Source organism: Bacillus sp. NEAU-Y102, assembly GCF_054788175.1.
Genome location: NZ_JBTWFK010000001.1, coordinates 1149148 through 1252105, shown reverse-complemented (window position 1 = coordinate 1252105; position 102958 = coordinate 1149148). Strand labels below are relative to the sequence as shown.

General features: G+C 35.7%; 110 protein-coding genes, 1 tRNA gene, 1 pseudogene and 2 riboswitches (1 of these 114 cut by a window edge). Of the genes and pseudogenes, 85 read left to right on the top strand and 27 right to left on the bottom strand.

Going from position 1 to position 102958, the window contains the following annotated elements:
* Positions 1 to 38: 38 nt before the first annotated feature.
* The 3 genes from ACYFX0_RS06345 to ACYFX0_RS06335 form a co-directional block, all read right to left on the bottom strand.
* Positions 39 to 1195, bottom strand: a protein-coding gene (locus tag ACYFX0_RS06345) for an IS3-like element ISBt2 family transposase (RefSeq protein WP_097826534.1) whose coding sequence is annotated in 2 segments (ribosomal slippage) — positions 39 to 943 and positions 943 to 1195 — 1158 coding nt in all. Because the reading frame shifts where the segments join, the coding sequence is not laid out codon by codon here.
* A gap of 113 nt (positions 1196 to 1308) precedes the next feature.
* Entirely contained in the window at positions 1309 to 1431 is a 123-nt protein-coding gene (locus tag ACYFX0_RS06340; protein WP_460270068.1) for a DUF4023 domain-containing protein, read from the bottom strand.
* Between the two features lie 69 nt (positions 1432 to 1500).
* Positions 1501 to 1839, bottom strand: a complete 339-nt coding sequence (locus ACYFX0_RS06335) for a hypothetical protein (RefSeq protein ID WP_000871144.1) — start codon at positions 1837 to 1839, stop codon at positions 1501 to 1503.
* Between the two features lie 120 nt (positions 1840 to 1959).
* On the opposite strand from ACYFX0_RS06335, the gene ACYFX0_RS06330 reads away from it, so the two are divergent.
* The 3 genes from ACYFX0_RS06330 to ACYFX0_RS06320 all read left to right on the top strand — a co-directional run bounded on the left by ACYFX0_RS06330 (position 1960) and on the right by ACYFX0_RS06320 (position 3870).
* Positions 1960 to 2562, top strand: coding sequence for a histidine phosphatase family protein (locus ACYFX0_RS06330; RefSeq protein WP_106082357.1), 603 nt, complete (start codon positions 1960 to 1962; stop codon positions 2560 to 2562).
* An 18-nt stretch (positions 2563 to 2580) separates the two neighbouring features.
* The gene (locus tag ACYFX0_RS06325) at positions 2581 to 3105 is read left to right on the top strand and encodes a delta-aminolevulinic acid dehydratase (RefSeq protein WP_106103401.1); all 525 of its coding nucleotides are present in this window, start codon (positions 2581 to 2583) and stop codon (positions 3103 to 3105) included.
* A gap of 264 nt (positions 3106 to 3369) precedes the next feature.
* Positions 3370 to 3870, top strand: coding sequence for a DoxX family protein (locus ACYFX0_RS06320; protein WP_000236592.1), 501 nt, complete (start codon positions 3370 to 3372; stop codon positions 3868 to 3870).
* Positions 3871 to 3911: 41 nt separating this feature from the next.
* Here ACYFX0_RS06320 and ACYFX0_RS06315 read toward each other — a convergent pair whose 3' ends face one another.
* Both ACYFX0_RS06315 and ACYFX0_RS06310 read right to left on the bottom strand, forming a co-directional pair.
* Complete coding sequence (locus ACYFX0_RS06315; RefSeq protein WP_000819810.1) at positions 3912 to 4796, bottom strand: alpha/beta fold hydrolase; 885 nt, start codon at positions 4794 to 4796, stop codon at positions 3912 to 3914.
* Between the two features lie 15 nt (positions 4797 to 4811).
* The gene (locus ACYFX0_RS06310; protein WP_000706699.1) at positions 4812 to 5645 is read right to left on the bottom strand and encodes a GNAT family N-acetyltransferase; all 834 of its coding nucleotides are present in this window, start codon (positions 5643 to 5645) and stop codon (positions 4812 to 4814) included.
* Positions 5646 to 5906: 261 nt separating this feature from the next.
* Between ACYFX0_RS06310 and ACYFX0_RS06305 the strand changes: the two genes are divergently transcribed.
* Both ACYFX0_RS06305 and ACYFX0_RS06300 read left to right on the top strand, forming a co-directional pair.
* Positions 5907 to 7292 (top strand): alkaline phosphatase, encoded by a 1386-nt coding sequence (locus tag ACYFX0_RS06305; protein ID WP_000714908.1) that lies wholly within the window; start codon positions 5907 to 5909, stop codon positions 7290 to 7292.
* A 54-nt stretch (positions 7293 to 7346) separates the two neighbouring features.
* Positions 7347 to 7814, top strand: coding sequence for a hypothetical protein (locus tag ACYFX0_RS06300; protein ID WP_000732777.1), 468 nt, complete (start codon positions 7347 to 7349; stop codon positions 7812 to 7814).
* Between the two features lie 77 nt (positions 7815 to 7891).
* On the opposite strand, the gene ACYFX0_RS06295 is transcribed toward ACYFX0_RS06300, so the two are convergent.
* Positions 7892 to 8542 carry a GTP pyrophosphokinase gene (locus ACYFX0_RS06295; RefSeq protein WP_000456230.1) on the bottom strand — a complete coding sequence of 217 codons (651 nt, stop codon included), beginning with the start codon at positions 8540 to 8542 and terminating at the stop codon, positions 7892 to 7894.
* A 349-nt stretch (positions 8543 to 8891) separates the two neighbouring features.
* Here ACYFX0_RS06295 and ACYFX0_RS06290 point away from each other — a divergent pair, with 349 nt between their 5' ends.
* From ACYFX0_RS06290 to ACYFX0_RS06280, 3 genes are all read left to right on the top strand, one after another.
* A complete protein-coding gene (locus tag ACYFX0_RS06290) occupies positions 8892 to 9518 on the top strand; it encodes a nitroreductase family protein (protein ID WP_460270062.1) in 627 nt (208 codons plus the stop codon).
* A 146-nt stretch (positions 9519 to 9664) separates the two neighbouring features.
* Positions 9665 to 9814: a 50S ribosomal protein L33 gene (gene rpmG / locus ACYFX0_RS06285; protein ID WP_001265617.1), complete on the top strand. Its 150-nt coding sequence runs from the start codon at positions 9665 to 9667 to the stop codon at positions 9812 to 9814.
* Between the two features lie 88 nt (positions 9815 to 9902).
* The gene (locus tag ACYFX0_RS06280; protein ID WP_002082134.1) at positions 9903 to 11396 is read left to right on the top strand and encodes a YcdB/YcdC domain-containing protein; all 1494 of its coding nucleotides are present in this window, start codon (positions 9903 to 9905) and stop codon (positions 11394 to 11396) included.
* A 49-nt stretch (positions 11397 to 11445) separates the two neighbouring features.
* Here ACYFX0_RS06280 and ACYFX0_RS06275 read toward each other — a convergent pair whose 3' ends face one another.
* The gene (locus ACYFX0_RS06275) at positions 11446 to 12339 is read right to left on the bottom strand and encodes a hypothetical protein (protein ID WP_460270060.1); all 894 of its coding nucleotides are present in this window, start codon (positions 12337 to 12339) and stop codon (positions 11446 to 11448) included.
* Positions 12340 to 12521: 182 nt separating this feature from the next.
* On the opposite strand from ACYFX0_RS06275, the gene sigK reads away from it, so the two are divergent.
* Positions 12522 to 13235 carry an RNA polymerase sporulation sigma factor SigK gene (gene sigK / locus ACYFX0_RS06270; protein WP_000051382.1) on the top strand — a complete coding sequence of 238 codons (714 nt, stop codon included), beginning with the start codon at positions 12522 to 12524 and terminating at the stop codon, positions 13233 to 13235.
* Between the two features lie 290 nt (positions 13236 to 13525).
* Positions 13526 to 14314 (top strand): phosphatidylserine decarboxylase, encoded by a 789-nt coding sequence (locus tag ACYFX0_RS06265; RefSeq protein WP_001254999.1) that lies wholly within the window; start codon positions 13526 to 13528, stop codon positions 14312 to 14314.
* A 185-nt stretch (positions 14315 to 14499) separates the two neighbouring features.
* On the opposite strand, the gene sda is transcribed toward ACYFX0_RS06265, so the two are convergent.
* Positions 14500 to 14655, bottom strand: a complete 156-nt coding sequence (gene sda / locus ACYFX0_RS06260) for a sporulation histidine kinase inhibitor Sda (RefSeq protein ID WP_000850094.1) — start codon at positions 14653 to 14655, stop codon at positions 14500 to 14502.
* Between the two features lie 246 nt (positions 14656 to 14901).
* Here sda and ACYFX0_RS06255 point away from each other — a divergent pair, with 246 nt between their 5' ends.
* The 8 genes from ACYFX0_RS06255 to ACYFX0_RS06220 all read left to right on the top strand — a co-directional run bounded on the left by ACYFX0_RS06255 (position 14902) and on the right by ACYFX0_RS06220 (position 20037).
* On the top strand, positions 14902 to 15414 hold the full coding sequence (locus tag ACYFX0_RS06255; RefSeq protein ID WP_000765316.1) for a YqeG family HAD IIIA-type phosphatase: 513 nt from the start codon (positions 14902 to 14904) through the stop codon (positions 15412 to 15414).
* Positions 15415 to 15417: 3 nt separating this feature from the next.
* Positions 15418 to 16524, top strand: coding sequence for a ribosome biogenesis GTPase YqeH (gene yqeH, locus ACYFX0_RS06250; RefSeq protein WP_000140807.1), 1107 nt, complete (start codon positions 15418 to 15420; stop codon positions 16522 to 16524).
* A gap of 15 nt (positions 16525 to 16539) precedes the next feature.
* Entirely contained in the window at positions 16540 to 17373 is an 834-nt protein-coding gene (gene aroE, locus ACYFX0_RS06245; protein WP_000812107.1) for a shikimate dehydrogenase, read from the top strand.
* A gap of 5 nt (positions 17374 to 17378) precedes the next feature.
* On the top strand, positions 17379 to 17672 hold the full coding sequence (gene yhbY, locus ACYFX0_RS06240) for a ribosome assembly RNA-binding protein YhbY (RefSeq protein ID WP_000955224.1): 294 nt from the start codon (positions 17379 to 17381) through the stop codon (positions 17670 to 17672).
* A 137-nt stretch (positions 17673 to 17809) separates the two neighbouring features.
* Positions 17810 to 18379 (top strand): nicotinate-nucleotide adenylyltransferase, encoded by a 570-nt coding sequence (nadD, locus tag ACYFX0_RS06235; protein ID WP_001226031.1) that lies wholly within the window; start codon positions 17810 to 17812, stop codon positions 18377 to 18379.
* Positions 18369 to 18938: a bis(5'-nucleosyl)-tetraphosphatase (symmetrical) YqeK gene (yqeK, locus tag ACYFX0_RS06230; RefSeq protein WP_106082354.1), complete on the top strand. Its 570-nt coding sequence runs from the start codon at positions 18369 to 18371 to the stop codon at positions 18936 to 18938. The genes nadD and yqeK overlap by 11 nt, the downstream gene beginning before the upstream one ends.
* The gene (gene rsfS, locus ACYFX0_RS06225; RefSeq protein ID WP_000998173.1) at positions 18935 to 19291 is read left to right on the top strand and encodes a ribosome silencing factor; all 357 of its coding nucleotides are present in this window, start codon (positions 18935 to 18937) and stop codon (positions 19289 to 19291) included. Before yqeK ends, rsfS begins: the two co-directional genes overlap by 4 nt.
* A complete protein-coding gene (locus ACYFX0_RS06220; protein ID WP_000873064.1) occupies positions 19288 to 20037 on the top strand; it encodes a class I SAM-dependent methyltransferase in 750 nt (249 codons plus the stop codon). The genes rsfS and ACYFX0_RS06220 overlap by 4 nt, the downstream gene beginning before the upstream one ends.
* A 320-nt stretch (positions 20038 to 20357) precedes the next feature.
* Here the strand turns inward: ACYFX0_RS06220 and comER are convergent, their stop codons facing one another.
* A complete protein-coding gene (gene comER, locus ACYFX0_RS06215; protein WP_001020554.1) occupies positions 20358 to 21185 on the bottom strand; it encodes a late competence protein ComER in 828 nt (275 codons plus the stop codon).
* 77 nt (positions 21186 to 21262) lie between these two features.
* On the opposite strand from comER, the gene ACYFX0_RS06210 reads away from it, so the two are divergent.
* From ACYFX0_RS06210 to ACYFX0_RS06200, 3 genes are all read left to right on the top strand, one after another.
* Complete coding sequence (locus ACYFX0_RS06210; RefSeq protein ID WP_000989935.1) at positions 21263 to 21862, top strand: helix-hairpin-helix domain-containing protein; 600 nt, start codon at positions 21263 to 21265, stop codon at positions 21860 to 21862.
* A 63-nt stretch (positions 21863 to 21925) separates the two neighbouring features.
* Positions 21926 to 22483, top strand: coding sequence for a ComE operon protein 2 (locus ACYFX0_RS06205; protein WP_000439773.1), 558 nt, complete (start codon positions 21926 to 21928; stop codon positions 22481 to 22483).
* 14 nt (positions 22484 to 22497) lie between these two features.
* Complete coding sequence (locus tag ACYFX0_RS06200) at positions 22498 to 24819, top strand: DNA internalization-related competence protein ComEC/Rec2 (RefSeq protein WP_106082353.1); 2322 nt, start codon at positions 22498 to 22500, stop codon at positions 24817 to 24819.
* 31 nt (positions 24820 to 24850) lie between these two features.
* Here the strand turns inward: ACYFX0_RS06200 and ACYFX0_RS06195 are convergent, their stop codons facing one another.
* Positions 24851 to 24985, bottom strand: coding sequence for a YqzM family protein (locus ACYFX0_RS06195; protein WP_000997609.1), 135 nt, complete (start codon positions 24983 to 24985; stop codon positions 24851 to 24853).
* Positions 24986 to 25330: 345 nt separating this feature from the next.
* Here ACYFX0_RS06195 and holA point away from each other — a divergent pair, with 345 nt between their 5' ends.
* On the top strand, positions 25331 to 26341 hold the full coding sequence (gene holA / locus ACYFX0_RS06190) for a DNA polymerase III subunit delta (RefSeq protein ID WP_001279923.1): 1011 nt from the start codon (positions 25331 to 25333) through the stop codon (positions 26339 to 26341).
* An 85-nt stretch (positions 26342 to 26426) separates the two neighbouring features.
* Here holA and rpsT read toward each other — a convergent pair whose 3' ends face one another.
* Positions 26427 to 26684, bottom strand: coding sequence for a 30S ribosomal protein S20 (gene rpsT / locus ACYFX0_RS06185; RefSeq protein ID WP_001274012.1), 258 nt, complete (start codon positions 26682 to 26684; stop codon positions 26427 to 26429).
* A gap of 180 nt (positions 26685 to 26864) precedes the next feature.
* Here rpsT and gpr point away from each other — a divergent pair, with 180 nt between their 5' ends.
* The 14 genes from gpr to ACYFX0_RS06115 all read left to right on the top strand — a co-directional run bounded on the left by gpr (position 26865) and on the right by ACYFX0_RS06115 (position 41247).
* Positions 26865 to 27968: a GPR endopeptidase gene (gene gpr, locus ACYFX0_RS06180; protein WP_000662644.1), complete on the top strand. Its 1104-nt coding sequence runs from the start codon at positions 26865 to 26867 to the stop codon at positions 27966 to 27968.
* Complete coding sequence (locus tag ACYFX0_RS06175) at positions 27965 to 28330, top strand: YqxA family protein (protein WP_001207093.1); 366 nt, start codon at positions 27965 to 27967, stop codon at positions 28328 to 28330. The genes gpr and ACYFX0_RS06175 overlap by 4 nt, the downstream gene beginning before the upstream one ends.
* Before the next feature lie 210 nt (positions 28331 to 28540).
* Entirely contained in the window at positions 28541 to 30364 is a 1824-nt protein-coding gene (gene lepA, locus ACYFX0_RS06170) for an elongation factor 4 (RefSeq protein ID WP_001030948.1), read from the top strand.
* A 130-nt stretch (positions 30365 to 30494) separates the two neighbouring features.
* A complete protein-coding gene (locus ACYFX0_RS06165) occupies positions 30495 to 30869 on the top strand; it encodes a winged helix-turn-helix transcriptional regulator (protein ID WP_001293539.1) in 375 nt (124 codons plus the stop codon).
* Positions 30870 to 30920: 51 nt separating this feature from the next.
* Complete coding sequence (gene hemW, locus ACYFX0_RS06160) at positions 30921 to 32060, top strand: radical SAM family heme chaperone HemW (protein WP_000249440.1); 1140 nt, start codon at positions 30921 to 30923, stop codon at positions 32058 to 32060.
* Between the two features lie 133 nt (positions 32061 to 32193).
* Positions 32194 to 33210 (top strand): heat-inducible transcriptional repressor HrcA, encoded by a 1017-nt coding sequence (gene hrcA / locus ACYFX0_RS06155; RefSeq protein ID WP_000954943.1) that lies wholly within the window; start codon positions 32194 to 32196, stop codon positions 33208 to 33210.
* Positions 33211 to 33324: 114 nt separating this feature from the next.
* Complete coding sequence (gene grpE / locus ACYFX0_RS06150) at positions 33325 to 33891, top strand: nucleotide exchange factor GrpE (RefSeq protein WP_000392711.1); 567 nt, start codon at positions 33325 to 33327, stop codon at positions 33889 to 33891.
* A gap of 26 nt (positions 33892 to 33917) precedes the next feature.
* A complete protein-coding gene (gene dnaK / locus ACYFX0_RS06145) occupies positions 33918 to 35753 on the top strand; it encodes a chaperone protein DnaK (RefSeq protein WP_000034701.1) in 1836 nt (611 codons plus the stop codon).
* Between the two features lie 204 nt (positions 35754 to 35957).
* Positions 35958 to 37073 (top strand): chaperone protein DnaJ, encoded by a 1116-nt coding sequence (gene dnaJ / locus ACYFX0_RS06140; protein WP_000043947.1) that lies wholly within the window; start codon positions 35958 to 35960, stop codon positions 37071 to 37073.
* A gap of 28 nt (positions 37074 to 37101) precedes the next feature.
* Positions 37102 to 38040 carry a 50S ribosomal protein L11 methyltransferase gene (prmA, locus tag ACYFX0_RS06135; protein ID WP_000872098.1) on the top strand — a complete coding sequence of 313 codons (939 nt, stop codon included), beginning with the start codon at positions 37102 to 37104 and terminating at the stop codon, positions 38038 to 38040.
* 144 nt (positions 38041 to 38184) lie between these two features.
* Positions 38185 to 38934 (top strand): 16S rRNA (uracil(1498)-N(3))-methyltransferase, encoded by a 750-nt coding sequence (locus ACYFX0_RS06130; RefSeq protein WP_001190142.1) that lies wholly within the window; start codon positions 38185 to 38187, stop codon positions 38932 to 38934.
* A gap of 6 nt (positions 38935 to 38940) precedes the next feature.
* On the top strand, positions 38941 to 40293 hold the full coding sequence (gene mtaB / locus ACYFX0_RS06125) for a tRNA (N(6)-L-threonylcarbamoyladenosine(37)-C(2))-methylthiotransferase MtaB (RefSeq protein ID WP_000108679.1): 1353 nt from the start codon (positions 38941 to 38943) through the stop codon (positions 40291 to 40293).
* 321 nt (positions 40294 to 40614) lie between these two features.
* A complete protein-coding gene (gene rpsU, locus ACYFX0_RS06120) occupies positions 40615 to 40788 on the top strand; it encodes a 30S ribosomal protein S21 (protein ID WP_000048061.1) in 174 nt (57 codons plus the stop codon).
* A 15-nt stretch (positions 40789 to 40803) separates the two neighbouring features.
* The gene (locus ACYFX0_RS06115) at positions 40804 to 41247 is read left to right on the top strand and encodes a GatB/YqeY domain-containing protein (protein WP_000054582.1); all 444 of its coding nucleotides are present in this window, start codon (positions 40804 to 40806) and stop codon (positions 41245 to 41247) included.
* A gap of 136 nt (positions 41248 to 41383) precedes the next feature.
* Here the strand turns inward: ACYFX0_RS06115 and ACYFX0_RS06110 are convergent.
* A pseudogene (locus tag ACYFX0_RS06110) lies at positions 41384 to 42014 on the bottom strand (DUF4253 domain-containing protein).
* Positions 42015 to 42429: 415 nt separating this feature from the next.
* Between ACYFX0_RS06110 and yqfC the strand changes: the two are divergent.
* The 18 genes from yqfC to ACYFX0_RS06020 all read left to right on the top strand — a co-directional run bounded on the left by yqfC (position 42430) and on the right by ACYFX0_RS06020 (position 58845).
* Positions 42430 to 42723 (top strand): sporulation protein YqfC, encoded by a 294-nt coding sequence (yqfC, locus tag ACYFX0_RS06105; protein WP_000732269.1) that lies wholly within the window; start codon positions 42430 to 42432, stop codon positions 42721 to 42723.
* A gap of 147 nt (positions 42724 to 42870) precedes the next feature.
* Positions 42871 to 44070, top strand: a complete 1200-nt coding sequence (gene yqfD / locus ACYFX0_RS06100; RefSeq protein WP_000792496.1) for a sporulation protein YqfD — start codon at positions 42871 to 42873, stop codon at positions 44068 to 44070.
* 3 nt (positions 44071 to 44073) lie between these two features.
* Positions 44074 to 45033: a PhoH family protein gene (locus ACYFX0_RS06095; RefSeq protein WP_000840522.1), complete on the top strand. Its 960-nt coding sequence runs from the start codon at positions 44074 to 44076 to the stop codon at positions 45031 to 45033.
* A 194-nt stretch (positions 45034 to 45227) separates the two neighbouring features.
* Complete coding sequence (locus ACYFX0_RS06090) at positions 45228 to 47372, top strand: HD family phosphohydrolase (protein ID WP_460270044.1); 2145 nt, start codon at positions 45228 to 45230, stop codon at positions 47370 to 47372.
* A complete protein-coding gene (ybeY, locus tag ACYFX0_RS06085; RefSeq protein WP_106082350.1) occupies positions 47369 to 47839 on the top strand; it encodes an rRNA maturation RNase YbeY in 471 nt (156 codons plus the stop codon). Before ACYFX0_RS06090 ends, ybeY begins: the two co-directional genes overlap by 4 nt.
* A complete protein-coding gene (locus ACYFX0_RS06080) occupies positions 47836 to 48189 on the top strand; it encodes a diacylglycerol kinase family protein (RefSeq protein WP_000715475.1) in 354 nt (117 codons plus the stop codon). Before ybeY ends, ACYFX0_RS06080 begins: the two co-directional genes overlap by 4 nt.
* 99 nt (positions 48190 to 48288) lie before the next feature.
* Positions 48289 to 48687 carry a cytidine deaminase gene (locus ACYFX0_RS06075; protein WP_001086287.1) on the top strand — a complete coding sequence of 133 codons (399 nt, stop codon included), beginning with the start codon at positions 48289 to 48291 and terminating at the stop codon, positions 48685 to 48687.
* On the top strand, positions 48680 to 49585 hold the full coding sequence (gene era / locus ACYFX0_RS06070) for a GTPase Era (protein ID WP_001080236.1): 906 nt from the start codon (positions 48680 to 48682) through the stop codon (positions 49583 to 49585). Before ACYFX0_RS06075 ends, era begins: the two co-directional genes overlap by 8 nt.
* A gap of 176 nt (positions 49586 to 49761) precedes the next feature.
* Positions 49762 to 49905, top strand: a complete 144-nt coding sequence (locus ACYFX0_RS06065) for a YqzL family protein (protein WP_000883924.1) — start codon at positions 49762 to 49764, stop codon at positions 49903 to 49905.
* 33 nt (positions 49906 to 49938) lie between these two features.
* The gene (gene recO, locus ACYFX0_RS06060) at positions 49939 to 50685 is read left to right on the top strand and encodes a DNA repair protein RecO (protein WP_000487007.1); all 747 of its coding nucleotides are present in this window, start codon (positions 49939 to 49941) and stop codon (positions 50683 to 50685) included.
* Between the two features lie 107 nt (positions 50686 to 50792).
* Positions 50793 to 51425 (top strand): helix-turn-helix transcriptional regulator, encoded by a 633-nt coding sequence (locus tag ACYFX0_RS06055; RefSeq protein ID WP_000583756.1) that lies wholly within the window; start codon positions 50793 to 50795, stop codon positions 51423 to 51425.
* A 29-nt stretch (positions 51426 to 51454) separates the two neighbouring features.
* Entirely contained in the window at positions 51455 to 52267 is an 813-nt protein-coding gene (locus tag ACYFX0_RS06050) for a pyruvate, water dikinase regulatory protein (protein WP_000368949.1), read from the top strand.
* 635 nt (positions 52268 to 52902) lie between these two features.
* Positions 52903 to 53046 carry a hypothetical protein gene (locus tag ACYFX0_RS06045; protein ID WP_000479749.1) on the top strand — a complete coding sequence of 48 codons (144 nt, stop codon included), beginning with the start codon at positions 52903 to 52905 and terminating at the stop codon, positions 53044 to 53046.
* Positions 53047 to 53127: 81 nt separating this feature from the next.
* Positions 53128 to 54924, top strand: coding sequence for a DNA primase (dnaG, locus tag ACYFX0_RS06040; protein WP_000528221.1), 1797 nt, complete (start codon positions 53128 to 53130; stop codon positions 54922 to 54924).
* Between the two features lie 59 nt (positions 54925 to 54983).
* A complete protein-coding gene (rpoD, locus tag ACYFX0_RS06035) occupies positions 54984 to 56111 on the top strand; it encodes an RNA polymerase sigma factor RpoD (protein WP_000764066.1) in 1128 nt (375 codons plus the stop codon).
* Between the two features lie 386 nt (positions 56112 to 56497).
* Positions 56498 to 56854 (top strand): cytochrome c550, encoded by a 357-nt coding sequence (gene cccA / locus ACYFX0_RS06030; RefSeq protein WP_000828142.1) that lies wholly within the window; start codon positions 56498 to 56500, stop codon positions 56852 to 56854.
* Positions 56855 to 57019: 165 nt separating this feature from the next.
* The gene (locus ACYFX0_RS06025) at positions 57020 to 57727 is read left to right on the top strand and encodes a tRNA (adenine(22)-N(1))-methyltransferase (RefSeq protein WP_001006546.1); all 708 of its coding nucleotides are present in this window, start codon (positions 57020 to 57022) and stop codon (positions 57725 to 57727) included.
* Positions 57724 to 58845, top strand: a complete 1122-nt coding sequence (locus ACYFX0_RS06020; RefSeq protein ID WP_000036249.1) for a Nif3-like dinuclear metal center hexameric protein — start codon at positions 57724 to 57726, stop codon at positions 58843 to 58845. Before ACYFX0_RS06025 ends, ACYFX0_RS06020 begins: the two co-directional genes overlap by 4 nt.
* Before the next feature lie 40 nt (positions 58846 to 58885).
* On the opposite strand, the gene ACYFX0_RS06015 is transcribed toward ACYFX0_RS06020, so the two are convergent.
* Both ACYFX0_RS06015 and ACYFX0_RS06010 read right to left on the bottom strand, forming a co-directional pair.
* Positions 58886 to 59836 (bottom strand): 4-hydroxy-3-methylbut-2-enyl diphosphate reductase, encoded by a 951-nt coding sequence (locus tag ACYFX0_RS06015; RefSeq protein WP_000706658.1) that lies wholly within the window; start codon positions 59834 to 59836, stop codon positions 58886 to 58888.
* 89 nt (positions 59837 to 59925) lie between these two features.
* The gene (locus tag ACYFX0_RS06010; protein ID WP_142398809.1) at positions 59926 to 60657 is read right to left on the bottom strand and encodes a YqfQ family protein; all 732 of its coding nucleotides are present in this window, start codon (positions 60655 to 60657) and stop codon (positions 59926 to 59928) included.
* A gap of 181 nt (positions 60658 to 60838) precedes the next feature.
* Between ACYFX0_RS06010 and ACYFX0_RS06005 the strand changes: the two genes are divergently transcribed.
* Together ACYFX0_RS06005 and ACYFX0_RS06000 are read left to right on the top strand one after the other, a co-directional pair.
* Positions 60839 to 62149: a DEAD/DEAH box helicase gene (locus ACYFX0_RS06005; RefSeq protein WP_000192443.1), complete on the top strand. Its 1311-nt coding sequence runs from the start codon at positions 60839 to 60841 to the stop codon at positions 62147 to 62149.
* A 168-nt stretch (positions 62150 to 62317) separates the two neighbouring features.
* Entirely contained in the window at positions 62318 to 63214 is an 897-nt protein-coding gene (locus ACYFX0_RS06000; RefSeq protein WP_000912461.1) for a deoxyribonuclease IV, read from the top strand.
* An 18-nt stretch (positions 63215 to 63232) separates the two neighbouring features.
* On the opposite strand, the gene ACYFX0_RS05995 is transcribed toward ACYFX0_RS06000, so the two are convergent.
* The gene (locus tag ACYFX0_RS05995; RefSeq protein ID WP_001048959.1) at positions 63233 to 63487 is read right to left on the bottom strand and encodes a DUF2624 domain-containing protein; all 255 of its coding nucleotides are present in this window, start codon (positions 63485 to 63487) and stop codon (positions 63233 to 63235) included.
* A 149-nt stretch (positions 63488 to 63636) separates the two neighbouring features.
* Between ACYFX0_RS05995 and ACYFX0_RS05990 the strand changes: the two genes are divergently transcribed.
* The 4 genes from ACYFX0_RS05990 (at position 63637) to ACYFX0_RS05975 (ending at position 66725) form a co-directional block, all read left to right on the top strand.
* Positions 63637 to 64515, top strand: coding sequence for a YitT family protein (locus ACYFX0_RS05990; protein WP_000435962.1), 879 nt, complete (start codon positions 63637 to 63639; stop codon positions 64513 to 64515).
* Between the two features lie 179 nt (positions 64516 to 64694).
* Positions 64695 to 65465 carry a metal ABC transporter ATP-binding protein gene (locus ACYFX0_RS05985; protein WP_001059662.1) on the top strand — a complete coding sequence of 257 codons (771 nt, stop codon included), beginning with the start codon at positions 64695 to 64697 and terminating at the stop codon, positions 65463 to 65465.
* On the top strand, positions 65465 to 66298 hold the full coding sequence (locus ACYFX0_RS05980; RefSeq protein WP_000613815.1) for a metal ABC transporter permease: 834 nt from the start codon (positions 65465 to 65467) through the stop codon (positions 66296 to 66298). Before ACYFX0_RS05985 ends, ACYFX0_RS05980 begins: the two co-directional genes overlap by 1 nt.
* Positions 66299 to 66311: 13 nt before the next feature.
* Positions 66312 to 66725: a Fur family transcriptional regulator gene (locus tag ACYFX0_RS05975; RefSeq protein WP_001054516.1), complete on the top strand. Its 414-nt coding sequence runs from the start codon at positions 66312 to 66314 to the stop codon at positions 66723 to 66725.
* Between the two features lie 79 nt (positions 66726 to 66804).
* Here the strand turns inward: ACYFX0_RS05975 and ispG are convergent, their stop codons facing one another.
* The 3 genes from ispG to yqgB all read right to left on the bottom strand — a co-directional run bounded on the left by ispG (position 66805) and on the right by yqgB (position 69262).
* Complete coding sequence (gene ispG, locus ACYFX0_RS05970; RefSeq protein ID WP_153578351.1) at positions 66805 to 67908, bottom strand: flavodoxin-dependent (E)-4-hydroxy-3-methylbut-2-enyl-diphosphate synthase; 1104 nt, start codon at positions 67906 to 67908, stop codon at positions 66805 to 66807.
* Between the two features lie 164 nt (positions 67909 to 68072).
* Positions 68073 to 68438 carry a protein YqfZ gene (yqfZ, locus tag ACYFX0_RS05965; RefSeq protein WP_000825419.1) on the bottom strand — a complete coding sequence of 122 codons (366 nt, stop codon included), beginning with the start codon at positions 68436 to 68438 and terminating at the stop codon, positions 68073 to 68075.
* A gap of 65 nt (positions 68439 to 68503) precedes the next feature.
* Positions 68504 to 69262 (bottom strand): protein YqgB, encoded by a 759-nt coding sequence (gene yqgB, locus ACYFX0_RS05960; protein ID WP_000021895.1) that lies wholly within the window; start codon positions 69260 to 69262, stop codon positions 68504 to 68506.
* Between the two features lie 242 nt (positions 69263 to 69504).
* Between yqgB and ACYFX0_RS05955 the strand changes: the two genes are divergently transcribed.
* The 14 genes from ACYFX0_RS05955 to glcK all read left to right on the top strand — a co-directional run bounded on the left by ACYFX0_RS05955 (position 69505) and on the right by glcK (position 83826).
* Positions 69505 to 69578: transfer RNA gene (locus ACYFX0_RS05955), tRNA-Ile, on the top strand.
* A gap of 221 nt (positions 69579 to 69799) precedes the next feature.
* Positions 69800 to 70411, top strand: a complete 612-nt coding sequence (gene sodA / locus ACYFX0_RS05950; protein ID WP_001052032.1) for a superoxide dismutase [Mn] — start codon at positions 69800 to 69802, stop codon at positions 70409 to 70411.
* 116 nt (positions 70412 to 70527) lie between these two features.
* A complete protein-coding gene (locus tag ACYFX0_RS05945; protein ID WP_000871388.1) occupies positions 70528 to 71805 on the top strand; it encodes an MFS transporter in 1278 nt (425 codons plus the stop codon).
* A 109-nt stretch (positions 71806 to 71914) separates the two neighbouring features.
* The gene (locus ACYFX0_RS05940; RefSeq protein ID WP_000038980.1) at positions 71915 to 74041 is read left to right on the top strand and encodes a peptidoglycan D,D-transpeptidase FtsI family protein; all 2127 of its coding nucleotides are present in this window, start codon (positions 71915 to 71917) and stop codon (positions 74039 to 74041) included.
* Positions 74042 to 74372: 331 nt separating this feature from the next.
* A complete protein-coding gene (locus ACYFX0_RS05935) occupies positions 74373 to 75290 on the top strand; it encodes a PstS family phosphate ABC transporter substrate-binding protein (protein ID WP_000871818.1) in 918 nt (305 codons plus the stop codon).
* Between the two features lie 27 nt (positions 75291 to 75317).
* On the top strand, positions 75318 to 76268 hold the full coding sequence (gene pstC / locus ACYFX0_RS05930; protein WP_000940890.1) for a phosphate ABC transporter permease subunit PstC: 951 nt from the start codon (positions 75318 to 75320) through the stop codon (positions 76266 to 76268).
* Between the two features lies 1 nt (position 76269).
* The gene (gene pstA, locus ACYFX0_RS05925) at positions 76270 to 77136 is read left to right on the top strand and encodes a phosphate ABC transporter permease PstA (RefSeq protein ID WP_001242568.1); all 867 of its coding nucleotides are present in this window, start codon (positions 76270 to 76272) and stop codon (positions 77134 to 77136) included.
* Between the two features lie 28 nt (positions 77137 to 77164).
* Entirely contained in the window at positions 77165 to 77980 is an 816-nt protein-coding gene (pstB, locus tag ACYFX0_RS05920) for a phosphate ABC transporter ATP-binding protein (protein ID WP_000226681.1), read from the top strand.
* 286 nt (positions 77981 to 78266) lie between these two features.
* Complete coding sequence (gene phoU / locus ACYFX0_RS05915) at positions 78267 to 78923, top strand: phosphate signaling complex protein PhoU (RefSeq protein WP_000251245.1); 657 nt, start codon at positions 78267 to 78269, stop codon at positions 78921 to 78923.
* 340 nt (positions 78924 to 79263) lie between these two features.
* On the top strand, positions 79264 to 81618 hold the full coding sequence (locus ACYFX0_RS05910) for a sugar phosphate nucleotidyltransferase (protein ID WP_000679330.1): 2355 nt from the start codon (positions 79264 to 79266) through the stop codon (positions 81616 to 81618).
* Between the two features lie 69 nt (positions 81619 to 81687).
* Positions 81688 to 81837: a 50S ribosomal protein L33 gene (rpmG, locus tag ACYFX0_RS05905; protein WP_001265616.1), complete on the top strand. Its 150-nt coding sequence runs from the start codon at positions 81688 to 81690 to the stop codon at positions 81835 to 81837.
* Between the two features lie 103 nt (positions 81838 to 81940).
* Complete coding sequence (locus ACYFX0_RS05900; protein WP_000656859.1) at positions 81941 to 82519, top strand: 5-formyltetrahydrofolate cyclo-ligase; 579 nt, start codon at positions 81941 to 81943, stop codon at positions 82517 to 82519.
* A gap of 103 nt (positions 82520 to 82622) precedes the next feature.
* The gene (locus ACYFX0_RS05895; RefSeq protein ID WP_000253699.1) at positions 82623 to 82823 is read left to right on the top strand and encodes a YqgQ family protein; all 201 of its coding nucleotides are present in this window, start codon (positions 82623 to 82625) and stop codon (positions 82821 to 82823) included.
* Between the two features lie 19 nt (positions 82824 to 82842).
* Positions 82843 to 83826, top strand: coding sequence for a glucokinase (gene glcK, locus ACYFX0_RS05890; RefSeq protein ID WP_000391701.1), 984 nt, complete (start codon positions 82843 to 82845; stop codon positions 83824 to 83826).
* A gap of 80 nt (positions 83827 to 83906) precedes the next feature.
* Here glcK and ACYFX0_RS05885 read toward each other — a convergent pair whose 3' ends face one another.
* Entirely contained in the window at positions 83907 to 84080 is a 174-nt protein-coding gene (locus ACYFX0_RS05885) for a DUF2759 domain-containing protein (RefSeq protein WP_000524852.1), read from the bottom strand.
* 169 nt (positions 84081 to 84249) lie between these two features.
* Here ACYFX0_RS05885 and ACYFX0_RS05880 point away from each other — a divergent pair, with 169 nt between their 5' ends.
* Positions 84250 to 84879 (top strand): MBL fold metallo-hydrolase, encoded by a 630-nt coding sequence (locus tag ACYFX0_RS05880; protein ID WP_000871230.1) that lies wholly within the window; start codon positions 84250 to 84252, stop codon positions 84877 to 84879.
* 9 nt (positions 84880 to 84888) lie between these two features.
* Positions 84889 to 86001, top strand: a complete 1113-nt coding sequence (locus tag ACYFX0_RS05875; RefSeq protein ID WP_000525135.1) for a class I SAM-dependent methyltransferase — start codon at positions 84889 to 84891, stop codon at positions 85999 to 86001.
* A gap of 143 nt (positions 86002 to 86144) precedes the next feature.
* Here ACYFX0_RS05875 and ACYFX0_RS05870 read toward each other — a convergent pair whose 3' ends face one another.
* The 4 genes from ACYFX0_RS05870 to metI all read right to left on the bottom strand — a co-directional run bounded on the left by ACYFX0_RS05870 (position 86145) and on the right by metI (position 89820).
* Positions 86145 to 86435, bottom strand: coding sequence for an ArsR/SmtB family transcription factor (locus ACYFX0_RS05870; RefSeq protein ID WP_000894377.1), 291 nt, complete (start codon positions 86433 to 86435; stop codon positions 86145 to 86147).
* Between the two features lie 433 nt (positions 86436 to 86868).
* Positions 86869 to 87381, bottom strand: a complete 513-nt coding sequence (locus ACYFX0_RS05865) for a cysteine hydrolase family protein (protein WP_000379186.1) — start codon at positions 87379 to 87381, stop codon at positions 86869 to 86871.
* Positions 87382 to 87547: 166 nt separating this feature from the next.
* Positions 87548 to 88711, bottom strand: coding sequence for a cystathionine beta-lyase (metC, locus tag ACYFX0_RS05860; protein ID WP_016098968.1), 1164 nt, complete (start codon positions 88709 to 88711; stop codon positions 87548 to 87550).
* Positions 88708 to 89820 carry a cystathionine gamma-synthase/O-acetylhomoserine thiolyase gene (gene metI / locus ACYFX0_RS05855; RefSeq protein ID WP_000103895.1) on the bottom strand — a complete coding sequence of 371 codons (1113 nt, stop codon included), beginning with the start codon at positions 89818 to 89820 and terminating at the stop codon, positions 88708 to 88710. The genes metC and metI overlap by 4 nt, the downstream gene beginning before the upstream one ends.
* Positions 89821 to 89914: 94 nt before the next feature.
* A riboswitch (SAM riboswitch) is annotated at positions 89915 to 90025 on the bottom strand.
* A 203-nt stretch (positions 90026 to 90228) separates the two neighbouring features.
* Positions 90229 to 90338: riboswitch (SAM riboswitch) on the top strand.
* A gap of 70 nt (positions 90339 to 90408) precedes the next feature.
* On the opposite strand from metI, the gene ACYFX0_RS05850 reads away from it, so the two are divergent.
* The 6 genes from ACYFX0_RS05850 (at position 90409) to ACYFX0_RS05825 (ending at position 98209) form a co-directional block, all read left to right on the top strand.
* Positions 90409 to 92241, top strand: a complete 1833-nt coding sequence (locus ACYFX0_RS05850; protein WP_000770367.1) for a bifunctional homocysteine S-methyltransferase/methylenetetrahydrofolate reductase — start codon at positions 90409 to 90411, stop codon at positions 92239 to 92241.
* Positions 92241 to 95639 (top strand): methionine synthase, encoded by a 3399-nt coding sequence (gene metH / locus ACYFX0_RS05845; protein ID WP_044784483.1) that lies wholly within the window; start codon positions 92241 to 92243, stop codon positions 95637 to 95639. The genes ACYFX0_RS05850 and metH overlap by 1 nt, the downstream gene beginning before the upstream one ends.
* An 18-nt stretch (positions 95640 to 95657) precedes the next feature.
* Positions 95658 to 96716 (top strand): undecaprenyldiphospho-muramoylpentapeptide beta-N-acetylglucosaminyltransferase, encoded by a 1059-nt coding sequence (locus ACYFX0_RS05840; protein WP_000724743.1) that lies wholly within the window; start codon positions 95658 to 95660, stop codon positions 96714 to 96716.
* Between the two features lie 194 nt (positions 96717 to 96910).
* Complete coding sequence (locus tag ACYFX0_RS05835; protein ID WP_001250699.1) at positions 96911 to 97171, top strand: DUF3966 domain-containing protein; 261 nt, start codon at positions 96911 to 96913, stop codon at positions 97169 to 97171.
* 95 nt (positions 97172 to 97266) lie between these two features.
* The gene (locus ACYFX0_RS05830; protein ID WP_001012339.1) at positions 97267 to 97641 is read left to right on the top strand and encodes a nucleoside 2-deoxyribosyltransferase; all 375 of its coding nucleotides are present in this window, start codon (positions 97267 to 97269) and stop codon (positions 97639 to 97641) included.
* Between the two features lie 79 nt (positions 97642 to 97720).
* Positions 97721 to 98209, top strand: a complete 489-nt coding sequence (locus tag ACYFX0_RS05825; protein ID WP_000764268.1) for a hypothetical protein — start codon at positions 97721 to 97723, stop codon at positions 98207 to 98209.
* 34 nt (positions 98210 to 98243) lie between these two features.
* Here the strand turns inward: ACYFX0_RS05825 and ACYFX0_RS05820 are convergent, their stop codons facing one another.
* Complete coding sequence (locus ACYFX0_RS05820; protein ID WP_001093238.1) at positions 98244 to 98555, bottom strand: hypothetical protein; 312 nt, start codon at positions 98553 to 98555, stop codon at positions 98244 to 98246.
* A gap of 253 nt (positions 98556 to 98808) precedes the next feature.
* On the opposite strand from ACYFX0_RS05820, the gene ACYFX0_RS05815 reads away from it, so the two are divergent.
* Both ACYFX0_RS05815 and ACYFX0_RS05810 read left to right on the top strand, forming a co-directional pair.
* The gene (locus ACYFX0_RS05815; protein ID WP_142338634.1) at positions 98809 to 99024 is read left to right on the top strand and encodes a DUF3912 family protein; all 216 of its coding nucleotides are present in this window, start codon (positions 98809 to 98811) and stop codon (positions 99022 to 99024) included.
* Positions 99025 to 99111: 87 nt separating this feature from the next.
* Positions 99112 to 99504 (top strand): hypothetical protein, encoded by a 393-nt coding sequence (locus tag ACYFX0_RS05810; protein WP_106082346.1) that lies wholly within the window; start codon positions 99112 to 99114, stop codon positions 99502 to 99504.
* Positions 99505 to 99583: 79 nt separating this feature from the next.
* Here ACYFX0_RS05810 and ACYFX0_RS05805 read toward each other — a convergent pair whose 3' ends face one another.
* From ACYFX0_RS05805 to ACYFX0_RS05795, 3 genes are all read right to left on the bottom strand, one after another.
* Complete coding sequence (locus ACYFX0_RS05805; protein ID WP_001094344.1) at positions 99584 to 100978, bottom strand: L-cystine transporter; 1395 nt, start codon at positions 100976 to 100978, stop codon at positions 99584 to 99586.
* Between the two features lie 107 nt (positions 100979 to 101085).
* Positions 101086 to 101328 carry a DUF2626 domain-containing protein gene (locus ACYFX0_RS05800; RefSeq protein ID WP_000375619.1) on the bottom strand — a complete coding sequence of 81 codons (243 nt, stop codon included), beginning with the start codon at positions 101326 to 101328 and terminating at the stop codon, positions 101086 to 101088.
* 126 nt (positions 101329 to 101454) lie between these two features.
* Positions 101455 to 102150: a helix-turn-helix transcriptional regulator gene (locus ACYFX0_RS05795; RefSeq protein ID WP_000434110.1), complete on the bottom strand. Its 696-nt coding sequence runs from the start codon at positions 102148 to 102150 to the stop codon at positions 101455 to 101457.
* 205 nt (positions 102151 to 102355) lie between these two features.
* On the opposite strand from ACYFX0_RS05795, the gene comGA reads away from it, so the two are divergent.
* Positions 102356 to 102958, top strand: partial view of a competence type IV pilus ATPase ComGA gene (gene comGA / locus ACYFX0_RS05790; protein ID WP_001013181.1) — the 5' portion only. Its footprint extends 441 nt past the window's final position; the window shows 603 of its 1044 coding nt (coding positions 1-603); its start codon is at positions 102356 to 102358; its stop codon lies beyond the right edge, outside the window.

Here is a 102958-nt window from a genome sequence, read left to right as displayed (position 1 = left end):
TGAAGTGAACCCCGAAAACGGGACACCAATCAAAACACCTAAACCACTTGTTCCCTAAATTCTTTAGGGGATAGGTGGTTTAATTTTTCTTGAATTCGCACACAATTGTAGTAATGAATGTATTCTAGCACAATCTTTCGCACAGTTGTGTTGGATACTTTTGTTATCTTTTGTGAATAGAAAGCTTCACTTTTTAAATGACCAAAGAAGCTTTCCATGACGGCATTATCATGGCAATTTCCTCTCCGGGACATGCTGGTGATCATGCCGTTTTCTTTGGCATACGCTTGAAATTCTTTTGCTGTATAAATACTTCCTTGATCCGAGTGAAGAAGGACATCTTTTACTTTTCGCCCTCTCATTGCTTGTTTCAATGTTTTCATCGCTAATGTCAGTGTTTGTGATTCGCTGATGACACAACTAATAATTTCACGATTAAAGGCATCCATGATCGTTGATAAATACAAGGTACGCTCTCCAAATAAGAGATACGTCACATCCGTAAACCACTTTTCATTTGGTTTGGATGCATCGAATTGGCGCTCCAATCGATGAGGGGCTACCATTGGTTCCGCACCATTGATATATTTCTTTTTCTTTCGACGCACTTTTGAAAGAATATGATTTTGTCTCATGATTCGTAATACTTTTTTATGATTGACACACAGTCCCATTTTTCGAAGAGTAGCGGTCACTCTTCGATATCCATACCGGAATTTATGCCTAAGACAGACGTCCTTTACTTTTTCTTCTATATCATCTTTCAGATCTTCCGTTCGTTGTAACCAACGATAAAATGTAGAACGGGGTAATTCTAATACGTTACACAAGTCTTTTACCGTTATTTTTGTTTGTACATTTCTCCATAAAGTAACTACAGTTTCTGGTTTCAGCCCCTTTCGATTTCCAGATACTTTCCCCATACAAGTAATTTTGTTTTTAGATGTTTATTTTCTAAACGTAGCTGTTCTAATTCACTGAGCTCTTTTGGTCCTTTTCCATAAGAATATTGTTTTCCTACAGGTTGTTGAAAACGGTACGTTTGATCGGTACGATACCACTTCATCCACGTCTTAATTTGGGAAACATTTTTAATTCCAAGCTTCTCCATAATTGTCCAATTGGAATATCCATCCTTTTTCATTTCAATCACTTTCCACTTTACTTCTTCTGGGTAATGAACTCTTGTCTTCAAACGAAAAACACCTCCAATGAATTTGCATACTTAGTATGCGAATTCAGGAGGTGTTTTTTTCATGTACCACTATTCGGGTTCACTTCAAAATCATTTTAGGCAGTTTTTTATTGTTATTTATGTGTTTTATTTGGCTTTTTTTTCTCTGGGTTTCCGTTCCCTTGTCGCTTTCTATTTTGTTCATCTTTTGCTTGTTTTTCATGTAGTGTATCTAAAAATTCATTCGAGTTACTCATGTTTATATCTCTCCTTTCATTTTGTCATGATTACTATAACCATTTAGGAGGATAATCATGAGTTAGAAATTAGGCACTTAATTTTCTTCGATAATGTAAGTAAAATATTCCATACATAACAAATAGCATGAGTAAAACTTGTATCTCTACATTTTCTTTTAAAAAAGCTGCGATAGGGTCTGGTAAGTACGGTGATTTATCGTTTGTGCTTAAACCTAACCATTTATTTAAGAGGCTAATGGTACAAAACATAAAAACACCGGACCAGCTTGCCGTAATTGCTTTTTGTTTAATTTTTGTTTCACGTTCATCATCTGCAATCCAAGGATTAGCAGTTTTATCACTACTAAAGAAGCCGTTTATATATCCCCATACAATCATTCCAATAAAGACAATTATCCATTTCATATATGTAATTCTCCTTTCAGTGTAAAAAGTGTTTTACATATTGGTTTTCATACAGCAGGAATAAAGAATGCAATAGGGAAGAAATATGTGTGAGGATTTTATAGTAAGAGGAGGCTGAATATGAAACTTGTTTTTGTTCGGCATGGTGAAGGTGAACATACAACGGATTTACCGGAAAGTTTGCAAGTGTTGGATCCACCATTGACGAGAGTAGGAAGGGCTCAAGCTAAATTACTTCAACGTGATGTATCATTACAAGAAACGGATATATTAATTGTTAGCCCTACACTTCGAACTTTGCAAACAGCGACAATATGGAGTGCGAAATGTAGTTGTCAAAAAATCGTTCATCCATATGTATCTCCGTGTATTTTTCCTTATCGAGAAGGCGCGAAAACATTACCATGCGATCGCATAGTAGATCAGGATATGATAAAAAAGTTATTTCCACATTTTTCGATAGAGAAAAGCTCAAATAATCAGTTATGGAAGGAAGGTATAAACACTATTTCAGAGAATAGTTTTCAGCAAATAGTAGATGAATTTCTTCTTTGGTCTTATGGACTGGGTGCTGAAAGAATTTGCATTGTATCTCATGATGGAACAATTACAGCATATAGACAATATTTACAGAAAGTCGTTTTAACTAGATCAGATTTTTTGAAAGAAACAGGTATATATGAAATGGCTTTATCCCATAAAAGTCTGATTGATAAGGGCTGATTATAGAATGGGGGTTGTATGTTGAATATTGCATTAGTAATTGGTTTTAATTCGGATTTAGAGGCGCAATCAATCCGAGCATCTCTTGAATATTTTGGTGCAAGGGTTGTGACATATTGGATTGGTAGACCGAAAGATTTTGTGGAAGTTCTTTCTGGAAAGAACTTATTTAACGATATTAATTATATTATTTTTTGCTTTCATGGTGAAGAAGGGAAGTTTTTCATGGAAGAGTTAGGCGAAGAAGTATATGAACAAGATGAACCAAGAGGGTATTTTGGTACAGAAGAAATTTATAAATATGCAAAATTGCATAATACACATATTGTAAATAGCGGGTGCACGTTAGGGGAGCAAAATCTAGCAAAATCTTTTTTACATAGTGGTGCGAAATCATATATTGGATCGATTGATTATGTAGATGGAAATGCAGCACTTATGTTTACTATACGCTTATTTTATGGGGTTATTAACCATGGGAAAACGTTAGAAGAAGCGAGTTTAATTGATGAGGAGACACATAAATTTCGATTCTATAATTAGTGTGAAACACGTTTATTCTATATTCGAATAAACGTGTTTCACATTTAACTCACATTTTTTTTACATTTTTTTCAATGAAAATGGTTATCACTTGTGGTATGATATGTTCAAGTTTTTACAGGTAATAAAAGTTACTATATAAACGTTAGTTTTTAATGTTTCATACGCATGTCACAGATTATTCATAATTAACGTTTGAAAAATAAGTAACTAATGTTATTATATTATCTGTAACTAACTTAATTACAACTTTAGGAGGAAGATATGGTTATTCAATTTTTAAGAGAAAACAAAGCAGTTTCTTTTGCATTAGCAGTAATTCGAGTATATCTTGGTTACACATGGTTAATGGCTGGAATCGGTAAACTACAAGGAAAAGGATTCGATGCAACAGGTTATTTGCAAGGGGCAATTGAAAAATCTAAAGGTGCACAACCGGCTGTTCAATCTTGGTGGGCATCATTCTTACAAGAATTTGCAATTCCAAATGTAGATTTGTTTAATACACTTGTAACATGGGGAGAAATTTTAGTCGGAATTGGTTTAATTGTAGGCTGTTTAACAAAAACAGCGGTCTTTTTTGGTCTTGTAATGAACTTTTCCTATATGTTTAGTGGGTCAATTGGTGTGAACCCTGAGATGGTTATCTTATCTATGTTTGTTCTTGTTTCCGGTATGAACGCTGGGAAATTTGGAATGGATGGCTTCGTTATCCCGAAAGTATTAGGATCAAAAACTCCAAAACGCCAAAAGCAAGCTGCTTAATATATGAAAACGGGTATCTCATTTTGAGATACCCGTTTATGTTATTTTTCAACTTTAATCGGATTGTTCTTAAAGAAATCTTTTACATACCCGACAAATTCTTGTGGTTCTTGGCGAAATGGTGCATGATAACCTTTTTCAATAATATGTAAAGTGCTATTTTTTAAGAATTGATGATACGTTTCTCCTTCTTTCCAGGAAACGCTACTATCATTTCTGCCCCATATAATTAAAGTTGGCTGTTTTATTTCATTTGCATTAATTTTAAGACGTCTAGGCCATAATTTCATTTTATTATAATGCTCTTCATCATTACGTTTGAATTTCACTTTGCTTTCATCATAATCTGTAATAGAAGAAACGGCATTTAAATCAGTCGACAATTGTGGTTTTGGTGAGCCTTGTTTATTAACGAATGTATGAGGGCCACCTGTAGCATCAGTTAAAATAAGGTGAGTAACTGCTTCAGGATATAAATATGTTAAATTTAGAGAAATTTCTCCCCCCATGGAATGCCCCAGTATTGCGAATGAATCATACCCTAGTTTTTTCATTAATTTATAATACAAATTTGCATGAGTTGGAAAAGAATAATAAAAATCCATTGGCTTAGATGAGCGCCCGAATCCTAAAGCATCTACAGAAATAATTGTATGATCTTTTGCTAAATCGGAGTAAATCTTTTGAAAACCATCTGATGACCCTCCAAAGCCATGAATCATAAGTAAAGGTGGTTTTTCATTACCAATCTTTTTAAAGTAAATGGTTTGACCATCTATTTCTACCATTTTTTCCTCGGTAGCTAGTTTCGCTGTAATTGTATTTTTAACTTGTTTTACTTGTTCTACTGGCTTTTCTGCTGCACTACATCCTACTAATAGTGTAAGAGTAAGACAACCTACCATAAAATAGCTAAATCGCTTCAATTAGGTGTCTCCTTTCTAACATAACGCTGTATCTATCATAGCAAATAGCATATTACGATTTCCAGGAAGTTGGCTACCATTTTTTATCATAAGAGGTGAAAGGAGCGTTTCTTGGAAATTTTCTGTTTGAAGAAATTGACGAAATGTAAATTGTGAGTGTGGAACATCAATTCGTACTATACCATTCCAACATTCACATATCTTTTTTAATAATTGAATAGAATCTTCTTCTTGCTTGGCGATAAGTGGATTGATACATAATATATTGCCCTTTCGTATGCATAATGAAAAAGCTTCTATACAGTTATTTCTTTCAATTTTAAAAGAGTGTACGGCCCTTGGTAATAGCAAAGAGTAAAGTAGAGAACGATTCATACCAGTTGCAATTTGATCGAGAGAAGTAAGAGATATAAGGTCTTCTTCTTGTACTTGTTGTAAGTGAGAAGGGGACGTCTTAATAGTTTGCTTTTCAAAACGATGAATCGTTGTTGCTGTTTGAAATCCGCATGATGTGTATAGAGGTTCGCCAGCTTTTGTCGCAATAAGTGCAATGGGTTGTTTTGGATGAATTTGTTCCAAGCAATGATTTAGCAACATGCGCCCGATTCCGCGTCCTTGAAAATTAGGGTGAACGATTAACATACCAATGGAAGTGAAGTTACTTGTAAAGGGAAATACTCCTCCAGTCGCAATGAGTTTGTTTTCATGAATGTAACCTACAAGTGTGCCGATAGAAAGATACATTTCGAATTGTTTTTTCATAAAAATTTCATCGTGTAACCATCCAACAGATTTGCAAAGATTAAGTAATTCAAAAATAAAAGATTCATTTAGCTTTACTATTTTCATAAAGGCTCACCGCATTTCTATTTATTTTCATAAACATAGAGTCAAAATGTAAAAAAAGAGATTTACGTTAAATGAAATCCAACTTGTTTATATTTAAATTGTAAAGGGCAGGATAGTTGATACGAAAAGACAAAGTTATACAAATTATAACTGATATTTACATAAGTTAACAAAAAATTTACATACAGCTAATTTTCTCTTAATAGTCTTCCATTAAATTTGATAGTGGGAAATGAATAACCTAATTAGGGGGACAAGACAGTGAAAAAGTTTGTGAAAAAAGCATGGCCATTTGCAGTTGTGGCATCATTAGCAGTTACTTCGGTAGCAACATGGAATTTTACTCGTTCTAGTGAGGTTAATGCAGATGAGAACGGAAGCAATGCAAAGATTAAAAATGTTATCGTATTAATTGGGGATGGTATGGGCCCTTCATATATGACGGCTCACCGGTATATGAAAGATAATCCAAAAACTTTTGAAATGGAATCTACAGAATTTGATAAGCATCTTGTAGGAACACAAAAAACATACCCAGAAGATGAACATGAAAATATTACAGACTCTGCATCAGCAGCAACAGCTATGTCAGCAGGGATTAAAACATATAATGCTGCAATTGCAGTTGATAATGATAAAGCGGAAGTGAAAACGGTTCTTGAGCAAGCGAAAGAAAAAGGGAAATCAACGGGACTTGTTGCAACTTCTGAAATTACACATGCAACACCAGCTGCTTTCGGTGCGCATGACATTAGCCGTAAAAATATGGACGCAATTGCAAATGATTATTTTGATGAGAAAATCAAAGGGAAGCATAAAGTAGATGTTATGCTTGGCGGTGGCGTAAAGAACTTTGTTAGAAAAGATCGTAATCTTACAGAAGAGTTTAAGAAATCTGGTTATAGCTATGTAACGGATCGAGATCAATTGTTAAATGATAAAAATGATCAAATTCTTGGTTTATTTGCACCAGGTGGATTAGATAAAATGATTGACCGTAATGATAAAACACCTTCATTAGAAGAAATGACTAATGCAGCAATTGAGCGTTTGAACAAAAATAAAAATGGTTTCTTCTTAATGGTGGAAGGAAGTCAAATCGACTGGGCTGGACATGATAATGATATCGTTGGTGCAATGAGTGAAATGGAAGACTTCGAAAAAGCTTTCAAAGCAGCGATTGAGTTTGCGAAAAAAGATAAAAATACGTTAGTTGTTGCAACGGCAGACCACGCTACAGGTGGATTATCTTTAGGTGCCAATGGCGAGTATAACTTTAAAGTAGATCCAATTAAAGCTGCAAAACGCACACCAGACTTTATGGCAAATGAGATTGCAAAAGGTGCAAATGTAGAAGAAACATTAAAAAAATATATTGATTTACAATTAACTCCAGAAGAAATTCAAGCTGTAAATGATATAGCTCCGTCAAAAGATGTAACAAAGATTGATAATGCAATTGAAGATATTTTCAATAAACGCTCGGTTACAGGCTGGACAACAGGCGGGCATACAGGGGAAGATGTAAACGTGTATGCATTTGGTCCAGGTAAATACTTATTCTCTGGCGTTCAAGAGAATACAAATATAGCGAAACGTGTCTTTGATATTGTTGGCGGCGGCGATCCGAATAAAGGAAGACGATAATTAAGAGCGAAAGTGAGGCGAACTGCCTCACTTTTCTTTTTAGGAGTTGGGAATATGAAAAAATTATTTAGGGAATTAAGATTCCTTCTAGTATTTGTAGTATTACTAGTTGGATGTCAACAAGAAGAGAATAACGTAGAACAAAAATCTATTATTAAAAAAACTGAGGAAAAGGTACAAATAACAAAAGAAGAAGAGAGATCTATTCAAGATGTTATGAATACATTTGTGCGAACGACGAATGAAAAAAATCTTGCAGAACATATGGAGTTATTTTCAAAGAAGATGCCTAGTGCTGAAGACTTAAAAACACAAAAAGAAGCCGCATTTCAAAAGGGAAATAAGAAAATTGAATTGGAACATATAGATATGAAAGCTAGTAAAGTAGGGTATGTTATTGTTGAAACGAAAGAAAAGGAAGTAGATGACAGTATCACTCTTCAAAAGAAAGTACAGTATGCTCTTGGAAAAGAAGATGATAAATGGAAGATTGAAGAGGTTCGAACAATAGAGAAAAAATAACGTGAAACTTTCATAAGTGTGGGGGTCGTACTTCCCAAACTGGTAGAAAAAAGGTTCTCATTGGCGAGAACCTTCTTTTATAGTGGTAGCATAATTTGATTTGAGCATGCCTCAATATCATCAATATCTTGACGAATTGTGGCCATTTTATTATCAAGATCTTCAGCTTTCATTGCTGCATCATGTAGTTCATCTTTTAAATACTCCGGTATTTTCCCTTCATATTTATAATAAAGTTTGTGTTCTAAACTTGCCCAAAAGTCCATTGCCAGTGTACGTAACTGAATTTCTGCAAATACATCTTTTGTACCAGAATTTAGTGATAAAGGATATTTAATAATCATGTGTAAACTTTTATATCCGTTTCGTTTTGGGTTAGCGATATAATCTTTTACTTCAATGACTTCCATATCTTCGCGTTTTTGAATGACTTCTTTCAAATGATAAATATCTTCTACGAAGCAACATGTAATACGAATACCAATAATATCTTGTAAATGTGTTTGAGCGTTTTCAACTGTTGGTAATAAGCTTTTGCGTTCTAGCTTTTTAATAATACTTTCAGGTTGTTTTAGTCTTGTTTTTATATGTTCAAACGGGTTGTAATCCTCTAGGAATTGAGCTTCCCGGTTCATAATTTCAAATTTAGTTTTTAACTCTTCTAAAGCAAATGTATATGGTAATACAAAAGCTTTCCAGTAGTTAACTGTTGATTGATTATATTCCATTTATATACACACCTTTTCCTATTTACAAGTGAGGTTGTTATTATACTAAATACCAAATCATATAAGCACAAGCAGCAAATGATGAGATCATAAAGCGATATTTAGTTTTCATACTTTCAACTCCTTTCGAGTAAGATTCTATATAAATAAACGTGATTGTTAATAAGTTCACTATGTACAATTTCTATAGTAATAGATTCGTGTGAATTTCGTATGAACTAATTGTTTCAGCTTTTTGTCTTTTTTGCTGTTAATCATAATTATTATTCGGATTTAAAGTGTTTTCATTTGATTTATCCATTTGTATAAATTAATGTATATTTAAATTTATAGTTATTAAGGAGGATATATGGTGAACTTTGAAGAATTAGCAATTGCTAGACGTTCTGCAATGAAATTTATACAAGGTATAGAAATCCCTGATGAGGATTTTAAAAAAATATTTGAGTTAACTAAGCTTTCTCCATCTTGCTATAATTTGCAGCACACACATTATGTTGTAATTCGTGATCAAGAGCGAAAAGAAAGATTAAAAGAATTAGCGCTCGGTCAATATAAAGTATCGAGTGCATCAGCGGTAGTGCTCGTTTGTGGTGATAAAAGAGCATACCAAAATGTTGAAAATATTTACTTCGGTATGAAAGTTTTAAAAATGATTGATGAATGCGAATATGAAGATACCATTAGGCAAACGAAAGGTTTATATGAAGGAAAAGGAGAGCGTTTCATGGAGGATGAAGCGATTAGAAATGCTTCGTTAAGTGCGATGACTTTTATGTACGCAGCTAAATATTATGGCTATGATACATGTCCAATGATTGGTTTCGATGAAAAAGCAGTACAAAGTGAATTAAATATGCCAGAGCATGTAATACCTGTTTTAATGATTACGATAGGGAAAAGTGATACGACTAAAGTTCGTCCAAGAGGATATCGAAAGCCAATTAGTGAGTTTGTTACATACGAATCGTTTTAATAAAATTTATTTAACTATAAAAACAAGGGGATTCTAAATAGAATCTTCTTGTTTTTGCAATTGACAAATAGAATGAAGTTTTATAATATATAAATCGTAATCATTACGTTTTAGTTTGCGATCTTTGAAAGAAAGGAGAATTACCTATGCGTGTAAATATTACATTAGCTTGTACGGAGTGCGGTGATCGTAATTATATTTCTAAAAAAAATAAACGAAACAATCCAGAACGTATCGAATTAAAAAAATATTGTCCACGATTAAAGCGAGTAACGTTACATCGTGAGACGAAGTAGAAGACTAGAGATATCTCTAGTCTTTTTTTGTTAATAAGTTTTGGTTTTCTTTGTTATAATTACCTTAAATTGTAACGAAGGAGAGGGTATGGTGAATCAAAAAGATAAAGAAAGAAAAGAGCACGTAGCTCATATTATTGAAATTCCAGATGAATATAGGCTTGTTGTAGATGATCAAGAAGGGGTTGATGACCCGTATCATCTATTATGGTGGGGACATAAAGATGATGAGGAGAAACAGATACAAATTACATTAAATAGACATACTGGTAATTTAATTGAATTTAGGATAGATGATGGAAATTCTTTTTCGAGTGATAAGGGAGCGATAGAGGAGAATAAAGCAAGAGAGGTTGCAAATACATTCTTAAAAAAATATACAAAAGAAGGATATGAATTCTATACATATGTAACGGTTAAGGACGACAGGCGCGGTTGGAAAGAAGTAAATTATATGCAAGAAGTGAATAGCTATCCATTGCCGAATACTGGGTGTGTTGTGCGAGTGCACCCTTCAGGTAATGTTGTGCATTTTCATTACAATGGACAAAAAGCCATAGAGAAAAAAACGTTATGGCCAAGTGAAATTGTTGGGGAGAATATCGTTTTAGAAAATTTGAAAGCTAGACAAGATATGAGACTTGTATTTGTAGATTTAACATACTCTTCATGTGAGTATGAAAACGGGGAAGAAGTAAAAGGGTACCATCTTGTATATGAACCAGAGCCTAGTCATGCGTTTATTGATGCAAGTACAGGTAAAGATTTATATGGGCCAGAACACTATAAATTACCTTCTACAGTACTTGTTGATAAACCGCTAAAGAGTAGTCAAAAAAAAGATGTGTTTGATTTATTTGATTGGGACAAGGGGAAGTTTGTCAAAATAGATGAAAAAGTAGATGAGGATGAAGTCCGGATAAAATTTGTATTAAAAGAAGAATTACAAAAAGAAATAGAAGAGAAGGATTCATATTCAATGGATGAGTTTTATAAAAAACATTTTCCAATGTTGAAACATAATGAATTCGTTGTAATTACTCTAGATAAAGAAACAAATCAATTGCTTTCTTTTTTTATGTGGAAGGATGAGAAAAAAAGGAAAACAATCTTATCAAGAGAGCAATGTTTAAGCAAGGCACTTCAATTTTTAGAGCATATTATCCCAGATGCGACAAAGTATGTTCAACTTTGGGATAATTATGAGGAGGAAGAGGGAATAGAGAGGTTTTCCTTTTCAATCTATGTAAATGACATTCACGTAGAGCGGAAATATATTATGATCAACATCAATGCAGAAAATGGAGCTGTGATGCACTACTCTGGAGAGTCTGGCAACTTTATAAAAGAATTACTTACATATGAAACAACACCAAAAGTAACAAAAGAAAAAGCGTTAGAAATATACAGAGAGGCTATCCGAGTTAAATTAGAATGGTTTTTAGATCATGATGCAGAGGAAACCCAGTACAAACTACTGTACAAACAAACGACAGATGAAAAACATAAAGAACCTTTTGATTGTAGTCGGGAAATTCGTTATATTGATGCTCAAACTGGGAGAAAGATTTGGAGTAAGTAAAATAAAAAGAGTTATTTTTCAAAGAATATAAAAATAACTCTTTTTATTTTTATAATTTGCCTGTTCGTTTTTCAAAAGTAAATGTGATAGGAAGATCGGAATGAGAACTATCGTTTTTAAATGTTACTTTCCATTCTTTAGTATGGGCTTTAATTTCAAAATTAAGAAGATTCATTGCTCTACGTTTATCTATTTCTAAAAACATATTATGAATTTCCGGTTCTTGCTGTAAATTAAGAGCCTTTAGTGTGACTGTAAATGTGAAAAAATTCTGCCCTTCATATACTATCCTTGCTATTTTTGTTTTTGGTGTATTTAACACTACATAAAAACGGTCTGATTGAGTTAATTGTACAGAGTCATCGGTAATTTCATTCTCGTTAGTTTGAAGTTCAACTAAGAAAGATGTACTACGGGAAGAATCTGTTTTGCTTGTAATATGTAATTCAGTAGGAATCATGGGTAATTCATAAAACTCATTTTTTATTATAGTATTGTAGTCTTCTGAAAATTTACGAACTTCTTTTGGAAAAGAGTCTTCTTCTTGTGTATTTAAAAAGGTTTTATGTTGCTTTGGAAATTTTTTATTAAACTTTAATGTTTCTTTAAAGTAATAATTGGATCCAGTCAAAAATAAACAACTACAAATTAATAAAAAAATTCGATACGGATTTTGAAAGTGAAAGAAAAATAGTATACATGTAATAATTCCAATTACATAGAGAATAAAGATAAGTAGTTCTAGTTTTGAGTGAAAGGAAAAACCATAGTTATGAAAAAATTTCATTCCAGTTATAATTTGAGCTCCAAAAAATAAAGAAATTCCAAATTGAAAAAATAATAAATCAGGCCCTCTTTTAATAACAAAAGTAATGAACGAAATGAAAAGTAAAAATCCCCCTAAATAAATTGTTACATTTAATAATCGATCTAATGTAATCATGAATAGTGTCCCCTTTAATAGCATATTCATATATAAATAACAATTTCTTTTAATTATAATATAACAATAAAATATTTTAAATGTTAGAAGTGTTGAGTTTTATAAATAAACTGTACAGACACAAACAACCTCACGCCTACATACACATAATAAAGACCACTATTTTGGCGGAGGTGAAAGGTTTGAGTCTATTCGCCGCAATTGGATATATGGTTCGAGAAGTGTTTGTCTTTGTTTCTTATGTAAAGAATAATGCGTTCCCGCAGCCGTTATCATCAGATGATGAGAGAAAGTACTTAGAGTTAATGGAGCAAGGTGATGCTCAAGCGAGAAATCTTTTGATTGAACATAATTTACGGCTTGTAGCTCATATCGTTAAAAAATTTGAGAACACAGGAGAAGATGCAGAAGATTTAATTTCAATTGGTACGATCGGGCTCATTAAAGCGATCGAGAGCTATTCTGCAGGAAAGGGAACAAAGCTTGCGACGTATGCAGCACGCTGTATTGAAAATGAAATTTTGATGCATTTACGTGTACTAAAGAAAACGAAAAAAGATGTTTCACTTCATGATCCGATTGGGCAAGATAAAGAGGGCAATGAAATATCGCTTATTGATATATTAAAATCAGAGTCTGAAGATGTAATTGATATGATTCAGCTTAGTATGGAGTTAGAAAAAATTAAAGAGTATATCGATATTTTAGACGAAAGAGAAAAAGAAGTGATTGTGAAACGTTTTGGACTTGGGCTAGATAAGGAGAAAACACAGCGGGAAATCGCTAAGGCGCTTGGTATTTCTAGAAGCTACGTATCAAGGATTGAAAAGCGTGCTTTAATGAAGATGTTCCACGAGTTTGTAAGGGCAGAGAAAGAGAAAAAAGCGAAAGAGTAAAGTGTATTAGAAGCAGCCATATTTTAAAAGGGGCTGCTTTTCTTATTGTAAATAAGAAAAGAAAACGCGTTATGCTAAGAAGAAATACATGTTCACTGTTGAAAATGACGGATTCTATCTGTAATATTAGAAGGTGCTAAATAATTTAAGAATAATACCATACTTAGTTTTCTGTATGTATAATAAGGCTGCTTTATATGATATGTGGGAATAAGAACCAATTTTACATATGATATAGAAAGAAAAGAAGGGAAAACTAAAGTTATAGACTGATTAGGGGGTTTCGCAATTTGCGACGTACATTATATCGACTTATGATAGAACTTACAAATGGTCGCTTTACTTCTTATATATTACGTAAATTTGCACAATCTCGTTTGAGCTCTATCATTATTCCATCGTATGCGAAAGTTTTTCAAATTAATCAAGATGAGATGGAAAAGGGCTTGAAGGAATATAGAACATTGCATGAATTATTTACGCGTAAGCTAAAAGAAGGAAAGCGTAGTATTGATACAGATGCATCGAGTATCGTTAGTCCTGTTGATGGTGTTTTTGCAGATCATGGTCCTATTGAGGATACAAAAACATTTGATATTAAAGGAAAGCGCTATTCAATTGTGGATATGCTAGGTAATGAAGAACGTGCAACGCGATATGCAGGCGGTACATATATGGTAATTTATTTGAGTCCAAGTCACTATCATCGCATTCATAGTCCGCTTTCTGGTTCTGTGACTGAAAGATTTGTACTCGGTAGAAAATCATATCCGGTAAATGCAGCTGGTATGGAATACGGGAAAGAACCGCTGTCAAAAAATTATCGTTCTGTTACAGAAATAAGCAGTGATGGTGAGCATATGGCTCTTGTAAAAGTAGGTGCCATGTTTGTTAATAGTATCGAGCTTTTGCATGAGAGAGATACTGTTCAAAAAGGTGAAGAAATGGCATACTTTACATTTGGTTCAACAGTTGTGTTATTGTTTGAAAAAGATATGATAGAAGTAGTGCAGGAATTAAAGAGTGGACAAGAGCTTCGTCTTGGTGAAAAAATAGCTACTCGATTAGCTCATAAATAAAGAAAAGCTTTTATAACCGTAAGTAAGAGTTATGGGCAAAGATACTTAATGATGAAATCCCCTAGATGGGAGTACTTGTTTATTCGAGAGCCATCGTAGGATGGCTCTTTTTACAGGGCATCCAATAATTTATCCTGTAACTGTTTGATTGGTACGGGCTAATTAAACTTTCACTTTATATGTAATCAAGAAGATTTGACAAGCTTGTCCTCTAATGAGCGTCTAATGATTTCTTGTTTTATAAGTAAAATGAAGTCGGGATTTAATTTTAGTTCTTTTGCTTTATAATAAGACTCAGTGAGTAACTCAGTGGATAACTGTTCCATATGTTTTGTTTTCAAGGTGAGTCACCTCCTAATAATATAAGGATTGATTCGTTGATGCATTTAATGTACCAAAAAAATATGACAGTCACAAACGGGTGGTTATCCACATACCTAGGTGGATAAAGTGTGTATAGTTTGTTAGTAAATTCCAAATTAACTGAAAGATTAATGTGGAAAATGTGTACAATTTTATCCACAGGTTATATATCGAAAAATGTTGTCGAAAAATTTTATGAAAAATCCTCAAAGAGGTGAAAGAAATTGAAACTATTTTTACCAAATGAATATGTGAAAAATGTATACCATGTTCAACCAGAAGATTTAAAAAAACGTGGGATTAAAGGTGTTATTACTGATTTAGATAACACTTTAATTGAATGGGATCGTCCAAATGCAACCCCGCAACTTGAAAAATGGTTCTTGAAAATGAAAGAGCACGGCATCCAAGTAACGGTTGTTTCAAATAATAATGAGCAACGTGTAAAAGATTTTGCTGACCCATTAGGCATTCCATTTATTCATAGTGCACGTAAACCATTTGTTCGAGCGTTTAAGCGTGCGATACAAGAGATGCGTTTACAGGCAGAGGAAGTTGTGGTAATTGGAGATCAGTTACTGACTGACGTGCTTGGTGGAAACCGAGTAGGGCTTCATACAATTTTAGTTGTACCGGTAGCACAAACGGACGGATTAGTGACGCGCTTTAATCGAAAAATTGAACGCAGAATTATGAAAAATATGAAGAAAAAAGGTTTAATTAACTGGGAGGAATAAAGTTTGACTGAAACAATTAAATGTATTGGTTGCGGTGTAGAAATTCAAACAGAAAATAAAAACGAAGTGGGGTATGCTCCTACCTCATCTTTAGAGAAAGAACAAGTTATTTGTCAACGTTGTTTTCGCTTGAAGCATTACAATGAAATTCAAGATGTATCGTTAACAGATGATGATTTCCTACGCATTTTAAATGGAATTGGAAAATCAGATGCATTAGTAGTCAAAATTGTAGATATTTTTGATTTTAATGGTAGCTGGTTACCTGGTTTACATCGTTTCGTAGGAAATAATAAAGTATTACTTGTTGGAAATAAAGCTGATTTAATTCCAAAGTCAGTAAAACATGATAAAGTAAAGCATTGGATGCGCTATAGTGCAAAGCAACTAGGATTAAAACCAGAAGATGTCTTTTTAATTAGTGCAGCGAAGGGACAAGGAATTGCTGAACTAGCAGATGCTATTGAGTATTATCGCGGCGGCAAAGATGTTTACGTTGTTGGATGTACGAATGTAGGGAAATCGACATTTATTAATCGTATGATTAAAGAATTTAGTGATGAGACTGAAAATGTAATTACAACATCTCATTTCCCAGGAACAACACTTGATTTAATTGATATTCCATTAGACGAAGAATCTTCTTTATATGATACGCCAGGTATTATTAACCACCACCAAATGGCTCATTATGTTGGAAAGCAAAGCTTAAAGCTTATTACACCAACAAAAGAAATTAAGCCGATGGTATTCCAATTAAACGAAGAACAAACGTTATTCTTTAGTGGATTGGCACGTTTTGATTATGTAAGTGGTGGTCGTCGTGCGTTTACTTGTCACTTCTCGAATCGCTTAACAATTCATCGTACAAAGCTTGAGAAAGCAGATGAATTATATAAAAATCATGCTGGGGATTTACTAAGCCCACCAACGCCAGAAGAATTAGCAAATATGCCTGAGCTAGTGAAATACGAATTTAATATTCGTGAACCTAAAACGGATGTTGTATTCTCTGGATTAGGATGGGTTACTGTGAACGAACCAGGAGCAAAAATTGTTGCACACGTACCAAAAGGAGTAAGTGTTTCACTACGTAAATCTTTAATTTAATATGGAGAGGGATTTATGAAACAATTATATGGTGTAATCGGAAATCCAATTGGACATTCATTATCACCCGTTATGCATAACAATGCATTTGAACACTTGAATATGAATGCCCATTATCATGCGTTTCTTGTTGAAGAGGAAGTGCTAGGGGAAGCAGTAAGAGGTTTAAAAGCATTAGGTATTTCAGGATTTAATGTAACAACTCCGCACAAGGTTGCTATTATGGAGTATTTGGATGAGATTGACCCATTGGCAAGGAAAATCGGTGCAGTAAATACAGTGGTTCATAAGAATGGAAGGTTAATTGGCTACAACACAGATGGGATTGGTTTTGTTCGAGCGTTGCAGTCAATTAGTCATGAACCACTTCAAGGGAAACGTATTTTGTTACTTGGTGCAGGTGGTGCTAGCCGAGCTATTTATTTTTCTCTTGCTGATGTAGGTGTAAAAGAGATTGATGTAGCCAATCGTACAGTAGATAAGGCGAAAGAACTTATTGCTGCACGTACGGCCGATGTTAATTCTGTTGCTTTGTCGTTAGAAAAAGCAACAGAAGAACAAGGGAATTATGATATTATCATTCAGACGACAACAATAGGTATGCATCCACACGTCGAACATACGCCATTACAAATTTGTTCGTTAAAAAAAGGAACGATTGTATCAGATATAATTTATAATCCATTTGAAACGAAAATTTTATGTGAGGCAAAAGAGCAAGGTGCAATCATTCAAAATGGTATTGATATGTTTGTGTATCAAGGAGCACTTGCATTTGAAATGTGGACAGGAAGTGTACCGAATATCGGGAGAATGAAACAATTAGTTATAGAAAAGCTTGGAGGCTAACATATATGTTAACAGGAAAACAAAAAAGATTTTTACGTGCACAAGCACATCATTTAACACCAATTTTTCAAGTAGGAAAAGGCGGAGTAAATGAAAATATGATTAAACAAATCGCAGATACTTTAGAAGCTCGTGAGTTATTTAAAGTAAGTGTATTACAAAACTGTGAATTTGATCGCCGTGAGGTTGCGGAAGAACTTGCAAAAGGTGCACGTGCTGAAATCGTTCAAGTAATTGGAAGCACAATCGTTTTATACAAAGAATCAAGAGAAAATAAACAAATTAAGCTTCCTCGATAAAAAGATTAGCATGCGCTATTTTTATCGCTGATGCGTAATGATGTAGAGAGCGAAACCAATTGAACTTTTATTAATAGCAACTCTCTTCATTCCTAACCAAGGAGAGTTGCTGTATGTAAAAGGAAGGGGCGTTTCTTTTGAGGAAAATTGGCATCATTGGCGGTACATTTGATCCGCCTCACTATGGACATTTGCTAATTGCAAATGAAGTATATCACGCTTTGGATTTGGAAGAAGTATGGTTCTTGCCAAACCAGATTCCGCCACATAAACAAGGACGTAATATTACAAGTATAGAAAGACGTTTACATATGTTAGAGCTCGCGACTGAGGCAGAAGAACACTTTTCTATTTGTTTAGAAGAGTTAAGCAGGAAGGGCCCATCTTATACGTATGACACTATGTTGCAATTGACGAAGAAGTATCCGGATGTGCAGTTTCACTTTATTATTGGTGGGGATATGGTTGAGTATTTACCGAAGTGGTATAACATTGAAGCTTTACTTAATCTTGTAACGTTTGTTGGAGTTGCGAGACCTGGGTACACATTGCATACGCCGTATCAGATTACTACAGTGGAAATTCCGGAATTTGCAGTTTCTTCATCCTTATTACGTGAGAGATATAAGGAGAAGAAAACGTGTAAATACTTACTTCCTGAAAAAGTACAGGTATATATCGAGAGGAATGGGTTGTATGAATCGTGAGAATGCACTTCATATTGTTAAACAACAAATGCATGAAAAACGTTATACACACACAATTGGTGTAATGGAGACAGCGATTGAGCTGGCTAAGTTATACGGTGTGGACGAGAAAAAAGCAGAGATGGCAGCTATATTCCATGATTATGCGAAATGTAGAGCGATTTCAGAGATGGAAGAGATTATTAAACGTGAAGATTTGCCGAAAGATTTACTTTGCTATAATAAAGAGTTGTGGCATGCGCCTGTTGGGGCATACTTAGTAGAAAAAGAGGTAGGCATTACGGATTCTGAAATTTTGCAAGCTATTACATATCATACAAGTGGTCATGAGAACATGACAATGTTAGATAAAGTGATTTATGTAGCTGATTACATTGAGCCAGGGCGAAAGTTTCCAGGTGTGGAAGAGGCTCGTAAACTCGCATATACGGATATAAATCAAGCTTTATTATTTGCGTTAAAGAAAACAATTCAATTTTTAATGGGAAAAAATCAGACGATTTATCCATTAACATTCCAAACATACAATGCAGTTATCAAGGAGGAAATGAGTAAATGAACGATAAAGATTTATTAGTATTAGCGGCAAAAGCAGCTGATGATAAAAGAGCAGAAGATATGGTTGTCCTAAATATGCAAGGTATTTCACCAATTGCAGATTATTTCATTATTTGTCACGGTAATTCAGATAAACAAGTGCAAGCAATTGCACGTGAAATTAAATCAAAAGCACATGAGTTCCAAATCGACGTACAACGTATGGAAGGTTTTGACGAAGCACGTTGGGTATTAGTTGATCTTGGAGATGTAGTTGCTCATGTATTCCATAAAGATGAGCGTAATCACTATAATTTAGAGCGTCTATGGGGCGATGTGCCACGTGAAGATATTACAGAAGAGCTAGGCCAATGAAATACGAACAATTTGCATTGTTGTACGACGAACTAATGAATGATGTCCCTTATGATAAATGGGTGGAATTCACAGAGGAAAGCCTGCAGCAAGCAGATATGAAAGAGGCAAAAATTCTTGATGTAGCATGCGGTACGGGTAATGTAACCCTTCCGCTTGTGCAAAAGGGTTACGATTTAATAGGTGTCGATCTTTCAGAAGAAATGTTAACAGTCGCTCAGCAAAAACTGGGAGCAGAGGGATACTTTATTCCTTTTTATCAACAAGACATGCGAGAGCTTGATGTTCCAGGTGAGTTTGATTGTGTAACCATCTTTTGTGATTCATTAAATTATGTATTGCAAGAAGATGGAGTGCAAGAAACATTTAGAAGAGTATTTCACCATTTACGCCAAGATGGCTTGTTTTTATTTGATGTACATTCTTTATATAAAATACATCATGTATTTCAAAATGAAACGTATACAGTGAATGGAGAAGAAATATCTCTTATTTGGAATTGCTTCCCTGGTGAAGAATCAAATAGTGTAGAGCATGATTTAACATTCTTTGTTCAAGATCCAGAAGAAGATGTGTACCATCGGTTTGACGAATGTCACGTGCAACGTGCATATCAAGTGGAAGAGTTAACGAAATGGCTTGAAGAAGCAGGTTTTACAGTGCTTCGTGTAACAGGTGATTTTGAGCGACTTGAAGTTACAGAACAAACAGAGCGTATTTTCTTCATGGCGAAGAAAAACGGATAAAGTGAAACTTTAATCAGCGGGGTGCGAAGCTCCCCGCTGATTATTAGTTGAACCAATCGGGCTTTTACGGGCAGCCCGACCCCCTCCTAACTTCTTTGCTTTCGCTGAGTTTTAAGGTGGGGATCTTACTGGCCGTTAATGCGGGATAAAACAAAAGCAACCGAGAAGGTTGCTTTTGTTTTATAAAGAAGATGTATTTTTAGTTCTAGCATAATCTGAAGATCGTATGCGTAAAGTGTGGGAATAGTAGTTGAAGTGAAAATGTATTGTAAAAAAGTAATTATTTATAAAAAGGATTTGGAATGTAAATGACGTATTTATTATGTGTGTTTATTGAATTGCTGATCAACGCATTCTAAATCTTCATCAAATTTTTCATGTGTTCGCTCGATTAACTTATGGAACATATCTCCAACGTGTTCTTCTAAAACCCGAATGCCTTCCCCAGTAACGCCGCCTTTCACGCAAACCTTTTCTTGTAAGGTAGGTAATGTGAAGATTTCTTTTTCAAGTAATTTCCCCATCCCCACGACCATTTCACTTACTAAAGTAGTAGCCTCTTCGTGTGTAATATTTGTTTTATCTACAGCAGCGTTAATGAAGCATTGTAGTAAATAACTAAAGAAAGCAGGACCGCAACTTGCTATATCAGATGAAACGCGCGTTATATCTTCTTCTATTACAAGAGGTGTAGAAATGTTTTTGAATAGACGAAGTAATTTTTGTTGCCATTCTTCAGAGCAATTATCTCCAAATGTAAATAGTGAGGCGCCAGAGAGGGCGCGGTTTGTGATACTTGGAATGATACGCGCGACGTGACAAGGTACGAGAGTCTCTAATTGTGATGGAGATATTGGACTCGTAATAGAAACTAAGCACGTTTCATCAGAAAAATGTTCAGCGTATTTTTTTAGGATAGGGTATATATCTATCGGCTTAACGCAAATAAAAATAAGTTGTGATTGTTCGATTACTTCCGGGATTGTTTTTGCTATATGAACAGAAGGGTATTTTTCTTTTATATGATATGCTTTGGCAGGCGTCCGATTAATGATTGTAAGGCACGAAGGTTTGACAGCACGGGTTTCTAAAAATGCATCGATTAGTATATTCCCCATGTTTCCTGTCCCTATAATTCCTATGTTCAAAGTTTCATCCCTCCTTCGTAACAGCTTTCTCCTAAACAATATGAATGATGTTATAAATTTATGATTAGAGGTGTAAAATGATGTGGGATTTTCCGAAAAAGTGGTTAGGTTTAGTAGCTATTATTGGAACTTTACTTTTTCTTGTTTTTTGGAAAACGAATCAGAGTGTAGAACGAACGCCTATTACAATGAATGTGCAAGAGAAGGAGATAGAAAAAAAGGGTAAACCGAAAATATCGGATACAAAGGAACAGAAAAGAACAATTATAATTGATGTGAAAGGAGCGGTTAATAAAGAAGGGGTATATGAAATGAAGGAAGGAGATCGCGTAAAGGATGCGGTTCAAAAGGCTGGTGGTTTTTTATCAGAAGTAGATATCAAAAAAGTGAATTTAGCACAAATTGTACAAGATCAAATGCTTCTTTATATACCGAGTAAAAATGAGTCAGAACAAGGGATGTTTACTTCTTCTAAGGAAGATGGCAAGATTCGAATAAATACAGCAGCGAAGGAGCAATTGGAAAAGATTACAGGAATTGGCTCTCGAAAGGCAGAAAGTATTTTGAAATATAGAGAAGAACATGGTCCGTTTCAGAAAATAGAAGATTTATTAGAGATTGATGGGATTGGTGCGAAGTCTCTTGAAAAGATAAAAGATCAAATTATTATTCCGTAAAAGATTGACGAAGTTTTTCTTCTTTCGCTACACTACAAGTAGACAAAAAAGTAGGTGAAAAATATGGAACGAATTTCATGGGATCAATATTTTATGACGCAAAGCCATCTACTATCGTTACGTAGTACATGTACAAGGCTTGCGGTAGGAGCGACAATCGTTCGCGATAAACGAATTATTGCTGGTGGATATAATGGTTCGATTAAAGGTGGCGTACATTGTATAGATGATGGTTGTTACGTAATCGATAATCATTGTGTTCGGACAATTCATGCCGAAATGAATGCTTTATTACAATGTGCCAAGTTTGGTGCGAAAACAGAGGAAGCAGAAATTTACGTTACGCATTTCCCTTGTTTACAATGTTGTAAGGCAATTATTCAAAGTGGTATTACAGCGGTTTATTATGCGCAGGATTATAAAAATCATCCATACGCCATAGAGTTATTTGAACAAGCGAATGTAACAGTGAAGCACGTTCCGCTAGAATATGATATTGCTGCATTAGAGGAGCAAAAACGTTATACGGAGTTAAAAGAATTATTTGCGTCTTTAGAAAAAGATAATTTATCAATGGAAGAATTACAGCATGTATTCACGAAAGCAAAAATGATGCTATAAGGAGTGAGTATAAGTTGCAGGAACAATGGGGGTATGTTGCAATCTCGTTTATAATAGGGATTGCAATTGCCTTTTCCTCGTCACTTTTATTGATAGTTTTTTGCCTCTTTTTAAATATTTTCTTCTGTTTATATCGCACTTCGCGTAAAACCTTCTTTTTTTGCATTGTAGCGTGCTTTAGTGGCGCTATATACACTTCTTATGTTCAAGGGTGGAATAAGTCTCTAGGAGAGTCCTATGGAGTTACAAGAGGTGTTATACAAAATACACCGCTTGTTAATGGCGATCGCCTATCTTTTCAATTTGAAGATCACAATAAAAATATAGTGCAATTAAGTTATAGAATAAAATCAGCTCTGGAAAAGGAAAAAATGCAACAATTATACGCAGGGATATCATGTGTATTCGAGGGTGAGAGGAAAGAACCACAAACAGCTCGGAATTTTCATGGTTTTAATTACCGTGATTATTTATACAAGCAACATATTCATTTCACATTTGAGGCTACATATATTTCTGAATGCTATAAAACATCACTGTCGCTTATGCAATGGATTCTCCTTTTGAGGCAACAAGCAATCTCGAAAGTTACAGAAATGTTTCCAGAGCAATCAGGTGCTTTTATGAATGCGTTACTATTTGGTGATAGACAACAAATGACGTTTGAAGTGGAAGAGCAATATCAACAGTTTGGTCTTATACATTTGTTAGCAATTTCAGGTTCGCACATTGTATTGTTAATGGGGATAGTATATTTTATTTTGCTAAGAAGTGGTGCGACGAGGGAGGTAGCAACAATTTGCCTTATCGTCTGTATTCCTTTGTATATGGTTTTAGCAGGGGCGTCACCATCTGTTATAAGGGCTTCTATAGCAGGAGTTTTGATGTTGATTGCTTTTATGTGCTCGATTCGTTTATCTAGTTTAGATGCTTTAAGTGTAACAGCTATATGTATGCTTATATATGACCCTTATCTTGTTTTTAATATTGGATTTCAGTTTTCTTTTGTAGGTAGCTTCGCTTTACTTTTGTCTGCTCCGTTCTTATTAGGGAGTAGCAACGGAGTAATCCGAAATTCTATTTATATTTCTATCATTTCACAGCTCGTTAGTACTCCGATCTTGTTATATCACTTTGGTTATTTTTCTCCATATAGCATTTTCCTCAATCTTTTATACGTTCCGTTTTTATCTATCATTGTATTACCATGTAGCATTATTATTTTACTGTGTATGCCAATTGTCCCGTTTCTCGCAAAAGGATTTGCGGATGTGTTATCAATAGGCTTGAGTATGTCTAATGTTCTTCTAAGTTATTGTGAAAGTTTACCATTTAAACAGCTTATTTTCGGGAAAACGTCCTTCAATCTTGTAGCTGTATATTGCACGAGTATTGTCAGTATATTGATAGTTTGGGAAAGGAGAGCGCCGAAAAAAATGGTTTGTATAGTTGTGAGTATATTTCTTTTTATTAGCACGTGTCATTATGTATATCCATATTTTAGAGGAAGCGGAAGTGTAACATTTATTGATGTTGGACAAGGTGATGCAATATTAATTCGCCTTCCGTATGATAAAGGGGTTTATCTTATTGATACAGGTGGAACGCTTCGTGTCAATAAGGAAGAGTGGCAACAAAAAAAGCATGAATTTTCTGTTGGAACTGATGTTTTAATACCCTATTTACAAAAAGAAGGTATTAAAACAATTGATAAATTAATCGTAACGCATGGAGATGCAGATCATATAGGTGCTGCGCAAGAATTATTATCATATATACCTGTAAAAGAAGTTGTATTTGGCCGGAAGGGAAAAGATGCAGTATTAGAAAAAGTAGTAAAGAAACAGGCATTAGAAAAGGAAATGAAAATAACTGAAGTGGGGGAAGGGGAAAGTTGGAGTGTAAATGAAGCTGAGTTTTTCGTTTTAGCTCCAAAAGGAAAAGAAAAAAGTGAAAATAATGCTTCAATTGTAATATGGGCAAAATTTGGAGGATTGACGTGGCTATTTACAGGCGATTTAGAAGAAGAAGGAGAGCAGTTTTTAGTATCTGCGTATCCAGATTTGCGAGTGGATGTTTTAAAAGTTGCTCATCATGGAAGTAATACGTCATCTATAGAGTCTTTTTTGAACGTTATACAGCCCCGTGTAGCGATTATATCTGTTGGTAAGCAGAATAGATATGGACACCCGCATAAAGAAGTAATAGAACGTTTGGAGAAGATGGGGAGTGCGATATGGCGCACGGACAAGCAAGGTGCTATTTCCTATGTTTTTAAAGGGGAAAATGGAACCTTTCAAAGTAAAATCACATATGATAAGACATATAATAGGTGAAAAAGAGAAGACTGCCATGAAGTGGCAGTCTTTAAGAACCGATAAATTTAATAACAGTTGCAATGATGAAAAGTGTTGCGAAAAAACCAAATGAGACGATAAATCCTACCCCTGAATCAATAGCGTCATTGCGTTTACTTTGAACGTTTTGTTCAAAATCATTCATTTAGAATCCCTCCCCAACATTCCACTTTAGTATAAAATATTGTCAGAAAAAAATCTACAATTTCAATGTGAAGAGAAAATGAGCTTTTTGCGAATTTTAGATTATGAAGTAACGTGAGTTTTTTGTTTCCAAGCATGTTAACAGTTGGCACTTATACTGGAATTTTTATTGTGAATAATAAAGGGAAGGTGATTACCGCACACCAATAAGAAACCCGGGGCTTATTGCGTGGCGTTTAATATAAATAAAGGGACGGGTTATAAAGCCTGTTCCTTTGTACTTGTAAAACAAAAGCTAGGGCATTAGTATAAATATATATTGCCAAGTTAGGGAGTAGGAAAAAGTATGAGTGATATACATAAAAAAATTAAAAAGAAACAGTTTGCTCCGTTATATTTACTATATGGGACGGAAGCTTTTTTTATAAATGAAACGATAAAGCTTATTACGACAGAAGCACTTGAAGAAGAAGATCGAGAGTTTAATGTTGTGACATACGATTTGGAAGAAGCGTATTTAGAAGATGTGGTTGAGGATGCGCGTACGCTTCCTTTCTTTGGAGAGCGGAAAGTACTGTTAATAAAATCACCGCTATTTTTGACTTCGCAAAAAGAAAAGTTAGAGCAAAATATAAAAATTTTAGAAGAATACATTGGTGAACCTTCTCCATTTTCTATTCTTGTTTTTGTTGCGCCTTACGAAAAACTTGATGAGCGAAAAAAAATTACAAAACTATTAAAGAAAACAGCAGATGTAGTAGAAGCGAATGCGATGCAAGTGCAGGATGTTCAGAAGTGGATTGTTGCTCGGGCAGATGAAGTGCATGTGCACATTGATAACGCGGCTGTTAGTTTGTTGCTAGAGCTTGTGGGAAGTAATGTAACGATGTTGGCGAAGGAAATGGACAAGTTAACGTTATACGTTGGTATGGGCGGAGAGATTACGACGAAACTTGTTGCAGAGCTTGTGCCAAAATCAGTTGAGCAAAATGTATTTGCTTTGACAGAAAAAGTGGTGAAAAAAGATATTGCAGGTGCAATGCAAATTTTGGATGGATTATTTACGCAGCAGGAAGAACCGATTAAATTGCTTGCGTTATTAGTGAGTCAATTCCGTTTGTTGTATCAAGTGAAAGAGTTACAGCAACGTGGTTATGGGCAAAATCAAATTGCATCTCATATTGGTGTACATCCGTATCGTGTAAAATTGGCGATGAATCAAACGAAATTTTTCTCTTTTGAAGAATTAAAAAAAGTGATTATAGAATTAGCGGAAGCTGATTATAGTATGAAGACGGGAAAGATGGATAAGAAACTTGTGCTCGAGTTTTTCTTAATGCGATTAAATCATATGTGATGACACAAAAAAAGTTCATGTACCTAGTGCATGAACTTTTTTTGTATATAAAAAAACGATCCAAATGGATCGTTTTTTAAACGCCTTACGCGTTTACTTGTTTCGCTAAGCGAGATTTTTGACGAGATGCAGCGTTTTGGTGGATAAGACCTTTACGAGCTGCTTTGTCAAGTTTTTTAGAAGCAGTTTTGAAAGCTTCTTTAGCATTTTCAAGATCGTTATTAGTAACTAAAGCTTCTACAGTTTTAACAGCAGAACGCATGTCAGACTTGATAGAAGCGTTATGTGCACGACGCTCTTCGCTAAGTTTAGCGCGTTTGATAGCAGATTTGATGTTTGCCATACTTTTCACCTCCCTGGTGCAATCGAATGACTCGATTCTTACATAGAACAAGTGATATTCTATCAAACGGTGAAGAGAATTGCAATAGTATATCCATGAAATTTCACGTAAAGGAAAGAATGACCTTATATAACTTTGGGAAATCTAACGATATTTACTATGAATTACGGAGGAGATACGATGAAAGAACCATTGGATTTAAGTAAATATAGCGTTAGAACTGACCTTGCTGTAGAAGCTCATCAAATGTTGCAAGAAAGCCAAGAAGAACAAAAAGGGATACAGGGGGTAATTGTAAAAGAGAGGGAAGAAGAAGGTACTATAATTACAAAAGTAACAATTGATGAAGCTGCCTCTGAAGCGATGGGTAAAAAACCTGGAAATTATTTAACGCTTGAAGTACAAGGTATACGTCAGCAAGATACAGAACTTCAACAAAAAGTGGAGCGTATTTTTGCAAAAGAATTTTCTTATTTCTTAGAAGAGGTTGGTGTTACAAAAGAAGCGAGCTGTTTAATTGTAGGCCTTGGGAATTGGAATGTAACACCGGATGCTCTTGGGCCAATAGTTGTAGAAAATGTATTAGTAACGAGACATTTGTTTCAATTGCAGCCTGAAAGTGTAGAAGAAGGATTCAGACCTGTTAGTGCAATTCGGCCGGGAGTAATGGGGATTACAGGCATCGAAACGAGCGATGTTATTTATGGGATTATTGAGAAGACAAATCCAGACTTTGTAATTGCGATTGACGCATTAGCTGCCCGTTCTATTGAACGAGTAAATAGCACGATACAAATTTCTGATACTGGAATCCATCCTGGATCAGGGGTTGGGAATAAACGTAAGGAACTAAGTAAAGAGACATTAGGTATCCCTGTTATCGCAATTGGTGTTCCGACTGTGGTCGATGCCGTTTCGATTACAAGTGATACGATTGATTTTATTTTGAAACATTTTGGTCGAGAGATGAAAGAAGGAAACAAACCTTCAAGATCTTTGTTACCAGCGGGATTTTCATTTGGAGAAAAGAAAAAATTAACAGAAGAAGATATGCCAGATGAAAAGAGCCGAAATATGTTTTTAGGTGCTGTTGGTACGTTAGAAGAAGAAGAAAAAAGAAGGTTGATTTATGAAGTGCTATCGCCTCTTGGTCATAACTTAATGGTGACCCCAAAAGAAGTAGATACTTTTATTGAGGATATGGCGAATGTAATAGCGAGTGGTTTAAATGCAGCGCTGCATCATCAAATTGATCAAGATAATACGGGAGCGTATACACATTGAGGGAGAAAGATGATAATAGTTTGAGTCGTTTTGCGCTTTTGTGTATATGTAGTGTAGCTTTATGTTTACTTATGATGATAGCAGGAGTGTCACTTGCTAATCATGGTTTGAAAAGTATGAAAGGTTATCGGCAATTGTCGTATGAACAAATAGCTCATATGACAGGGACAGAGAGTACAGGTGCTGAATCAGAAATTTTGGGTAGTTCGTTTTCAGCTTCAGAAAAACAACAACAATTAGAACGTTTAAGAAGTTTTAATGTTGTAGAAGGAATTGGGATGGCGTTAGCAAGTGTAGCTTATGAAATGACGAAGTTCGGAACGGATATAGTTGTTGGGAAAATAAAGGGGATTTTTAGCTAAGAGTAGCATGGGAGATGGTTGTTTTACTGATTTGTAAGACAACCGTTTTAAAATTTGAAAAGGGTTTGTCTCTTATGGTTTATTCGCATAAGATATAGATAGAATGATTTGTATCGTAAGCAGCACGAGTTTTCATTGAATCTTTGTTGCTCTATTGATATAATCAGTGCTAGTGTATATTGGCGAGACTATTAGGAGTTGAGAACATAGATGAACAAAGAAGAAAGAGCAAAAAGACAGTCCAAAATTCGTAATTTCTCTATTATTGCTCATATTGACCACGGAAAATCAACGTTAGCAGACCGTATTTTAGAGAAAACAAATGCGTTAACACAACGCGAAATGAAAGCTCAGTTGCTTGACTCTATGGATTTAGAGCGTGAGCGTGGTATTACAATCAAATTAAACGCAGTACAATTAAACTATAAAGCAAAAGATGGTGAAGAGTATATTCTTCATTTAATTGATACACCAGGACACGTCGACTTTACGTACGAAGTATCTCGTAGTTTAGCGGCTTGTGAAGGCGCGATTCTTGTAGTAGATGCAGCGCAAGGTATTGAAGCGCAAACGTTAGCGAACGTATACTTAGCGCTTGATAACAACTTGGAAATTTTACCAGTTATCAATAAAATCGACTTACCAAGTGCGGATCCAGAACGTGTACGTCAAGAGGTAGAAGATGTAATTGGTTTAGATGCATCAGAAGCGGTACTTGCTTCTGCAAAAGCTGGAATTGGTATTGAAGAAATTTTAGAACAAATTGTTGAAAAAGTACCAGCTCCGGCAGGTGATTCAGAAGAGCCGTTACAATGTATGATTTTCGACTCTTTATATGATCCGTACCGTGGTGTAATTGCTTATATCCGTGTTGTAAATGGAACGGTAAAAGTTGGCGATAAAGTACGTATGATGGCAACGGGTAAAGAATTTGAAGTAACAGAAGTAGGTGTATTTACACCGAAAACTACGCAACGTGACGAGTTAACAGTAGGTGATGTAGGTTTCTTAGCAGCATCTATTAAAAACGTAGGTGATACACGTGTTGGTGATACGATTACACATGCGAAACGTCCAGCTGCAGAGGCGTTACCAGGTTACCGTAAATTAAACCCGATGGTATTCTGTGGGCTGTATCCAATTGATTCTGCTCGTTATAACGATTTACGTGATGCGTTAGAAAAATTAGAGTTAAACGATTCTGCTCTTGAGTTTGAACCAGAAACATCTCAAGCGTTAGGATTTGGTTTCCGTTGTGGATTCTTAGGACTTCTTCACATGGAAATCATTCAAGAACGTATTGAACGTGAATTTAAGATTGACTTAATTACAACAGCGCCAAGCGTTATTTATAAAGTTTATTTAACAAACGGTGAAGATGTTATTGTTGATAATCCATCTAATATGCCAGACCCACAGTCTATCGATCGTGTAGAAGAGCCGTTTGTGAAGGCTTCAATTATGGTTCCGAATGACTATGTTGGAGCTGTAATGGAAATTTGCCAAGGTAAACGTGGAACGTTTATTGATATGCAATATTTAGATGAAACGCGTGTTACATTAACATATGAAATCCCGTTATCAGAAATCGTATATGACTTCTTCGATCAATTGAAATCAAATACGAAAGGGTATGCATCATTTGATTATGAGTTAATTGGTTATAAACCATCTAAACTTGTGAAAATGGATATTCTTTTAAATAATGAACAAGTGGATGCTTTATCATTTATCGTACACCGTGATTCAGCGTATGACCGTGGTAAAGTAATTGTAGAGAAATTAAAAGAATTAATTCCGAGACAACAGTTCGAAGTGCCAATTCAGGCGACTATCGGAAATAAAGTTGTAGCACGTTCTACAATTAAGGCGATGCGTAAAAACGTACTTGCAAAATGTTACGGCGGTGACATTTCTCGTAAGCGTAAACTTCTTGATAAGCAAAAAGAAGGTAAAAAACGTATGAAGTCTGTTGGTTCTGTAGAAGTGCCGCAAGAGGCATTCATGGCTGTACTGAAAATGGATGACAACTAATATTTGAAATAAAAAAGAAGTCGTTTGTACGGCTTCTTTTTTCTGTATAATTACTTTTTAGACATCTGAGCAGCTCTCATTTACAATAATGAGAGAGCTTTTTAGTTCATATAGAGTTAGGAGATTGTTAATGTCCGAAAATATTCGAAAAGATATTCAAGATAAAATACAAAATGGCAATTTTAATTGTGAAAAGGAATTGACGCTTTCTATTATTAGTGGAAAGTGGAAAGTTGTGATACTGTGGCATCTTGGTGTGGAAGGGCCTCATCGTTTTAGTGAATTACAACGGTTATTCCCAAGCATTTCTCATAAAGTTTTGTCGAACCAATTAAAAGAGTTAATGGAAGATGGGATTGTTGATCGAACAGTATATCCCGAAATTCCTCCTCGTGTTGAGTATTATATGACGGAACTAGGCATGTCACTTTTACCGATCGTTGAAATGATGTATGATTGGGGAAAAATGCGAATGGAACAAATTCGTAATACGTTAGAGAAGTAGAGAATCCTCCGGAGTGCGGAGGTTTTCTTTTTAGAAAGGTAGGAGTTATATTTGGTACAAGCTGCATATATTCATATCCCGTTTTGTCAGCACATTTGTCACTATTGTGATTTTAATAAAGTGTTTATTGAACGCCAACCGGTTGATCAATATTTAGATTATTTAGAGAAGGAAATAATAAATACGGTTCAAAGAGTTCCGTTTGATAGTATGAAAACGATTTTTGTGGGCGGTGGAACTCCGACAGCGTTAAATATGGAACAGACAAAAAAATTACTCGAGATTATTAATCGTCATTTGCGCCCGTTTGCTCCGAATTGTGAATTGACATTTGAAGCGAATCCAGGAGATCTACCGAAAGAGAAGTTGAATGTACTACTAGAAGGTGGAGTGAATCGAATTAGTTTTGGTGTGCAAACGTTCCGTGATGAACTGCTTGAGAAAATCGGGCGCAAGCATACGAGGGAAGATGCATTCCTAGCGATTCGAGAAGCTCAGGAAGTAGGCTTTAAAAATATTAATGTAGATATTATTTATGCTTTGCCAGGACAAACGATAGAAGATGTGAAGGAAACATTAGACATTGCTTTTACGCTTGGTGTACAACATTTCTCGGCATATTCATTAATTGTGGAACCTAAAACAGTGTTTTATAACTTAATGAATAAAGGGAAATTGCGTCTTCCGGGTGAAGACCATGAAGCGAAAATGTATGAAATGGTAATGGATGAAATGGAGAAACACGGTTATAACCAGTATGAAATTAGTAATTTCTCAAAAGGTGACAATAAAAGTAGACATAATCTCACATACTGGAATAATGAAGAGTATTATGGCTTTGGAGCTGGAGCTCATAGTTATGTGAATGGGGAACGTATTCAAAATGTAGGTCCGCTGAAGCAATATTTTAATAAAATTGATGAAACAGGATTTCCGTATTTAGATGTTCACGTGGTGACGGAGAAAGAAAAGATGGAAGAAGAGTTGTTCTTAGGACTTCGAAAAACAAAAGGTGTATCTAAAATAGCATTTCAAAAGAAATTTAATATGGAGATGGATCAAGTTTTCGCGAAGCAGTTACAAAACAACCAAGAACAAGGATTGCTTGAAGAGAGCGATGGATATGTTCGTTTAACGCGAAAAGGAAAATTATTAGGGAATGAAGTATTCCAATCATTTTTAATTGACTAATTAAATGTTCCATTAACGTGAAAAAGTTTCATTATTTCGTGACGTTTCCGTTGACAATTGAATGTCAATTTTGGTAAGTTATTAATAGATTTAGCACTCAAAGACAAAGAGTGCTAACAGAGGTGATGATGAGATGCTTACGGAACGTCAGCTCTTAATTTTACAAACAATTATTGATGACTTTATTGGATCAGCGCAGCCTGTTGGGTCTAGAACGTTGGCTAAAAAAGATGAAATTACATTTAGTTCAGCTACTATTCGAAATGAAATGGCGGACTTAGAAGAATTAGGTTTTATTGAAAAAACGCACAGTTCTTCTGGACGTGTTCCTTCTGAGAAAGGCTACCGATTTTATGTAGACCATCTTTTAGCGCCGCAAAACTTACCGAACGCTGAAATTGTACAAATTAAAGATTTATTTGCTGAAAGAATTTTTGAAGCGGAAAAAATTGCACAGCAATCTGCTCAAATTTTATCAGAACTTACGAATTATACGGCCATTGTTCTTGGACCGAAGTTAAGCACAAATAAACTTAAAAATGTACAAATTGTGCCGCTTGATCGTCAAACTGCAGTCGCTATTATTGTAACTGATACAGGGCATGTACAAAGTAAAACGATTACCGTTCCGGAATCTGTTGATTTATCAGATTTAGAAAAAATGGTTAATGTTTTAAATGAAAAGCTATCTGGCGTACCGATGGAAGAACTTCATAATAAAATCTTTAAGGAAATTGTTACAGTTTTACGTGGGTATGTTCATAATTATGATAGTGCAATAAGAATGTTAGATGGTACATTTCAAGTTCCGTTATCGGAAAAGATATACTTTGGAGGAAAAGCAAATATGCTTTCGCAGCCAGAGTTCCATGACATTCAAAAGGTTAGATCTTTGCTTACCATGATTGATAATGAAGCTGAATTTTATGACATTTTGCGTCATAAACAAGTCGGGATTCAAGTGAAAATTGGTAGGGAAAACACTTCGACGGCTATGGAGGATTGCAGTTTAATTTCTGCAACATATTCGATCGGCGAAGAGCAACTTGGAACAATTGCTATTTTAGGTCCGACAAGAATGCAATATTCTCGTGTAATTAGTTTGTTACAGTTATTTACGAGACAATTTACAGATGGACTTAAAAAGTAAATGAGAGTAATACATTCGCTCAAGTGATGAAATTTTCATTGCTGTGTGTAATATATAATGCTTAGGTAATCATGCTATGCATGATACCTAATACCTTTTAAGGAGGTGAATATTGTGGAAGAGCGTAACGAACAAGTGGTAGAAGAAGTAAAAGAAGCGCAAGTTGAAGAAGCTGTCACGCCAGAAAACAGTGAAGAAACTGTAGAAGAAAAAAGTGAGGCTGCTCTTTTACAAGAAAAAGTAGATGAGTTACAAGCGAAACTAACGGAAACGGAAGGTCGCACATTACGTCTACAAGCTGATTTTGAAAATTATAAGCGCCGCGTCCAAATGGATAAACAGGCTGCTGAAAAATATAGAGCACAAAGTCTAGTTTCAGACATTTTGCCAGCTCTTGATAATTTTGAAAGAGCAATGCAAGTGGAAGCGACTGATGAGCAAACGAAATCCTTGTTACAAGGCATGGAAATGGTGCATCGTCAATTGTTAGAAGCGCTGACTAAAGAAGGTGTGGAAGTGATTGAAGCTGTTGGTAAACAGTTTGATCCTAATGAACACCAAGCTATTATGCAAGTGGAAGATAGTGAATTTGAATCAAACGCGGTTGTGGAAGAATTCCAAAAAGGTTATAAATTAAAAGACCGTGTGATTCGCCCATCAATGGTAAAAGTAAATCAATAATTTACATAAAACTAGGAGGATTCGCCATGAGTAAAATTATCGGTATTGACTTAGGTACAACAAACTCTTGTGTAGCTGTTATGGAAGGTGGAGAACCAAAGGTTATTCCAAATCCAGAAGGAAACCGTACAACACCTTCTGTTGTAGCTTTCAAAAATGAAGAACGTCAAGTTGGGGAAGTTGCAAAGCGCCAAGCAATTACAAACCCAAATACAATCATGTCTGTTAAACGTCATATGGGTACAGACTACAAAGTAGAAGTTGAAGGTAAAGATTATACACCTCAAGAAATTTCTGCAATCATTTTACAAAACTTAAAAGCTTCTGCTGAAGCATACTTAGGTGAAACAGTAACGAAAGCTGTTATTACAGTACCTGCATACTTCAACGATGCAGAGCGTCAAGCAACGAAAGATGCTGGTCGTATCGCTGGTTTAGAAGTTGAGCGTATCATTAACGAGCCAACAGCAGCAGCACTTGCTTACGGTTTAGAAAAACAAGACGAAGAACAAAAAATCTTAGTATATGACTTAGGTGGCGGTACATTTGACGTATCTATCCTTGAGTTAGCAGACGGCACATTCGAAGTTATTTCAACTGCTGGTGACAACCGTCTTGGTGGCGATGACTTTGACCAAGTTATCATCGATCACTTAGTAGCTGAGTTCAAAAAAGAAAATAACATCGATTTAAGCCAAGATAAAATGGCGCTTCAACGCTTGAAAGATGCAGCTGAAAAAGCGAAAAAAGATCTTTCTGGTGTAACACAAACTCAAATTTCATTACCATTCATTAGTGCTGGAGCTGCTGGTCCATTACACCTAGAATTAACGTTAACAAGAGCGAAATTCGAAGAGCTTTCAGCAGGTCTTGTTGAAAGAACATTAGAGCCAACTCGTCGTGCATTAAAAGACGCTGGTTTTGCTCCAAGCGAATTAGATAAAGTTATTCTTGTTGGTGGATCTACTCGTATCCCAGCTGTACAAGAAGCTATTAAACGTGAAACTGGTAAAGAGCCATATAAAGGTGTAAACCCTGATGAAGTTGTAGCATTAGGTGCTGCAGTTCAAGGTGGCGTACTTACTGGTGATGTAGAAGGCGTTCTATTATTAGACGTAACTCCACTTTCTTTAGGTATTGAAACTATGGGTGGCGTGTTCACGAAATTAATCGAGCGTAACACTACAATTCCAACAAGTAAGTCACAAGTATTCTCGACAGCTGCTGATAATCAACCAGCAGTAGACATTCACGTATTACAAGGTGAGCGTCCAATGTCAGCTGACAACAAAACGTTAGGTCGTTTCCAATTAACTGACCTTCCACCAGCACCACGTGGTATTCCACAAATCGAAGTAACATTCGATATTGATGCGAACGGTATCGTTAACGTACGTGCGAAAGACTTAGGAACAAGCAAAGAGCAAGCTATTACAATCCAATCTTCTTCAGGTCTTTCTGATGAAGAAGTAGAACGTATGGTACAAGAAGCGGAAGCAAATGCTGACGCTGACCAAAAACGTAAGGAAGAAGTTGAACTTCGTAACGAAGCTGACCAACTTGTATTCCAAACAGACAAAGTTGTAAAAGATTTAGAAGGTAAAGTAGATGCAGCTGAAGTTGCAAAAGCAACAGAAGCGAAAGAAGCATTACAAGCTGCAATTGAGAAAAACGAGCTTGAAGAAATTCGTGCGAAAAAAGATGCTTTACAAGAAATCGTACAACAATTAACTGTTAAATTATACGAGCAAGCTCAAGCAGCTGCTGGTCAAGCAGAAGGTGCGCAAGGTGCACAAGACGCTGGCACGAAGAAAGACAATGTAGTTGACGCTGAGTTTGAAGAAGTAAAAGAAGACAAGTAATTCAACTGTAAACATAATAAGTAAGATGACAAAAAGTCAAAGTCAAGCGTGCCTTGACTTTGGCTTTTTTCACGAATGAGAAGTGATGTGTGAGGATCTTAAGTTTTTCGCTTTGCATACTGTAAGTGAGGAAACTTTGTTGCAAAGCACTTTCTTTCGGTGTTAAAATTACGTTTATGTGAAAGATTCGGGGGTTGTAAATTTATGAGTAAACGAGACTATTATGAGGTCCTTGGACTTAGCAAGGGCGCTTCAACAGATGAAATAAAAAAAGCGTATCGTCGTTTGGCTAAAAAATACCATCCAGACGTAAGCAAAGAAGAAAATGCAATTGAAAAGTTTAAAGAAGTACAAGAAGCATACGAAGTGTTAAGTGATGATCAAAAGCGTGCGCAGTACGATCAATTTGGTCATGCTGGTGCAAATCAAGGATTCGGTGGATTTGGCGGCGGAGGAGACTTCGGCGGTGGCTTCGGTTTTGAAGATATATTTAGTTCTTTCTTTGGCGGTGGCGGCGGCAGACGTCGTGATCCAAATGCTCCGCGCCAAGGTGCTGACTTACAATATCAAGTCACTTTAGATTTTGAAGAAGCTATTTTTGGTAAGGAATTAAATGTGGAAATTCCAGTAGAAGATCCATGTGATACTTGTAAAGGTAGTGGAGCAAAACCAGGAACTTCAAAAGAAACATGTAAACATTGTTCAGGCTCTGGTCAAGTGAGTGTAGAGCAAAACACACCGTTTGGTCGTATCGTAAACCGTCAAGCTTGTGGTCATTGTTCAGGAACTGGACAAATTATTAAAGAAAAATGTACGACATGTCACGGTTCAGGTAAAGTTCGTAAACGTAAAAAAATCAATGTTAAAATTCCAGCGGGTATCGATAATGGTCAACAAATTCGTGTGTCTGGAAAAGGTGAAGCCGGCGTAAATGGCGGACCAGCAGGAGACTTATATGTTGTCGTTCATGTAAGAAATCATGAATTCTTCGAGCGTGAAGGAGATCACATTATTTGCGAAATGCCATTAACATTTGCGCAAATGGCGCTTGGTGATGAAGTGGAAGTTCCTACTGTTCATGGTAAAGTGAAGCTGAAAATTCCAGCAGGAACACAAACTGGAACAGAATTCCGCTTAAAAGGAAAAGGTGCTCCGAACGTACGTGGATACGGCCAAGGAGATCAATATGTAGTCGTTCGTGTTGTTGTACCGACGAAATTGACTTCACAGCAAAAAGATTTATTACGTGAATTTGCAGGACAAGAAGAGCAGGATGATAGTTTATTCGGAAAGCTTAAACGTGCTTTCAAAGGGGAATAATGGAAATAAAAAATGGAGTTGGTAAATTGTGAAATGGTCAGAAATTAGTATTCATACAACAGAAGAAGCAGTAGAAGCTGTCTCTCATATTTTACATGAAGCTGGTGCTAGCGGAGTTGCGATTGAGGATCCAGCGGAGTTAACGAAAGAGCGCGAGCAACAATATGGTGAAATTTATGCATTGAATCCAGATGAATATCCGGCGGAAGGTGTATTAATAAAAGCATATTTCCCGCAAACGGATTCTTTACATGAAACGATTGCAGGTGTAAAATCATCTATTGATGTGCTTCCATCTTACGACATTGAAATTGGTACTGGAAATATTACCGTTAACGAAGTCAATGAAGAAGATTGGGCTACTGCTTGGAAAAAATATTACCATCCAGTACAAATTTCTGATACATTCACAATCGTACCGACGTGGGAAGAATATACACCATCTTCTCCTGATGAAAAAATCATTGAATTAGACCCAGGTATGGCGTTTGGTACAGGAACTCATCCAACAACAACGATGTGTATTCGTGCTTTAGAAAAAACAGTACAGCCAGGTGACGCTATCATTGATGTAGGAACAGGTTCTGGTGTGCTTAGTATTGCAGCGGCAAAATTAGGTGCGTCTTCTGTTCAAGCATATGATTTAGATCCGGTTGCAGTTGAAAGTGCAGAAATGAATGTGCGTTTAAATAAAACAGATGATATCGTGTCTGTTGGGCAAAATAGTCTTTTAGAAGGTATTGAAGGTCCTGTTGATTTAATCGTAGCTAACTTATTAGCAGAAATTATTCTTTTATTCCCTGAAGATGCAGCGAGAGTTGTGAAGTCAGGTGGATTATTTATTACATCGGGCATTATTGCTGCGAAGGAAAAAGTAATTTCTGAGGCGTTAGAACAAGCTGGATTTACAATTGAAGAAGTGTTACGAATGGAAGATTGGGTAGCAATTATTGCACGAAATGCGTAATATAGATTTTAGTCTATAATGAAAAGGGGAGTCTCTCACTATAAGGTGAGGGACTTGCCGTTTGTTATATGAAAAATGATAATGTTTCGTTCTTTTCGTAAGTGTTGACTTACGAAAGGAACGAAACTCTACTAAGGTGATTATATGCAACGTTATTTTGTAGAAGAAAAACATGTAAGTGAAGCAAAAATTCGCATTGTAGGTGATGATGTACATCACATTGCGAGAGTAATGCGTATGACAGCTGGCGATCAAATTTATTGCTGTGTAAACGGAAAAACAGCAGTATGTTCAATTGATGAAATTACCAGTGAATTTATTAATACGGCTATTGTAGAATGGGTAGAGGCGTCAAGTGAACTTCCTGTTTTCGTGACGATTGCAAGTGGACTGCCAAAAGGAGACAAGCTAGAGTTGATTTTTCAAAAAGGAACTGAGCTTGGGGCAGCTGCATTCTTACCATTTCAAGCATCTCGCTCTATCGTAAAATGGGATGCGAAAAAAGCTGATAAAAAAGTTGAGCGTTTAAGAAAAATTGTGAAAGAAGCTGCGGAACAATCACATAGAAGTGAAATTCCGGAAGTACATGCTCCGGCATCATTTAAGCAACTGCTTACAATGAGTGGTGAGTATGATGTTTGTCTTGTTGCTTACGAAGAGGAAGCAAAACAAGGCGAGAAATCTAATTTTGCGAAAGCTTTAACGACAATGAAACCAGGTCAAAAGCTATTGATTGTATTTGGCCCAGAAGGCGGTTTAGCTGAGGAAGAGATTACAGCGCTTCGTGAACATAAATTTGTACCATGTAGTTTAGGACCAAGAATTTTAAGAACAGAAACGGCGCCGTTATACGCGTTAAGTGCTGCTTCGTATCATTTTGAATTGATGGGGTGATGATCAATGTCAACTGTTGCGTTCCATACGTTAGGTTGTAAAGTAAACCACTATGAAACAGAAGCCATTTGGCAATTGTTTAAACAAGGTGGTTATGAAAGAACAGAATATGAAAAGAAAGCTGATGTTTATGTTATTAACACATGTACAGTAACGAATACTGGGGACAAAAAAAGCCGTCAAGTAATCAGACGTGCTGTGCGTCAAAATCCAGATGCAGTTATTTGCGTAACGGGATGTTATGCACAAACATCTCCAGCTGAAATTATGGCGATTCCAGGTGTAGATATTGTAGTTGGTACACAGGATCGTGAAAAGATGTTAGGTTACATCGAAGAATTCCGTAAAGAGCGTCAACCAATTAATGCTGTCCGCAATATTATGAAAACACGTGTGTACGAAGAACTTGATGTACCTTATTTCACGGATCGTACACGTGCGTCTTTAAAAATACAAGAGGGTTGCAATAACTTCTGTACATTCTGTATCATTCCTTGGGCGCGTGGTTTAATGCGTTCTCGTGATGGAAAAGAGGTTATTAAACAAGCACAACAATTAGTGGATGCAGGCTATAAAGAAATCGTATTAACGGGTATTCATACAGGTGGATACGGCGAAGATATAAAAGATTATAACTTAGCTGGATTACTTCGTGATATGGAAGCGGAAGTAGGCGGATTAAAACGTCTTCGTATTTCTTCTATTGAAGCGAGTCAAATTTCAGATGAAGTAATTGAAGTGTTAGATAAATCTGAAGTAGTTGTACGTCACTTGCATATTCCGTTGCAATCTGGTTCTAATACTGTATTAAAACGTATGCGTCGTAAATATACGATGGAATTCTTCCAAGAGCGTTTAGATCGTTTGAAAGAAGCGTTACCAGGCCTTGCGATTACATCTGACGTAATCGTTGGTTTCCCAGGTGAAACAGAAGAAGAATTCATGGAAACATACAATTTCATTAAAGAGAACCGCTTCTCTGAGTTACACGTGTTCCCTTATTCAAAACGTACAGGAACACCTGCAGCACGCATGGAAGATCAAGTTCCTGAAGATGTGAAGAACGATCGTGTTCATCGTTTAATTGAGCTATCTAATCAATTAGCGAAAGAATATGCATCAGCGTTTGAAGGTGAAGTGCTTGAAATCATTCCAGAAGAGCAATTTAAAGACGGCGACCGTGAAGGGTTATATGTAGGGTATACAGATAACTACTTGAAAATTGTATTTGAAGGATCAGAAGAATTAATTGGTAAGCTAGTGAAAGTGAAAATTACGAAAGCTGGCTATCCATATAACGAAGCGCAATTTGTTCGTGTTCTTGAAGATGATGTGAAAAAAGAATCAGCAAGCGCATAAAAAAGAGCGTGCAACCGGAAATGGTTTGCATGCTTTCTTTATTTGAAGCGGTTAAGTACTAGAAGGTGGGGAGGCGTTTCGTGCATCCCTTTATGAAAAAAGTTGAAATGATAAAAATATAGTTGTCTTCATGAAAGAAGGATACTAGATATTTGTATAACTTTTGAAAAGGAAATGCTTCTATTCTTCTTTTATTCTGCCAAATAGTTGACCTGAAGTGATAAAATGTATTATAATCGTAAAAGACATGCTGAAGAAGTGTTTCTTTTTGCATGCTGAAGTTAGTATGTAAGTGTGATGTTTCGGAGGGAGGGAAAGAGAATGTCAAAAACAGTCGTTCGTAAAAACGAGTCTTTGGAGGATGCACTTCGCCGTTTTAAAAGATCGGTTTCTAAAACTGGTACACTTGCTGAAGCAAGAAAGCGCGAGTTTTATGAAAAACCAAGTGTAAAACGTAAGAAGAAATCTGAAGCGGCAAGAAAGCGTAAATTCTAAGAGAGGGTGTAAGTTATGAGTCTTCTCGGTCGTTTAAACGATGATATGAAACAAGCGATGAAGAATAAACAAAAAGAAAAATTAACCGTTATTCGTATGGTTAAGGCTGCTTTACAAAATGAAGGTATTAAACTGCAACATACTCTTACTGAAGAAGAGGAAGTAACAGTTTTAGCTCGTGAAGTAAAACAGTATAAGGACTCCCTCCTTGAATTTAAAAAAGCTGGTCGTGAAGACCTTGTTAATAAACTGCAAAGTGAAATTCAGATTTTAAGCGCATATTTGCCAGAGCAATTAACTGAAGAAGAACTAGTTGATGTAATCAAACAAGTTATTTCTGAAGTTGGTGCGACTTCTAAAGCAGATATGGGTAAGGTGATGACTGCTGTTATGCCGAAAGTAAAAGGTAAAACAGACGGATCACTTGTGAATAAGTTGGTTATCCAGCTATTAGCATAAAAAATCGTCTCATTTCGTATGAGACGTTTTTTTATTGTTCTTATTAAGGGAAAAACGCTATATTGCTTAAAAAGCGTTTCTGTAAGTGATAGAAACGCCTCTGGTATGTAAAAAAGGGTAACGGCCTTAGTTATGATTAATCCCACCATAAAAAAAGCTTTTTCGTTTTCTTAATTTCTTCGACTAACTCCTCAATGCTTTCTGTTCCTTGTTCCACTATATCTGGACAAAATTCATACATTTCTTGCGCGAAAGATTGCATTTCGGCGTCTGTAGGTAACACGCTAAAAATGGTATCAACCCAGTCATAATCTGCACTGATTATGATAAAAGGATAGCGATCATTCCATTTTCTTAGTTTAAAAATAACATCTTTATTGCTAACTTCGTAATTAACGCCATTTGTTGGTTGGATTGCAAGGATATCAAATTGGCCATTTCCTTGTATACTTCCAATGCTACACTTACTCTTACTTCCTTGACTAAAATTTCTTTCACAAATAAAAGCTAAGTATGGGGGGCTGAAGCTCAGATTGAAGTTTTATAACTTGCTGTTCAGCATAATCTTCAAAGGTAACGACAGAGACTCCAGCTATTTTAGATTTTGAATCAGTTGCATAGAAGGGCTAGATGCTACTGTCAGTGACTTGTTTTATAACGTTCAAAATTTCTTGACTAAATCCAATTTCCTTTCGTATTTCCTTGCTTATTAATTCATTTTTTTGTTTTTTAGTGAATCCTAATATTTTTTGAAATTCATATAACAACTACCTATAAAGTATTCTTACTTACAACGTAAAATTTAGAGTGGAGCAATTTCTTTTTCGAATTTTATTTCATTTGTCTAATGAATGACAACTACTTATTCTATGGTCAGTATGTCACGCCCAGAACAAATTGTAACAGGGTTTTTCAAGTTTCTAACTTCTCACTAGGCTCAATTTCTTCATGCAACTTGTACTGATATCCCCTAGGGGCGCATATTCTTGTATTAATACTTCTATTATTAAGGATCACATCCTCTGATCCATCATTGTCCCGATAAATATGATTTCATATAGCGACTGTTTTATTAACATGATATGAACTCTTACAGAATATAGTTATGTTAGTGAAGTCGTTATAACACGATAGGCACTTGTGAAGAAATACATATATGGGATGAGAGGGGGGTCTTTCGAGATGAAGAAATTAGAACAAATGAAAAATTGGTTAACAAAACAAGTAGACCTACCAGTGGATGTATTAATGGATCTACCTCGGATTACTCTTGTTGGGCAAATACATATTTATATAGAAAATCATCGGGGACTATTAGTGTTTTCAGATAAAGAAGTGCGATTGCTTTTAAAACACGGTCAATTACTAATTAAAGGACAATCCTTTGTTATTAAAACGATTCTTCCAGAAGAGCTTTTGCTCGAAGGGATAATTGAGCAAGTAACATTTTTAGAAAATGAAAAAAAAGGTGATTGAAGTGAAACTTCCATTAGTGAAGTTTTTCTTCTTTATCCTGTAAAAGTTTCGTTGATAGAGATCGATTACAGTTTTACTTTGTTTCATTTTAGTACGAGCTATTTTAATGCTTCAAATCTACTTTTAGAAAGGTAGTGAAGGTGGTAAATGAAAAATAAATGGTTTATAAAGTGGCTTGGATATGTAAAAGTGCGAATTGAAGGTAGAGGAGCGGAACGGTTTGTTAATGAATGTGTACGGAGGAATTTATTAGTTTGGGATGTTAAGAAGATAGCTGATGAAACGTTAGTTTTTTGTATGTTGTTACGCGATGTGAAAAAAATAAAACCAATTTATAGAAAAAATGAATGTAAATTATATTTTATTGGACGTTATGGTTTTCCTTTTTGGAATAAGCGTTTAATTAAAAACAGTGGATTTTTAATTGGGTTTTTAATTTTCTTTTTTGGCGTGATTGCAATGTCCAATATGGTTTGGAAAATTGAAATTACAGGAGCAAAACCTGAAACAGAATATATATTGATGAAAGAATTGGATAAAATGGGTATTAAAAAAGGAAAACTACAGTTTCAAATGCCGAATGTAGAAGATGTACAACGCCATTTGACAGATAATATTAATGCCATTACTTGGGCGGGATTAGAAGTAAGAGGAACGACGTATCATTTTAAAATTGTTGAAAAAAACGAACCGAAAAAAGAAAAGGAACAAATGCCGCAAAATTTAGTAGCAAAAAAAGAAGCGATTATTACAAAAACGTTTGTAGAAGTTGGAAAGCCGGTTGTACTGAAAAATGATCATGTGGAAAAAGGGCAGATTCTCGTATCGGGAATATATGGTAATGAGGAAAGTCCAACGATTGTTTCAGCGAAAGGTATTGTGTATGGTGAAACGTGGTATACATCTAAGGTGGATGTCCCGTTAAAGACGCAATTCCAAGTGTATACTGGTAATGTATACAATGAACATTTTCTTAAATTTGGGGGTACGAAAATAAAAATATGGGGATTTCAACATGATAAGTATAAACGCTCTCGTACTGAAAGCGTGAAGCATGATGTGAAATTATTTGGTTTTACACTGCCGATTGCATATGAAAAAGATGTTGTGAGAGAAGAGGAAGAAGCGAACCGAGAATATACAGAAAAGCAAGCGCTGAAAGTAGCGAAAGAGATGGCCGAAAAAGAACTAAAGAAAAAATTGGATGAACATGCTATGATTGTAAGTGATAAGATTTTGAGTAAAGAGGTTGAGGCGGATCAACTAAAAGTCACATTGCATTATACTGTGATTGAAAATATTGCAGAGCCACAACCAATATCCGAATCCGATATTCAAGGAGACTGAGTAATGGCAGAACAATTAGTAGAAATGAACCAACAATTGGAAAATACTAACGAAGCAATCGCTCTTTTTGGAGTCAATGATGCGCATTTAAAAGTAATTGAACGAGAACTGAATGTATCGATCGTAACTAGAGGAGAAACTGTTCATGTATCTGGGGCAGTTGAAACGGTGACACTCGTAGAAAAAATCTTACAGCAATTACTTGTTGTAATTCGTAAAAGTATATCAATTTCAGAGAGAGATGTTGCGTATGCAATTCAGCTCGCACAACAAGGGAAAGTTGCTCAATTTGAAGAGTTATATGAAGAAGAAATTTTCAAGACTGCAAAAGGTAAATCCATTCGTGTAAAAACAATGGGGCAAAGACGATATATTCATGCAATGAAGAAGAATGATATTGTCTTTGGGATAGGGCCTGCAGGAACTGGAAAAACATACTTAGCCGTAGTAATGGCTGTGAGAGCTTTAAAACAAGGATATGTAAAGAAAATCATTCTAACAAGACCTGCTGTAGAAGCTGGAGAAAATTTAGGTTTTTTACCAGGGGATTTGAAAGAGAAGGTAGATCCATACTTACGCCCATTATATGATGCCTTACATGATATTCTTGGACAAGAATATACGCAGCGTATGATGGAACGAGGAGTAATTGAAATCGCGCCGCTTGCTTATATGAGGGGGCGTACGCTTGATGATTCATTTGTTATTTTAGATGAGGCTCAAAATACAACGGGTGCTCAAATAAAAATGTTTTTAACAAGATTAGGTTTTAGTTCTAAAATGGTTATTACAGGGGACCCTTCACAAGTAGACTTGCCAAAAGGGGTAAAATCAGGGCTATCTATAGCTGCTAATATTTTATCTGGTGTATCAGGTCTGTCATTTATTACATTAGAACAAACAGACGTTGTCAGACATCCATTGGTGCAACGTATTATTGAGGCATATGATAAAATGGAATGATCCTATTTGTCAGGATCATTTCTTTTTGTATGATAAGGTTGGCGAACGGCATATTTTTTACTATCATGAAAGATAAGGAAAATAAACTATAGGTACTGGTGTATAAAATGTTACCTCAAAGTATCGTTGGGTAGAAGAAATGAAAGCTATAAATAGTTTCACTTTATTTCTGGAGAGGAGAAGGTATTGAAATCATGTCAAGATCTCAAGAAATTTCTAAGTGGTTTCGTAATTTACAACATTCGAAAAAACTAAGTTGGATTTCTTACGTTGTATTAGGAGCAGTGCTGTTTTTTGCGCTTATGAATAATGTAAAACCAGAGCAATTAGATGTTAACATGTATTCTATTGCGAAAAAGACAATCCATTCTCCTATAAAAATTGAAGATAAAGTTACAACGGATAAAAAGAAAAAAGAAGCCTCTACAAAAGTTGAAGATCAATATACATATAAAAGTGAGTATAAACAAAATAAAGTTGATATTGTGAATGACGTCTTTGCTAAAGTGGATGAAGTGGTGCAAGAGATTAAAGCTGTTGGACCGGATGATCAAAAAAAGATGACTGATGCTGAGAAAGTGGACAAGTTAAAAAAGAAACTACCCGCTGACTTAACGAAAGAATTATCTGATTCAAACTTACTAAATTTGATTAATGCAGATTCGAGCCAATTAGTATTAGCGAAAGATGCTGCGGTCACAGCGATTAATAGTATCATGACTGAGCACATTAAAATGGACGAATTGAAAGATGCGAAAGAACGATATGTAAGTGAGATGAATAGTGTTAATGTTGATAATGGTTTAAAAGAGTCAATTAAGGCGCTAGGAAGATATGCAATTTCAGCGAATTATTTTTATGACCCGATCTTAACGAAAGAGAAGAGAAAAGCAGAGGAAGATTTAGTTCCACCTGTTTATATTCTTCAAGGACAAGTTCTCGTTAGAGAAGGTGAAACAATTTCAAGTGATGTGTATAATCAGTTGAAATTAGTTGGCTTGTTAGAAAAAGGGAACGGTTTTCAACCTTATGTTGGATTAGCGGTACTCATTGGTGTGTTACTATACTTTATGCATAAACAATTTGAATTATTTTTAAAGAGAAAAAGAGAAGATAGACCGTATGTTTTAGCGTATATCACAATTTTGTCTATCACAATCGTTTTAATGAAAATCATTAGTTTGTTTCAAAAACTTGAATATGCAGGGATTGCATATGTTGTCCCGGTTGCGATGGGAACAATACTTGTGAAATTAATGATTGGTGATCGATTTGTCTTTTTAACGAGTATGATTTTTTCTGTATGCGGAAGTATTATGTTTAATGAAGGAGTAACGAGTACATTAAATTATAGTGTAGGGATTTACGTATTGTTAAGTTCATTATCGGTTAGTATTTTCTTGAGAGAAAAAAATCGTCGTACAATGATTTTACAAGCTGGTATACTCGTTTCTGTATTAAATGTAGTCGTATTGGCGGCGCTCTTATTATTACGTAATGGGAATTTTTCGCCTCTTGAAATTGGTACGCAATTATTAATGGCTTCACTTTCAGGGATTATATCATCCGTTTTGGCTATGGGGATTTTACCATATTTAGAAAGTGGACTTGGAATCGTATCAAGTATGAAGCTTATGGAACTATCAAGTCCAAATCATCCGCTTTTACGCAGAATTTTGTTAGAAGCGCCAGGGACATATCATCATAGTGTAATGGTAGCGAATCTTTCTGAAGCTGCTTGCGAAGCAGTCGGGGCAAATGGTGTATTAGCGCGTGTAGGGGCATATTATCATGATGTAGGAAAAACAGTACAACCACAATTCTTTATTGAAAACCAAATGGGGATTGAAAACCCGCATGATAAATTAGATCCTGTAACGAGTAAAGATATTATAATTGCTCACGTAACGGATGGAGTAAGAATGCTCGAAGAATATCATATTCCACAAGAAATTATTGATATCGCTGGGCAACATCACGGTACAACGTTACTGAAATATTTTTATTATAAAGCGATTAAAGAAGATAAAGAAAAATATACAGAAGAGATGTTCCGTTATCCGGGTTCAAAAGCAACTTCGAAGGAAGCGGCAATTGTTGGTATTGCTGATAGTGTAGAAGCTGCGGTACGTTCTATGAATCACCCAACGCCAGAACAAATTAATAATTTAGTGCAAAGCATTATTAAAGATCGATTGCAAGACGGTCAATTTAGTGAATGTGATTTGACGTTTAAGGAACTACAAATCGTTGGGAAAACGTTATGTGAAACGTTAAATGGTATTTTCCATTCGCGTATTACATATCCGGAAATTCCGGAAGAAAAGGAGAAAGAATGAGTTTGTTAATTGATTTTATTGATGAAACAGAAGAAGTAAAAGAAGCGTATATGAGTTTAATTCGTGAAGTGTTAGAAAAGGCAGCTCAAATGGAAAATATCGAGGATGGCGCGGAGGTATCGGTGACATTTGTAGATAATGAGCGCATTAGAGAAATTAATCGTGATTACCGAGATAAAGATCAACCTACAGATGTAATATCCTTTGCCATGGAAGAGATGGGAGAAGGGGAAATGGAGATTGTTGGTGCAGAGATGCCGCGCATGTTAGGTGATCTTATTATCTCTATTCCAAGGGCGAAAGAGCAGGCTGAAGAGTACGGCCATTCTTTCGATCGTGAACTTGGATTTTTGGCGTTACATGGCTTTTTACATTTGCTTGGTTTTGATCACATGACAGAAGAAGAAGAAAAAGAAATGTTCGGAAGACAAAAAGAAATTTTAGAAGCTTTTGGATTAGGACGATGAAAAAAGGAAAACTTATAGATAGTTTTGGATATGCTATAGCTGGTATGTTCTTTTGTCTTCGTCATGAACGAAATATGAAAATTCATTATTTAGCCGCAGTCATTGTTATATGCTGCGGCTTTTATTTCCATATTACGAAAATAGAGTGGATGATATTACTTATTGTAATAGGGAGTGTAATGAGTTTAGAAATGGTAAATACGGCTGTAGAAAAAACAGTAGATTTAGCGACTGCTGATATTCATCCGTTTGCAAAAATTGCAAAGGATGTTGCAGCAGGAGCGGTTTTATTGTTTGCAATTATAGCTGTTATAATTGGTGCTATTATCTTTTTACCGTATATGGTATAGTTGCATTCCGAAGCTTTTATTAAGCTTTGGAAGTGCCGTAAGGGCCTTTAATGAGAGAGTGTATCTCTTCATAGCTGTGAACAGGAAGGATACGGGAATATGAATAGTAAACAATTAATTTTAGAAGCAATCGAAGCGCGTAAACAAGCGTACGTACCATATTCTAAATTTCAAGTAGGTGCAGCATTATTAACGAGCGATGGAAAAGTATATCGTGGATGTAATGTTGAGAATGCATCATATGGCTTATGTAATTGTGCTGAAAGAACAGCTTTATTTAAGGCGGTTTCTGAAGGAGATAAAGAATTTGTAGCCATTGCGGTTGTAGCAGATACAAAGCGTCCAGTACCTCCTTGTGGAGCATGTCGACAAGTTATGGTAGAATTATGTAAACAGGATACGAAAGTATACTTATCAAATTTACATGGTGACGTTCAAGAGACGACAGTCGGAGAATTGTTACCAGGAGCATTTTTAGCGGAGGATTTACATGAATAGAAAAGGTTATAAATCAGGTTTTGTCTCTATTATTGGCAGACCGAATGTTGGAAAATCTACATTTTTAAACCGTATTATCGGCCAGAAAATTGCTATTATGAGTGATAAGCCACAAACGACTCGTAATAAAATTCAAGGTGTATATACAGAAAATGATTCACAAGTTATTTTCATTGATACACCAGGAATACATAAACCTAAACATAAATTAGGCGACTTCATGGTAAAGATGGCTCAAACGACATTGAAAGAAGTTGATATTGTTCTGTTTATGGTCAATGCAGTTGAAGGATTTGGTCGTGGTGAGGAATTCATCATTGAGAAATTAAAAGAAACGAAACAACCAGTATTTTTAGTAATTAATAAAATTGACCAACTTCATCCAGAACAATTACTAGAGTTAATTGATCAATATCGTAAACTACATGAGTTTGCAGAGATTGTACCAATTTCTGCGTTAGACGGTAATAATGTGGATGCTTTAATTGGAACAATTAAAAAGTATTTACCAGAAGGACCACAATACTATCCAGATAATCAAGTAACGGATCATCCGGAGAGATTTATTATTGCGGAGCTTATTCGTGAGAAAGTACTACATTTAACACGTGAAGAAGTGCCGCATTCTGTGGCTGTTGTTATCGATGCGATTCAAAAGCGTGAGGGCGGCGCAGTTTATATAAATGCAACGATTGTTGTTGAACGTGCATCGCAAAAAGGAATCATCATCGGAAAACAAGGGAAAATGTTAAAAGAAGTTGGTAAGCGAGCTCGTTTTGATATTGAAGCGCTACTTGGTTCTAAAGTATTTTTAGAAGTATGGGTAAAAGTGCAAAAAGATTGGCGTAACAAGCTGTCACAGCTTCGAGACCTTGGTTTCCGTGAAGACGAGTATTAAAATATAGTAAAGCTGTAATCAGTGGATGGTTTGTTCATCCGCTGATTATTGGTTTTTATGAACTTTGATAAATTAGGAAAAATTTTTCTCACATGAAAATGGACAAAATGGGTCAATTTAATAACAACAAAGGAAATTGGTTTATAGGCTACGCTTATTGAGAAAGGTGGATTCTTATGCTAGATTTTACCTGGAAGTTTTTCTCCAAAACAGGAAGCATTGAAACGTACTTGCTTTTGAAAGAAATGGAAAAAGACGTAAACGATGAGATGGATCAACATGAAGAGGAGCTAGCACATCTAGACTCTCCAATTTCTTGACCCGTTTTGTTCAAACCTTGGATGGTGACGAACATGTTTCAAAAAGTTGAGGGCATCGTTATCCGTACGACAGATTACGGAGAAACGAACAAGATTGTTACAATATTCTCAAGAGAACTTGGTAAGATAAGTGCAATGGCAAGAGGGGCAAAAAAACCGAAAAGCCGGTTAGCATCTGTGTCGCAATTAATGACACATGGCCATTTTCTTATTCAAATGGGATCAGGGCTTGGAACATTGCAACAAGGCGAGATTATTTCAACTATGAAAGAAATTCGCGAGGATATATTTTTAACTGCTTATGCATCATTTATTGTTGAGTTAACTGATAAAGCAACAGAAGATAAAAAACATAATCCGTATTTATTTGAAATGTTATATCAAACGTTGCATTATATGTGTGAGGGTGTTGATTCAGAAGTATTATCATTAATTTATCAAACGAAAATGCTTCCGGTATTAGGGATGCGCCCGTACTTTGATACATGTGCGATTTGTCATCAAGAAACAGACTTTGTCGCCTTCTCCGTCAGGGAAGGCGGTTTTCTGTGCTCACGTCATGCAGAGCAAGACCCATATCGTATACCGGTAGGAGAAGCTGTTCATAAATTATTACGTCTTTTCTTCCATTTCGATTTACATAGGCTCGGAAATGTATCGGTAAAGGATAGCACAAAAAAACAAATGCGTTTAGTATTGAATACATATTATGATGAATATTGCGGAATTTATTTGAAATCAAGACGTTTCTTAGAACAACTTGATAAGTTTCAAATATAATTTTGGGCCGTATACGGTCCTTTTTACATACTTTCTTTTTCGAATAGCATATTTAGTATATAATATTTAAGAGATAGTATAACTTTTTTCGTTGTGCATTAAAGGTGGTGATTATCATAGAGCTGAATAAACGGCAAGAACATATCATTCAGATTGTAAAAGATCACGGTCCTATTACAGGGGAATCAATTGCAGCGCAATTGGGTCTAACACGTGCGACGCTAAGACCAGACTTAGCAATTTTAACGATGGCTGGTTATTTAGAAGCACGTCCACGTGTAGGTTATTTTTATACGGGTAAAACTGGGGGACAGCTATTATCTGAAGCTGTTAAGAAAATTAAAGTACAAGATTATCAATCTAGACCGGTTGTAATTGATAAAAATGTTTCCGTATACGATGCAATTTGTACGATGTTTTTAGAGGACGTTGGTACATTGTTCGTTGTAGATCAGATGACTCTATTAGTTGGGGTTGTGTCTCGTAAAGATTTATTAAGAGCGAGCTTAGGAAAGCAGGATTTAACCTCTCTTCCGGTTAATATTATCATGACAAGGATGCCAAACATTGCGATGTGTCGTAGAGAGGATTCTTTATATGATATTGCGATGGAATTAATAGAAAGACAGATTGATGCAATGCCAGTTGTAAAAGATACGAAACAAGGTTTAGAAGTGATTGGGCGAATTACAAAAACAAATATTACACGTGCGTTTGTAAATTTAGTAAATAACGAATAAGTGTAATTTGTTTAAAGTGAGGTAATGTAATGGATAATAAAATCGTATATGTCGTATCTGACTCTGTAGGGGAAACGGCTGATTTGGTTGTTCGAGCAGCAATGGGGCAATTCCCGTTTGCTCCTGATATTAGACGTGTACCGTATGTAGAAGATACAGGGACATTAAAAGAAGTGATTTCGATTGCTAAGAGTAATCAAGCACTTATATGTTTTACGTTAGTTAAGCCTGATATGCGCCAGTATTTAGTGACGGAGGCTGCAAGAGAAGGGGTAGAGGCATACGATATTATCGGCCCTCTTATTGATCAAATTGAAGAAATTACGGGGCAAGTGCCGAGGTATGAGCCAGGTGTTGTCCGTAGGTTAGATGAAGAATACTTTAAAAAAATTGAAGCGATTGAGTTTGCTGTGAAGTATGATGACGGCAGAGATGCAAGAGGTATTTTAAAAGCAGATATCGTGTTGATTGGTGTTTCGCGTACATCAAAAACACCACTTTCTCAATATTTAGCTCATAACAAACGCTTGAAAGTTGCGAATGTACCACTCGTACCAGAAGTTGACCCACCTGAAGAACTATATCAAGTGGCAAAAGAAAAATGTTTCGGTTTGAAAATTACGCCAGATAAGTTAAATCATATTCGAAAAGAACGATTAAAATCACTTGGATTAAGTGATGGAGCAACGTATGCAAATATTAATCGTATTCAAGAAGAAATTGATCACTTTGAGGAAGTAATTAGTAAAATAAATTGCCAAGTAATCGATGTATCCAATAAAGCGATTGAAGAAACAGCAAATATTATTGTGAATGCAGTGCAAAACCAAAAAATGTTTTAGCACATTTACCAAAGGTGAATGTGCTTTTTTCGCTCTGGTGAAATATGATATCTATGGATTTTGTAATAGATTGTAGTGTAATGGTTATACTTATACTCCTTTGTCTTTTAGTATATTCAAGGTGTGAGTTTGTCATCCTGAAATGTAAGATGAAAAAATAAAGGGATATGTAGCGTAGTTGAAGAAAATATATTATAATAAAAAATTGTGATAAAAACCTATATTTTACGTTTAGACTTTAATTTTTCAGAATAAACTAGGGATAGGATTTACGAAAAAGACATGTAATTACGTTAAATCGACAAAATCTATACAAGAAAATGCACATTATGGAAGGATTCACAGAAGGGATGTAGAATACAGAAATATGCAAAACATCAACAACATATTAGTTGGTATAGATGCATGTCCCGTGAAGAATGAAATTGTGCAAGTTGGAGCGGAATTTCATGTCGGAATTTTGCTTGTCGCATCATATGCTCATCCTTTAAGGAAATAGCAAGGCAATTGGATCTTTGTAGATACTGAACAAAATGGAGTTGATTGTTATATGGATCAACATGAAAAAGCTACAGATCTCAAGATCAAACAGTATATGTGACTTGCTACTCTTCTTGTAAAAAGGTGTATATGTATTGTTTCTAAGAGGTACATTTGTAACAGATGAGCAAATGTATACAATTTTATATAGCAGGTATGTATCTGCGATTTATGCAGATAAAGGACCTATAGGAAAGGTTCAAAACCGTTTATACAATGTAATCGGCAACACTTTCTAACAAGTTTAGAAAAATATTGTCGAATTATAAAGGAATTTTTTAATTTATATCGAATACAAAATACGACACGGAGATGGAGTTATGGGGAACAGAATTCCCGAAGAAGTTGTTGAACAGATTCGGACATCATCCGATATTGTAGAAGTAATTGGTGAATACGTTCAACTTAGAAAACAGGGGCGTAACTATTTCGGCCTTTGTCCATTTCATGGTGAGAATTCTCCTTCATTCTCTGTTTCATCTGATAAGCAAATTTTTCATTGCTTCGGATGTGGAGAAGGCGGAAATGTATTTTCATTTCTAATGAAAATGGAAGGACTGGCTTTTACCGAGGCTGTTCAAAAGCTAGGCGAAAGAAATGGAATTGCGGTTGCAGAGTACACATCAGGGCAAGGACAACAAGAAGACATATCTGATGACACTGTCATCATGCAACAAGCTCATGAATTATTGAAAAAGTATTATCATCATTTATTAGTAAATACGGAAGAGGGAAATGAAGCACTTTCATATTTATTAAACCGTGGTATTACGAAAGAGATGATTGAGAAGTTTGAAATTGGTTATGCATCACCTGCTTGGGATGCAGCGACGAAAATTTTACAAAAAAGAGGTTTATCGCTGTCTAGTATGGAACAAGCTGGCCTTCTAATAAGAAGTGAGAAGGATGGTAGTCATTACGATCGCTTCCGTGGAAGAGTTATGTTCCCGATCTATACGTTACAAGGTAAGGTGATAGCGTTTAGTGGAAGGGCGTTAGGAGATGACACTCCAAAATATTTAAATAGCCCGGAAACGCCGATTTTTCACAAAAGTAAATTGTTGTATAACTTCCACCAAGCAAGACCGTTTATTAGAAAGCGTGGGCAAGTGGTTCTTTTTGAAGGATATGCCGATGTACTAGCTGCGGTAAAAAGTGGCGTGGAAGAAGCCGTTGCGACAATGGGAACGGCTTTAACTGAAGAACAAGCAAAACTTCTGCGACGTAACGTTGAAACTGTTGTTCTTTGCTATGATGGTGATAAAGCAGGGCGAGAAGCGACGATGAAAGCAGGGCAATTATTGCTAAAAGTTGGTTGCCAAGTGAAAGTCACATCCTTGCCAGATAAGCTTGATCCTGATGAATATGTGCAACAATATGGGACTACCGCTTTTGAAAATCTTGTGAAATCAAGTGTGAGTTTTGTTGGTTTTAAAATAAATTATTTGCGTTTAGGGAAAAATTTGCAAGATGAGTCTGGCAAAGAAGAATATGTGAAAAGTGTTTTAAAAGAGTTATCGTTGTTACAAGATGCGATGCAGGCAGAGTCATATTTGAAGTCATTATCGCAAGAATTTTCGTATTCAATGGAAACACTTTTGAATCAATTGCACCAATATCGCAAAGAACAAAAGGTACAGCAAAAACAAATAAAGCAGGTTGCTAAACCGTCTCAAGTCGTTCAAACAAAACCGAAGTTAACAGGTTTTGAAAGAGCGGAAAGAGAAATTATTTACCATATGTTGCAAAGTGCAGAAGTAGCTGTTCGTATGGAATCCCATATAGAAGATTTTCATACAGAAGAACATAAAGGGATTTTATATGAACTATACGCATATTATGAAAAGGGAAATGAACCTTCAGTCGGAACATTTTTAAGTTGGCTCTCTGATGAAAAGTTGAAAAATATTATCACTGATATTTCGACGGATGAATTTATTAATCCAGAATACACAGAAGAAGTGTTGCAAGGCCATTTGGAGACGCTTAGACGGCATCAGGAAAAACTTGAAAAGATGGAGATCATCTTTAAAGTGAAACAAATGGAAAAAACAGATCCTGTAGAGGCTGCTAAATATTATGTAGCATATTTACAAAATCAAAAAGCGAGAAAATAGCTTTTTTGATAAAGTTTTAGTATAATGAATGTTTGTATCTCGCGTAAGGAGGGGAACAGATGGCTGACAAACCAGCTCGTTCTAAACAAATTGAAACTGAAATGACCCTTGAGCAAGTGAAAGAGCAACTCACTGAGCTCGGAAAAAAACGTGGCGTTCTTACATATGAAGAGATTGCAGAACGCATGAATGGATTTGAAATTGAATCCGATCAAATGGATGAATACTATGAATATTTAGGTGAACAAGGCATTGACTTAGTTGGTGATAATGACAACGAAGAAGGCCCTAATAATCGCCAAATTACAAAAACAGAAGAAGAGTTTGACCTCAATGATTTAAGTGTACCACCTGGGGTTAAAATCAACGATCCTGTTCGTATGTATTTAAAAGAAATTGGTCGTGTAGACCTACTATCTGCAGAAGAAGAAATTCGACTTGCAACGCGTATTGAAGAAGGCGATGAAGAAGCGAAACGTCGTCTTGCAGAAGCAAACTTACGTCTTGTAGTAAGTATTGCAAAGCGCTACGTAGGCCGTGGTATGCTTTTCTTAGACTTAATTCAAGAAGGTAATATGGGTCTAATTAAAGCTGTTGAAAAGTTCGATTATCGTAAAGGTTTCAAATTTAGTACGTATGCAACTTGGTGGATTCGCCAAGCTATTACACGTGCCATTGCAGACCAAGCGCGAACAATCCGTATTCCAGTTCATATGGTTGAAACGATTAATAAGTTAATTCGTGTACAACGTCAATTATTACAAGATTTAGGTCGCGAACCGTCTCCTGAAGAGATTGGTGAAGAAATGGATCTTGCTCCAGAAAAAGTACGTGAAATCTTAAAAATTGCACAGGAGCCAGTTTCTCTTGAAACACCAATTGGTGAAGAAGATGACTCCCATTTAGGTGACTTTATTGAAGACCAAGAAGCAACATCGCCTGCGGACCATGCAGCCTATGAATTGCTAAAAGAACAATTAGAAGATGTGTTAGATACACTAACAGATCGTGAAGAAAATGTTCTGCGTCTTCGTTTCGGTTTAGATGATGGACGAACTCGTACGCTTGAAGAAGTTGGGAAAGTATTCGGCGTAACGAGAGAGCGTATCCGTCAAATTGAAGCAAAAGCACTTCGCAAATTAAGACATCCAAGTCGTAGTAAGCGTCTTAAGGATTTCTTAGAATAGGTTATTTTTTAAGTTTACTTCACCTTTGTGAAGTAAACTTTTTTATTTTGTTAATTTTTGTTAAAATTTAGCTATCGGCAACGATTACAATTTCTTGTAATTTATTTTACAGAATTGTCTTTTGATTTGCAAATGCTCATTTTTCGATTTTTCGATTAATTTTGTTTATTCTATACAAAAATATATGTAGAAAAGCGAAAAATATGATGAGAAACGTTAATAATTATCGAAATAATAAGCTATATGACAATAAAAAACAATAAACTGAATTTATGGAATATTTTTAACAAGTAGTAGTTTACTCTTTTCTGATAGAGCGTTTTCAAGTACAATGGAAATGACTGAATCATCTAACTATTTAGGGGTATAGAGGGGGGAGAAGAGATATGAAACGTAATCCGCTGATTCCGTTCGCTCTTATTGCAGCATTAGGTATTATCGTTATGTTTGTATTTTCATTTCAGGGGCTAAATAAATCTAAAGAGTTAGCTGATGCAAAAAATGGCGGGAAGCCAGCACAAACAGCATCAAAACCAGAGGATATTGTGAAGCAAAGCTGTACGAGCTGCCACGGTGATCAGTTACAAGGGGCGGTAGGACCTAACTTACAAAAAATTGGTGGGAAACTTTCAAAGGATGAAATTAAAGAAATTCTTTCGAAAGGAAAGGGCAATATGCCTGCCAATATAGTTCCAGCTGATCAAGCCACTAAAGTAGCTGATTGGTTATCGAAGAAAAAATAAAGTCCCGTATGACAAGCCTTTTGCTTATGCAAAGGGCTTGTTTTTCTATATTTTCTAAAATACGATGAATGATAGAGAAATGAATTGTTGTTATGGGCTTGCAACAACTACTATAAATTCATTATCATGGAGACAGACTGACAAGAGAAGGAGTAATGGAAATACATGAATGAAGTAAAGCTTTCAAAACGATTAGAAGAAGTTGTGCGTGAAATACCAGTAGGATCTACAGTTGCTGATATTGGATCGGATCATGCGTATTTACCGTGTTATACAATTATAAATAATATTGCTACAAAAGCAGTTGCAGGAGAAGTTGTAGATGGACCATTTCGTTCTGCACAAGCAACTGTAGCTGAAAGTGGCTTACAAGATAAAGTAGATGTACGTAAAGGGAATGGATTAGCTGTTATCGCGCCAGGAGAAGTAGATGTTATTACGGTTGCAGGAATGGGCGGAGCGTTAATTCGTGATATTTTAGAAAGTGGTAAAGAAAAATTAGAAGGTGTAACACGTTTAATTTTACAGCCGAATATTGCAGCACATCATATTCGTGAATGGTTTGTTGAAAATGGTTGGGAGCTTATCCATGAAAAAATCGTAAAAGAAGATGGGAAAATTTACGAGATTTTAGTAGGAGAGCGAGGAAATGTCGAAGCACCTTACTCGGAAAATAAACAAGCGGGATTGTTTATGGGGCCATTTCTAATAAAAGAGAAAAATGAAGCTTTTGGTGAGAAATGGGAAGGGGAATTGAAAAACTTCCAAAATATTTTAAAACAGTTAGAACGTGCGGCTAATTCTGAAGAAACAAAAGCGAAACGTGCAGAAGTAGAAGCGAAAATGAAAATGATAGGGGAGATTTTATCATGAGCAAAATTCCAAACGGCCATGAAATTATTTCTTTATTTGAAAGTATGTATCCGAAGCATTTGGCGATGGAAGGAGATAAAATTGGTCTGCAGATTGGAGCGCTTAATAAATCTGTACAACACGTATTGATTGCGTTAGATGTAACGAAGGAAGTTGTGGAGGAAGCGATTCAATTAGGAGCGAATGTCATTATCGCGCATCATCCTTTAATTTTTAATCCGTTAAAAGCGATTCATACAGATAAAGCGTACGGAAGAATTATTGAAACGTGTATTAAAAATGATATTGCCATTTATGCAGCGCATACAAATGTGGATGTTGCCAAGGGCGGAGTAAATGATTTACTTGCTGAGGCGTTAGGGTTGCAAAATACAGAAGTTCTAGCACCAACATATGCGGAAGAAATGAAAAAAGTTGTTGTGTTTGTGCCAGTAACTCATGCAGAAGAAGTACGAAAAGCATTAGGAGACGCAGGTGCTGGTCATATCGGCAATTATAGCCACTGTACGTTTAGTAGCGAGGGTACAGGTACGTTTGTACCTCAAGAGGGGACAAATCCTTATGTAGGGGAAACTGGACAGTTAGAGCGCGTAGAAGAAGTGCGAATCGAAACGATTATTCCAGTTTCACTACAACGAAAAGTGATTAAAGCGATGGTAACGGCACATCCATATGAAGAAGTAGCGTATGATGTGTATCCACTTGATAACAAAGGCGAAACATTAGGGCTTGGGAAAATAGGATACTTAAAAGAAGAAATGACACTTGGACAGTTTGCAGAACATGTAAAGCAATCATTAGATGTAAAGGGTGCACGAGTTGTTGGGAAATTAGATGATAAAGTGCGCAAAGTAGCTGTACTTGGTGGTGATGGTAACAAATACATCAATCAAGCTAAATTTAAAGGAGCGGATGTATATGTAACAGGTGACATGTATTATCATGTTGCTCATGATGCGATGATGCTCGGTTTAAATATAGTTGACCCAGGACATAACGTTGAAAAAGTAATGAAGCAAGGTGTGCAAAAGCAATTACAAGAAAAAGTGGATGCAAAGAAACTCAATGTACACATTCATGCTTCGCAATTACATACAGATCCATTTACATTTGTATAAGAAAAATAAAAACCGTTGCTCATATAGGCAACGGTTTTTATTATTGTTCTTTTTTCACTTTTACACGAGGTAATATTTTTTGTAACGGTACTTTTCGAACTCTCTCCCATGTAGCGGGATTCATTGGGTCATATTGATCTAAGAAAGCGATAACTTCTTTTGTAATTGGAGTTGGAGTAGAAGCACCTGCTGTAACAGCTACGTTTTCTACACCTTGTAGCCACTCTAATTGGATTTCGCTTACATCAGCAACTCGATATGCTTTTGTACCTGCGATTTCTTGTGATACTTGTGCTAAGCGATTTGAATTATTACTTTTCGGATCACCAACAACAATTGTTAAGTCTGCAACATCAGCTTGTTTAGCGACAGCTTCTTGGCGAACTTGGGTTGCTAAACAAATTTCTTTATGGAATTCTGCTGTTGGGAATTTTTTTTGAATGTCCTCCATCAAATGTTGAACATCCCATTGACTCATTGTTGTTTGATTCGTTACTAAAATTTTATCTGTTGGGATTTCTAATGTTTTTAAATCATCGGCTCTTTCGATAAGGTGAACGATGTCAGGTGCAATACCGACTGCGCCTTCTGGCTCTGGATGATTTTTTTTACCGATATAAATGACATGATACCCTTCCGCTTTCTTAGCTTCGATAAGGTCATGCGTCTTGGTAACATCTGGACAAGTGGCATCGATTGTTGTTAAACCTTTTTCTTTTGCGCGTTGTTTAACTTCTGGAGAAACACCGTGTGCAGTGAAAATAACAGTACCAGAATCAATTTTATCTAAAATTTCTAAGCGACTTGGACCGTCTAATGTGATGATTCCATCTTCTTCAAAAGCGTCTGTAACATGTTTATTGTGAACAATCATACCTAAAATATAAATGGGTCTCGGCAATGATTTATCTAATGCGGCATTACGTGCAATTACCATTGCATCGACAACACCGTAGCAATAACCACGAGGGGAAATTTTAACAATTTTCATATGAGTAATCCTCTCCTTCTAAACAAGGGATACTTTTGTGCATAGTCTTTTACATTATAAAGGAGGAGTGGATAGAAAACAAAGGATTGTTACACATATAGTTTTGGTTTTGTTGCTGTTTGTTGAACTGGTTCTTTCGGTAACTCTTTTTCTATTACAGGTTCAATCACTATTTTCTTTCGTTTTCGTTTCTTTTTTTGAGGTGTAGGAGGCGGACTTTTTACCTCAACTGGCTCTGTTACATTTTCCGTTTGATTTTCTTCCGTACTTTTTCCAGAGGTGAGGATTTTAACAATGCTTGGTAGACTACGCATAATAGGACCGTACTGTTCGACGACAGGACCTACAGATTGAACGACTTGGGATACTTTTTCGATGTTATTTATCATATTAGTTGGATTCGAAATTAAATTCGAAAAAAAACTGCCGATGCCACTGCTTGCTGCAGTTGTAGTTGCTGCCCCGCCGCGCGTTTCATTTGATTCATACATTTGAGGCGGTATCATTTGCTCAGGATGTTGCTGCATGTATGGTTGATATTGTGGATGTTGCTGAGGATATTGTTGCTGGTATTGCTGCTGATATTGCTGTTGATATTGCTGCGGCGGTGGTTGCTGATGCATCATCGGTGGGCCTTCCATTTGTCGGTAAGGCGGAACCATTTGCATAAAAGGCTCGGTTGGATCGTGTTTTTTAAAAAGCTTAGCAAGAAAACCTTTCTTTTTTTGCGCCATTGGTGGTAGTTGTGGAATGGGATATGGTGTATAAGGTTGTTGTCCTTGATTCGGATACATTTGCCTTGTAGGGGATTTCGGAAACATGTGAGAAATCCTCCTTTCTTCAGTTAGGTATATACACATACAATATGCAATAAAAGGGAAGAAGGTTAGTTTTTGAAGTGAAAACCTAAACTAAAGATGGATTTTACTTGTAGATTTCGATATAATGTAGACTTGACTGATTTGTGCGCGCAGTAGAAATTTTAGAAAGAAGGTGTAACTTATGACACAAAAAACTTTTACACAGTATGATTTTAAACCATTTTTAATAGATGCAGTTCGTGAACTACGCTTTACAGAGCCGACAGGAATTCAGCAGAAAATTTTCCCGGTCGTGAAAAAAGGTGTAAGTGTAATTGGGCAATCCCAAACAGGTTCTGGGAAAACACATGCATACTTACTTCCTACATTAAACAGAATTAATGCAAGCCGTGAAGAAGTACAACTTGTTATTACAGCACCTACTCGTGAGTTAGCACAACAAATTTACGAAGAGATTGTGAAATTAACAAAATTCTGTGCGGAAGATCAAATGATTACAGCGCGTTGTTTAATTGGTGGAACTGATAAACAACGTTCAATTGAAAAATTGAAAAAACAACCTCATATCGTAGTTGGGACACCAGGGCGTATTAAAGACTTAGTTGAAGAACAAGCATTATTTGTTCATAAAGCAAATACGATTATTGTCGATGAAGCAGACTTAATGCTTGATATGGGATTTATTCATGATGTAGATAAAATTGCAGCACGTATGCCTAAAAACTTGCAAATGCTAGTTTTCTCTGCAACAATTCCTCAAAAACTAAAACCGTTTCTGAAGAAATATATGGAGAATCCAGAGCATATTCATATCAATCCAAAACAAGTTGCAGCTGGAAACATTGAACACTATTTAGTGCCTTCTAAACATCGTAATAAAATTGATTTAGTGAATAAAATGCTACTTCAATTTAAACCTTATTTAGCAGTTGTTTTCACGAATACGAAAAAGATGGCGGATCAAGTTGCTGATGGATTAATGGAACGCGGCTTAAAAGTTGGACGAATTCACGGGGATTTATCACCACGTGATCGTAAAAAAATGATGAAACAAATTCGTGACCTTGAATTCCAATATATTGTTGCGACTGATTTAGCAGCACGTGGTATTGATATTGAAGGGATTAGCCATGTTATTAACTATGAGCTACCATCAGATTTAGATTTCTTCGTTCACCGCGTTGGAAGAACAGCACGTGCGGGGCATTCTGGTATTGCAGTGACGATTTATGATCCAGCAAACGAAGAAGCGTTAGATAGCTTAGAAAAACAACGTCATATCGAGTTTAAACATGTAGATTTACGTGGAGATGAGTGGGCGGATTTAGGTGAGCGTCGTCGTCGTAAGAGCCGTAAAAAACCAAATGACGAACTTGATGTTATGGCAACGAAAGTTATTAAAAAACCGAAAAAAGTAAAACCAAACTATAAACGTAAACTTGCAACAGAACGTGACAAAGTGAAGAGAAAATATAGCAATAAAAAAAGATAAGGGGTTTCCCTTATCTTTTTTTAATCCCGCTAATTTAAATGAAGAGTATAGTCTGTTTAAATAGTCAAATAAATTTGTGTAGTGCGTCTTTTGTGAACAAACAATTCACTACATATTTCTACAAATTATGCTATCATTATATCTATTGTATATTGAAGAGGTGATTGTATGTTAAAGATTGGATCTCATGTTTCCATGAGTGGTAAGAAAATGTTATTAGCAGCAAGTGAAGAGGCTGTTTCATATGGTGCAACGACGTTTATGATTTATACAGGTGCACCGCAAAATACACGAAGAAAACCAATTGAAGAATTGAACATAGAAGCAGGAAGAAAACATATGGAGCTGAATGGAATTGAGGAGATTATCGTCCATGCACCGTATATTATTAATGTTGGGAATACGACAAAGCCAGAAACATTCCAATTAGGTGTAGACTTCCTTCGTATGGAAATTGAAAGAACATCGGCATTAGGTGTAGCGAAACAAATTGTTCTTCACCCAGGAGCGCACGTTGGTGCTGGAGCAGATGCTGGTATTCAACAAATTATTAAAGGGCTTAATGAAGTATTAACGCCAGAACAGACGGTTAACATTGCATTAGAGACGATGGCAGGAAAAGGAACAGAATGCGGTCGTAGCTTTGAAGAAATTGCAAAGATTATTGATGGTGTAAAATATAATGAAAAGCTATCTGTATGCTTTGATACGTGCCATACGCACGATGCAGGATATGATATTGTAAATGACTTTGACGGCGTGTTAAACGAATTTGATAAGATCGTTGGTATAGATCGTTTACAAGTACTTCATATTAACGATAGTAAAAATGTACGCGGAGCAGGAAAAGACCGTCATGAAAATATTGGATTTGGTCACATTGGGTATAAAGCATTGCATCACGTTGTACATCATCCACAGTTAATGCATGTACCAAAAATTCTTGAAACACCGTATGTAGGGGAAGATAAAAAAGATAAGAAACCACCATACAAATTGGAAATCGAAATGCTGAAAAACGGTAATTTTGATGAAGGGATTCTTGAAAAAATTAAAGCACAATAAGGAGGGGAAATCCCCTCCTTATTTTAGTAGTTGCTGAAATAATGTATTTACTTGTTGGGCAGTGGCAGGGGAAGTTACTCTTGCGATCTGTTTTAAGAGTTCTAGTCGCTCGTTGTTATCGTAAATATTAATATTTTTACCTTTCATAAGTAAAACGATTTGGTCAGCTTGTGCAGTCGTAATAGAAACTTCATATTCTTTGCTATATTTTAATAACTCTTTTGTAGAAATATGATTTAATTTTTTATTAACAATTTGTTTTATGAGGTTCATCTTGTTATCCTCCTTCACGCGTTCTTCTATCGAAATATATGAGCATATAGCTTGTACATATTCGTATGGAGTTTCTTTTTTCATGAGGAAAAGAAGCGTATGTTATAATATAAGGACAAAACTACAGAAAAAGAGTAAAGGGAGGACCTATGGAGCAAAAGCAACATCGAAAAGAAAGTGTTATTCATCTCATTTATCGTTTAGTTATGATTATTTTTGGAGCAGCATGCGCGGCGGTAGCGATTGAACTATTTTTAATGCCAAATAAAATTATTGATGGTGGAATTATTGGTATTTCTCTTATATTAGATTATCTTACTCCTAACATTTGGTGGTTAAGTTTTTCTACTTTAGTCGTTGTTCTCAATATCCCATTTATGTATTCGGGTTATAAGCAAATTGGAAAAACATTTATGTTATCTTCGACATTTGGTATTGTAGCGTTAGCTTTCATTGAGTCAACGTTACATGCGGTGCCACCATTTACAACAGAACCTATTTTAGCGACAGTGTTTGGTGGGCTTATTTTAGGTCTTGGTGTAGGACTTGTAATTCGTCATGGTGGGTCGTTAGATGGAACTGAAATTATGGGGATTTTATTAACGAAGAAATTACCGTTCTCTGTTGGTGAATTCGTAATGTTTGTGAACTTATTTATTTTTGCATGGGCAGCATTTGTGTTTGGTGTGGAACAAGCGATGTATTCTGTTATGACCTACTATATTGCATTTAAAACGATCGATACAGTAATTCAAGGGCTAGATGAAACGAAGGCGGTTTTAATTGTATCTGATCAATACGAGGAAGTATCAAACGCGATTTTGCATCGTCTTGGCCGTGGAACTACAAAGCTGGTAGCAAAAGGTGGTTACACGGATAAAGAAAAAGAAGTTATTTATGCAGTTGTAACGCGTCTAGAAGTGACGAAGTTAAAATCAATTGTGCATGAAATTGATGAAAATGCGTTTGTGACGATTATGAACACGCAAGAGACAAATGGTGGTAAGTTTAAATCGGCTATTCACTAAAAATTTATAGGAATATTTTTCGAAAGCAGAGAATTTTTCTCTGCTTTTTGTTATAATAGTAAGGTTTCTTGAAAAAATAGATATATTTTAGGCAGATTGGTTTACAACTATAATAAGCTGTACTATAATTCAAATAGATATAAATCGGAATCATTCTGAATTAAAATAGGTGAGATGCTATGAATAATATATTAGAGATTGAAGGTTTAACATTCCGATACGAAGATCGGAATGTGTTAGAAAATATTAATTTGCAAGTTCCGAAGGGAGCTTTTTTAGGTTTAGTGGGACCGAATGGTTCAGGTAAATCAACTTTACTTAAGTGTTTATTAGGCGTTTTAAAGCCAAAAGAAGGAAGCATTCGCGTGTTTGGCGTTGATAGTAAGAAGTTTAAGGAATGGAACAAAGTTGGTTATGTATCCCAAAAGGCAAATAGTTTCAATTCTGGTTTTCCAGCAACTGTTTCTGAAGTTGTGTCAATGGGACTTGTTTCGAAAAAAGGGCTTTTTCGCTTTTTCACAAAAGAAGATAAGAAAAAGGTAGAAAAAGCAATTGCTGATGTAGGGATGAGTGAGTTTCAAGGTCGTAACATTGGAGAGCTTTCTGGTGGACAGCAACAGCGTGTATTTATTGCTCGTGCGCTCGTTAGTGATCCTGAATTGCTTATTTTAGACGAGCCTACTGTTGGAATTGATGTAAAAAATGTGGAAAGTTTTTACGAAATATTAGAGGATTTAAACAAAAGATTGGGAATCACATTAATTCTTGTTACTCATGATATGGGAGCTGTTACCGAAAAAGTAACACATGTTGCATGCCTAAACCAACATCTACATTTCCATGGAAATGTAGAGAAGTTCCGAGAGTTAGAAGATGCAGAAATGTCGGTCTTATATGGACATCATGTTCATCGTTTAGAACACGAACATGAGCATCACGGGAGGATATAATGATACAAGATTTTTTACAATATGACTTTTTACGTAATTCTTTATACGCAGGTATTTTAATTGGACTTGTTGCACCGCTAATTGGTGTGTTTGTTGTTATTCGTCGTTTATCTCTTATTGCGGATGCATTAAGTCATGTGACGTTATCAGGTATTGCAGCAAGTTTATTACTTGAAAAAACCATTTTTACAGGTGGATTTTTAAACCCCTTATATATGGGGATGATTTTTTCAATTGGTGGAGCGCTACTAATCGAAAAGTTAAGAACTGTATATAAGCACTATCAAGAATTAGCAATTCCGATTATCCTTTCGGCAGGGATGGGAGTTGGAGTTATTTTCATTTCACTTGCAAATGGATTTAACACAGACTTATTTAGTTATTTATTTGGTAGTGTTAGTGCTGTAACAAGTACGGATTTAATTATTATTGGGATTGTAGCAATTGTTGTTGTTGCGACAATTATTTTATTATATAAAGAGCTGTTTCTACTATCATTTGATGAGGAATACGCAGTATCAACTGGTTTAAGAGCGAAATGGATTCACTTTATTTTCATTATATTAGTTGCTCTTGTCATTGCAGTATCAATGCGTGTAGTAGGGGTTCTTCTCGTATCATCATTAATGACGTTGCCAGTTGCAGCGAGTATTCGTATTGCTAAAGGATTTAAACAAACAATTTTCTTTTCCATTTTATTTGGTGAAATTGCAGTTATTGGTGGAATGTTTGCTTCGTATCAACTTGATCTAGCACCAGGTGGTACAATTGTTATGATAGCAGTTCTTATTTTAATCGGTGCGATTTTATGGAAGAAGAAAAAAACTGCATAAAGTAGGGATAGGTATGAATCTAACGGAAGCTTTACGCCTAATGAAAGAAAAAGGATACAAACATACTGGAAAAAGAGAAGAGATGCTCAGATTATTTGCAGCACATAATCGTTATTTAACTGCGAAAGACGTTTTAGAGCATATGAAAGACGACTATCCAGGGCTTAGTTTTGATACGATTTATCGTAACTTAACAGTTTTTGCTGAGATTGGTGTTTTAGAACAAACGGAATTAAATGGTGAAAAACATTTTCGTTTTACTTGTTCTATTATGGAACATCATCATCATTTTATTTGTTTGGATTGTGGGGGGACGAAAGAGATTACTTCCTGCCCAATGGATTTTATGAATAAAGATTTTACTGGTTATGAAGTAACGGGTCATAAGTTTGAAATATATGGTCGTTGTCCAAAATGTGCAAAGTAAAAGCTCGTCGGTTATATAACTGATGAGCTTTTTTACGTAGAAAAGAAGGTTGCTCACAAATATTGTGGCAACCTTCTTTTTATTGTTCTTGTGTCTCTTTTTCTTTTTCTCGTTCAGCAGCCATTTCAGCAGCAATTACGTCGATTTCTTTTTTCAGTTCTTCTACCATTGTTTCTTCTGGTACTTTACGAACGACTTGCCCTTTACGGAATAATAATCCCTCTCCACGTGCACCAGCAATACCGATATCAGCTTCACGAGCTTCACCAGGGCCATTTACAGCGCAACCAAGTACTGCAACTTTAATTGGTACTTGAAGTGTAGAGATGTATTCTTCCACTTCGTTAGCGATGCTAATTAAATCGATTTCAATACGACCACAAGTTGGACAAGAGATAAGTGTCGCTGCGTTAGACGCAAGACCGAATGATTTTAATAATTCACGAGCAACTTTTACTTCTTCAACTGGATCAGCACTTAATGAAATACGTAGTGTATTTCCGATGCCTTTACTTAAGATTGCTCCAAGACCAGCGGCACTTTTTACAGTTCCAGCAAACAATGTTCCAGATTCTGTAATACCTAAATGTAATGGGTAATCAAAAGCGCGAGCAGCTTTCTCGTATGCTTCGATTGCTAAGTTAACATCAGAGGCTTTCATAGATACGATAATATCGTGGAAATCTAAGTCCTCTAAAATTTTAATATGATGTAGCGCGCTCTCAACCATACCATCTGCAGTTGGGTACCCGTACTTTTCTAAAATGTGACGCTCTAATGAACCGGCGTTTACACCAATACGGATTGGAATACCGCGCTCTTTTGCTGCATTTACAACAGCTTCTACTTTATGGCGACGACCAATATTACCTGGATTGATACGTACTTTATCAATGCCACCTTCAATTGCTTTTAAAGCAAGGCGATAATCAAAATGAATATCAGCAACAAGTGGAATGTTGATTTGTTTTTTTATATCAGCAATAGCATCTGCTGCGCGTTCATCTGGAACGGCAACGCGGACGACTTGACAGCCGGCTTCTTCTAAACGCTTGATTTCAGCAACTGTTGCTTCAACATCATGTGTTTTTGTTGTTGTCATACTTTGTATAATTAATTCATTATTACCGCCGATTGTTAAATTACCGACTTTAACTGGACGTGTTTTTGTACGATGAGTCATTTCATTCACGAATAGATCGCTCTCCTTATAAAAGAAGTTTCTTATTTAGTCCCTCATATCAATGATAGTATACGTGATATAGGGCTATAGAAACCGAAGTGCTCGGTTTCACTTTTACTATTGTATCAGCGCCTTTATGTAATTGACAAGGATTAAGTGATAGCTTATTGATATAACGGGAATTTATAAGACTTTCCAATTTGGATTTTTGTAGCAGATGTACTTTTGTTTAATAGTTTAAAGTCGTCAATGACTTTTTCTATGGAAGGAATTTTTTTCTTGTTAATTTGTTCTGTAATAGAAAGAACTGTCTCACCAGTTTTTACTTCAATTGTTTTATAAGATGTATCCGTTTCTTTTTCTGTTTTATTCTCTTTATTTTGTTGGTTGTCTGCGTTCTCTTTTTTAATCGTTTGGGCAGCGGTTGTTTTTTTATATGAACTTAACATCGGTAAAGTACCGATTTTTATATCGTAATAAAATACATAACCGAGAACAAGCACGAATAGGAATATACCTAACCTCTTCATATTCTTCACTCCTTTGCTAGGAATATATGCTTGTCCAAAAAAAAAATGCCTATTTAGGCATTTTTTTATTTTTCTTTCGGTTGGGGTACCTCTTTAATCGTTAAGTATAGAACGATTAAAACAACAGCGATATAAATGAATGTTGCCCCAGGTACGACGATTTTGAATAAATCCATAATCATGAAGAAAATGGTTGGGATTGTGTAGCTGTATGCAGTTAGTGTCCAAACTTGTTTATAGGATAGTTTACGTTGACCGCTCATAGCAGAACCGATGAACGCAAGTAAAGTCACGCCTACAAAAGTGATGAATAATTGGAATAGGTACACTAAGAATCCGATAACGAATAATAAAATTGGATAAATATTATCGAATAAAGAAATAAATTCTTGTAAATCTTTTTTCTCAAGAGATGCACCTAACAAATCGTTATAAGAATACGTTTGTGTTTGACCATTTCCCATAGAGACTACTTTATCTTTTAAAACAAATAAACCTGTTTTATTTTGATATTTTTCTAGGTCTGTTGAATTTGGATCAAATACGAAAAGTGCATTTCCTTCTTCTTTTTCAATGGGTTGATCAATATCGGCTTTTAGTTCGCCATTTTCAATCTTAAAGTCAGGTAAATCTTTATCGATGACTTGATTTACCATGCCTACACCATCTTGGATAAAACTACCGTACAAAAAAGTTCTTGGAATAGTAGTAATTAAGCAAAGTAGCATAATATACAAAATGGTTTTACCGATTTTTTGAAAACGGAATAGCGCCATATCTTTAGGCGAGTATATGCTTTTTACGAATTGGGTAAATATGGACATAGATTCACTTCCTTTATGTATGTATAAAATCATTGTAACGTAGGAATCTAGAGAATCTCAAGATATATTATATTTACATATAGTGGAGATAACTAAATTTCTTTTTATTAACTTTCTTCTTTTAAATAAGAAAAATACAATTGACACTTTTCTTTTCTATATGGTAAATTTATCTTACCTTTCTTAAAGGGCATATCCGATAGGAATTCCTTTATTTGATATGTTGTTACATACATAATTGTGGACCCTTAGCTCAGCTGGTTAGAGCAGACGGCTCATAACCGTCCGGTCGTAGGTTCGAGTCCTACAGGGTCCATATCCATTTCGCATGTTTATTATGTTAGCAGGAAGCTTCCTTGTAGAAGGAAGCTTTTTTTACGGAATATATGAGCATTTTAATTGAAAAGAAGTGGGAATTTTGCTACTTTAATGATAGCAAGACAATGTGATTTATTTGTTTGCACCCTATGGCAATTAGGGTAGAATGAAGTTGTATGTCACTTAAGTGGCAATACATAAACTGGGAGGAATATAACAATGGCAAAACACGAATTACCAAATTTACCTTATGCGTATGATGCTTTAGAGCCTCACTTTGACAAAGAAACAATGAACATCCATCATACAAAACATCACAACACGTATATTACAAACTTAAACGCTGCTTTAGAAGGTCATGCAGAATTAGCTGACAAAAGCGTAGAAGAATTAGTTGCAAACTTAAACGAAGTACCAGAAGCGATCCGTACAGCAGTACGTAACAATGGTGGCGGACATGCTAACCATACATTCTTCTGGACAATCTTATCTCCAAACGGCGGAGGACAACCTGTAGGTGAACTTGCAACTGCAATTGAAGCGAAATTCGGTAGCTTCGATGCATTCAAAGAAGAATTCGCAAAAGCTGGCGCAACTCGCTTCGGTTCTGGTTGGGCTTGGTTAGTAGTAAACAATGGTGAGTTAGAAGTAACAAGCACTCCAAACCAAGATTCTCCTTTAACTGAAGGTAAAACTCCAGTTATCGGTTTAGATGTTTGGGAGCACGCTTACTACTTAAACTACCAAAACCGTCGTCCAGACTACATCGGCGCATTTTGGAACGTTGTAGATTGGAACGCTGCTGAAAAACGTTACCAACAAGCAAAATAATCGTAATAAATATAGAAAAAGCTAGGGGAGAGCCCCTAGCTTTTTTCTATGCTTTCCTTTTACATAATTGGGCTTGTCTTTGGAAGACTAGAACATGAAGTAAAGGAGAGTTGTGTATGAAGTGGAAACATATAATTGGTGACGTTGAAGTGAATCGGGATTTAGTGTTATTGCTCCTTATAGGAGGTTTATACACGCTCGCAATTTCTTTATCGAATACGTTTGTAAATATTTATTTATGGAAGCAAACACAAAATTATGTGAATCTTGGCTTGTATAATTTGGCCAGCGTTGTATTACAGCCTCTCACATTTCTTGTAGGGGGGAAATTAGCGAAACGTATCGATCGCTCGATTTTATTACGAATAGGAGTAGGAACGCTCGCAATTTTTTTTATCGTTGTTTTAGTGGCTGGAAAAAGTGCTTCTCAGTATATTTTATTAATGGGGGCTCTTTTAGGAGTAGGATACGGTTTTTACTGGTTGGCTTTTAACTTATTGACATTTGAAATTACAGAACCAGAAACAAGAGATTTCTTTAATGGATTTCTTGGACTTCTTACATCTTTCTCTGGGATGATTGGACCAATAGCAGCAGGATACACAATTTCACGCATGGAGAAATGGAGTGGTTATACTGTTATATTCTTTCTTTCATTAGTTTTATTTGCAATTGCTGTCGTCTTAAGTTTCTTTTTATCTAAAAGAGAATGTGAAGGGCGTTATGAAATTGTGCAAGTATTGAAAGAACGAAGAGTTGATAAAAATTGGGGAAAGATTACACGAGCTCATTTTTTCCAAGGATTGAGAGAAGGAACGTTTATTTTTGTCATTTCAGTATATGTGTATTTAGCAACTAATAGTGAGTTCGCATTAGGGAAATATAGTTTAGTGAACTCTGCTGTATCCTTTGTATGTTATTACTTGGTCGCTCGCATGTTAAAGAAAGAGTGGCGAAAAAAAGCAATTTTACTTGGGGGCATTATTTTATATGCTGTCGTCTTTTTAGTTATTTTCAATGTTACATACACGAAATTACTTATTTATGCGGCATGTATTGCGGTTGCATATCCTATTTTACTTGTTCCATACGGGTCAATGACATATGACGTAATTGGTAGAGCTAAAAATGCGAGAGAATGGCGTGTGGAATATGTCGTTGTCCGGGAGTTATGGTTAAATGCCGGAAGAATCTGTTCCATTTTAAGTTTTTTATGTGCTGTACTATTCTTTCCACCTGAAAAAAGTTTACCTTACTTATTATGTATTTTAGGTGCTGGACATTTTCTTATTTATTTTGCAGTTAAAAATGTCAAATATGATGGGGAAAATGCAGATAAAACAAGTGTTGTAACGCAAGGAACTACGCAGAATCAAACTGAACCAGAAGGTTAACTTCTCGTTTGTTTTATGCTAGAATAGAAAAAGATGTAAAACAGCAGTGAGGACACCTATATGAAGGTGTCCCTTTCACATTACATAGCTGTTGGTAGAGGGGGTTTGTATGAGCAAGAAGCAGAAGCAAAATAAGAAAAAGACCCACGTTCCTTTTCGGTTAAACGTGCTGTTTTTCTGCGTGTTTTTAATGTTCTCCGCGGTTATTGTAAGGCTCGGATATGTACAAATTGTTCGCGGTGAAGAATATAAGAATGAAGTGGAGAAGAAAGAAAACTCAACGATAAGTAATCCTGTACCGCGTGGGAAAATATTTGACCGTTATGGGCGACCTGTAGTAGATAATGCAGCCATTCGTACTATTACATTTACAAAAATGAAAGGATCAACGGCAGAGGATCGCTTAGAAACAGCGAAAAAGCTAGCAGATTTGATTGAAGTACCGACAGATAAATTAACAGATCGCGATAAAAAAGATTATTGGCTTGCTATGCATAAAGAGGAAGCTAAAGAAAAAATTACGAATAAAGATCGCCAAGAGTTTAAAGATAAAAAAATTGATGATAAAGAATTAGACGAGCGTCAGCGAAGTCGTGTAACAGAAGAAGAGATTAATCAATTATCCGCAAAAGATCTAGAAATATTAGCGATTAAAAGTAAGATGGACGGCGGATATGCAATGACACCTCAAGTTATTAAAAAGGATGCTACAGAAAAGGAATATTCGATTATTAGTGAAAACCTAGCAGCATTACCAGGTGTAGATACGAATGTTGATTGGGATCGAAAATATACGTACGATGATTTATTCCGAAGTGTACTTGGTGGGGTGTCGACATCTGATGAAGGCTTACCGAGAGAAAGACTAGATTACTATCTTGTTCGTGATTATAATCGAAATGACCGAGTAGGAAAAAGTTATCTTGAACAACAGTATGAAGATAGCCTGCACGGTACGAAAGCAGAAGTTAGAAATGTTACAGATAAAAACGGTAATATTTTAGAAACGATTAATGTATCAAAAGGACAAAGTGGTAATGACTTGAACTTAACAATTGATATGGAATTACAAAAGCGTGTGGAAGATATTCTTGCGAAGAATTTAATGAGATTTAAAGGAAGCGAACCTCTTTTAGATCGCGCATTCGTTGTAATGATGAATCCAAAAAATGGTGAAGTTTTATCTATGGCGGGGAAACAATTAGTTAACGAAGATGGTCAAACGAAAGTAAATGACTTTGCATTAGGTACCATGACAAGTTCTTATCCGATGGGGTCAACTGTAAAAGGTGCAACAGTACTTACTGGATATCAAACTGGTGCGATTCAACCAGGGTCGGTGCAATTGGATGAACCAATTAAATTAAAAGGTACACCTACGAAATCGTCTTGGAAAACGATGGGATACATTAATGACCTTACAGCTTTAAAAATGTCTTCTAACGTTTATATGTTTAAAACAGCGATGAATATCGCCGGTGTTCAATATGTGAGAGGTGGTACGTTAGATATACCTCAAAAAGCATTTGATACGATGCGTTATTATTTCGGACAGTTTGGACTGGGTGTAAAAACAGGAATTGATTTACCCAATGAATCTGCTGGTCAGATGGGTAGAAGTAGTCAACCAGGTTTCTTACTAGATTTATCAATTGGACAGTATGATACGTATACACCGCTTCAATTAGCGCAATATATTTCGACGATTGCCAATGGCGGATATCGTATGCAACCACAAGTTGTAAAAGAAATTCGTCAACCAGCAGTGAAACCAGATGAAGTTGGGAAAGTTGTTCAATCTATGGAACCGAAAGTATTAAATCGTGTTGATATGCCAGAATCGCAAATTAAACGTGTTCAAGAAGGATTTAGACAAGTGTATAATGATTCAGGTGGTACAGCTACAAAATACTTTACAGGTGCAAAATATAAAGCGGCAGGGAAGACAGGTACCGCGCAAACTGTGTATGGCGGAGATAAAGAGATTGGTAGAAAGGCAAACGGTGAACGTGTGGAAACATATAACCTAACATTAGTAGGTTATGCGCCACTTGAAGATCCAGAAGTAGCATTCTCTGTTGTCGTTCCGTGGGTACATGATGATAAGACTGGTATTAATGGATATATTGGTCGTGAAATTATGGACGCTTACTTTGATTTGAAAAACAAAGAAGTAAATGGTGAAACTCCAAAAGATGACAAAGACAATAAAAATAAAGATCAAGATGATGAATAAAAAAATTGTAAAAAAGCACACTATCTGAAAAGATAGTGTGCTTTTTTTTATGGTTTATGCATATCGTGTAATAAATGTGGACAAGTATACAACACTGAAAAACACGCGGCCGTATAAATGATACTTGTATATGATGAGATAGGGGATAACTGTTTTATAGGGAAATCATCAGAGAAAATGAATAGCTACTACTGATTAAAATTGTATCGTATGTTGATCTTTGTGGAACTTTACAAAACTTTTACAAACAATTAAAACCGAATTAATAGTTTAGCAGTATTCTTATATCTGTAATCCTGTTATTTCCGGTTACTTCTAGGAGGAAGAACACGTGAAATGGATGCGTACACCGATTAAAATTTTCGTACTATCAATATGGTTCCTCTGTTTTGAAATGTCTACTGCATTTGCTTTAAATGATACGGGAGAAGTGAGAGTTGATGGATCCTCAACGGTTTTTCCTATTATAGAAGCAGTAGCGGAGGAATATACAAAGGTGCATCCAGACGTGAAAATTTCCATCAGTATTTCTGGAACTGGGGGAGGATTTAATCGTTTCGGTAAAGGAGAAGTAGATATAAATAATGCTTCGAGAGTAATGAAACAAGTCGAGAAAAATGAAATGAAGAAAAATTCTATTCAATTCACACCTTTTGAGGTGGCTAAAGATGGTCTTACAATTGTTGTGAATTGGCACAATACATGGGTAGACGATATGTCAGTAGACGAGTTACGTCTACTGTGGAGTGAAGATGGAAGTGAGAAGCGATGGTCACAAATTCATTCAACATGGCCACGTGAACAAGTGAACTTTTATGCACCAGGCGTAGACTCTGGTACGTATGATTATTTTCAAAATGTCATCTTACAAAATCATCGCATTGTAAAAAAAGTCTCTTTGTCTGAAGACGATCAAGTTATTATGCAAGGGGTAATGAATGATAAACATGCCATTGCTTTTGTAGGATATGCTTATTATATGGCTAATCGAGATAAGGTGAAAGCAATAAAAGTAAATGGTGTATTTCCGACGAAAGAGACCATTCAATCAGGTAAATATAAGCCGTTATCTAGGCCGCTACTTACTTATGTGAATAATGCATCTATCCGAAATAAAATGAATGTAGCAAACTATGTTGAGTTTATGATTCAGCATGTTGGTAACCTCGCTGAAGAGGTCGGTTATGTAAAATTGCGAAAAGAAAAATACAATGAACAGCTGCGTATGTTAACAGAAATAAAAAGGTAATGTCAGGGTGGAAAGGGGTTTTCATCTTTGGCTCATAATGACAAAAATCAAATTACATTTTCTGTACAACATTTGATTGAAAGAAATAAAAAGCAAAGAAAAAAAACGCAGCGAATCAATCGAATAGTACCTTTATTACTAAAAATAATTGCTAGCGTTTCTATTGTGACGACACTTGGAATTGTTTTTACGCTCTCTAATGAAACAATCATGTTTTTTCAAAAAATATCACTATACTCCTTTTTGACGGAGAAAGAATGGTTACCATTTTTTGAAGATCCTAAATTTGGTATAGTACCACTTATATGTGGAACGTTCCTTGTAACAGCGCTTGCTATGTTTGTGGCAATTCCTATCGGTTTAGCGTGTGCTGTATTTTTAAGCGAATATGCTTCAAATAGTGCACGGAAAATATTAAAGCCGATGTTAGAGCTATTAGCAGGTATCCCGACAATTGTATACGGTTTTTTTGCATTAACAATTGTTACACCGCTTTTACAAAGGATTATACCAGATTTACAGTTTTTTAATGCGATTAGTCCAGGAATCGTTATCGGATTTATGATGATGCCTACAGTTGCATCTCTATCTGAAGACGCGATGAGATCTGTGGCGAAAGGGACGAAAGAAGCTTCATTAGCACTCGGAGCGACGCGGTTTGAAATGGTAAAACAAGTGGTGTTTCCGTCCGCTTTTACAGGGATTATGGCAGCAATTATATTAGCGGCTTCTCGTGCAATTGGTGAAACGATGATCGTTGTAATTGCAGCAGGATCCACACCAAATGTATCGCTTGATCCGACACATTCTATTCAAACGTTAACAGCCTATATTGTGCAAGTAAGTTTAGGTGATGCTCCGCATGGAACGGTTACGTATTACAGCATGTATGCTGTAGGTGCAACTTTATTTATGTTTACTTTTATTATGAACATCATTTCGCAGTCTATTATGCGCCGTTTTAGGAGGATGACATAATATGCGAATGTTGAATCATAATAAAATACAAAAAAACATGGCATCACGCTTTTTAAAAGATCGAATTTACAAATTGTTATTTTATATAGCAATTTTATTTTCAATCGTAATTTTGTCTGTGTTACTGTTTCAAATTGTTGAAAAAGGCATAAGTTATCTTTCAATAGATTTCTTTACAAATTTCGCTTCACGTAATCCGAAAGAAGCTGGTATTGCTGCAGCTTTGTCAGGGACAATATTATTTATGAGTATTGTTATACCTGTTTCTTTTATATTTGGAGTTGGAACAGCTCTTTATTTAGAGCAATATGCGAAGGAATCTCTATTTAAAAAAATAGTAGAGATTAATAATCAAACGTTAGCAGGAGTACCATCCGTTGTATTTGGATTGCTTGGTTTAACTATTTTTGTATATGCTCTTCATTTAGGAGAGAGTATAGTTGCAGCAGCACTGACGATGAGTTTACTCGTCTTACCAACAGTTGTTGTGGCGAGTCAAGAAGCAATCCGATCAGTACCAAGTGTATTATTAGAGGGTTCTTACGGATTAGGTGCTACGAAGTGGCAAACGATGTATCAAATTGTATTGCCATATGCTTTTCCAGGGATTATAACGGGCTGTACGTTAGCGATATCAAGAGCAATTGGAGAAGCAGCACCACTATTAGTGATCGGGGCACTTGCGTTTGCGAATTATGTTCCATTTAGTATGTTTGATAGATTTACAGTTTTACCAATCCAAATTTTTAATTGGATGAGTAGGCCACAAGAAGAATTTCAGTATGTAGCAGCAGCTGGGATGATTGTTTTGTTAGGTTTGTTGCTATTTATCAATATATTTGTTTTATGGTTACGAAATCGAAAATAAGTTGGAAGTGGATGAAAGGGGAATTCAAATGGTAGCAACAGTAGTAAATGTACAGGTGAAAAACGAAGAGAAAATCGAGACTGCGCCAAAGAAAGTAGTATTTGATACGAAAAACTTAAATTTATGGTACGGGGAAGACCATGCTTTAAAAGATATTAATTTAAGTATTCATGAGAATGAAGTTACAGCCATTATCGGTCCAAGTGGCTGTGGTAAATCAACGTACTTAAAAACGTTAAATCGCATGGTAGAGTTAGTACCGATCGTTCGAACTACAGGTGTAATTGAATATAGAGAACGCAATATATTTGATAAATCATATCCAGTTGAAGAATTAAGAACACATGTAGGAATGGTGTTCCAAAAGCCAAATCCATTTCCAAAATCTATTTATGAGAATGTAGCATACGGTCCAAAAATCCATGGTATTCGTGACAAAAAGACATTAGATGAAATTGTTGAAAAAAGTTTACGTGGAGCAGCGATTTGGGATGAATTAAAAGATCGTTTGCACGATAATGCATACGGTTTATCTGGTGGACAGCAACAGCGTCTATGCATCGCACGCTGCTTAGCTATTGAGCCAGACGTTATTTTAATGGATGAGCCAACATCGGCATTAGATCCAATTTCAACATTAAAAGTAGAAGAATTAATTCAAGAGTTAAAGAAAGACTTTAGTATTGTTATCGTAACGCATAATATGCAACAAGCAGCGCGTATTTCAGACAAAACTGCTTTCTTCTTAAGCGGGGAAGTTGTGGAGTATACAGATACAAACAAATTATTTACGACTCCTTCAGATAAGCGTACAGAAGATTATATTACAGGTCGCTTTGGCTGATATCGTCGCAAAGCTAAGAGAAAATGCCCTCTTAACAGAGGGCATTTCTTATTTTTATCTCACTTTAATAGGGAAGTAATACTTCCTTTATTTTAAGTTTTATTACAAGTGTAAGAGGCTATGTAGGAGATTTATCCCGCTATTTGCGGGCAGTAAGACCGGATTTCAAAATTCAACAAAAGCAAAGAAGTTAGATGGCGGGCCGCCTGTAAAAGCCCGATTGATGAGGGTTGATTAAAGTTTCACTTTATATATAATGGCACATAATATTGAGGGGGAAGAAAAAATGGTAAGAGAACAGTTTCAAGGTGATTTAAAAGTGTTACAGCAAAAGGTAATCGAGCTTGGAGAATTAGCAAATGCGGCTTTATTGATTGCTATGGAAGGTCTGCATACAAGGGATGTAGAGAAAGCGTTAGAGGTCATTGATGGTGATTACCGCATGGATAATTTAGAAGAGGAAATAAACGATCTTGCACTTATGCTTATTACGAAGCAGCAACCTGTAGCAAGTGACTTAAGAAGGATCTTTATTTCAATTAAAACAGCGACAGATTTAGAGCGTATTGCAGATCATGCTGTTAATATTGCAAAGGCTACAATTCGTCTTGGGGAAAAAGAAGTGGCTGTTAGTTTGCACAACCTGGATGAAATGTTTGCGATTGCAAATGAGATGTTGCATTTAGCGTTAGAAGCATATGAACAAGAAAATTTAACTTTTGCGAAACAAATCGCTGAAATGGATGATTCTGTTGATGAAATATATGGAAAATCAATTCGTGAGTTTATATCTTCAGTTCCGGAACAACCAGAAGCAATTACGCAAATTACACAATTATCATTTGTGGCGAGATATATTGAGCGTGTAGCAGATCATATTACAAATATTGCTGAAAATGTCTTTTATTTAGTAAAAGGAAAGCATTATTTATTGAATGAGTAGGAATTAAAGCAGGTGATGAGAAATCACCTGCTTTTTTTAGTCAAAACATGACAAAAAAAGCTCGTTGTTTCCTTTAGTTTATGATGATAAGATGTATCATAATGTAATGGGAAAATTAGTATATATGTTGTTCGTTAATAAGTATTATTTATCAATTAATAGTAAGCGCTTTCTTTGAGTTTGAACCGTACGTTTTTATAGGTGGGACATTTAATTATAGGGTCTTTTAAATGAGGATTCGTTTAACTAATCAAGTTTATGCTGCTAGTTCATGTGGGATAGAGAATATACATATGGTATATGGAGCTACTGAACATTATATAAGTGGAGGCTGAAGTATATGAAGGGGGTTATTTTAGCTGGAGGAAAAGGAAGACGCCTTAGACCATTAACATGTAATACTCCAAAGCCGATGTTACCGTTATTAGAAAAACCAGTTTTAGAATACAATATTGAGTTATTACGCCAGCATGGTATTCGTGAAATTGCAATTACTGTTCAATATATGAGTACGACCATTAAGCAATATTTTGGTGATGGTAGTAAATGGGGAGTTAACTTGTATTATTTTGAAGACTCTCCTCCGCTTGGTACAGCAGGGAGTATTAAACAAGCAGAACAATTTTTAGATGAAACATTTGTTGTGATAAGTGGGGATGCATTAACTGACTTTCAATTATCAGAAGGAATTAGGTTTCATGAACAAAAGAAAAGAATAGTAACAATGTTTGTGAAAGAAGTAGAAAATCCACTCTCATTTGGATTGGTTGTAATGAATAAAGACCAGGAGGTTACACGATATATAGAAAAGCCGGGCTGGAATGAGGTAGTCTCTAATGTTGTGAATACAGGCATATATATTATGGAGCCAGAAATCTTTTCTTACATACCGCCTAGGCAATTTTTTGATTTTAGTCATGATGTGTTTCCGTTATTGGCAAATAAAAATGTGTTATTCGCATATTTGTCAGAAGGTTATTGGTTAGATATCGGCACATTTAATCAATATCGACAAGCACAATTTGATTTGTTAACGAAAAAGTTACAAGTACCTATTCCTTATACGGAAGTATTACCGATGGTATGGATGGGAGAAGGGGTGACGATTGGCAAAGGGACGAAAATTCATGGCCCCTCTTTTATTGGAGAAGGAGCAAAGATTGGTACAGGAGCTGTAATTGAGCCATATTCTATTATTGGGAAAAATAGTATCGTTTCAAATTATTCTCATCTTCAAAAAAGTATTGTTTTTGCAAATGCCCACATTGGGAAGTATTGTGAACTATTAGAAACGACAATAGGAGAGCGTACAATAGTTGAAGATGACGTTACACTGTTTCAAAAAAGCGTTGTAGCGGATCACTGTCATATTGGGAGAAGCACGGTAATTAAGCAAAAAGGAAAACTATGGCCTTATAAGGCCATTGATAGTCATTCGATAGTAGGAGCAGCTGGTATTCAAGAGAGTGAAATGAGTGCAGGTTGGTTACAAAAAAGCCGCATTGTAGGAAGAGGGAATGTTGAAATTACTCCCCAGTTTATCGTGAAGATTGCGATGGCGTATGGATCTCTTTTTACAAAAGGAGAGAGTATATTAATTGGAAGTCAAGAAAATATAGAAACAACCTCTTATAAAAATTTATTTTTACATGCTATTCATGGTATAGGGATTCATACGATGGAATGTAAAGAAATGAACGAGTCACTTTTTCAATATAGTGTTCATCATTTGCAATGTGCAGGTGGTGTTTTCATTCAAGTGGAGAATGAGAATGAGATTGTTATAAAGTTATACAGTCAAGCTGGCATGCCGTTAACGTATAAGCAGCAAAAAGAGATAGAACAAGTATATATGTCCGAATTGTTTTATTACGTACATGAGAAAGAAATGGGGCGTAATGAGCTGGTTCATGTTTCTATGAATGAGTATATAGAAGTTATATTGGAGCATATTGATATCGAGAAAATACAGATGCAGAAGTTTCATCTTCTTATTAATAAGAGAAATGATACGTTGCAACATTTACTTATGCTCTTTCTGCAAAGACTTGGTTGTACAGTTACATGGATTTATGCAAGCGAACAAAAAGATCATGTGAAAGCTTTGATGAAATCAAGTAAAGCGAATATGGCTCTTATGTTTTCTGAGCAAGGAAATCATTTCGAGTTATACGATAAACATAGTAATATTTACCAGGGTACAGATTTGGAAGAGGTAGATATTCCGGATTTCTTACTCGAATCGACAGGAAATATTTACCCGATGTCTTTGAAGTTAGGAGAATGTTATCTTCTATTTTATACGCAGGATGAAAGAAAGTCGTTTCAAGTAAGGTGGAAGCGAGATATTTTATATCGAATTGGAAAATTATTCGAGCTAATAGCATTGCAAGGAAAAACGTTTCTCAGCATAGTAGAGCAATCACCGCCGCTCTATTTACTTTATGATGAAGTGGTATGTTCATGGAATGAAAAAGGGGAAATTATGAGGAAATTATTGGATGATATAGAAAGGAAGGGAGAAGGTATATTTGAAGGAGTACAGTTCAAATATACTGAAAAAGAGTGGTCTTATATCGTTTCTGACACAAAACAACCAAAATTTTTAGTGTATTCACATGCTAGAAACCCAGTAATAGCAAGGGAAAACATGAAAAATCTTATAGAAAAAATTAGACAATATCAAAAGGTGTAGAATTTTTATTTTAAAAGTGGTATTATAGTATAGTCTGATTTAAGTTATTAGTACTGGAGGGAAATAAGAATGCGTGTGAATATTACTCTAGCATGTACAGAATGCGGAGATCGTAACTATATCTCAAAGAAAAATAAACGTAACAACGCTGAGCGTATCGAGCTTAAAAAGTATTGCAAGCGTGACAAGAAGTCTACGTTACACCGTGAAACAAAGTAAGCAGTAGGAATATTTTCCTACTGTTTCTTTTTTTATTCGATTCCTATGTTAAAAGTGATACACTATCATCATAGAGAAAAGTGTCACTGTAGGGGGGAAATGTGTGAAAGAAGAGAAAGTGCGTTTGCGTAAACAAATAATAGAACACATGAATTCTTTATCAGAAGAACAGTATACAACTTTATCAGAACAGATTGCATTTTTGCTGTATGCGCAAAAAGAGTGGGTTGAAGCTAAAACAATTGGAATTACTCTTTCAATGGAAAATGAAGTGAATACATATCCTATTATTGAAAAAGCTTGGGAAGAAGGAAAGAAAGTTGTAGTTCCTAAGTGTAATAAAGGAACAAGAACGATGTCCTTCCGGCAAATTAATAATTTTGATCAATTAGAAACGGTGTATATGAATTTACGTGAACCGATTCCCGGGCTTACGGAAGAAGTGAATGTGGATGGAATTGATCTTCAAATTGTGCCGGGCGTAGCTTATACAGAACGAGGAGAGCGAATTGGGTACGGCGGTGGCTATTATGATCGTTATCTCGTGCATTATAAAGGGAAAACGCTATCATTAGCGTATGGTTTTCAAATGGTAAAACACATTCCGGTAGAGCCATTTGATAAAAATATAGAAAAAATTATTACAGAAAAAGGAACAATGCTTATAAATGAGCTTGTCTAGACAAATAAAAATTGACGAGACTTTTTCTTCTTGATTATAATAAAATATGTGAACGTTTTCTTATTATAATTTTTTATAGTAAGCAAGCATAGAGGGTGATGAAATGGTATCTATTTATGATATTCAGCAATTGCTAAAGAAATTTGGTACGATTATTTATACGGGAGATCGAATTGCAGATTTACAATTAATGCAAGATGAATTGCGTGAATTAAATCAATCACAGCTAATCGATCCACAAGACTATCAAACAGCTTTATTTTTATTGAAGCAAGAAATTCAAAAAGAGCTAAATAAGAATTAGATAAAGGTAGGTAAGCAACATGGAAGAGAAATGGTTAGTTGGTGTTGACCTTGGTGGTACAACGATTAAATTAGCATTTATTAATGTATACGGTGAAATTTTACATAAGTGGGAAATCCCTACGAATACAGGTGAGCAAGGAAAACATATTACACTTGATGTTGCGAAAGCAATTGATAAAAAGCTAGAAGAATTAGGCGAATTGAAGAGCAAGTTAATTGGTATTGGTATGGGAGCTCCTGGCCCTGTACATGTGGCATCTGGAATGATTTATGAAGCGGTTAATTTAGGGTGGAAAAACTATCCGCTAAAAGATTTATTAGAAGTAGAAACAGGATTACCTGTTGTTATTGATAATGATGCAAACTTAGCAGCGCTTGGTGAAATGTGGAAAGGTGCTGGTGAAGGTGCAAAAGATTTAATCTGCATGACACTTGGTACGGGCGTTGGTGGTGGTGTAATCGCCAATGGTGAGATTGTACACGGCGTGAGTGGTGCTGCTGGTGAGATTGGACATATTACAGTAGTTACAGAAAATGCTTTCCCATGTAATTGCGGGAAGTCTGGTTGCTTAGAAACAGTAGCATCTGCAACAGGTATTGTACGTGTTGCTATGCAAAAAATACAAGAGACTAATAAAGAAAGCATGTTGCGTTCTATGTTAGCTGAAGAAGGACGTATTACATCAAAAGATGTCTTTGAAGCACTTGGACAAGGTGATGAATTAGCAGGCGAAGTAGTAGAAAAAGTAGCTTCTTATTTAGGATTAGCTGTAGCGAACCTTTCTAGTACGTTGAACCCAGAGAAAATTGTTATTGGTGGAGGCGTGTCTAAAGCTGGAGATGCGCTATTAGAACCAATTCAACGCTATTTCGAGCAATACGCTTTCTCACGTGCTGTAAAGAGCACGAAGTTAGCTATTGCAACACTTGGTAATGATGCAGGTGTTATCGGAGGAGCTTGGCTTGTAAAAAAGCACAAATACGAAGCGAAGATGATATAAGATGTGAAATATGAAAAGAGGAAGGGGGAACCCTTCCTCTTTTTGTGTGAAATCTCGATGAAGAATAAAGTGTAAACGAATTAAGCTGCTGGTGGATACCCGTTATATAGAACAGTCATGATCGTAAACCATCCGAAAACGAGTACAGTTGCAATTGCAAAGCCGCTCGCGAAAAAGTTTTTTTCACGAAGTGTTCTAAGCGTAGCAAATACAGCTAACAGAGTGACAAGTGTAAAAATAATAACAAGGCCCATACAATATCCTCCTCTGTCTACCCATTTCTTATTATGAGTTTTTGGAATATTTACTCTTTTATATTGTACATGTTTTAAAAATGATTGTCGAGATAGCATCCTTTCTTTTCCTCAGAGAAAGAAATGTTGTATCATTAAAAGTAAGTTTAATAACTGGAGGAGATTTCATATGAAATGGATACAAATGCCGTTAGGCCCATTGCAAACCAATGCTTATATTTTAATGAACGATCAAAAAGAGTGCATTATCTTTGACCCTGGTCATGAAGGTGAAAAGCTCGTTACATATTTACAAGAAGAACAATTAAAACCATTGGCGGTTTTATTAACACATGCTCACTTTGATCATATCGGTGCTGTTGATGCGGTAAGAGACGCTTTTTATATTCCTGTATACGTACATAAAGAAGAAGCAGATTGGTTAGGAGATGCAACTGTAAACGGCTCTCAAATTTTTATGATGAACCGCAGTATTACAGCAAAACCAGCGGATCATATTATTGATGCAGAAGGTACATTAACAATTGGATCATTTAATTTTGAAATTTTTGAGACGCCGGGACATTCTCCAGGAAGTATTTCTTATTATAGTAAAGAGGCGAATGCTGTATTCTCAGGAGATGTATTGTTCCAAATGAGCATTGGAAGAACAGATTTGCCTGGTGGAAGTTTTGCTGAATTAATTGGAAGTATTGAAGAGAAATTATTTGTATTACCAGATGAAACAGCGGTGTTATGTGGACATGGTCCAGAAACAAGCATTGGCTTTGAAAAAGAAAATAATCCGTTTTTACAATAAGGAGTCATTATGGGAATGGAGCTCATTTTAAGAGAATGGATGGGGAAAGAAAAGGATTATTCAATTTCATATAGTACGTATATGAACCTTGTATTGTATACAGAAGGTCATGGATATTATATGAAAGAACGTGAAAAGATTGGAAGAAAAGGGGATTTTTTTACAAGTAGCAATGTATCCTCTGTTTTTGCAAAAACTTTTGCTAAACTTTTTATTCGTCTTGTTGAAAATGGTGAAGTTGCTTCGAATATTTGTGAGGTTGGTGGGGGAACTGGAAAGTTTGCCTATGATGTTTTACAAGAATGGAAGCAATTATCTCCAAAAACCTTTATTGATTTAAACTATTCAATGATTGAAGTGAGCCCTTTTCATAGGAAATTACAGCAGGAGCAACTTGGCTCATTTTCTAATGTATCGTACTATACCTCCTATAGTGAAATGGGAGATTCTTTCGAGGGAATTCTTTTTTCGAATGAGTTGTTTGATGCATTTCCTGTTGAAATAATTGAGAAAAGAAATGGTATGTTGTATGAAGTACGTATTACATATACAGAGGAAGGAAACCTTTCAGAAGTATGTAGGCCGTTAGATAAAAGAATTGGTCGATATTTATTGAAATATAATATTCATATTGCTGAAGGGCAACGTTTTGAAGTACCAATTGTGATGGAGGAGTATATAAAAGAAATTGCGAAATGGTTTCAAAAAGGTATATGTATTACAGTTGATTACGGATACACAAAAGAAGAATGGATGCATCCAGCACACCGTGAAGGAAGTTTGCGAGGGTATTATCAGCATAAGCTAATACGAAACCCACTAGCGTATCCAGGTGAAATGGATCTTACTACTCATATTCATTGGGACGAGCTAACTGAGATGTTTAGTCTGCAGGGAATGAGTGCAGTATGGCATAAGAAACAATCTGAGTTCTTGTTAGCTGCAGGAATATTAGAACAGCTTACGAGCCATCAAGATACGAATCCTTTTTCTGAAACGCAAAAAAAAAATCGAGCAGTTCGTTCTATGATTTTGAATGGAGGAGTAGGGAGTGCGTTTGATGTTGTTATACATACAAAAGATATGCAACATTTGCATTTGGAGCGGTATGTAACAATATAAAAAAACAAGACACAGTATATACTGTGTCTTGTTTTTTAATACGACTTATGTAGTATTATATATTTCCTCTCATGATATATATTTATATTAAAGATATGAGATGAAAAATATAGAATACGTTCTTTTTCTTCGATTATTAGTCCCTAACCTAATAATACGCGAACGAGTTGAATTATTGTTTCGTTCTCTACTTTGTAATAAATTTCCAATCCTTTTCTTTCACTAGAAACGATTTTAGCGCTTTTTAATTTTGCTAAATGCTGTGAAATTGTAGATTGTGGCATGTTTAAGCCAGTATACATTGTAGAAACGTTGCTTGGACCGCGCTCAATTAATCCTTTTACGATACATAAACGAACAGGATGAGCTAGTACTTTTAATAATTCTGCATTACTTTCATATAGTTCTAATTCTTTTTGAAAGGTTTCTAACATGTTCTTTTCCACCTCCGTGTGAGCTATTATACCATACTATACATACCAAAAATTTAAAGAAAAGAAAATAGTTGTTGCAGAAAAAAAGTCCTAAAGTAAAGAAATTGTAAGAAAAGAGACCCTGATGTAAATAAAATAGGTAAATTAGCACGTTTTTGTAAAATAAAATTTTTGGGTGAAAATTTCGATGCGTTTTAAAAATTGAAAGATATAGATATATTTGTAACACAATTTTATCATGATTTTCTTATTCTTTCAAATGAATATACAAAATTTTTAAAATAATATGACAAAGGAATTGTAATGATATATATAGAATATAAAACAGTTTAAAAGAAAAGAAGCTGAATGTAATTCGCTTCTTTATGATGATAACGAAATATTTGATTACAGCTGATAAATCTTAGGATAATCAAGTCATTAGTCATTTATTCTAAAATTCATCTTTTAGCAACGTTAAAAACCTGTGATTCCATATGTTCTCGTAAAAATCAATCGTCTCTTTTGCGGACATAAAAGGATTCTTCAACGTAGAGGTTGTTTTCTGTGCCATAAAGTTTTCGTATCCCAGTCCGTGGGCAAACTTAATCGTAGCATCCATACAGTACTCTGTTTGGGCACCACAAAATTCAATGCGCTTTACAGATAATTGATCTAAAATTTCTTTTAAGTTTGTTTTATAAAATGAATTTGCATGTGTTTTTCTTACAAAAAAATCTTGTTCTTGAACATCTAGATCGGTATGAATAGCCCAATTTTCTTTCTCGGGTACTAAATCATCATCACAATGTTGAACAAAAAGGATTGGTTTATTTAATTTTCTGTATGAAGAAATTCTTTGATTTACTTTTGTTAGTAAGTTCTGTAAATCAAATAAATGCTCTCCGCTATAACATACTCCATTTTGTAAATCGATAACGATTAAAATATCTGTACAAGTATCCATTATTTTTGCTCCTTTTTATTTCTTAATATATCAATTAATCCATTACTTGGAAATAGATAAAAATTTTATTTTTTAATGAACTATATAGACAGAAAAGCACTAAAACGAGTATGGTAGACAGCATAAAAAAAGATATGAAAACTTAATTTCATATCTTCTATTCATTCTATGCATTTACAGGTTCTTCTACATAAGAAAGGGCATTTTCAAAATCGGATATTAAATCGTCAACATTTTCAAGGCCAACTGATAACCGAAGTAATGAATTAGAGATCCCTCTTTCATCACGAGCTTCTTGCGACAGTGCTGCATGTGACATTTTTGCTGGGTAAGAAAGAATTGACTCTACCGCTCCTAAACTAACTGCAAAAACGGGTAATTTTACTTTTGACAAAAATTGGCGGAGTGCATCTTCTGACTGCAAAGTAAACGATAAGACCGCTCCAGCTGATGTTGCTTGAGATTGTTGAATATTAAATCCGAGATGCGTTTGTAATCCAGGATAATAGACATTTTGTACTTTAGTGTGCTCTTGTAAATAATGTGCAATTTTATTGGCATTTTTAGCTGAATGCTCGAGGCGTACATGCAATGTTTTTAGGCCACGAAGTACGAGAGAACAATCTTGAGGCCCTAAAATAGCACCGAATGCATTTTGTAAAAATCCAAGCTTTTGAGCGAGTTCTGCATCTTTTACTACTGCTAATCCGGCAGTAACATCACTATGACCAGCAATAAATTTTGTAGCACTATGAAGAACGACATCAGCTCCAAGTTCAAGTGGTTTCTGGAATAGTGGTGTCAAAAAAGTATTATCAACAAAAGTAAGAGCGCCAATAGATTTTGCAAGTTTAGAAACTTCGCGGATATCTGTCACTTTTAAAAGTGGGTTAGAAGGTGTTTCTACATAAAAGAGCTTTGTATTTGGTTTAATGTTTTGTTTTATTTCTTCTAAATTGGTCATATCAACAAATGTATGTGAAACACCGTAACGGGAGAGTACCTCAGTTATCACTCTGTAAGTGCCTCCGTATACATCTTCTGAAATGAGTACGTGATCACCTTGTGAAAGAAGGAGGAATGCAGTGGAAATCGCTGCAATGCCTGATGCAAAGGCGAATCCCTTTGTTCCACCTTCTAATAAAGCAATGATATCTTCAAGAGCTTCACGAGTTGGATTTCCTGACCTGCTATAGTCATATTTTCCGAACGTATCTACATCAAACTGGTGAAAAGTTGATGTGTTATAAATGGGAACGTTCACAGCGCCCGTTTGTGAGTCATGTTTATATTGGTTGTGTAGTAAGAGTGTATCTATAGAATAGCTCATATTTTTACACCTTCTTTTACGAGTTTAATGGCTTGCTTTAAGTCTTGAATTAAATCGTTACTATTTTCAATGCCAACGGAGAATCGAAGAAGACGATTGCATACACCGTTTGCTGTTCTAATATCTTCAGGAATATCAGCATGTGTTTGCGTTGCTGGATAAGTCATTAAACTTTCTACACCACCAAGACTTTCTGCAAATGTAATTAAGGATAAAGATTGTAAGAATGGATTAATCCAAGCTTCATCTTTAAGGCGGAATGAAATCATGCCGCCTCTTCCTGGATAAAATACATCTGTCACCCCGTTTTCATCATTTAAATATGCAACAACTGCTTTCGCATTTTCTTCATGTTGTCTCATGCGAAGCGCTAACGTTTTCATACCGCGAATTAATAACCATGAGTCAAATGGGCTTAAAACCGCGCCTGATGCATTATGATAATGAGCGATTTCCTCGCAAAGTTCCATTCCTTTTGCAACGACAAGTCCGCTTAGTACATCGTTATGTCCCCCTAAATATTTCGTTGCGCTATGGAGTACAATGTCAGCACCTTCTGTTAATGGTTGCTGTATATAAGGTGTGTAGAATGTGTTATCTACAATAAGAAGTAGTCCGTGCCTTTTCGCTACAGTTGCGACAGCAGCAATATCAGTAACTTGCATTAATGGATTAGTTGGAGTTTCTATGAAAATAGCCTTCGTTTCAGTTGTGATAGCTTGCTCAATTTGTTTAATAGATTGTGTATTTACGTATCTACATCGAACATTCCACTTTTTTTCGTGCTCAGAAAATAATCGATACGTTCCTCCGTATAAATCTTCAGATACAATAAGTTCGTCTCCAGAGCGGAATAGAGAAAGGACGAGGAGAACAGCCGCCATCCCTGAACTACAGGCATAACCTTGTTCGCCATATTCTAAGTCTGCGATCGCCTGTTCTAAAAGACCGCGAGTTGGATTGCCAGTTCGTGAATAGTCAAAGCCAGTAGATTTACCAATTCCTTCGTGACGATAAGCGGTTGAGAAATAAACCGGTGGATTAACCGTTCCTGTTGTAGTTTCACTGCGATTTCCGATTTGTGCTAGTTTCGTTTCGATTGTTGACATGTGAAAATTCCTCCTTTTTAAATTGAAACATTAAGTGAATATAAAATAAAAAAAGCCTTCTAAGAAGAAGGCTTTCGGTTTGAATAGAGTCTTCTTCTCATCTGTCAAATCTTTCACAATTTGCTGGAATTAGCACCTTATTAACAAACTGTTAATGGTTGCTGAGGCGTCATAGGGCCAGTCCCTCTACCTCTCTAGATAAGAATGTTCGTATGAAATTTTTATTATGTTTTTAACTTTACAACAAAAGATAATTGAATTGCAAGTTTATTTTAAATAATTTTTATTTTTCCGCAAGTATCATTGACTTTTACTTTTGTGCATGCTAAATTTATTAAAAAATTAACAAACATTGTTAAAAGGGGAACGCATTTCCTTTTAGCTACATAAATAAAATAATAAAGACAACTCTTATTGAGAGCGGTGGAGGGAAAGGCCCTGTGAAACCCGGCAACCTTCAAACGAAATGTTTGAAACGGTGCTAATACCTGCAAAACGAATGTTTTGCATAATAAGAGGAGGAACGATTATGTCCCCCTCTTCAAAGTGAAGAGGGGGTTTTTATATTGATAGAAATGAGGGAGATTCGTGAAATTACTAGATTTATTATCAAAAGGAATTGTAATAGGTGATGGTGCGGTTGGGACGTTATTGCATTCACATGGTTTGCAAAGTAGCTTTGAAGAATTGAATGTATCTGATCCAGACTTAATTATATCGATTCATAAACAATATGTAGCTGCTGGAGCAGATGTAATTCAAACGAATACGTATGGGGCAAATGAGACGAAATTACGTATGTATGGTTTAGAAAATCAAGTTACAGAAATTAATAGAGCGGCAGTAAAACTGGCGAAAGCATCTGTTACAGACAGAAATGCAATTTTAGGAACAATTGGTGGTATGAAACACATCGGAGCCGTTACAACGACTGATATGGAAAGGGAGTTTATGCTACTTGAACAGGCAGGGGCTTTACTAGAAGAGCAGGTTGATGGATTACTATTAGAAACTTTTTACGATGAATTTGAATTACTTCATGCCGTTAAAGTATTGCGTAAGCAAACGAATATTCCAATTGTTGCTCAATTAGCGTTACATGAAGCAGGTACGACTCAAAATGGAAATGATGTCAATGAAATATTAAAGCAACTTATAGATTGCGGTGCAAATGTTGTTGGATTGAATTGTCAACTAGGGCCGCTTCATATGACGGAAGCTTTCAAAATGATATCGATTCCGCAAAATGGCTATTTATCAGCATACCCAAATGCAGGTCTCCCGAATTATGTGGAGGGACGTTATGTATATGAGGGAAGCCCAGCTTATTTTGAAGCGATGACACCGAGATTTATTGAGCAAGGTATTCGATTATTGGGTGGTTGTTGTGGTACGACTCCAGAACATATTCAAAGTATGAAGCGCGCTGTTGCGAATATTACCCCTGTAATAGAAAAAGACACGATTCAAAGGCCGAAAGTCGTTCATACGCATGAGAAACGTTCGAAGGCTCACGTCACTCTAGCAGAGAAAGCGAAAAAACAAACGACAGTTGTAGTGGAATTAGATCCACCGAAAACGTTAGATACACAGCGTTTTTTTGAAGGAGCAAGAGCGTTAAAAAGAGCGGGAGCAGATGCTATTACTCTAGCAGATAATTCATTAGCATCGCCTCGCATCTCGAATATGGCAATGGGTGCGTTATTAACCAAGCATGATATCCCAGTATTGACACATTTAACGTGTAGAGATCATAACGTCATTGGACTACAATCTCATTTGTTAGGTTTATCGGCGTTAGGGATGGAAGAAGTGTTAGCTTTAACTGGTGATCCAGCGCGCGTTGGTGATTTTCCCGGTGCAACTTCTGTATATGATTTATCCTCTATTGAGCTCATTAAAATGATTAAAGAAATGAACGATGGACGTTCAATTTTAGGGAAATCAATTGGACCGGCGACAAGGTTTTCTGTAGGCGGCGCATTTAATCCTCACGTGAGGCACTTAAAAGCAGCGGTTAAGCGAATGGAACGAAAAATAGATGCTGGAGCGGAGTATTTTTTAACTCAGCCAATTTACGATATCGCGCTAATTGAAGAAGTGTATGAAGCGACAAAGCATTTGGAACAACCTATTTTTATTGGAATTATGCCGTTAGTAAGTAAGCGGAATGCAGATTTTCTTCATTTTGAGGTGCCGGGTATTACTCTTCCTGAAGAAATAAGAGAGAGAATGGATGGACACGAAACGAAAGAGGCAGCAATTGAGGAAGGGATTCGCATTTCGCAAGAATTAATCGACATAGCGATGAAATATTTTAATGGTATTTATCTTATTACACCATTTTTAAAGTATGAAATTACAGAACATCTTGTTAAATATGTAAGAGAAAAGCAAGAAGTGAAAGAAGGTATTAATTGATGAAGTGTATAGAAGAAAAATTACAGAATAGCATTTTAATATTAGATGGGGCAATGGGGACAATGATTCAGCAAGAGGATTTAACTGCTGAAGATTTCGGAGGAGAAGAGTACGAGGGCTGTAATGAATATTTAGTAGAAACAAGACCAGACGTTATTTTAAAAATTCATAAAGCTTATATTGAAGCTGGAGCGGATATTATTGAAACAAATACATTTGGGGCAACGAATATTGTACTAAGTGATTATGAGCTGTCTCATTTAGATGAAGAACTAAATGAAAAGGCAGCACTTTTGGCGAAGCAAGCTGTTAAAGAAAGCGGGAAGGAAGTATATGTTGCGGGAGCAATGGGACCAACAACGAAAGCAATTAGTGTTACAGGTGGTGTGACTTTTGAAGAATTGATTGAGGCTTATACAAGGCAGGCACGAGGATTGTTAAAAGGAGAAGTTGATGTATTACTCGTTGAGACGAGTCAAGATATGCGTAACGTGAAAGCAGCTTATATTGGAATTCAAGCTGCTTTTGAAGAAATGAAAAAAACGGTTCCTATTATGATTTCAGGAACGATTGAGCCAATGGGAACGACTCTGGCTGGGCAAACAATTGAAGCTTTTTATTTATCAGTAGAACATATGAAACCATTATCTGTTGGATTAAACTGTGCGACTGGTCCGGAGTTTATGAGGGACCATATTCGTTCACTATCTGATTTATCGGAGTGTTACATTTCTTGTTATCCAAATGCAGGTCTTCCTGATGAAGATGGACATTACCATGAATCTCCATCTTCTCTTGCTGAAAAGGTGAAGCGATTTGCTGAAGAAGGATGGGTTAATATTATCGGTGGTTGTTGTGGCACGACACCAGAACATATAAAAGCAATGAAATCCGCGCTAGCATCTCTTAAGCCTCGTGACCATCATGAGAGAGAAGGACATGGAATTAGTGGATTGGAGGCACTGCAATACGATGAGTCTATGAGACCGTTATTTGTAGGTGAAAGAACGAATGTTATTGGATCACGTAAATTTAAACGATTAGTAGCAGAAGGGAAATTTGAAGAGGCTGCTGAAGTGGCAAGGGCGCAAGTGAAGAAAAATGCTCATATTATTGATATTTGTATGGCAGATCCTGATCGTGATGAAATAGAAGATATGGAGAAATTTTTGACAGAAGTTACGAAAGTGTTAAAAGTACCGATTATGATTGATTCAACGGATGAAAATGTTATGGCAAGAGCACTTACTTATATTCAAGGAAAAGCTGTTATCAACTCTATTAATTTAGAAGATGGAGAAGAGCGTTTTGAAAAGGTAACACCGCTTCTTCGTAAGTATGGTGCTGCAATTGTAGTTGGTACAATCGATGAAGATGGTATGGCAGTAAGTGCTGAAAGAAAATTAGAAATTGCAAAAAGAAGTTACGAATTATTAACGACGAAATATGGAATACGTCCGTCAGATATTATTTTTGATGCACTTGTGTTTCCAGTAGGGACAGGTGATGAAGAATATATTGGTTCAGCGGCAGCGACTATAGAAGGAATTCGTCTTATTAAAGAAGCGTTACCAGAGTGTTTAACGATTTTAGGTGTAAGTAACATATCATTTGGTTTACCACCAGCTGGACGTGAAGTATTGAATTCCGTCTTTTTATATCATGCTACGAAGGCTGGATTAGATTACGCGATTGTTAATACGGAAAAATTAGAACGCTATGCGTCGATTCCAGAGGAAGAAAAACACCTTGCAGATGCATTACTGTTTGAAACGACTAAAGAGACGTTAGAAGAATTTACAAACTTTTACCGAGTCGCTAAAAAGAAAGATGTCGTTGTGCAAGAAACGTTAACGCTTGATGAAAGACTAGCAAATTATATTGTAGAAGGTACGAAACAAGGATTACACGAGGATTTAAGTCTTGCACTTGAAGAAGGAAGAAAACCTCTTGATATTATTAACGGTCCGCTTATGACAGGGATGGACGAGGTAGGACGACTATTTAATAATAATGAACTTATTGTTGCTGAAGTATTGCAAAGTGCCGAAAGTATGAAAGCTGCTGTAAGTTATTTAGAGCCATATATGGAATCTAGTGATAGTGCGAAAAAAGGGAAAGTATTATTAGCAACTGTAAAAGGTGACGTGCATGATATTGGGAAAAATCTCGTTGAAATTATTTTAGCGAATAACGGATATGAGATTATTAATTTAGGAATTAATGTACGTTCAGATCGAATTGTTCAAGAAGTACAAGAAAAGAATCCGGACATTATAGGACTTTCAGGTTTATTAGTAAAATCAGCGCAACAAATGGTAACGACTGCTGAAGATTTAAAAGCTGCAAATATTGATGTTCCCATTGTTGTAGGTGGTGCAGCATTAACGAGAAAGTTTACAGATAATCGGATTTCACCATCATATAAAGGGCTCGTTTGTTATGCGAGTGATGCGATGACGGGGCTCGATATTATTAATAAGCTTCAAAAAGAAGAAGAGCGTGAGAAGATGAAACAGGATAAGAAAGAACGGCATCTTCATATCGTAAAAAAAGAGGAGAAGAAAGTAGAAATTCCAGCAGTAATTGAGCCATTACCAAAGGCTGAGGTTATCGTGCCTGATTCAACAAAACGAATTGTATTACGCGATATTCCCGCCCTTCATCTCGCTCCATTTTTAAATAGACAAATGCTACTTGGGCATCACCTTGGATTAAAAGGAAATGTGAAGAAGCTTTTGAAAGAGGGAGATAAGAGAGCGCATGAATTAAATGATTTAATAGATGAATTATTGCAAGAAGGACAATCTTGGTTAAAGCCAAAAGCAGTGTATCAATTTTTCCCAGCGCAAAGCGATGGACAAAACATTGTAATATATGATCCAGAAGATCATACGCGTGTTATAGAGCGTTTCACGTTCCCTAGACAAGGAAAGGCCCCCTATCGTACTTTAGGCGATTATTTGCGCCCAATTGGAGATGAGATGGACTATGTTGCTTTCTTATCTGTTACGGTTGGGGAAGGAGTTCGGGACATTGCTGAAGAGTGGAAGGCGAAAGGTGATTACTTACGTAGTCATGCCATTCAATCGTTAGCGCTTGAATTAGCAGAAGGACTTGCTGAAAAAACACATATGCTCATTCGTGACCGCTGGGGCATTCCAGACTCACCTGAACTGACGATGGAAGAACGTTTCCGTACGAAATATAGAGGAATACGCGTGTCATTTGGTTATCCGGCGTGTCCAGAACTTGCAGATCAAGAAAAGCTATTTCGCTTAATTCATCCAGAGGAAATAGGTATTTCATTAACAGAAGGATTCATGATGGAGCCAGAAGCGTCCGTAACGGCTATGGTATTTTCTCACCCTGAGGCAAGATATTTTAGTGTATTATAGTCTAGAAGGGGGAGACGTATGAAGAAAATAGTCTTTACAGGTGGCGGTTCGGCAGGACATGTAACACCTAATTTAGCCATTATCCCACATTTACAGGAAGACAACTGGGATATCTCTTATATTGGTTCTCATCAAGGTATTGAGAAAACGATTATAGAAAAGGAAGGCATTCCCTACTATAGTATTTCGAGTGGAAAGCTACGTCGTTATTTTGATTTGAAAAATATAAAAGATCCTTTTCTTGTAATGAAGGGTGTTATGGATGCGTATGTAAGGATTCGAAAACTAAAACCAGATGTGATTTTTTCAAAAGGCGGTTTCGTATCTGTACCAGTCGTAATTGGAGGATGGCTAAATAGAGTACCAGTTTTATTACATGAATCTGATATGACGCCAGGACTAGCAAATAAAATTGCGCTTCGTTTTGCTTCGAAAATATTTGTTACATTTGAAGAAGCAGCGAAGCATTTACCGAAAGGAAAAGTAATATATACGGGATCTCCTGTACGTGAAGAAGTGCTGAAGGGAAATCCTGAAACAGGTTTAGCATTTTTAGGTTTTTCACGTAAAAAGCCAGTTATTACGATTATGGGAGGCAGCTTGGGCGCGAAGAAAATTAATGATACGGCTCGAGAAGCATTACCAGAACTTCTTAAAAAGTATCAAATTGTTCACCTTTGCGGAAAAGGTAACCTTGATGAAAGTTTACAAAATAAAGAAGGATATAGACAATTTGAATATGTACATGGAGAACTGCCGGATATATTAGCGGTAACAGATTTTGTTATTTCACGCGCGGGCTCCAACGCAATTTTTGAATTTTTAACATTACAAAAGCCGATGGTTTTAATTCCATTATCGAAATTTGCAAGCCGTGGAGATCAAATATTAAATGCAGAGTCCTTTGAAAGGCAAGGGTATGCCTCCGTATTATATGAAGAAGATGTAACTGTAAAATCTCTGATAAAGTATGTCGAAGAATTGAATCAAAATAATGAGAAGTATAAAACAGCACTAAAAAAATATAATGGAAAAGAAGCAATTCAAACAATCATTCAAAATATTTCAGAGGCATGATGAAACAATCATGCCTCTTTTAGTAGGGTGAAAGATTCCAAGAATTGATATTTTTATGTTACAATAAAGTGAAACTTTAATCAGTTGGGTGCATCCCACATCTAACTTCTTTACTTTTACTGAAATTTGAGGAGGGAGTCTTACTGCCCTCAAATAGCGGGATAATAACTGGGTTAATAGAGAAATTCCAATTAATGAGGCGTGAAAATACGAATGGATTAGGAGTGACTGTGTTGGAGCTAAGTCTCTATGAAAATACTGCACTTATTATATGCTTTGTGTTGTACGTTGGTAGTGTTATTGTTTATATTTCAAGGAAATTTTCGCAAGAAAGAGAGCTTGAAAAGTCAGAGATAACAGCTGAACTAGAAATGTTAGCTGATGAAAGTTATAAAAAACAAAAAATAAAAGAAGACCATGAAGCATCCCATCATTTAAACGCAAATAAGTTTTAAAGATGGGGATTTTTTTTGAAGTTGTTCTTTATTATAGCTATAACAAATAACGCTAAAAAGGAGTTTCCCCATACATAATGAAGGAGTGTATATAAATGAATTTTTATATCGCCTCAGGTTTCCAAAATAAACATCTTGTACGTTCCGTAGCAAATGAACTGAAACATGCAGGATGGCACCATACATATGATTGGGCCAAAAACGAAAGAGCAGCGAATCAAGAACAATTAAGAGAAATTGGTCAGGCAGAACAAAATGCTGTAAAAGAAGCGGATGTGTTTTTACTTATATTAGATGGCGGAAACGGGAGCCATACAGAGTTTGGAATGGCGATTGCGCTAGAGAAAACGATATATGTATATCATGCAGGAAATCCGCTCCAAACAACGTTCTATCACTTGCCAGAAATAAATATTTTTGAAGGAGATGTAGCTGAGTTTGCATCTTATGTTATGAATCATGTGAAATAATAGTAACTACCTAAAAGGTTATAAAAGTGATCTTTTGGGTACAGTGATGATAAGAAACGTATATAAAGGAGTACATAATATGAAATTAGAAAATGGATGGGAAACGAGCTTTTTAGAAGTCGTACAAAATAGTGAATTTAAGAAAGAGGCACTTCTTAGTCAATTGCTTTGTCAGGATAGTGAAGAAGTAGAAGAGCTTGTGGATGATTACGGCTACGAAGAGCTTGTTGAACGCGAACATGATGATGAGTTAGCTGAAATTTTAGGAGAAGAACTTTTTAGTGAGATGGAACGACAAGTATTCTTATCTTCAAACCCAGAAGAAAAACTTATTTCATTCGTCAATGGATTAGGTTTTCATGTATTAGATTGGATCGTTCTTCTTGAAACAGAATTTGGAATTGATAGTGCAAACTTTACATCAGATGCTGTGAAGGTGTTAGAAAAGCGTTTCAGCCAGTTTCCATACATAGAGGACAAGACAATTTTTGATATGACATTTGGAGAATCTATGGATGTATTAGAATCTGTTACAGGATTACAACTAAAGGAAAAGATGAACGTATAATGAAAAAAGAACGTGATTGGATCACGTTCTTTTTTTACATTATAATAATTTTGTCATCTAGTTTTGTTTGTCCGCTAAGAAGTGCGTTTAAATATTCCACTTTTCTTATACAGGCTTGTATATGTCTTTCAACCTCTTGTAACTCTGCTTGGTGATGTGTTTCAATCGGATGAATTTGTACGTTGAATTTTTCAAATTGACTACTATATGTTATTTCTGCATAGCCGCTCATAATATCGGTTTCGTTATGAAATAAAAATTGCTTCGTTTTGTCACAGAATGATACATCCTGAAAGCCATATACTTTTAATGCTTCAATTACTTTTTTTATCATTTTTGTATTCATTTTTTTAACCCTCTTTACGAAGTTCTACTTATACATTATACCATAAAAAATTACATAGAAAGCGCTTCCAAGTGTATTTTATTATAAACTTTACGTTTCAATCACAAAAATGAAACAAAGAAAAAATAATTGTAAAGAAGGAAGGACTCTTTTATTGTTTCGTCATATATATAGAGAAATAGTGCAATGAAAGGAAATTTTCCGAGTTGGAGATCGTATTTCCAATTTGAGCGCAGTAAAAGAGGTGAAAATCTTGAACTTTGATATTGTAGGACAAAAAGCATATATAAAAGATGGACCGCATCGGAACCGAATTGGAATTGTAAAGAAAAACGAGACAAAATTAGCATCGCATTTTGCTATTGTAATTGGAGAACAAATCATTGATGTAGAGCTAAAGGATATCGTGTTAGTTGGAGTAGACGTAGGACAATTTCATACATGGTGCGAACAAAATGGTTATTTGTGAAAAGGACGGGCTGTGAGATAATGAAATATATTTGAGGAAAGAGAATATATTATTGTATTCTCTTTTTCTATGTTTAAGGAGGCGAAAATGAAATATAAAGAACAGGAGTTTAAGTTGGAGTTAAAAGAGAACATTCAATATATGGAGAAGGAAATAGAGCGAATGTCACTTAAATTGTATAAAGAGTATTCGCATTTATACATAGAAAAAAACATGGAATTAGATATGGGATTTGCAAGAGAAAAAGAGAATCCCTTTGAGGTGGGTTATTATTCATTAGTTGCTATAGCTATATTAGATGAAGAAAAAGAGATGATTGAGTTTTACAATATTCCAATTTGGAAATGCGAAAGAATCTTTTTAGGAATGCCAATTCAATCAAACATTTTGGGTAGTAAGAAAGTAGGGGAACTCGCTGATGAATCTTGTTATGAGATTGAGGAAGAGTTAAAAGAGCAATTAAAAGAATACTTGGAGTGATAATTCTCAAGATAAGATCTATAAAGAGGGAACGGAATAAAAAAGACGCTAACAATTGTATGTTAGCGTCTTTCTTTCATTATGAAGCAATTTCACCAGTTTTTGTATCGTCTTGATTGTACGTATCTTGATCTAATTCACCAAGCCATTTACTTGAAATAAGACCTGCTGTCATAGAACCACTTACGTTAAGAGCTGTACGGCCCATATCGATTAATGGCTCAACTGAGATAACTAGAGCAACAATACCGATTGGTAAGTTCATTGTAGATAGTACGATTAAAGCTGCGAATGTTGCACCGCCACCAACTCCGGCAACACCGAATGAGCTAATAGCGACGACAGCGATTAAAGTTAAAATAAATTGTGGTTGTAATGGATCAATTCCTACAGTTGGAGCGACCATCATTGCAAGCATTGCTGGATAAATACCTGCGCAACCGTTTTGTCCGATAGATACTCCAAATGAAGCTGCGAAGTTTGCAATTCCTTCGGAGATACCAAGCTTTTCTTTTTGAGCTTCAATATTTAATGGCATCGCACCAGCACTAGAGCGAGATGTGAATGCAAATGTTAATACAGGGAATACTTTTTTCAAATATTGAATTGGATTTAAACCAGACAGTGCGATTAATAATAAGTGAATGATAAACATTACGATAAGTGCTACATAAGAGGCTAACACGAAGTTACCAAGTTTTAAAATAGCATTTATATCGCTACCAGCAACTGTTTTTGCCATAAGAGCTAATACGCCGTATGGAGTAAGGCGTAAAATTAATGTTACCATACGCATTACGATTGCATATACAGCATCAAGCATTTTCTTAAATAGCTCTGCTTGTTCTGGATATTTTCGTTTTACACCTATAAAGGCAATGCCGATAAAGGCTGCAAATATTACGACAGAAATTGTTGATGTTGGACGAGCGCCTGTTAAATCAAGAAACGGATTTGTAGGCAATAGCTCTAATAATTTATCTGGAATTGTTGTCTTTTCAATAGAAGTAAATCTTTCTTCAACTAGTTTCAGACGAGCAGATTCTGCATCACCTTGTTGCAAGCCTGTTGCAGATACATCAAATCCTGCACTTGCAGCGATACCGACAGCTGCAGCGATTCCTGTAGTAAGAATTAAAATTCCGATAATAAGACCACTAATTTTACCAAGGTTTTTCGTTAACTGTAATTTTGTAAAGGCTGAAATAATAGATACTAAAATAAGTGGCATAACGATCATTTGAAGTAATTTCACATAACCGTTACCAATTAAGCCAAACCAAGTATTTGATTCAATAATTACTTTAGAAGTTGGCTCATAAATGAATTGTAATATAAGACCGAATAAAATTCCGACTCCTAAAGCGGTAAATACACGTTTATTAAAAGATACATGCTTACGTTGCATATAATATAATACGCCAACTAAGATGAGCATGACTGCAACGTTAATTCCGACAAGCAGTGTATTCATGTTGATTCCCCCTAATTCCAATCTGTTATATAGAATATAAGGTAATAAAACCTATAAGTCAACTAGGAAATTCCGGGATTAAAAAAAAGATGGCAAAATGCCATCTTTTAATGTCCAGCCCCAGGGACAAGTAAAAATGTCGTGTAGTATGTAAATCCTATGAAGAAAACAGTTAAATATGCCCCGAATACGTATATATACATACGCTCTGTTAATTTTAAATAGCTTAAAAGTACGAAGAAACCTGTTTGTCCTAAAAATAGTAGTGCAGCCTGTTGCATATCTCCTACGTAAAACATAACCGAGAAAATTCCAGTCCAAAAGCCGAGAACGCGAAACATGCGATCCATGCTATTTCCCTCCTTTTCTAGAAAAAGTAAAACCTCTTTTCATTATAGTTTATTTTTCTTACTATTGTAAATATTCATTCATATAAAAAGAAGCCAATTATTATTGGCTTCTTTTTATATGAGAAATTAAATTGTTAGTTTATAATTACAAGATTTACATCCATCTAATAGACTATCATTTCGAGTTAATTCCATGTTAGGGAATAGGATTTCAAAAATTCCTTTCATCATATCTCCGTGCATGTTACAAATTTCAGTTGGATGATGAACAGCCACTTCTTTAAATGGACAATTGTGTACATCATAGAAAATTTTTGTTCCATCTGCACTTAATTCAAATGCAGGTGATAAGCCGGCTGTTGAGAAAGCTTCTTTTGCAATTTGAACTTTTTGTTCTACTGTTAAAGCACCTTCACTCACATTTAAACGTTGCATATGTTGTTGCATTAATTCGGCCCCGAATTGTTTTCCTGTTTCGTATAGCGCTTTCTCACCAGCAGCGCCAAGGCTAAGTAAAGAATTAAATGCTATTCTTGCTAACAATTGATAATCACGGAATGGAAATTGCAATTGAATAACATCTTCAGATAAGACATATAATCTGCTTGGTCTTCCACCTTTTCCAGTTTTCTTTGTTTCCGATTTAAGCATATGAACATCTTCTAATTTAGATAAATGTAAACGTGCTACGTTTGGATGAATATCGAATTCATCTGCAATTTCTTGTACAGTTACGTAACTATGTTTTTGCGAAATATATTTATAAATGTAATAACGAGTTGGGTCAGCTAAAACACCTGTAATTTTTAAAGCTTGTTCCATGAGGATCTCCACCTTTATCACTTTATCCAAGATAATAACATTATAATACAGATAAACATGAGTATAGGTAATTTCAGACAATAATTCGGAAATTGTTCATAATTTCACAAACATATTTTTCCTTTTTCCTCTATTGAAAATACAAAAATCCAAATTTTTATTGTGCATGTTTTCATGCTATATACATAGTGAGGAGGGAAAAGTGATGAATGGGATTGAAATTTTTGCGAATACAATTTTAAAAGAAGCGTGTAGGGTACAAGCGTCAGATTTACATATTGTGCCCCGGCAGAAGGATGTAGCGGTGCAACTACGTATAGGAAAAGATTTAATGACGAGACAATGTATTGAAAAGGAGTTTGGAGAAAAACTTGTCTCACATTTTAAATTTTTAGCATCTATGGATATAGGAGAGAAACGGAAGCCACAGAATGGTTCGTTGTATTTGCAAATTGATGGACAAGAAGTGTATTTACGCCTTTCAACACTTCCAACAGTATATCAAGAAAGTCTCGTTATTCGCCTTCATTTACAAGCATCTGTTCAGCCCTTATCACATCTTTCGTTATTTCCAAGTACGGCAGCAAAACTACTCTCGTTTTTACGCTATTCACAGGGGCTACTCGTGTTTACTGGACCGACTGGTTCTGGGAAGACAACGACAATGTATGCATTATTAGAGGTAATTAGAAAAAAGAAAACACGTCGTATCATTACACTTGAAGATCCGGTTGAAAAAAGAAGTGACGATGTATTACAAATTCAAATAAATGAAAAAGCGGGTCTTACATATGAAACAGGATTAAAG

Excerpts from the sequence above, each read along its gene's own strand:
- ACYFX0_RS06340 (WP_460270068.1), bottom strand. The coding sequence starts at position 1,431 with ATGAGTAACTCGAATGAATTTTTAGATACACTACATGAAAAACAAGCA.
- ACYFX0_RS06335 (WP_000871144.1), bottom strand. The coding sequence starts at position 1,839 with ATGAAATGGATAATTGTCTTTATTGGAATGATTGTATGGGGATATATA.
- ACYFX0_RS06330 (WP_106082357.1), top strand. The coding sequence starts at position 1,960 with ATGAAACTTGTTTTTGTTCGGCATGGTGAAGGTGAACATACAACGGAT.
- ACYFX0_RS06325 (WP_106103401.1), top strand. The coding sequence starts at position 2,581 with ATGTTGAATATTGCATTAGTAATTGGTTTTAATTCGGATTTAGAGGCG.
- ACYFX0_RS06320 (WP_000236592.1), top strand. The coding sequence starts at position 3,370 with ATGGTTATTCAATTTTTAAGAGAAAACAAAGCAGTTTCTTTTGCATTA.
- ACYFX0_RS06310 (WP_000706699.1), bottom strand. The coding sequence starts at position 5,645 with ATGAAAATAGTAAAGCTAAATGAATCTTTTATTTTTGAATTACTTAAT.
- ACYFX0_RS06300 (WP_000732777.1), top strand. The coding sequence starts at position 7,347 with ATGAAAAAATTATTTAGGGAATTAAGATTCCTTCTAGTATTTGTAGTA.
- ACYFX0_RS06295 (WP_000456230.1), bottom strand. The coding sequence starts at position 8,542 with ATGGAATATAATCAATCAACAGTTAACTACTGGAAAGCTTTTGTATTA.
- ACYFX0_RS06290 (WP_460270062.1), top strand. The coding sequence starts at position 8,892 with ATGGTGAACTTTGAAGAATTAGCAATTGCTAGACGTTCTGCAATGAAA.
- rpmG (WP_001265617.1), top strand. The coding sequence starts at position 9,665 with ATGCGTGTAAATATTACATTAGCTTGTACGGAGTGCGGTGATCGTAAT.
- ACYFX0_RS06280 (WP_002082134.1), top strand. The coding sequence starts at position 9,903 with ATGGTGAATCAAAAAGATAAAGAAAGAAAAGAGCACGTAGCTCATATT.
- ACYFX0_RS06275 (WP_460270060.1), bottom strand. The coding sequence starts at position 12,339 with ATGATTACATTAGATCGATTATTAAATGTAACAATTTATTTAGGGGGA.
- aroE (WP_000812107.1), top strand. The coding sequence starts at position 16,540 with ATGAAACAATTATATGGTGTAATCGGAAATCCAATTGGACATTCATTA.
- yhbY (WP_000955224.1), top strand. The coding sequence starts at position 17,379 with ATGTTAACAGGAAAACAAAAAAGATTTTTACGTGCACAAGCACATCAT.
- yqeK (WP_106082354.1), top strand. The coding sequence starts at position 18,369 with ATGAATCGTGAGAATGCACTTCATATTGTTAAACAACAAATGCATGAA.
- rsfS (WP_000998173.1), top strand. The coding sequence starts at position 18,935 with ATGAACGATAAAGATTTATTAGTATTAGCGGCAAAAGCAGCTGATGAT.
- ACYFX0_RS06220 (WP_000873064.1), top strand. The coding sequence starts at position 19,288 with ATGAAATACGAACAATTTGCATTGTTGTACGACGAACTAATGAATGAT.
- ACYFX0_RS06210 (WP_000989935.1), top strand. The coding sequence starts at position 21,263 with ATGATGTGGGATTTTCCGAAAAAGTGGTTAGGTTTAGTAGCTATTATT.
- ACYFX0_RS06205 (WP_000439773.1), top strand. The coding sequence starts at position 21,926 with ATGGAACGAATTTCATGGGATCAATATTTTATGACGCAAAGCCATCTA.
- ACYFX0_RS06195 (WP_000997609.1), bottom strand. The coding sequence starts at position 24,985 with ATGAATGATTTTGAACAAAACGTTCAAAGTAAACGCAATGACGCTATT.
- holA (WP_001279923.1), top strand. The coding sequence starts at position 25,331 with ATGAGTGATATACATAAAAAAATTAAAAAGAAACAGTTTGCTCCGTTA.
- rpsT (WP_001274012.1), bottom strand. The coding sequence starts at position 26,684 with ATGGCAAACATCAAATCTGCTATCAAACGCGCTAAACTTAGCGAAGAG.
- gpr (WP_000662644.1), top strand. The coding sequence starts at position 26,865 with ATGAAAGAACCATTGGATTTAAGTAAATATAGCGTTAGAACTGACCTT.
- lepA (WP_001030948.1), top strand. The coding sequence starts at position 28,541 with ATGAACAAAGAAGAAAGAGCAAAAAGACAGTCCAAAATTCGTAATTTC.
- ACYFX0_RS06165 (WP_001293539.1), top strand. The coding sequence starts at position 30,495 with ATGTCCGAAAATATTCGAAAAGATATTCAAGATAAAATACAAAATGGC.
- hrcA (WP_000954943.1), top strand. The coding sequence starts at position 32,194 with ATGCTTACGGAACGTCAGCTCTTAATTTTACAAACAATTATTGATGAC.
- dnaK (WP_000034701.1), top strand. The coding sequence starts at position 33,918 with ATGAGTAAAATTATCGGTATTGACTTAGGTACAACAAACTCTTGTGTA.
- dnaJ (WP_000043947.1), top strand. The coding sequence starts at position 35,958 with ATGAGTAAACGAGACTATTATGAGGTCCTTGGACTTAGCAAGGGCGCT.
- ACYFX0_RS06130 (WP_001190142.1), top strand. The coding sequence starts at position 38,185 with ATGCAACGTTATTTTGTAGAAGAAAAACATGTAAGTGAAGCAAAAATT.
- mtaB (WP_000108679.1), top strand. The coding sequence starts at position 38,941 with ATGTCAACTGTTGCGTTCCATACGTTAGGTTGTAAAGTAAACCACTAT.
- rpsU (WP_000048061.1), top strand. The coding sequence starts at position 40,615 with ATGTCAAAAACAGTCGTTCGTAAAAACGAGTCTTTGGAGGATGCACTT.
- ACYFX0_RS06115 (WP_000054582.1), top strand. The coding sequence starts at position 40,804 with ATGAGTCTTCTCGGTCGTTTAAACGATGATATGAAACAAGCGATGAAG.
- yqfC (WP_000732269.1), top strand. The coding sequence starts at position 42,430 with ATGAAGAAATTAGAACAAATGAAAAATTGGTTAACAAAACAAGTAGAC.
- yqfD (WP_000792496.1), top strand. The coding sequence starts at position 42,871 with ATGAAAAATAAATGGTTTATAAAGTGGCTTGGATATGTAAAAGTGCGA.
- ACYFX0_RS06095 (WP_000840522.1), top strand. The coding sequence starts at position 44,074 with ATGGCAGAACAATTAGTAGAAATGAACCAACAATTGGAAAATACTAAC.
- ACYFX0_RS06090 (WP_460270044.1), top strand. The coding sequence starts at position 45,228 with ATGTCAAGATCTCAAGAAATTTCTAAGTGGTTTCGTAATTTACAACAT.
- ybeY (WP_106082350.1), top strand. The coding sequence starts at position 47,369 with ATGAGTTTGTTAATTGATTTTATTGATGAAACAGAAGAAGTAAAAGAA.
- ACYFX0_RS06080 (WP_000715475.1), top strand. The coding sequence starts at position 47,836 with ATGAAAAAAGGAAAACTTATAGATAGTTTTGGATATGCTATAGCTGGT.
- ACYFX0_RS06075 (WP_001086287.1), top strand. The coding sequence starts at position 48,289 with ATGAATAGTAAACAATTAATTTTAGAAGCAATCGAAGCGCGTAAACAA.
- era (WP_001080236.1), top strand. The coding sequence starts at position 48,680 with ATGAATAGAAAAGGTTATAAATCAGGTTTTGTCTCTATTATTGGCAGA.
- ACYFX0_RS06065 (WP_000883924.1), top strand. The coding sequence starts at position 49,762 with ATGCTAGATTTTACCTGGAAGTTTTTCTCCAAAACAGGAAGCATTGAA.
- recO (WP_000487007.1), top strand. The coding sequence starts at position 49,939 with ATGTTTCAAAAAGTTGAGGGCATCGTTATCCGTACGACAGATTACGGA.
- ACYFX0_RS06050 (WP_000368949.1), top strand. The coding sequence starts at position 51,455 with ATGGATAATAAAATCGTATATGTCGTATCTGACTCTGTAGGGGAAACG.
- dnaG (WP_000528221.1), top strand. The coding sequence starts at position 53,128 with ATGGGGAACAGAATTCCCGAAGAAGTTGTTGAACAGATTCGGACATCA.
- rpoD (WP_000764066.1), top strand. The coding sequence starts at position 54,984 with ATGGCTGACAAACCAGCTCGTTCTAAACAAATTGAAACTGAAATGACC.
- cccA (WP_000828142.1), top strand. The coding sequence starts at position 56,498 with ATGAAACGTAATCCGCTGATTCCGTTCGCTCTTATTGCAGCATTAGGT.
- ACYFX0_RS06025 (WP_001006546.1), top strand. The coding sequence starts at position 57,020 with ATGAATGAAGTAAAGCTTTCAAAACGATTAGAAGAAGTTGTGCGTGAA.
- ACYFX0_RS06020 (WP_000036249.1), top strand. The coding sequence starts at position 57,724 with ATGAGCAAAATTCCAAACGGCCATGAAATTATTTCTTTATTTGAAAGT.
- ACYFX0_RS06015 (WP_000706658.1), bottom strand. The coding sequence starts at position 59,836 with ATGAAAATTGTTAAAATTTCCCCTCGTGGTTATTGCTACGGTGTTGTC.
- ACYFX0_RS06010 (WP_142398809.1), bottom strand. The coding sequence starts at position 60,657 with ATGTTTCCGAAATCCCCTACAAGGCAAATGTATCCGAATCAAGGACAA.
- ACYFX0_RS06005 (WP_000192443.1), top strand. The coding sequence starts at position 60,839 with ATGACACAAAAAACTTTTACACAGTATGATTTTAAACCATTTTTAATA.
- ACYFX0_RS06000 (WP_000912461.1), top strand. The coding sequence starts at position 62,318 with ATGTTAAAGATTGGATCTCATGTTTCCATGAGTGGTAAGAAAATGTTA.
- ACYFX0_RS05995 (WP_001048959.1), bottom strand. The coding sequence starts at position 63,487 with ATGAACCTCATAAAACAAATTGTTAATAAAAAATTAAATCATATTTCT.
- ACYFX0_RS05990 (WP_000435962.1), top strand. The coding sequence starts at position 63,637 with ATGGAGCAAAAGCAACATCGAAAAGAAAGTGTTATTCATCTCATTTAT.
- ACYFX0_RS05985 (WP_001059662.1), top strand. The coding sequence starts at position 64,695 with ATGAATAATATATTAGAGATTGAAGGTTTAACATTCCGATACGAAGAT.
- ACYFX0_RS05980 (WP_000613815.1), top strand. The coding sequence starts at position 65,465 with ATGATACAAGATTTTTTACAATATGACTTTTTACGTAATTCTTTATAC.
- ACYFX0_RS05975 (WP_001054516.1), top strand. The coding sequence starts at position 66,312 with ATGAATCTAACGGAAGCTTTACGCCTAATGAAAGAAAAAGGATACAAA.
- ispG (WP_153578351.1), bottom strand. The coding sequence starts at position 67,908 with ATGACTCATCGTACAAAAACACGTCCAGTTAAAGTCGGTAATTTAACA.
- yqfZ (WP_000825419.1), bottom strand. The coding sequence starts at position 68,438 with ATGAAGAGGTTAGGTATATTCCTATTCGTGCTTGTTCTCGGTTATGTA.
- yqgB (WP_000021895.1), bottom strand. The coding sequence starts at position 69,262 with ATGTCCATATTTACCCAATTCGTAAAAAGCATATACTCGCCTAAAGAT.
- sodA (WP_001052032.1), top strand. The coding sequence starts at position 69,800 with ATGGCAAAACACGAATTACCAAATTTACCTTATGCGTATGATGCTTTA.
- ACYFX0_RS05945 (WP_000871388.1), top strand. The coding sequence starts at position 70,528 with ATGAAGTGGAAACATATAATTGGTGACGTTGAAGTGAATCGGGATTTA.
- ACYFX0_RS05940 (WP_000038980.1), top strand. The coding sequence starts at position 71,915 with ATGAGCAAGAAGCAGAAGCAAAATAAGAAAAAGACCCACGTTCCTTTT.
- pstA (WP_001242568.1), top strand. The coding sequence starts at position 76,270 with ATGCGAATGTTGAATCATAATAAAATACAAAAAAACATGGCATCACGC.
- pstB (WP_000226681.1), top strand. The coding sequence starts at position 77,165 with ATGGTAGCAACAGTAGTAAATGTACAGGTGAAAAACGAAGAGAAAATC.
- phoU (WP_000251245.1), top strand. The coding sequence starts at position 78,267 with ATGGTAAGAGAACAGTTTCAAGGTGATTTAAAAGTGTTACAGCAAAAG.
- ACYFX0_RS05910 (WP_000679330.1), top strand. The coding sequence starts at position 79,264 with ATGAAGGGGGTTATTTTAGCTGGAGGAAAAGGAAGACGCCTTAGACCA.
- rpmG (WP_001265616.1), top strand. The coding sequence starts at position 81,688 with ATGCGTGTGAATATTACTCTAGCATGTACAGAATGCGGAGATCGTAAC.
- ACYFX0_RS05895 (WP_000253699.1), top strand. The coding sequence starts at position 82,623 with ATGGTATCTATTTATGATATTCAGCAATTGCTAAAGAAATTTGGTACG.
- glcK (WP_000391701.1), top strand. The coding sequence starts at position 82,843 with ATGGAAGAGAAATGGTTAGTTGGTGTTGACCTTGGTGGTACAACGATT.
- ACYFX0_RS05885 (WP_000524852.1), bottom strand. The coding sequence starts at position 84,080 with ATGGGCCTTGTTATTATTTTTACACTTGTCACTCTGTTAGCTGTATTT.
- ACYFX0_RS05880 (WP_000871230.1), top strand. The coding sequence starts at position 84,250 with ATGAAATGGATACAAATGCCGTTAGGCCCATTGCAAACCAATGCTTAT.
- ACYFX0_RS05875 (WP_000525135.1), top strand. The coding sequence starts at position 84,889 with ATGGGAATGGAGCTCATTTTAAGAGAATGGATGGGGAAAGAAAAGGAT.
- ACYFX0_RS05870 (WP_000894377.1), bottom strand. The coding sequence starts at position 86,435 with ATGTTAGAAACCTTTCAAAAAGAATTAGAACTATATGAAAGTAATGCA.
- ACYFX0_RS05865 (WP_000379186.1), bottom strand. The coding sequence starts at position 87,381 with ATGGATACTTGTACAGATATTTTAATCGTTATCGATTTACAAAATGGA.
- metC (WP_016098968.1), bottom strand. The coding sequence starts at position 88,711 with ATGAGCTATTCTATAGATACACTCTTACTACACAACCAATATAAACAT.
- metI (WP_000103895.1), bottom strand. The coding sequence starts at position 89,820 with ATGTCAACAATCGAAACGAAACTAGCACAAATCGGAAATCGCAGTGAA.
- metH (WP_044784483.1), top strand. The coding sequence starts at position 92,241 with ATGAAGTGTATAGAAGAAAAATTACAGAATAGCATTTTAATATTAGAT.
- ACYFX0_RS05840 (WP_000724743.1), top strand. The coding sequence starts at position 95,658 with ATGAAGAAAATAGTCTTTACAGGTGGCGGTTCGGCAGGACATGTAACA.
- ACYFX0_RS05835 (WP_001250699.1), top strand. The coding sequence starts at position 96,911 with ATGAGGCGTGAAAATACGAATGGATTAGGAGTGACTGTGTTGGAGCTA.
- ACYFX0_RS05830 (WP_001012339.1), top strand. The coding sequence starts at position 97,267 with ATGAATTTTTATATCGCCTCAGGTTTCCAAAATAAACATCTTGTACGT.
- ACYFX0_RS05825 (WP_000764268.1), top strand. The coding sequence starts at position 97,721 with ATGAAATTAGAAAATGGATGGGAAACGAGCTTTTTAGAAGTCGTACAA.
- ACYFX0_RS05820 (WP_001093238.1), bottom strand. The coding sequence starts at position 98,555 with ATGAATACAAAAATGATAAAAAAAGTAATTGAAGCATTAAAAGTATAT.
- ACYFX0_RS05810 (WP_106082346.1), top strand. The coding sequence starts at position 99,112 with ATGAAATATAAAGAACAGGAGTTTAAGTTGGAGTTAAAAGAGAACATT.
- ACYFX0_RS05805 (WP_001094344.1), bottom strand. The coding sequence starts at position 100,978 with ATGAATACACTGCTTGTCGGAATTAACGTTGCAGTCATGCTCATCTTA.
- ACYFX0_RS05800 (WP_000375619.1), bottom strand. The coding sequence starts at position 101,328 with ATGGATCGCATGTTTCGCGTTCTCGGCTTTTGGACTGGAATTTTCTCG.
- ACYFX0_RS05795 (WP_000434110.1), bottom strand. The coding sequence starts at position 102,150 with ATGGAACAAGCTTTAAAAATTACAGGTGTTTTAGCTGACCCAACTCGT.